A 110,543-nucleotide genomic window follows, 5' to 3' on the forward strand; every position below is an offset into this window, starting at 1 on the left:
GCGATTGCGTCGAGGATCGGTGAGACTGCGCGGCACGGGCCGCACCACTCGGCCCAGAAGTCGACCATGATCGTCTTCTCGCTCTGCAGGACCTCCGACTCGAAGGTGGCGTCGTTGACGTCTCGTGTGGACATGGGATCTCCTTAGCTTGTGCGGGGTTCGGTGGGGTGGGGAGCGCGTCAGACGGCGACGGCCTCGGCGGAGGCACGCAACTCGTCGGTGAGTCCCTCGAGGTAGTGCTGAGCATCCAGAGCCGCCACCGTGCCGCTGCCCGCGGCGGTGACCGCCTGGCGGTAGGTCGGGTCGAGAACATCACCCGCGGCGAAGACGCCGGGCACGCTCGTCTTCGACGACCGGCCCTCGACGGCGATCGTGCCGTGCTCGGTGAGCTCGAGAACGCCGTGCACGAGATGGGTGCGCGGATCGGCGCCGATCGCGATGAAAAGGCCACTCACATCGAGAGTCGACTCCTCCCCCGTGACGGTGTCGACGAGGCCGACGCCCGTCACCAGGTCGTCGCCGTAGATGCTCTGCACGCTCCGGTTGAAGAGGAACTCGATCTTCGGATCGTTCATGGCGCGATCCTGCATGGCAGCGGAGGCTCGCAGGGTCTCCGAGCGGTGGATGACGTACACCTTGTCGGCGAAGCGCGTGAGGAAGGTTGCCTCTTCCATGGCCGAATCGCCGCCGCCGACCACCGCGACCGTCTTCTGGCGGAAGAAGGCGCCATCGCACGTGGCGCACCAGGAGACTCCGTAGCCGCTCAGGCGCTCCTCGTCCGCGAGGCCGAGCTTGCGGTACGCCGAGCCCGTCGCGTAGATGATCGAGAGCGCCTCGTGGCGGTCTCCGTTCCCGAGCGTGACGGCCTTCACGTCGCTGCCGAGCTCGAGCTCGGTGACATCGTCGTAGACGATCTCGGTGCCGAAGCGCTCCGCCTGCTGCTGCATGCGCGTCATGAGGTCGGGGCCCATGATGCCCTCGGGGAAGCCGGGGAAGTTCTCCACCTCGGTCGTCTTCATGAGTTCGCCGCCGAACTCCACCGAGGAGGCGATGAGCAGCGGGTCAAGATTGGCACGCGCGGCGTAGATCGCGGCGGTGTAGCCCGCGGGGCCTGACCCGATGATGATGACCTGACGCATGATTCCCCTCGACTGCGGTTCGCAGCGCCGTTGTGGGCGCTATCCGTGCCAACACAGTCTAGGACTGAGGTATTCCGCCCCTGAGGGTGTTCACCGGATGGCCACCTTAGCGCCCGCGACGCACGCGCTCTCGCGCCTGACGGACGAGGAGCGTGGCCTCCGGAACACGCAGTGCCCAGAGCGCGAGCCCGTAGACGACGGTGATGAGAAGGCCGACCAGCCCGATGGTGACGACAGCGCCGGGAATCGTCTCCCGCGCGAACCCGCCCTCGGTGAAGGCGCCGAGGGCGCCGCTCGCGAGCAGCCCGGCGGCGAGCGAGAGCACGGCGGCGGCAGTGGACTGCATGATGCGCAACCACACGGTCTTCATGCCGAAGGCGCCGATGCGCCGCGAGAGGGCGCTCGCGCCGAGGATGAGTTGGAAGGCCCCGGCCGCTGAGGTGACAAGACCGATCCCGGGCACGATCCACGCCGTGGGCAGGGCGAGGCAGGCGAGCGCTCCCGCGACGAAGAATCCGGTGTGCGCGGCCTGCAACCAGAAGGCCAGCGGTGTGTCGTCGAGGGCGTACAGCACGCGCTGGATGACGAAATAGGCACTGAACGGCACGAGCCCTACCGCGAAGGCGGCGATGACGATCGCGATCTGATCGACGGCGGGAGCGCTGAAGATGCGGGCGATCGGAACGGACAGTGCGATGAGGCCGGTGGCGGCGAGTGCCATGAAGAGCACCGTGAGGATGCTCGCGGTGCGGGTATCTCCGCGAATGCCGGCGATGTCGCCGTCCCGGGCTCGTGCGCTCATCCGGGTGAGGTAGGCCGTCACCATCGAGACGACGATCACCGAGTGCGGCAGCATGAACAGCAGCCAGGCAGTGCGCATGACCATGAGCGAGGCGTCGTCGGCCGTCGCCGCCTCGGAGGCGACACGCGTCTGCACGAGCCCGCCCAGCTGCATCACGACGATCATGGCAAAGACCCAGCCGGCGGCGCGTCCGGTCGCACCGAGGCCCACTCCTCTCCAGCGGAAATCGGGCCGGAAGGTCAGCCCCGCCCGTCGCCAGAAGAGCAGGAGCACGAGTGCCTGGCACACGACGCCGAGGGTCGCGGAGCCACCCAGGACGGCGATCATGTCGGGCGTCCACTGCGCCGCGTCGCGCACGTCGGCATCGAACAGGAGCCCGAAGAGCAGCAGGCCGGCGATCGTGACGACGTTGTTGAGCGCGGGGGCCCAGGTGAAGGGGCCGAAGACCTTGCGCGCGTTGAGCACCTCGCCGAACAGCGTGTACAGCGCGTAGAAGAGCACCTGGGGCAAGCACCAGTAGGCGAAGGCTGTGGCGAGGGCGAGCTCCTGCTCGGTGAAGCCGCGCCCGGTCGCCCCGTCGGCGGGGCTCGCATAGAGCGCCACGAGCGCGGGGGCCGCGAGCGTGGCGATGACCGCGGCGAGCAGGAAGACGACGAGACCGACCGTGATGAGCCGGTTGAGGTAGGCGCGGCCCCCATCGGCATGGCTGTGGGCGCGCACGATCTGGGGCACGAGCACAGCGCTCAGCACGCCGCCCGCGATGATCGCGTAGATGTTGTTCGGCAGCTGGTTAGCGAGCGCGAAGGTGTTGGCCCCGGATCCGAGAGCTCCGATCGTCTGCGTGAGCATGACGGCACTGACGAATCCGAGCAGTCGCGAGACCACGGTTCCCGAGGCGAGAACCAGGCTTGCGCGCCGCAGACTCGAGCCCTCCGAGGGCTCTTCCGGGGTGGGCTCCACCGGCGGGAGCGCTGCGCTCATGGGGTGTCGGCCGTCTCGTCACCGGTGACCGCCAGACGGCGACGGCGTCGCTTGCGCACGTTGCGCGCGATCCCAATCGCGAAGAGCAGCGCGATGACCGCGGCGATCGCGATGGTACCCGCGGTCTCCCACCCCGCCTGCAGATTGAGTTCGAAGCTCGTGGACGCGCCCACCGTGCGTCCCTCTGCATCGCGCAGCGACACGGTGATGTCGACGGTGCCGTTGGTGAGCGATTGCACGGGAACGAGGGCCTGCGCACTCGACTCAGGCTCGAGCGTCACCTCGACGCGTTGATCCAGCACCCGCAATTGCCCGGTCGCGGGAGAGACGCTGACGAACACCGTCACGGGCGCATCGAGTGAGTTCTGGATGGTGATCGGCACGGAGGTGCGGTCAGTGAGCAGCAGGATCGGGCTGCTGTCGACGACCTGCACCGACGAACGCAGCCGCTCCGACGAGGCGACGAACTCCCCGAGAGCGCTGATGCGGTCAGGCCCCCATCCGGGCGAGGTCGATGCGAGCAGTTCGAGACGGCGCTCGGCGACGAGGGCTTCGGAATCCGCCGCGATGCTGGCGAAGGCACGATCGGCGTCCTCTGCGGCGAGCGCGCTCGAGGCTGTCGCGGTGAGCGCGTCATCGACCGGCGCCTCGATCACGGAGGCCTCACCGCTGGGCGTGCCCTGCAGAAGACTCGACAGCGCCGCAGGAGCGCGCCAGGGGAGCGCGTCGAGAGCGTCGAGGAGGTCGGAGAGTCGTAGGGCGCTGCTCGCATCGCGGTCGACGGCTCCGACCAGGTCTCGGCCGTCGGAGGCCGCCGCGGCGAGGAGCGCGCTCGCTTGTGCGACCGCGCTCGTCCAGGCCTGGGTCGAGCGAGCTGACGCCGCTTCGGCGAGCGCTGCGGACAGGGCGCTGTCGACGGAGAGCACCCGAGAACCCTCGAGTGAGAGCAACGGCCCGTCCCCCGAGAGCCGCGAGCTCGGCGCGAGCACGGTCCGCGCTCCCGACTCGATGAGGGAGACCAGGGCCTCGTCGGAGATCGCGGGCCCGGACGGCCAGACGACCGCGGTCGTGGAGTGGGCCCAGGCGGCCAGCTCCTCGAGTGTCGAGGAGGTATCCCCCCCGGGAGCTCGATCGGGAGGAGCGAGCGGTGCGCCACCCGCGAGGGACGGAAGGGCGGGGTCGGCGTCGGCCCAGCCGAGGGCGAACGAGTCGATCGCGGAGTTCGCCAGGCGGTCGAGGAGGTCGAGAGCGCTGGGGGGCGCGTCATCGCCGAGGATGCGCGTGGATGCGACGATGCGTGGATCCAGCGCGAGCGTCACGTCGTGTTCCGACGCCGCGTCGAGGGTTCTCGTGAGCGATCCACCCTCTGCCGTGAGCCTCGCCAGCTGCTGCGAGGAGAGCAGGGCGGCGGGGACGCCGGGCGTGGAGAGCGGCACGACGATGGCCGATCGCCCGGTGGGCAGCGGGTCGCCCGATGCCAGCCAGACGACAGCGGTGGGATCCGCGGCGAGCATCTCACCGTCAGCACGCAGCTCGACAAGCGCGCGCCGCGGCCCTGAACGCGTGTCGGTTCCCAGCTCGCCGGCTTCCACGCGCAGATCGAGCACGGCCACTGAGCCGGGCTCGAGAGACCGCACAGTGTCACGGGCGACGGCGCGGTCGAGCGCGAGCGGGGCATCCTCGGCGAACCAGGACGCGAGCTCCTGCCCGGTCGCTCTGCCGGAATCGAGGGAGAGCACGACCTCGCCGGCAGGAAGCACCTGCTCGGTGCCATTGCGCACCGTCACGCGCACCGAGAGCATGGTGCCCTGCCGCACGAGACCCGCGTCCGCCGGCGCAGCGACAAGCGTGACGGCCTCGGTGTCGGCCTCCTGGAATGACGCGGCGGCACCGGGAGCCGGCGCGAGCGGGGCCGAGCACACCGCGAGCAGAAGCCCGATGGCCATCGAGGAGAGGAGGGGGGAAGTCGCGCGGGAGCCCCTGTGCCCCCGGTCGACCGACATGCGATGAAGTCTAGACTCTGGTGACTATGGAGAGCGTGGCTGCGGCCGTCACCCGACTGCAGACCCTGGCCTCGGATCCGGCCATTCTGGCTCTCGCCGAGCGCTTCGAGGCGGCCGGGCACGAGTTGGCGCTCGTGGGGGGCCCGGTGCGCGACGCCTTCCTCGGGAGGCCGGTCAACGATCTCGACTTCGCCACCTCAGCGCGCCCCGATGACATCGTGAGGATCGTGGGGCCCATCGCGGACGCCCACTGGGATATCGGGCGCGCCTTCGGCACGATCGGAGCCCGCCTGGGCGGGACCACCGTCGAGATCACGACCTATCGCAGCGATGCGTACGGAGCGGACTCGCGCAAGCCGGAGGTCGCCTTCGGTGACACCCTCGAGGGCGATCTCGGCCGCCGCGATTTCACGATCAACGCGATGGCGCTGCGACTGCCAGCGCTCGCACTCGTCGACCCGACGGGAGGGCTGGAGCACCTCCTCGCTCATCGACTCGCCACACCGGGGACGGCCGAGTCGTCCTTCGGGGACGACCCCTTGCGCATGCTGCGCGCGGCGCGCTTCGCCGCGCAGCTCGACGTCGAGCTCGACGACGAGGTCGTGGCCGCGATGCACAGCATGCGCGAGCGATTGCAGATCATCTCGGCGGAGCGGGTGCGGGACGAACTCACCAAGCTTCTCCTGACCGCGGCTCCGCGCAGAGGGCTCGAGCTCCTCGTGGCGACGGGCATCGCGGAGGTCGTGCTGCCGGAGCTGCCCGCTCTGCGCCTGGAGGTCGACGAGCACGCGCACCACAAGGACGTCTACGAGCACTCGCTGACGGTCCTCGACCAGGCGATCGAGCTCGAAGGCCAGCGCTCGGGCTCGACGGGCGGAGCCGTGACCTCTCCCGACCACGTTCTGCGGCTGGCGGCCCTGCTCCACGACATCGGCAAGCCCGCGACCAAGCGCGTCGAGACGGGCGGAATCGTGACCTTCCACCACCACGACATCGTGGGGGCGAAGCTCGCGCGGAAGCGCCTGACGGCGTTGCGGTTCGACAACGACACCATCAAGCGCGTGAGCAGGCTCATCGAGCTGCATCTGCGCTTCTTCGGCTACAGCGACGCACCGTGGACTGACTCGGGCGTTCGACGCTATGTGCGGGACGCCGAGGACGACATCGAACGACTGCATATCCTCACTCGCGCCGATGTCACCACCCGCAATCGCCGCAAAGCGGCACGCTTGCGGGGCGCGTATGACGAGTTGGAGGAGCGCATCGCGCGTCTCGCCGAGCAGGAGGAGCTCGATGCGATGAGGCCCGAGCTCGACGGCGAGCGCATCATGGCGATTCTGGAGGTGCCCCCGGGGCCGCTCGTCGGCGAGGCGTACCGGTTCCTCCTCGAGCTCCGTCTTGACGAGGGACCCCTCGGCGCGGAGGAAGCCGAGCGCCGCCTGCGCCAGTGGTTTGAGTCCCGAGAGGGCACGCACTAGACTATGAAGGTTGTCCGGGCTCGTCCCCGGCCACACGATGCCATACCCTCCTGCTGCAGACCGTCTGCAGCCGTTCGAGTCCGAAGGAGGTGGGTGAGTCATGCATCAGTACGAATTGATGGTCATTCTCGACCCCGAGATCGATGAGCGCACTGTCGCTCCCAGTCTCGACAAGTTCCTGGGAGTCGTGCGCAACGACGGTGGAACGATCGAGAACGTCGACATCTGGGGCCGTCGTCGGCTGGCCTACGAGATCAACAAGAAGAACGAGGGCATCTACGCCGTCGTGAACTTCACGGCGACCTCTGCCGCGACGCAGGAGCTGGATCGTCAGCTCAAGCTCAGTGAGGCCGTCATGCGCACGAAGGTCCTCCGCTCCGAAGAGGCCGCAGCGCGCGCCGAATCGATCACTGCCGAGAACGCCGCCCGCGCCGAGGCCAAGGCGGCACGCGCCGCAGCCGCCGGGAAGGCGACTGCAGCCAAGGCGGCGGAGTAGTCATGGCGAACGAGACGATCATCACCGTCGTGGGCAACCTCACGGCCGATCCCGAGCTGCGCTACACGCAGAGCGGGCTCGCGGTGGCGAACTTCACGATCGCGTCGACCCCGCGCACCTACGACCGCGCCTCGAACGAGTGGAAGGACGGAGAAGCCCTCTTCCTGCGCGCAAGCGTCTGGCGCGAGTTCGCCGAGCACGTCGCGAGCACGCTCACGAAGGGCAGTCGCGTCATCGCTCAGGGCCGCCTCAAGCAGCGTTCGTACGAGACGAAGGAGGGCGAGAAGCGCACCTCCATCGAGCTCGACATCGACGAGATCGGCCCCAGCCTCCGCTACGCGACCGCTCAGGTCACGCGCACGAGCGGCGGCAGCGCAGGCGGCGGGCGCAACGGGTCTCCCGCGGACGAGCCGTGGGGAGCGCCCTCGAGCGCTCCCGCGAGCTCGGGTCAGCAGTCGGCGGCCGGCGGCGACGTGTGGAACACGCCGGGCTCGTTCTCTGACGACACCCCCTTCTAGGCCGCACGCTCCGGCGACGGCCCACTCACAACCTCACGACTAGCACCGAAGGACACCAACACCATGGCAGGAAAGAGCAGCGGCGACCGCCGCAAGCCACGCGGGGGCAAGGGCGCGAAGAACGCCGCGCCCGCGAAGGCGATCCGAGTCGGCATCATCGACTACAAGGACGTCGCCACCCTCCGCAAGTTCATCTCGGAGCGCGGGAAGATCCGCGCCCGCCGTATCACCGGAGTCTCCGTGCAGGAGCAGCGCCTCATCGCCCGCGCCGTCAAGAACGCGCGCGAGATGGCTCTGCTGCCGTACGCGGGCGCGGGACGCTAGGGAGCACACGATGTCAAAGCTCATCCTCACGCAGGACGTCACGGGCCTCGGCGCCCCCGGGGACGTCATCGAGGTCAAGAACGGGTACGCCCGCAACTACCTCATCCCTCAGGGCCTGGCCGTCGCGTGGTCGCGCGGCGGAGAGAAGCAGATCGAGACCATCAAGGCCGCTCGCGCGGCACGCGAGCACGCCACGATCGAGGAGGCCCAGGATCTGAAGGCCCGCCTCGAGGCCAACCCCGTGACGCTCGCCGTCAAGGCGGGCTCCGAGGGCCGGCTGTTCGGCTCGGTCAAGACCGGTGACGTCGCAGATGCCGTGGCCGCCGCCGGTCACGGACAGGTCGACAAGCGCATGATTGAGATCGTCTCTCCCGTCAAGTCGACGGGTGACCACGAGGCCATCCTGAAGCTGCGCGACGGGATCGTCGCGACGATCACGCTGCGCGTCGTCTCCGCCTCCTAGGGCTCGGCACGCAGGACGGCAAGGGGTATCCGCCTGAGGGCGGGTACCCCTTCCGCATGCCCGTTGTCAAGAGCGCCGCGGCGTGTTTGTGCACAGTGCGCACCGCTCGACCTCGAAGGTTCAGGTGCGGGTTGAGGCCTCTTTCTGCACACACGTGTGTGCAAGGAAAACACCTGGTCAAACGGCTTTTCGGCACAGCAATCCGTGGATAATCCACAGCACAGTCCACAGACTGCTCACACTGTCCTCGGCGTTTCGCGGAATCCCTCCACAGAGTTATCCACAGGTCGATTTGAGCGGCTCCCCCGACGCTCCCTACAGTGAACCGTCTCGTCCTCTCGAGCCCGTCTTCCGCGATCGGAATGTCGGGGGCGGGGAGTAGACCAGACCCAGGCACACTGGTGCCGACCGCACACATCACACTCAGCACGCCCATGCTGATCAGGGCCCAGCGCCGCACCGGGGAGGGAACAGTGTCCATTGCGCACATCTCCACGGCGACCGACGGCCGCGGCTCCTCCGACCCGCGCGGCACCGCCGAGTACCGCTCCGCCGACCGCGTGCCGCCGCACGACCTTCTCGCCGAGCAGAGCGCCCTCGGCGGCATGCTGCTGAGCAAAGACGCCGTCGCGGACGTCATCGAGGTCGTGCGCGGGCTCGACTTCTACCTGCCGAAGCACGAGGTCATCTTCGAGGCGATCCTCTCGCTGTACTCGCATGGCGAGCCCACCGACGTCATCGCCGTCACCGACGAGCTCACCAAGACCGCCTTGCTCACCAAGGCGGGAGGCGCCGACTACCTGCACACGCTCACGGGCATCGTGCCGACGGCGGCCAACGCTGGCTACTACGGCTCCCTCGTCGCTGAGAAAGCGGTGCTGCGCCGACTCGTCGAGGCCGGCACCCGCATCGTGCAGATGGGCTACGCGAGCGAGGGCGAGGTCACCGACCTCGTCAACAGCGCGCAGGCCGAGATCTACAACGTCTCGGGCGACTCCCAGTCGGAGGACTACGTGCCGCTCACCGAGGCGGTCGGCGAGGCGATCGACGAGATCGAGGCCGCTCGCGGGCTCGACGGCAAGATGACGGGCGTGCCGACAGGCTTCCACGACCTCGACGTGCTCACCAACGGCCTGCACGCGGGCCAGCTCGTGCTCATCGCCGCCCGACCCGCACTGGGTAAGTCCACGCTCGCGCTCGACCTCGCGCGCTCGTCCGCCATCAAGCACAACCTGCCCACGATCGTGTTCTCACTCGAGATGGGGCGCAGCGAGATCGCGATGCGCCTGCTCTCAGCGGAGGCGTCGATCCCCCTGCACTCCATGCGCAAGGGCACGTTGGAGACGAACGACTGGACGAAGATCGCGGCAACCCGCGGTCGCATCGCGGACGCCCCTCTCTACCTCGACGACAGCCCGAACATGACTCTGCCCGAGATTCGAGCCAAGTGCCGTCGCCTGAAGCAGACCGTGGGGCTCAAGATGGTGGTCATCGACTACCTTCAGCTCATGACCAGCGGCAAGCGCGTCGAGTCGCGGCAGCAGGAGGTGAGCGAATTCTCGCGCGCCCTCAAGCTCCTCGCCAAAGAGCTGCAGGTGCCGGTCGTCGCGCTCTCGCAGCTCAACCGCGGTCCTGAGCAGCGCGCCGACAAGATGCCCGCCCTGAGTGACCTTCGCGAGTCCGGCTCGCTCGAGCAGGACGCCGATATGGTCATCCTGCTACACCGCGACAGCGCCTACGAGAAGGAGAGCGCCCGTCCGGGAGAGGCAGACCTCATCGTGGCGAAGAACCGCAACGGCCCGACGAACACGATCACGGTCGCTTTCCAGGGCCACCTCTCGCGCTTCGCTGACATGCCCCGCGTGTAACGCGGTCTGCTCGAGCACCATCACGACCGCACACCACGCGCAGGGACCTCTCGGCGCGCGGCTCTACGATGGGCCCATGACCACCGCGCCCTCTGCCGCGGGGAGAGCCGCACCAGGCTCCCCCTGGCTGGCCCCCGTCCTGCGCGCGGCCCCGGCCCTCATCGTCGGACTCACGATCACCTTCGTGGCGGACCACTCCGCGCTCGTCGGGATGGTCATGCTCGGCACCTTCGGGCTCGCCTCCGCGGCCGTCCTCGCGATCACCGGAGTGCGGATGGGGCGAGGTGAGCCGATGCGGCAGCTGCACCGCGGGCTCGCGATCATTGCGGGCATCGCGGGACTCCTTGCCCTCGCTGTCGTGGCGACGAGCGCGACCGCGGGGCTCGGCATGCTCGTGCTGCTCGTCGGCGGATACGCGGTGCTCGCGGGAGGCCTCGAGCTCGTGTGGGGCATCCGCCACCGCCAGCGCAGCCCGCTCGCCCGCGACGCCATCGTCATCGGCGTCGGCACCCTCGCGCTCGCCGTCGTGCTCGCCTTCGTCGGCGACCCGGTGAGCGCCGTCGGATTCTTCGGCGCCTACGCCGTCGTTCTCGGCGTATTCCTCGTCATCGCGGGCTTGAGCGCGCGGTGGTCGTCCCCGGCGAAAGAGAGCCCCGCGTCATGACTGAACCCCGCCGGCGCGAGAAGCTGCGCCCCGCTGAGCTCGTGGGCCTCGCGGCACTCGTCGCCGTCTTCCTCGGCGGCGTGACCTTCCTCGTCACCCGCGACCTGGTGCTCTCCCTGCTGTTCTTCGGCGGTACCTTCGTCTTCGACCTCGTGGTGCTCGCGATGCTCATGCTCGCGGTCACGCCCAACAAGCCCGCCGACGGCGAGGCGCCGCCCGACACGCCCCACGACTAGCGCGTCACGACCCGTTCGGCTCGATGTAGTCCACGAGGCGCGAGGCCAGGCCCACGTAGGTGGCGGGGCTCAACGCCGTCAAGCGCGACCGGGCCTCCGCGGAGATGTCGAGCCGCTCGATGAAGGCCCTCAGCTCATCGGCGCCCACTCGGTGACCGCGCGTGAGCTCCTTGAGCATCGCGTAGGGGTCGGCGATCGAGCTGCGCCCGGCGGTGACCTCCGCGCGGATGACGGTCTGGATCGCCTCGGCGAGAACCTCCCAGTTGCCGTCGAGGTCGCGCCCGAGCGCCGCCTCGTCGATCGCGATCTCGCCCAGACCCTTCTCGATGTTGTCGAGCGCGAGCAGCGAGTGCCCGAGTGCCACCCCGATGTTGCGTTGCGTGGTCGAATCGGTGAGGTCGCGCTGCAGCCGCGAGGTGACGAGCGTCGCGGCGAGCGAGTCGAGCAGCGCACTCGCGAGCTCGAGGTTCGCCTCGGCGTTCTCGAAGCGGATCGGGTTGATCTTGTGGGGCATCGTCGATGAGCCTGTCGCGCCCTCCTGCGGAATCTGCCGGAAGTAGCCCATCGAGATGTAGCTCCACACGTCGGTGCACAGGTTGTGCAGCACGCGGCCGATGTGGCTGATGCGCTGGTAGAGCTGCGCCTGCCAGTCGTGCGACTCGATCTGCGTGGTGAGCGGGTTCCAGGTGAGACCGAGCGACGTGACGAAGTCGCGGGATGCGCTGATCCAGTCATAGTCGGGATCAGCGGCGAGGTGCGCCGAGAAGGTGCCTGTCGCGCCCGAGAACTTGCCCCGGTACTCGACGTCGTCGACGGTGGCGAGCAGTAGCTCGAGGCGATGCACGACGACGGCGAGCTCTTTGCCCATCGTGGTCGGGGTCGCGGGTTGGCCGTGGGTGTGGGCGAGCATCGGCACGTCGCGCAGCGCGAGCGCCTGCTGCCGCAACACCTCGACGACCGAGCGGGCCTTGGGGATCCACACATCGTGCACGGCCGCGCGGAGAGTAATGGCGTAGGCGAGGTTGTTGACGTCTTCGCTCGTGCACGCGAAGTGCGTGAGCTCGGCGAGCTCGGTGAGGCCGAGCTCGCCGAGACGGTCGCGCACGTAGTACTCGACGGCCTTGACGTCGTGCCGTGTGACGGCTTCACGTCGAGCGAGGTCGTCGACGGCTCCATCGTCGAAGTCGCTGACGAGGGAGCGCAGCCGGCGCGACTCGTCGGCAGTGAGGCGGCGCGCCCCGAACAGCCCGTGGTCGGTGAGGTAGAGGAGCCACTCGATCTCGACCTGTATGCGCGCTCGATTGAGGCCAGCTTCGGAGAGATGCTCGCCGAGCCCCGCGACCTGCTTGCGGTAGCGCCCGTCGAGGGGGCTGAGGGTTTGAATGCCGAGCGGGCTCATGGAGCTCCCTGTCGAAGTCCGGGTTCGAGTTGACGGAAGAGCGATTCACAGGCCCGCTCGATCATGCCGAGCACCGTGTCGAACATCGCGGCGTCGGAATAGTAGGGGTCGGGAACGTCGAGCACGCCCCCGTTGTCGGGGTCGAAGCTGAGGAGCAGGTGCACCTTCGACCGAGCATCATCGCTGGGAGCCCAGGTCTTGAGAATGCGCTCCTGGCTGCGGTCGAAGGCGATCACGAGGTCGAGGTCGTCGAACCAGTCGACGTCGAACTGCCGCGCGCGATGACCTCGTCCCTCGTAGCCGCGCGCCTGCAGCGAGGCGAGCGTGCGGTCGTCGCTGTGCTCGCCCACGTGCCACTCCCCCGTGCCCGCAGAGCGCACGTTGACTCGGTTCTGCAGGCCGCGCGCGGTGATCAGGGAGCGGAACACGGATTCGGCCATGGGCGATCGGCAGATGTTGCCCGTGCACACGAAGCAAATGCAGAACAAACCGGGCTCTCGCGGCACCCGGTCGAAGCTCATGCCCCCATTGTGTCCCAGTTCCCCCTCCTCCACATGCGGGTCTCCGGGGGCCCGCCCTCCCCTTCGCTCAGCACATTGCTCGGCGCGCGGAGGCGCTCGGCACGATGGCGGCGCTCACCCGGCACGACCGCCCGACAGTGAGGAGATCACGTGACAGCCCTCGAGGCAGAGCTGCTGCGCGCGCGTGCACGCATCATGGCCGATATCGCCGCGAGTCTGCACGCCCTCATTCCACGGCTGCCGCCCGGAGACGCCGCGAACGACTGGCACGGTCCGGCGCAGCGGGCCTTCGAGGAGGCGCTCCTCGTGCAGCTCGGTCGTCTCCGCCGCGTCGCGGCATCGTGCGAGGTGGCGAGCGACGCGCTCGTCGGCGCCGCCTCCCGCCTCGAGACCGCGCCGTGAGCGAGAGCGCGTCACCCTCCGAGAGCACGGAGGGCCGGCGTCCGCGAGAGCAACCGCCCGTGGTCAGCGAAGATGCTCCGCTCGTCATTCGCGGAGGTGGCACGACCGTCGTCGCGCCCGAGACGCTGCTCGCGCGGCGCGATGCCCTGCGGGCCGCGTCCTCGGTGTGCAGCGATCAGGCCGCGCGGGTGCGGGGAGTGCGCGGCAACGTCGACGCGAGTCTGGCGCTCGCGCTCGAGCAGGACGAGCGTGCATTGCGTGACCTCGCAGACGATCTTGGGTGGCTCGCCAGCGCTGTGCACTCCGTGGCGGAGCTCTACGGGCAGACCGAGCGCACCCTGGGCTCCTGGCTCGAGAGCCTCGGCTCTCATTACGCCGCCGCCGCGGGGTGGCTTGGCGCACGACTCGGGCTCGTGATCCTGCCCGGCCTGCTCGCGGGAGCGGGCATGGTCGCCGCGGGCTGGCGGCTGCTGCCGGCATCGCATCGCGAAGCACTGGTCGCCACCGCGCTCGCGGCAGCGCCCGAGGGCGGCAGCGCGCCTCCGGAGCCGCAGCTGGTCGACGCGATGCGCTGGGTGCTCACCCTCGTGGACGACGCCGCGCTCGGCGCCGCCGGGGTTCCCCCGCCCCTCGTCGCCGCGCTCGGGGAGCCCGGGCTTGGTCTCTCGGGGGTTTCCGGAGCGGCCACGGCCGTGCTCGGCCTCGCGGCGCTGGCCGGGACGCACGGCACGGCGCCCGTGCGCGTCGAGCTCGCGGGCACCGATCTCCGTCGCTCGGGCGGCACGGTGCCCGGGGGTGCGCCCTCCAGCACGGTCACGGACGCCCCCGGCTCGGTAGCGGAGCGCGTGCGCCGCATTCCGGACGCGAGCGCGCCCGTGCGGGTGGAGCGCTACGACGGCCCCGGGGGACCGCACTTCGAGGTGTACATCGCCGGCACGGACGCGACGGCGCCGCTCGGTGGAGCGCAACCCTGGGATATGGCGAGCAACGTCGCGCTTGTCGCCGGCCAGGACGCGTCGTCTCTGCAGGCGGTGCGCAGCGCCTTGGCCGCAGCCGGGGCGACGGCTGACTCGAGCGTGGTGTTCACCGGCTATTCGCAGGGCGGAGCGATCGCGACCCGCCTCGCCGAATCGGGCGAGTGGGCCACGTCCGGCCTCGTGACCGTCGGCGCGCCAAGCGGAGACCTTCCCGTTCTCGGCGGGTACCCCGCGATCGTCGTCGAGCACCGGGACGATCTCGTACCGGGCCTGACGGGCCTGCGCCGCGAGACCGAGGCGCTCGTGGTGCAGGGCGACGCACCCAGCGCGGCACCGGGACCTGACGGAGGATCGACCGGAGTGCTCGCCGCACACGACCTCGCACGGTACCGCGCCACCGCCGAACGCGTGGACACCTCGACGGTCGAGGAGGTGCGCAGCCGTGTTGACGCGCTTCCGGGGTCGGCAGGGGGCCTACCGCCCGGCACCGTCCTGCGCTTCACGGCCTCGCGCACGGCGCCGCCGTGACCGCGGGCCGAGCCCGCGTTATCGCGAGCGCCCGACGATGGGTCGCAGGAGGATGCCGATGAGCCAGCTCAGGAGGCCCAGCACGACGGCGCCCAGCACGCCCCACCAGAACGACTCCACGGTGAGACCGAAGCCGATGAGGTCGGAGATCCACGCGACCAGCAGCAGGAGGAGACCGTTCACGACGAGGGCGATGAGGCCCAGCGTCAGGATGTACAGGGGGAAGGCCACGATGCGGATGAGATTGCCGATGATGCCGTTGACGAGGCCGAAGATGAAGGCGACGAGCAGGAGCGTCAGCACGTAGGCGAGGGTGTCTCCCTGCGGTCCGTACGAAACCACCTCGACCCCGCCGACGATGAGGGTGGTGAGCCACAGGGCCACCGAGTTGATGAGCAGGCGCACGAGGAATCGCTTCATGGCTCCACTATGCCCACCCGCGCACCGCGCCCGCAATGAGCACCAGGTGAACCGCGGGCGACGCGACGTAGGCTGAGGCCGTGACCGACACGAGCCCCGACACCCTCGCCGACGCCGCCCGCGCTGTGCGCTTGCGCCCCGAGATCGTGGCCCTGCCCGCCTACAAGCAGGGCAGGCCCGCCGCCGCGGACGCCTTCAAGCTGTCGTCGAACGAGAACCCTTTCCCTCCGCATCCGGCGGTGCTGGAGGCGATTCGCGACCTCGACATCAATCGGTATCCGGATGCCTCGGCGCTCGCCGTGCGCGAGCGGGTCGCCGCCCGGCACGGCGTGACGGCGGACGAGGTCATCGTGGGCGCCGGCTCGGTCTCGGTGCTCTCGCAGCTCATCTCGGCTGCCGCCGGGGCTGGCGACGAGGTCGTGCACGCGTGGCGCAGCTTCGAGGCCTACCCTGGCCTCATCACGGTGGCCGGAGCGGTGGGCGTGCGCGTGCCGCTCACCGAGGATGCCCGGCACGACCTGCCCGCGATGCGCGACGCCATCACCGACCGCACGCGCGTGCTCCTCCTCTGCTCCCCCAACAACCCGACGGGAACCGTCGTCGGGGCGGAGGAGTTCGCTGAGCTCATGGCGGCCGTTCCCCCGACGTTGCTCGTCGTGCTCGATGAGGCCTACGCCGAGTTCGTGCGCGATGCGAGCGCCGTCGACGGCGCCGGGCTTCTGCGGCGCTACCCGAACCTGATCGTGCTGCGCACCTTCTCGAAGGCGTTCGGCCTCGCAGGGCTGCGGGTCGGGTACGGCATCGGGCCGGCGCCGATCCTCGACGCGGCGCGCAGTGCGGCGATCCCCCTGAGCGTCACGGAGGCAGCGCAGCGCGCCGTGCTCGCGGCCCTCGACGTGGAGGACGAGCTGCTCGAGAGAGTCTCGGTGCTCGCCGTGCGCTGCGGGAGCGTGCAGAAGGCCCTGCGCGAGCAGGGCTGGCCGGTGCCCGTGAGCCACGGCAACTTCGTGTGGCTGCCCACGGGAGACGGAACATCCCGCATCGCGGAGGCGCTCGGCGCGGCCGGGCTCGTCGTGCGGGCGTTCCCGCCGGAGGGCATCCGCGTCTCCATCGGCGAGGAGGAGTCTGTCGCCACCCTCCTCAGAATCTGCGGCGAGGTTGTCCGCACTCTCTGACCGACGCACCTCCTAGCGGGCCTAGAGTGGAATCCATGTCGTACACGGCCGACACCCTCCAGCTGCTGGCGCCCGACGGCCAGCGCGTCGCGAGCGACGCCACCGAGCAGTACCTCCCCTACGTCGACGCTCTCAGCGACGATCAACTGCGCGAGTTCCACCGCGTCATGAGCGTCATGCGGCGCTTCGACGTCGAGGCGGGCAACCTGCAGCGCCAGGGCCAGCTGGCGCTGTGGGTGCCGAGCATCGGCCAGGAGGCGGCGCAGGCGGGATCGGGTTTCGCCGCCAAGGCTCAGGATCACCTGTTTCCCGCCTATCGCGAGCACACGGTCGGGTACATCCGCGGCCTCGATCCCGTGCGCATCATCGCCATGCTGCGCGGGCAGACGCACGGTGGATGGGTTCCCGAGGAGACGGGCAACTTCCACCTCTACACGCTCGTCATTGGCTCGCAGGCCCTCCACGCCACCGGCTACGCGATGGGCGTCGCCTTCGACGGCAAGGTCGGCACGGGCGACCCCGACGTCGACACCGCCGTCATGGTGTATTTCGGCGACGGGGCCACGAGTCAGGGCGATGTGAACGAGGCGTACGTCTTCGCGCAGAGCTACCAGACGCCGCAGGTGTTCTTCCTGCAGAACAACCACTGGGCGATCTCGGTGCCGGTGCGCGTGCAGTCGCGCACGCCGCTGTTCCACCGGCCGCGCGGCTTCGGCATCGAGAGCGTGCAGATCGACGGCAACGACGTGCTCGCGAGCTATGCGGTGACGGCGGCGAACCTCGACGCGGCCCGCAGCGGGCAGGGCCCTCGATTCATCGAGGCGCTCACCTACCGCATCGGTGCGCACACGACGAGCGACGACCCGAGCAAGTACCGCGACGAGGAGCAGTTCCGCTACTGGCAGGAACGCGATCCGATCGACCGCTTCGAGACCTACTTGCGCGCCCAGGGCGAGGGCGACGCTTTCTTTGCGAGCGTGGCGGAGGAGGCCGAGGACATGGCGGCCGACGCCCGGGCCCGCACGCTCGCCCTCGAGCCGCCCGCTGCCGCGTCGATGTTCGCGCACGTGTACAGCGAGGCGCATCCGGTGATGGATGCTCAGCGCGAGTGGCTTGCCCAGTACGAGGCGTCGTTCGAGGGGGAGGCGTGATGGCGGAGAACGCGCAGGCGTCGAGTGTGCAGACGCTCACCATGACGAAGGCTCTCACGGAGGGCCTCGCCGCCGCCATGGAGGCGGACGAGAAGGTTCTGCTCATGGGGGAGGACATCGGACCGCTCGGCGGCGTGTTCCGCGTGACGGAGGGCCTGCAGAAGCGCTTCGGCGCACACAGGGTGCTCGACACCCCGCTCGCCGAGTCGGGCATCGTCGGCGCGGCGATCGGCCTCGCGATGCGCGGCTACCGTCCGGTGTGCGAGATCCAGTTCGACGGCTTCATCTTCCCCGGGTTCGACCAGATCACGAGCCAGCTGGCGAAGCTCACCGCCCGTCACGAGGGCTCCCTGCAGCTCCCCATCGTGATCCGTGTGCCCTACGGCGGCCACATCGGCGCCGTCGAGCACCATCAGGAGAGCCCGGAGGCGTACTTCGCCCACACACCCGGCCTGCGGCTGGTGAGCCCGGCGACCCCGCACGACGCATACTGGATGATCCAGGAGGCGATCGCGAGCCCCGATCCCGTTCTGTTCTTCGAGCCGAAGAGCCGCTACTGGCCCAAAGGCGAGGTGGACTTCTCGGACGCCGGCGCACCTCTGCACGCCTCGCGCGTGGTGCGCGTCGGCACCGACATCACGGTCGTCGGTCACGGCGCGATCGTGAGCATGCTGCTCGACGCGGCGGCGCTCGCCGAGGAGGAGGGCACGAGCATTGAGGTGGTCGACCTGCGGTCGCTCTCCCCCATCGACTACGCGCCGCTGCTCGACTCGGTGCGGCGCACGGGCCGCCTCGTCGTCGCGCAGGAGGCACCGGGCTCGGTGAGCATCGGTTCGGAGATCGCGGCGACGGTGACCGAGCAGGCGTTCTACTCGCTCGAGGCGCCCGTGCTGCGCGTGAGCGGCTACGACACTCCTTTTCCGCCGGCGAAGCTCGAGGGCGCTTACCTGCCTGACGTCGATCGCATCCTGCATGCCGTCGACCGCGCCCTCGCCTACTAGCCTGAACACGAGTCCGCGCATCGAGACCGCGTCGAACCCCCTGGAGGCACCGTGAGCGTTTCCGAGTTTCCGCTCCCCGACGTCGGGGAGGGTCTGACCGAGGCGGAGATCGTCTCGTGGCACGTCAAGCCGGGTGACACGGTGTCGGTCAATCAGGTGCTCGTGGAGATCGAGACGGCGAAGTCTCTCGTCGAGCTTCCGTCTCCGTTCGCCGGCACGGTCGAGTCGCTTCTCGTCGACGAGGGGCAGACCGTCGAAGTCGGCACAGCGATCATCACGGTGCGGGGAGCGCAGGGCGAGGGGGATGCTCCCGCGCCGCCCGCGGAGGACGCGAGCGCGGCATCCGTCGCCGACACCGCCTCGACCATCGATCGAGAGGCAGACGACAAGCCTGGTGCGGTTCTTGTGGGCTACGGCACGAAGGGCGCTGTCGCGTCGCGTCGCCGCCGGAGCGGGGCGCCCGCCCCGAGCACGGCGTCGGCCCCGCCGGCGCAGGATGCGGCACCGCGCCCGCGCACGGTGCCGGCGTCGGAAGCCTCACCGGTCATCGCGAAGCCGCCGATCAGGAAGCTCGCGAAAGACCTCGACGTCGAACTCGCCGAGGTGACCGCGACGGGCCTCGCCGGGGAGATCACGCGCGACGACGTGATCCGCCACGCGCAGCAGGCGAGCGTCTTCCGCAACATCCAGACCCCCGAGTGGCCGAGCGATCGCGAGGATCGCATTCCCGTGAAGGGCGTGCGCAAGGCGATCGCCGCCGGCATGGTCAAGAGCGCGTTCAGCGCTCCGCACGTGAGCGTCTTCGTCGATGTCGACGCGACGCGCACCATGGAGTTCGTCGCCAGGCTCAAGGCGAGCCCCGACTTCGCGGGCATCAAGGTCTCGCCGCTGCTGGTCATGGCGAAGGCGATGATGTGGGCGGTGCGGCGCAATCCCACCGTGAACTCGACGTGGACCGACACCGAGATCATCGTGCACCACTTCGTCAACTTCGGGTTCGCGGCGGCGACCCCGCGCGGCCTGGTCGTGCCGAACATCAAGAACGCGCAGGATCTCACCCTGCGGGAACTGGCCCAGTCGATCGAGCAGATGACGATCACCGCGCGGGACGGCAAGCTGCAGCCCGCCGACATGGCGGACGGCACGATCACCATCACCAACATCGGTGTCTTCGGCATGGACACCGGCACGCCGATCTTGAACCCGGGCGAGGTGGCGATCGTCGCGCTCGGCACGATCAAGAAGAAGCCGTGGGTCGTGGACGGCGAGGTGCGCCCGCGCTTCGTGACGACGCTCGGCGCCTCTTTCGATCACCGGGTGGTCGACGGGGATGTCGCGAGCCGCTTCCTCGCCGACGTGGCGAGCATCATCGAGGAGCCCGCGCTGCTGCTCGACTGAGCGTGCGCGGTGCCGACGGCGCTACCGGAGGCAGCGCGCTGCGCGACCACCCGTCAGCACGAGCAGTCCGACGGCGAGCAGCCCGACGGCGGACCAGCCGAGCGCGGCCGTCGCGGCCGGACCCGTGGCCGCGAGGACCGGGGCCCATTGCGCGTAGAGCACGAGGTCGGCCGGTGACGCCCCGGTGTCGGCGGCGGCGAGCGTGCCGGTGTCGAGGGGCGTTGCGAAGCTCCAGGTGGAGCCATCGGAGGGGGCGGTGGACCATCCGCCGAAGGCGAACCCCTCGCGGGTGGGGGCTTCAGGCTCGCTGATGGTGGAGCCGACGACCACGTGCTCGTCCCCGGGGGCGGCGCTTCCCCCCATGGTGTCGAAGGCGACCGTCGCGACGGCCTGGCTGCGGTACCCCTGCCAGACGGGGGAGGTGTAGCCCTCGGCGACCCGAGTCGCGTCGTACCGCCACGGGTAGGTGAGGAGCGGGCCGGCGTCGCCCCCCGCCCCGAAGGCGTCTGCGCCGAGTGCCGGGGCGGGCCCCAGCAGCTGGACGGAGGCGAGGGGGTTGCCGAAGAAGGCATCCCCACCGATGGTCGTGACGCTGCGGGGCACCGTGAACGACACGAGGCTGTTGGTGACGAAGGCGCCGTACTCGATGGTGGTCACGGTGTCGGGAAGGGTGATCCCCGACATCGACCGGAATCCGAAGGCGAACTCGCCGATGATGGTGACCTCGTAGGTGTTTCCCTCGATAACCACCGTGCGCGGAACCTCCGCGGTGCTCCCGGATCCTGTGTAGTTGTCTACGGTCGCTCCCGCTGGAATGTCAGCGTCGTCGGCGATGTAGGTGAAGTCGTCGTCCGTGGCCCCCACGGGCGCGGCGGCAGCGGAACCTGTCGCGATAAGCGGGAGGGCGACTGCCGCCGCGAGGAGTGCGGGGAGTACCGGTAGGGCGGCTCGGGTCATCGTGTTCTCCACTGAGGTAGCGCGGTCAGACCAGAATGGTCCGAGACTGCGAAGCTGACTGCGACGTTATCCGATCCTCACCCTGGCCGCCGTGTGGATGTCGTCGATTCCAGAAGCACCAGCGGGATCGTGCGACTGGTGCGTGCCTGGTAGTGCGCATAGCCGGTGTACGACCGCACGACCTCGGGCCACAGGCGCGCGCGTTCCGAGGGGTTGGCAACCCGCGCCACCATGGCGCGGACGTCGCGCCCGGGTAGCCTCACCGCGACGTTCGGGTCGGAGACGAGGTTCAAGTACCAGGCAGGATGCTCGTCATCGCCCCCGCGCGACGCGACGACGACCAGCGAGTCGCCGTCGCGGGCAGCGACGGTGAGCAGCACGGAGCGAGCGCTGCCGGTCCGCCGTCCGGTCGTCGTCAGCTCGATGACAGGCATGGCCCCGAGCCGCGAACCGAGGCGCCCACCCGTCACCCGCAGCAGCAGGCGATGCAGTCCGTTCAGGAGCAGCATGGAGCGGCGGTTCGACATGCTCGCACCCTATGCGATCGGGGGGAGAGCATCGGGACAGGGCCGCGCGACGACCACGAAGCACCAGTCTATTGAGAATCGTGTTGACAATCATTATCGATAAGGCCTACGGTCGAGACATGCCTCCTGCTTCGAGACGTCTTCCCGCTCTGCTCCTCGCTGCCGCGGCAGGTGCCGCCCTCACCGCGTGCGCGGCTCCCGCCCCGGTCAGCGCGCCGGCGGGGCTCTCCGTCGTCGCCTCGACGAACGTGTACGGCGACATCGCGCAGTCGCTCGCCGGGGAGCTCGCGACGGTGACGAGCATCATCGACAGCGCCGCGATCGACCCGCACAGCTACGAGGCGAGCGCCCAGGACCAGCTGGCGATCGCGAACGCCGACATCGTCATCGAGAACGGCGGGGGATACGACCCCTTCATCGACGTGCTCGTCGAGGGCTCCGGCTCGACCGCCATCGTGATCTCCGCCGTCGAGGCGAGCGGCCTCCTCGACGAGAGCCACGGCGACGAGGCGCACGCCGATGAGACCCACGCTGACGAGGCGCACGCTCACGACGACGAGAAAGCCGACGAGCACGGGCACGGTGACGACCACGACCACGGCCACATCGAGGGCCTCAACGAGCATGTCTGGTACGACGTGCACAGCGTCGGCCACCTGGCCGAGGCTATCGGCGCGGCACTCGTGGAGGCGGACGCCGCCAACGCAACCGCCTACGAGCAGAACCTCTCGACCTTCCTGAGCGAGCTCGAGGCGCTCGAGGCCGACATGGAGGCCCTCGCCGGCGCCCTCGGTGGCGGCACGGTCGCGGCGACGGAGCCCGTGCCCGTCTACCTGCTCATGGAGCTGGGCTTCGAGGACCGCACCCCCGCCGAGTTCTCCGAGGCGATCGAGGAGGGTGCCGACGTGCCGCCGCTCGCCCTGCAGCAGACCCTCGACCTCATCGACTCCGGCGAGGTGCGGCTGCTCGCCTACAACGAGCAGACCGAGAGCCCCGAGACGCAGCGCGTGCGCGACGCCGCCGAGTCGGCGGGCATCCCCGTCGTCTCGTTCGTCGAAACCCTCCCGGAAGGGGAAGACTACGTGTCATGGATGCGCGCGAACGTCGAAGCCGTGGAGTCGGCGCTGACACCCGCGTGACACCCGACCCCGACAGCGCCGCCAGCCCCGCCCCGGTTCTCAGCATCCGCGGCGGGGCCCTCGGCTTCGGAGGGCGGGCCCTGTGGACGGGCCTCGACCTCGAGATCGCCCCCGGCGAGTTCCTCGCCGTCCTCGGTGCCAACGGCTCGGGCAAGACGAGCCTGCTGCGGGCGATGCTCGGGCAGCAGCGGCTCGATGCCGGCGAGGTGCTCGTAGCCGGGCAGCCCGCTCGACGCGGTGCCCGCCAGGTCGGGTACATCCCGCAGCAGAAGATCGTGCCGCCGGGCACCCCGCTGCGCGGCCGCGATCTGGTCATGCTCGGGGTCAACGGTCACCGCTGGGGGCCGCCGGTCGCCACTCGAGCCGACCGCGATCACGTGGATGCCCTGCTCACCGCCGTCGGAGCGCACTCCTACGCAGACCGGCCCCTCGGCACTCTCTCCGGCGGTGAGCAGCAGCGGCTGAGGGTCGCCCAGTCGCTCGCCGACGACCCGGCGCTGCTGCTGTGCGACGAGCCGCTCATGAGCCTCGACCTGCACCACCAGCGAGAGGTGAGCGAGCTCATCGACGCCCGCCGGCGTCACCACGGCACGGCCGTCGTCTTCGTCACCCACGACGTCAACCCGGTGCTTGGCATGGTCGACCGCATCCTGTACCTCGCCCAGGGTCGTTTCACGATCGGCACGCCGGATGAGGTGCTTCGCGACGACGTACTCAGCGGCCTGTACGGCACGAGCGTCGAGGTGATCCGCTCGCGCGGTCGCGTGATCGTGGTCGGCGTGCCAGACGGCGACCACCACCACGAGGTGATCGCATGATCATGGTCGACTGGGCGACGTACGTGCAGCTGCTCGCGCTCGTGCAGAACTCCATCATTGCCGCGGCCATCCTCGGCATCGTCGGCGGCCTCATCGGGGTCTTCGTCATGCAGCGGGACATGGCGTTCGCGGTGCACGGCATCAGCGAGCTTTCCTTCGCGGGCGCGGCGGCAGCCCTCCTGCTCGGGATCAACGTGGTGGCAGGCTCGCTCGTCGGCTCTCTCCTCGCCGCCGCGCTCATCGGACTCCTGGGGGCGCGCGCACGCGACCGCAACTCGATCATCGGAGTGCTCATGCCCTTCGGGCTCGGGCTGGGCATCCTCTTCCTCGCCCTCTATCCGGGGCGCAGCGGCAACAGGTTCGGCCTGCTCACCGGGCAAATCATCAGTGTCGATCTGCCGCAGCTCGGGCTGCTGATCACCATCAGCCTGCTCGTGCTCGTCGTGCTGCTGCTCGTGTGGCGTCCTCTCGCCTTCGACAGCCTCGACCCGGAGGTCGCGCACGCGCGCGGTGTGCCCGGTAGAGCGCTCTCCCTCGTCTTCATGGTGCTGCTCGGGCTCGCTGTCGCCGTCTCGGTGCAGGTCATCGGCGCGCTCCTCGTGCTCGCCCTGCTCGTGACCCCGGCGGCGGCCGCCCTGCGCGTCTCGAGCTCGCCCGTGCTCGTCCCCGTGTTCAGCATGCTGTTCGGCTTTGTGTCCGCCGTCGGCGGCATCCTGCTCGCGATCGGGGGCTCGCTACCCATCAGCCCGTACATCACGACCATCTCGTTTGCGATCTACGTCGTGTGCCGCATCGTCGGCTCCCGTCGGTTGTCGGCCACCTCGGGGCGTACCCTGGTGGCACGATGAAGCGGAACACCTGGCAACGCGAGGCGGTGCGCTCGGCACTGGCCGAGAGCGAGCACTTCGTGAGCGCGCAGGCCCTCCACGCCGCGCTACGAGAGACCGGTTCGACGATCGGCCTCGCCACCGTCTACCGGGCCCTCACCGACCTCACCGAGGAGGGCGAAGCAGACGCGCTGCAGCAGGAGGGCGAAGCCCTTTATCGCGCGTGCACCCCCGGCAGCCACCACCACCACCTCATCTGCCGACGCTGCGGCATGACTGTCGAGATCGAGGCCGCCGCGGTCGAGTCGTGGGCGCGCGGAGTGGCGACCGAGCACGGCTTCACCGCCGCCGAGCATGTCGTCGACGTGTTCGGACTCTGCCCGCAGTGCACGGCGGATGCGCGGCGGAAGTAGCCGCACCCCGCGACGTCGTGGCTCGGAATTGCGACTCTGGGCGTGCAGGCCGTAAACTAGGCGATTGTGCCGAGCGGACATCCGCTCGTCCTTGTGCGCACTGTTCCCCGGTCTCCCGCTACACGACCGGAACCGGTTCAGATCTGCGTGCCGACAAGTGACCTTGGGTGCGGCGTTCGCCGCACGGTAGCCGAACAAGAAAAGAGGAGCCATGGCAGCCGTCTGCCAGGTGACCGGAGCCGTACCCGGTTTCGGACACAACATCTCGCACTCGCACCGCCGCACCAAGCGCCGGTTCGACCCGAACATCCAGAAGAAGACGTACTTCGTGCCGTCGCTGCGCCGCAATGTCACGCTGACCCTGTCGGCGAAGGGCATCAAGGTGATCGACGCGCGCGGCATCGAGTCCGTCGTGAAAGACCTCATCGCCCGCGGGGAGAAGATCTAGTGGCCAAGCAGCAGGACGTCCGTCCCATCATCAAGCTTCGGTCGACCGCCGGCACCGGGTACACCTACGTGACCCGCAAGAACCGTCGCAACGACCCCGACCGCCTCGTGCTCAAGAAGTACGACCCGGTCATCCGCAAGCACGTCGAATTCCGCGAGGAGCGCTAGACATGGCGAAGAAGAGCAAAATCGCGCGCAACGAGCAGCGCAAGATCATCGTGGAGCGCTACGCCGCGAAGCGACTCGAGCTGAAGAAGGCCCTCGTTGACCCGAACGGCACCGACGAGTCCCGCGAGGCCGCGCGCAAGGGTCTGCAGAAGCTCCCGCGCAACGCGTCTCCCGTGCGCGTCCGCTCACGCGACGCGATCGACGGCCGCCCGCGCGGTGTCCTCACCAAGTACGGCATCTCGCGCGTCCGCTTCCGGGATATGGCTCACCGTGGTGAGTTGCCCGGAATCACGAAGTCAAGCTGGTAGCGTCAAGGCGGCTCGACAGCACCCGTTGCTGACGAGCCGTCTACAGCACACCTGAGGTCCGAGGAGGACACCATGAACCGTTCCGAGCTCGTCGCCGCAGTGGCCGCTGAGTCCGGCCTGAGCCAGGCTGACGTCAACCGCGCCGTCGACGCCCTGTTCTCGGTCGTCTCCGGCGCCGTCGCCAGTGGCACCAAGGTCTCGATCCCCGGGTGGATTGCGTTCGAGCGCACGCACCGCTCGGCGCGCCAGGGCCGCAACCCGCAGACGGGCGAGTCGATCCAGATCGCCGCGTCGTACGGCGTGAAGGTCAGCGCCGGCAGCAAGCTCAAGGCCGCTGCCAAGTAGGGTTCACCACCGTACCTGACGATCAGGCGGCTCCGCGCATCGCGCGGGGCCGCCTTTTCCGTGGCCCGATGAGCGCCGCGCCCGCCACGGGGCCCTGCAGACGGCAAGGGGGATGCCCGGCTCGACTCTTCTTCAGCGGCGTCGTCTAGCCTCGAGGAGAGTAGGAAGGCCGCCCGCATGACCTCGTCGCCCACCGCGACCCGCACCCCGCGCGGTGCGCCGCGTCGTGCCCCCGATGTCGACGCCGTCGCCAGCGAGGGACTGCCCTGGGGAGCGCTCGGTGTCGCCGCTCTCGGCCTGACCGGGCTCCTCGCTCTTCTGGTCTCCCTCGTCGTCGGCGGCGCTGCCGAGGCTCCGCTCGTGCTCGACCCCGGACCGGTCGTGCGCTACGGGCTGCCGATCGCCAAGCTCGCGACCACCCTCGGCGCCTCCGCCGCGATCGGCGCCCTCCTGCTCTCGCTGCTCGCCCTCACCCGCGATACGCCCGCCTACGACCGCGCGCTCGACGTGGCGGCTGCAGGGGCTGCTCTGTGGGCGCTCGGCGCCGTCGCGACCGGTTTCTTCATCTTCCTCAGCGTCTTTCTCGAGCCGATCACGCTCGACGACCGCTTCGGCCAACTGCTCGCCTCCTTCTTCACCGAGCGCGAGCTCGGGCAGGCGTGGCTCGCGACCGCGCTCATGGCGGCCGTCGTCACGGTGCTGTGCTTCGCCGTGCGCTCCCCCGCGCTCCTCGCCGGCGTGCTCGTCCTCGCCGTGGCCGCCCTGTGGCCCGTCGCGCAGACGGGGCATGCGGGCGGCACGGCGGATCACGATGCGGCGGTCACCGCCGTGTACCTGCACAGCGTCTTCGCGGCCGTCTGGGTGGGGGGCCTGCTCACACTCGTGCTCGCCCGCCGCGCCCTCGGCGATCGACTCGGCGCCGTGCTCGCGCGATACTCGACTCTCGCGCTCATCGCCTTCATCGTCGTCGCTGTCTCCGGGCTCGTGAGTGCGCAGATCCGCGTGGGGGCCCTGGAGGGCCTCGCGACCCCCTACGGCGCGCTCCTCATGGCGAAGGTCGTCTCCCTCGTCGTGCTCGGGGCGTTCGGGGCCGTCTACCGGCGCGTGCTCATCGCCCGCGTGCAACGCGCGGCCCGGCCCCGAGCATCCCTGTGGGCGATCGTGGTGGCCGAGCTCGTCGTCATGGGCGCGGCCTCCGGCATCGCCACCGCGCTCGCACGCACCGCGCCCCCCGTGGAGGAGGTGCCCGCCGAGGAGCTCGCCGACCCGACCCCCGCCGAGCTGCTCACGGGATCTCCGCTGCCGCCGCCCTTCGAGCCCTGGCGCCTCGCGACGGAGTGGGACCTCAATCTGCTGTGGGCGCTCCTCGCCGTGTTCGGTGCCTTCTTCTACCTCGCCGGCGCGCGGCGCCTGCAGCGTCGCGGCGACCGCTGGCCCGTGCACCGCACCATCCTGTGGGTCGCCGGCATGGCGATGCTGTTCGCGGTCACAAGCGGCGGCTTCGCCGTGTACGAGCCCTACCTGTTCAGCATCCACATGCTCGGTCACATGCTCCTGAGCATGGCGATACCCGTGCTGCTCGTGCTCGCCGCTCCCGTGACCCTCGCGGCGCGCGCGATCCACGCGCGCACCGATGGCTCGCGCGGCCCGCGAGAGTGGATTCTCGCGATCGTGCACTCGCGCTTCGCAGGCCTCGTCGGGCACCCCCTCGTCGCGGCCGTCGTCTTCGCCGTCTCCCTCCTCGTGTTCTACTACTCGCCCGTGTTCTCCTGGGCCGTCACCGACCACGTCGGGCACCAGTGGATGATCCTCCACTTTCTGCTGAGCGGATTCCTCTTCGTCAACGCGCTCATCGGCATCGACCCTGCCCCCTATCGGCCGGCGTACCCGATCCGACTTCTCATCCTCATGGCGACCATGGCGTTCCACGCCTTCTTCGGCCTCTTCCTGCTCACCGGTACCGGTCTGCTGCTGCCCGAGTGGTACGGAGCGATGGGGCGCGAGTGGGGTCAGGCGCCGCTCGCCGACCAGCAGACCGGGGGCGGCATCGCCTGGAGCGTCGGCGAGATTCCCACACTCGCACTCGCGCTCCTGGTGATGCTCTCCTGGAGCCGCTCCGACAGCCGAGAGTCGAAACGGCGCGATCGGCAGGCGGAGCGCGACGGCGATGCCGAGCTGCATGCCTACAACGACATGCTCGCTCAGCGGGCCGACCGCGCCGGCTCGTGACGGCGCAAGCGACCGGCCTCGTGGCCACCTGACGGCGCCGCTCCCTAGCCCGCTGGTGGGGCGATCGTCAGCCGCGGCGTGCCGTCCCGCATGACGACCTCACCGGTGACCGTGGCGGTGAGCGTCGTGTCGACATCGGAGATACGGCCGTCGAACAGTCGTTGCACGGTCACGCGCAGACCCACCTCGGCGAGAGCGCGCATCTCCCACGTTCCGGGTGTCGACGATGCGGACAGCGTGATGACCGGCTCGCGGACGAGCTGCCACTCGGGCAGCCCCAGCACGCGATCATCGATGCTGCGGCCGAAGGGGCAGCCGGTCGGCTGCAGAACCTCCTGCTCGACGCAGCCCAGGAGGAACGCCGTGACCTCCTGCAGCACGCCGCGCTCGAGCCGCGCGGTGGGCTCCGCCTCCAGAACGACGAGGCGTGGTGCAGACGCGGTGAGGCGGAGGCTGCGCGGCGCAGCATCGACGAACGGATCGGCGACTCCGATATCGAGCCGTGCTGGCACGAATCCGGTGAGGCGCGCGGTCTCCCCCGCGGCGGCAGAAGCGAGCCGCACGTCGTTCACCACGAACTCGTCGTGCTGATCGACGCCGACCTCGAGGCTGCGCACGGGAGGCGTCTCGAAGCTCCACTGGGGGATGACGCCGAGCAGCGGCTCGGCGGGGGCGAGGGTGAGGATGACGGTGGCCGCATCCGCGAGGCCGCCGTACTCGGCGATGATGGCGACCCGGCCGTCACCTCGGTCGATGCGCCCGAGCACGGCGAGCACGGAGGGTTCGCCTGCATCGCCGAGCGGCGTCGGAGTGCCCTCGGGGAGACCGGCCAGACGGGAGGCGGTCACGAGGTCGTCGGCCGCGAGCGCCTGCAGGTAGCGCTCGGCATGAGCCTCGGGCGTGGTCGCGGTGCTGATGAGGATGGCGAGCACGCCGGCACCCAGTCCGGCCAGTGCTGCCGCTGCTCCTCCCCACACCAGGGGTGCCCGCCTCATGCGCCCAGCCTACGGTTCGTGGTGCAGCTCGCCGGTTACAGTGGAGGCTTCCGATCTGCGGCAGGAGCGTCATGGCGGCACCCGGCGATGCGCGGCGCGCTCCCGACGGCACTCCGCTCAGTGCTGAGCAATCCGCTGTGCTCGACCTCATCGAATCCACCCGCGAGCACGTCTTCCTCACCGGGCGGGCGGGCACCGGCAAGTCGACCCTGCTCGAGACCTATCTGACGACGACCGACCGCACGGCGATCGTGTGTGCCCCGACAGGCGTGGCCGCGCTGAACGTGGGCGGGCAGACGATCCACTCGCTCTTCCGGCTGCCGATCGGCCTCATCGCCGACCACGATCTCGACGACCCGCCCGAGTTGCGTCGTCTGCTCGCGAGCGTCGACACCGTCGTGATCGACGAGGTCTCGATGGTGAGCGCCGACCTCATGGACGCGATCGATCGCCGCCTGCGGCAGTCGCGCGCCCGCCGCCACGAGCCGTTCGGCGGGGCCCAGGTCGTGCTCTTCGGTGACCCGTATCAGCTGGCGCCCGTGCCCGGCCGTGACGAGGGCGAGCGCGCGTACTACGCCGACCACTACCGGTCGATGTGGTTCTTCGACGCTGCCGTGTGGCAGTACACCGACCTGCGCATCGTCGAGCTGCAGACGATCCACCGCCAGCAGGACGCCGACTTCCGCGCGATGCTCACGGCCGTGCGCCACGGCACCGTCACGCCGGAGATCGGCCGGGCCCTGAACGAGGCGGGCTCCCGCCCTGCACCCGAGGAGGGCGTGCTGACGCTCGCGACGACCAACGCGACGGTGACGCGCATCAACCGGGATGCCCTGCGTCGGCTGCCCGGAGACCCCAAGACTGCCCGGGCCGAGATTCTCGGTGAGTTCGGCGGCGCTGGCGGCTACCCCGCCGACGAGCAGCTCGAGCTCAAGGTCGGCGCGCAGGTGATGTTCCTGCGCAACGACACGAGCGGCGACGGATCGCCGCGCTGGGTCAACGGCACCCTCGGCACCGTCGAGAGCATCGGGCGCACGGTACGCGTCGAGGTCGATGGCGAGAGTCACGAGGTGCTGCCGGCGACGTGGGAGAAGTACAAGTACACCTACTCGGCGGCGAAGAAGTCGGTGAGCAAGGACGTCATCGCCGAGTTCACCCAGTTTCCCCTGCGCCTCGCGTGGGCAGTAACGATCCACAAGTCGCAGGGCTCCACCTACGATCAGGCGATCGTCGACCTCGGCCCTCGCGCCTTCGCGCCGGGACAGACCTACGTCGCGCTCAGTCGCATCCGCTCGCTCGAGGGCTTGCACCTCACGCGTCCGCTCCGACCGAGCGACATCATCGTGGACGACAACGTGCGCCGCTTCATGGCCGACGTCGAACCCCTCATCGGCCGGGCGGTGGCCGGCTCGGCCGGATAGTTCCGCGGGCGTCGCCGCGACGGGCAGCGACGCTACGGCGCGTGGCCCGCGTGATCGCTGTGGTCGCCGAACACGATGCGGGGGCCGGTGTCTTCCGCGTCCTCGGTCTCGACAATCTCGATGGCGGGTTCAGCGAGGGCCGGAGATGGCGTCACGATCGGTCCGAGAGCGAAGGCGAGAGCCGAGGCGACGACCACGGCGCTCGCCGCTATGGTCGCGGCGGCGAAGGGCCGGGGCGGAGCATCCCCCCGATGCTCCCGCCCCCGCCTCGCCACGAAGGCCGCAACGATCGCTCCCGATAGCGACATGAGTGCGACGCTCGTGATCGGCAGACCTGCGGCCGCTCCCCCGAGCGGCGGCAGGTCCGCCGTCACGATCACCGCCAGCGCGACTCCCCACAGCAGCGCTGGCGCGGCCAGCACACCGGCGACGATGCGTGCGGTGCTGCTGGACACGGTGACCTCCCCTGACACCCCTCATTCGGTACCCCCTCAGAAACGGTTTGCCCGCTGGGTGCATCGCCGCAGAGATGGCGGCCCGGAAAGAAGCAGAGTCGGAGGGGATGACGGGAATCGAACCCCGCGGACGCGGTGAGCGTTTGCGCGTCGGGCGTTCTGCCGGGTTGTCCGTCGGCGGGTGGAGGGGATGACGGGAATCGAACCCGCGCTATCAGCTTGGGAAGCTGAAGTTCTGCCATTGAACTACATCCCCGCGCGCGCTGGAGCTTGGAGCGAAGGCCATTTCTGGCCTTCGCCGCGACGCCAGCGCTGGTGCCCGTCTCGGGCACCAGGTCGCGTGAGCAGTGTAGCAATCCCTCGCTAGGCTGACCTCATGCTGCTGAGCGACCGCGACATCCGCGCCGAACTGGACTCCGGGCGCATTGGTCTCGACCCGCTCGACGTCTCGATGGTGCAGCCATCCAGCGTCGACGTGCGCATCGACGGGATGTTCCGACTCTTCGACAATCACAAGTACCCGTTCATCGATCCGGCCGAAGAGCAGCCGGAGTTGACGCGCCTCGTGGAGGCGAAGCCCGGGGAGCCGTTCATCCTGCACCCGGGAGAGTTCGTGCTCGGCTCAACCTACGAGCTCGTGACGCTGCCGGACGACGTTGCCGCGCGCCTCGAGGGCAAGAGCTCGCTGGGCCGCCTGGGCCTGCTCACCCACTCCACGGCGGGGTTCATCGACCCGGGATTCAGTGGTCACGTGACGCTTGAGCTCAGCAACGTCGCCACGCTGCCGATCAAGCTGTGGCCGGGCATGAAGATCGGGCAGCTGTGCTTCTTTCGCCTCAGCTCGCCGGCCGAGAACCCGTACGGCACGGGCGCATACCTCAATCGCTACCAGGGGCAGCGCGGCCCAACGGCGTCGCGCTCGTTCCAGAACTTTCACCGCACCGAGATCGAGCCGTCGAGCTAGGCGCGAGCCGTTCGCGCGGCGGAGTTGTGCCGACGGTCAGTCGCTGGTCGAGGCGAGCAGCGCGCCGATGCGCTCGATGAGCTCGCGCGAGCTGAACGGCTTGACGATGTAGTCGTCAGCACCGGCCTCGAGCGCCCGCTCGACGTCGCTGCGCTGCGAGCGCGCGGTCAGCATGAGCACCTTGAGTCGACGGTCGGGGTCGTTCCTCCGCAGTTCTTCGCACACCTCGATGCCGTCGCGCCTGGGCATCATCCAGTCGAGGATGATCAGATCGGGCTTCTGCGTCGCCGCGAGCTCAAGACCCTGCTCGCCGTCGATGGCGCTCAGCACGTGGTGGCCGGCCCCCCGTACACGGTTCTCGAGTAGGAGGAGCACGTCGGGCTCATCTTCCACAATGAGAATCGTTGACACGTCAGCCCTCCCCTCGGCGCGTATTTCCGTATCCTCTCATGTAACGCTTTGCACCGGTGGGGCCATCGCAGAGGGAGGCGCGCGAGTGGGACAGGGAGGTCTCGTCGGGCAACTCTTCTACGCCGGCACCACGGCGCGACGGCTCGGCATTGCGGCCCTCGTGCTTCTGGCGGGTGCGGTGAGCGCCGCCTCGGTGCTCGTCAGCCCCATGGATGCCGCGATCGCCGCATGGTGGCCCGCGGCGGGTGTCAGCGCGGTCGCCGTGCTCGCGTCGCGGGGCCCTCGCGTCACCGCGGCCCTGGCGATCGCTGCGGTCACGGCGGCCGGCAACGCGATCGGCGGTCGGGAACTGCTCGTCGCAGTGCTCTTCGGTCTGGCGAACGCGGCCGAGGCGTGGCTGGTTGCCTGGATACTGACGCGGGGGAGCCCCGTCGCTCGGCTCGACGGCTTGCGCGACGTCACGCGGCTTCTCATCGCCGCCACCGTCGGCGCCTTCGGGATCGGCGTTCTCGCGGGCGGCACTGCGTGGGCGCTTCTCGGTTCGGACTTCCTCTCGACCGCACTCAGCCTGTTCAGCTCGCACGCCTCCGCGCTCCTGATCGTGATGCCTCTCGCGCTCGTGAGCTCGCGCCTCACCCGTCGGGTACACCCGGTCGAAGCCGTGCTGCAGGTCTCCGCCGTCTGCGTCATGGTGGGTTACACCTTCTGGCCCGGCAATGTGCTCCCGCTTGCGTTCCTTCCCTTCATCGCCCTCCTGTGGGCGGCTTTCCGGTTTCCGACCGCCGTCGTCGCGGTGGAGCTCATCGCCACGGCAGCCGCGACCACCATTCTCACCGCGGCGGGCGGCGGCCCGTTCGCCGTCTTCGCCGACGACGGCCAGCGGACGACCGTCGCGCTCATCCAGGTGTTTCTCCTCGTCTACGCGATCGGCGCTCTGTACATTTCGGCGGCGCGCAACGAGTGGGCGAACGTCGTCACGCAGCTCGACGCACGTGAAGCGCTCCTCCGCGGCGGCATCATCAGCTCCGACACCGGCATTCTCGTGGCCGAAATGCTGGACGGTGAGCGCCTGCGCGTGGTCGGCGTCAACGCCACAGCGCTCGAAGCGATCGGGCACACGGAGATGCCGTCATCATGGGGCACCGCCGGCATCTGGATGCAGCGCGATCGCGTCGTCTTCGGCGTCAGGGAACTCGACGACGCTATTCGCGCTCGGCGACCGGGCCGCGCGGACATCGAGCGCGACGGTCGTCGCTTCGACGTCGACATCGCGTTCCATGCTCAGGCCGGGGGTCGCCCCGTCGCCACCCTCGTCTTCACCGACGTGACCGCGCGAAACGCTCGCGAGCAGTTGGCGCTCCGCGTCGCCGATGATCTGCGCCGCCTCAACGAGCAGAAGGACGACTTCATCGCCTCGGTGAGCCACGAGTTGCGCACACCGGTGACGAGCATTCTCGGCTTCGCCGAGCAGCTCGAGGAGTCTCGCCTCAGCGAGCAGGATCAGCAGGCGACCCGCATCATTTCGCGCAATGCCCGTCGCCTCGCCGACGTCATTCAGGACGTGCTCGAGCTGAGCAAGCTGAGTGCAGTAGGAGCAGAGCCCCGCACTGCCGGGCCGATCGATCTCGGCCTGCTCGTGCGGCAGTGCGCCGAGGATGCCTCGGGGCTCAGCCCCGAGCGCGAAGTGCGTGTCGAGGTCACCGCGCCCGAGCATCCCGCCATCGTCGTGGGCGTGGTGCAGGATCTTGCGCGCGTGTTCGCGAACGTGCTCTCCAATGCGGTCAAGTTCAGCGCTGCTGGTGGAACGGTGGCGATCACGGTCGACGATCATGGTGCCGGACCGGTGGTGGTGCGCGTGGTCGACCACGGGCCGGGCATCCCGGCAGCCGACCTGCCACACGTCTGGGATCGCTTCTACCGCGTGCAGACCGAGCGTCACCGCGAGGTGCCCGGTACGGGTCTCGGGCTCCCGATCGTGAAGGGTCTCGTGGAGGCCCGCATCGGCGGCTCGATCGAAATCGAGTCGGACGGCGAGAGCGGCACGACCGTCATCCTGCGCATTCCGCGGGAGGCGGCGCCCTTGAAGCCCGTAACGGCACCGGTGCTCGTGGCGACGGAGACGTCGACGCCGTCAGCGCCGGGCGCGGATGCTCAGGCCGATGCTCGGGAGGGCGCCGAGTAGGCACCCTGCCAGGCGGCGAGCTGCCAGCCCAGCCACGGGCTGAACGCGAAGGGTGTCGCCGTGACGGCGGCGCCCAGCTGCTGAGGCTCCACCCACGCCCATTCGGCGACCTCGTCCGCGGCGGGCGAGGGGTCGCCCATCGCGCGCGCCGTGAACACGGGGCAGATCTCGTTCTCGACAATGCCCGAGGCGTCCACGGCTCGATAGCGGAAGTCGGGAAGGCTCAGGCGCACGTCGCTCAGCTCAAGACCGAGCTCGCGCTCGGCGCGGCGCACGAGCGCCTCCTCGAGCGCCTCCTCGGGTGCCGGGTGGCCGCAGAAGGCATTCGTCCACACTCCCGGCCAGGTCTTCTTGACGAGAGCTCGGCGTGTGACCAGCACCCGGCCGCGCTCATCGAACACGTGGCACGAGAAGGCGAGGTGCAGGGGCGTCTGCGTCGTGTGGACGGTCGCTTTCGGCGCCGTGCCGATAGGAGTGCCGTCGTCGGCGACGAGCACGACGGTTTCAGGAAGATCGGTCATGTGCGGCTGTAGTCTGCTCGGGTGAAGAGGAACGACCCGGTCACCGTCGCAGAGGAGCGAGGCGCTGTGGTCGACGCTGTGCTGGAGCGCTTCTTCAGCCTATCCAAGAAGCGCGCCGAGCCCCTCGGAGACCATTACCAGCACCTGTGGGGCCTGCTCGAGCGCAACACCCAGGGCGGCAAGAGGTTTCGCCCCCGCATGGTCATGGCCGCCTACAGCGGCCTCGGCGGCACCGATCTCGAGGCGGCCGCGTACGTGGGCGCCTCCTTCGAGCTGCTGCACACCGCGCTCATCGTGCACGACGACGTGATCGATCGAGACTTCGTGCGGCGGGGCATCCCGAACATCTCGGGCACGTACCGCGACCACGCCGTCGACCGGGGCGCGAGCGTCGAGATCGCCGAGCACCGAGGGGTGTCGGCCGCGGTCATCGCCGGCGACCTCGCCCTCTTCAACAGCTACCGCCTCATGGAGCGCAGCGGCGTGGCCGCGGAGATGCGCGACCGCCTGTTGGAGGTGCTCGACGAAGCGATGTTCGCGAGCGCAGCGGGGGAGCTGATCGACGTCGACTTCTCGATCGACCCGCACACTCCTGTCGTCGACGACATTCTGCAGATGGAGCGCCTCAAGACGGCCGTCTACTCTTTCGAGGCGCCGTTGCAGGCGGGTGCGATCCTCGCCGGGGCGAGCGAACAGATCGTGGCGACCCTCGGCGGGTTCGGCCGTGAGATCGGCATCGCGTACCAGATCGTCGACGACGTGCTCGGGGTGTTCGGCGAGGAGTCGTTCACCGGCAAGACGACCATCGGCGACCTGCGCGAGGGCAAGCGCACGGTGCTCATCGCGTTCGCGTGCGGAACACCGCAGTGGGAGGAGCTGCGGCACCTCATCGGCAAGCACGACCTCACCGAGGAGGAGGCTCAGAGGGCCCGCGGCATGCTCGAAGAGTGCGGGGCCCGCACGTTCGCCGACGATCTCGTGCGCGGGTGCGCGCAGCGCGCCCTCGACCTGCTCGCCGAGCCCCACATGCCGCAGTCTCTGCGGGAGGAGCTGCACCCCGTGGCGGCCACAGTGCTGGAGAGGATGCGATGAGCCGCCTCACCCTGTACGACCGCGTCGCCGAGGAGACGGCCGCGGTCGTCATCCGTCGCTACTCGACCTCGTTCGGGCTCGCCTCCCGCCTGCTGGCGCCGCGCGTGCGCCAACACGTGGAGAACGTGTACGCACTGGTGCGCATCGCCGATGAGATCGTCGATGGTGGCGTGACGGAGGCCGGCCTTGACTCGGCCGCTGCGGGGCGGTACCTCGACGAGCTCGAGGCGGACACCGACCAGGCGATGGAGCACGGCTACAGCGCCAACCTCATCGTGCACGCTTTCGCGCGCACGGCCCGAGAGGTCGGCTTCGGCACCGAGTTGACCCGCCCCTTCTTCCACTCCATGCGCATGGATCTCACCGACACCGAGCACGACGACGCGAGCTTCGACACCTATGTCTACGGGTCGGCCGAGGTGGTCGGCCTCATGTGCTTGCGGGCGTTCCTTCAGGATGCGCCCACCGACGAGGCGCAGAATGACCGGATGGTGCGCGGCGCGCGCGCCCTCGGCGCGGCGTTCCAGAAGGTCAACTTCCTCCGCGATCTCGCCGCAGACTTCGAGACGCTCGGCCGCAGCTACTTTCCCGGCATCAGGGTGGACTCGTTCACCGAAGAGGAGAAGCACCGCTTGCTCGACGACATCGACCACGACCTGAGCGTCTCCGCCGCCGTGATCCCCGAGCTGCCGGCCGGCAGCCGCAAGGCGGTCGCGCTCGCGCAAGGGCTCTTCTTCGAGCTCTCCCGCCGGCTGCGCACGACGCCCGCCGCGCAGCTGGTGCAGGCGCGCGTGCGTGTGCCCGACCCCGTGAAGGCGCGCATCGCTGTCGCCGTGCTCGCGGGGCGCATCCCGCAGCCGCGCCGCTCCGCGGTGCCCGCGGAGGTGACCGCGTGAGCCGCGCAGTCGTGATCGGAGGAGGCATCGCGGGCCTCTCGACCGCCGCCCTGCTCGCGCGGGACGGGCACGAGGTGACGCTCGTGGAGAAGCGTGAGGCCCTCGGCGGTCGCGCGGGCTCCTGGGAGGTCGACGGGTTCCGCTTCGACACCGGACCCAGCTGGTACCTCATGCCCGAAGTGTTCGACCACTTCTTCCGCCTGTGCGGCACGTCGTCAGCCCAGCAGCTCGAGCTCATCCAGCTCGACCCCGGCTACCGCGTCATCACGCAGGGGTTCGAGGGCGCCGTGGACGTCGCCGCGTCGCGCGAGGAGAACATCGCGCTGTTCGAGTCGATCGAACCGGGCGCGGGGCGGGCGCTCGAGACGTACCTGGAGTCGGCGCGGGACACCTACGAGATGGCGAAGAAGTCGTTCCTCTACACGAGCTTCGCCTCCTTCGGCCCGCTGCTCACGCGCGATGTGCTCAAGCGCAGCGCGAAGCTCGTCCGCATGCTGCTGCAGAACCTCGACGCCTACGTCGCCCGGCGCTTCGGCGACCTCCGCCTGCGGCAGATTCTGGGGTATCCGGCGGTCTTCCTCGGCTCGTCGCCGTTCCTTACGCCGAGCATGTACCACCTCATGAGCCACCTCGACCTGGCCGACGGCGTGCTGTATCCCATGGGCGGCTTCACCCGCCTCATCGACCGCATCGCGGCGGTCACGCGCGACCAGGGCGTCACGATCCGCACCGCCTCGCCGGTGACGCGCATCCTCGTCGACAGTGACACGAAGCACGCGCGCGGGGTCGAGCTCGAGGGCGGAGAGGTGATCGAGGCCGACATCGTCGTCTCGGCGGCCGACCTGCACCACACCGAGACGACGCTCCTGCCCGAGGAGCTGCAGACCTACCCGCAGTCGTACTGGGACAAGGCGACGGCGGGGCCCAGCGCCCTGCTGCTCTACTTGGGCGTGAAGGGCGAGCTGCCCCAGCTCGAGCACCACACGCTGCTCTTCACGGCCGACTGGCGCGAGAACTTCGAGGCCATCTTCGGGCCGACGCCGAGCCTGCCCGACCCGGCCTCCCTATACATCTGCAAGCCGAGCGGCATCGACCCCTCCGTCGCACCGGAGGGCCACGAGAACGTCTTCGTGCTCGTGCCGGCGCCGGCCGACCTCTCCTTCGGGCGCGGCGACGTCGACGGCGACGGCGACACGCCCCTCGAGGCCTACGCCGACCGCATCATCGAGCAGATCGCCGCGTGGGCGCACATCCCCGATCTCGCCGACCGCATCGTCGTGCGCCGCACTTACGGCCCCGGCAACTTTCACGAAGACCTGGGTGCGTGGCGCGGTACCGCGCTCGGGCCGGCGCACATCCTCACGCAGAGCGCCTTCTTCCGCGCCGGCAACGTGTCGAAGAAGGTGCGCGGTCTGTACTTCGCGGGTGGGTCGACGATGCCCGGCATCGGGCTTCCGATGTGCCTGATCAGCGCCGAGCTCATCGTCAAGCGCCTGCGCGGCGACACCTCCACCGGGCCGCTGCCCGAGCCTCTCGAATCGACCGGCCCGCGGGCCGAGGAGCCGTCGGCGGCGTGATCGGCTTCGCCTACCTCGGCGCGCTCGCCATCGCCCTCACCGGCATGGTGCTCCTCGACCGACGGTTCCGCCTCTTCTTCTGGCGCGACTGGCAGCGCGCGGCCCTCGTGCTGCCGCTCGGGGTGGTGTTCTTCCTCATCTGGGATGTCGCAGGCATCGCTCTCGGCATCTTCTTCCGAGGGCAGACGGACTTCATGACGGGGATGCTCGTGGGCCCCGAGCTACCGCTCGAGGAGGTCTTCTTCCTGACCCTGCTGAGCTACAACACGATGAACGCCTACACGGCCGCGAAGGATCTGCTCGCCGGGCGCTGGCGCCGCCCCCGCGCACCGGGGGTGCGCACATGACGTACGCGCTCCTCAACACGGTGTTTCTCGGCCTGGTGGTCGTCATCGCCGTCGCCGCGATCCTGGCCAGGCGTGCGCCTGACTGGCGCGCTGTCGGCCTCGCCGCCGTCCTCATGCTCACGCTCACCGCCGTGTTCGACAACGTCATCATCGGCACGGGACTCGTCGCCTACGACGACTCGCTCATCAGCGGCGTGCGCATCGGTCTGGCCCCCATCGAGGACTTCGCCTACACGCTGGCCGCGCTCGTGCTGCTGCCGGCAGTGTGGGAGCTGCTACCGCGTCGCGGAGGTGCGACGACCACCGGCGTGCAAGCCGCGCAGGGCTCAGGAGAGCCCTCGTGAGCACACTCGCTCAACTGACGCTCAGTTCTCGCCCGCTCAGCTGGATCAACACCGCGTTCCCCTTCGCTGCCGCGTACCTGCTCACCGCGCGCGACATCGACCTCACGCTCATCGTGGGCACCCTCTACTTCCTCGTCCCGTACAACCTGGCGATGTACGGCATCAACGACGTCTTCGACTACGAGAGCGACCTTCGCAACCCCCGCAAGGGAGGCGTGGAGGGTGCGCTGCTCGACCCGAGCATTCATCGCACGACGCTCGTGGCGGCCCTCGTGACCAACCTGCCGTTCCTCGTGTACCTCGTGATCGTCGGCGACCCGCTGTCGTGGCTGGTGCTCGCGGTGAGCGTGTTCGCCGTCGTCGCCTACTCGATGAAGGGTCTGCGCTTCAAGGAGAAGCCTTTCCTGGATTCGCTCACCTCGAGCACCCACTTCGTGAGCCCCGCGGTGTACGGTCTCGTACTCGCGGATGCCGCCTTCACGCCCGCGCTGTGGTTCATCCTCGCCTCTTTCTTCCTGTGGGGCATCGCGAGCCACGCGTTCGGTGCGGTTCAGGATGTGCTCGCCGATCGCGAGGGCGGGCTCTCCTCGATCGCGACCGTCATCGGCGCTCGCGCGACGACGCGGCTCGCGGTCGTGGCGTATCTCGCCTCGGGCCTGCTGCTGCTCGGCACCGAGTGGCCCGGCCCGCTCGCGGCTCTTGCGGCCGTGCCCTACGTCGTCAGCACCGCGCAGTGGTGGCGGGTGACCGACGAGACCGCGGAGGACGCGAACCGGGGGTGGCGGCGGTTCCTGCTGCTCAACTTCATTGCGGGCGCGATCGTCACGATGCTGATGATCGGCTGGACGCTCACGACCTCGTAGACCCGGTTCGGAGGATCGAGCGCGGGCGAGCGCCTACTCTGGAGGACTACAGAAGTGGGGTATTCGCATGCAGACGTGGCCAGGTTCCGCGTATCCGCTCGGCGCGACGTTCGACGGCAATGGCACGAACTTCGCCCTGTTCAGCGAAGCGGCCGACCGGGTCGTGCTGTGCCTCTTCGACGACGATCGCGTCGAGACGCAGATCGAGCTCGTCGAGGTCGATGCGCATGTGTGGCACGCCTACCTTCCTCAGGTGCAGCCGGGTCAGCTCTACGGCTACCGTGTCCACGGCGAGCATGACCCCGCCCGCGGCCTGCGGGCGAACCCGAACAAGCTGCTGCTCGACCCGTATGCGAAGGCGGTGAGCGGCGAGATCGACTGGGACGAGTCGCTCTTCCCGTACCGCTTCGGCAAGCCCGACAAGAGGAACGACCTCGACTCGGCCCTGCACGCGATGCTCGGGGTTGTCATCAACCCGTACTTCGACTGGCAGGGCGACCGCCCGCCGCGCACGCCCTACAGCTCCAGCGTCATCTACGAGGCCCACGTCAAGGGCCTCACCATGACGCACCCCGACATTCCCGCCGAGATTCGCGGCACCTACGCGGCCATCGCGCACCCGGTGATCATCGATCACCTGCGCAAGCTCGGCATCACGGCGCTCGAGGTCATGCCCGTGCACCAGTTCGTGCACGACAAGCACCTCGTCGACCAGGGGCTGCGCAACTACTGGGGCTACAACACCATCGGTTTCCTCGCCCCCCACAACGCCTACTCCTCCAGCGGCGACCGCGGTCAGCAGGTGCAGGAGTTCAAGAGCATGGTGCGCGAGCTGCACGCGGCTGGCATCGAAGTGGTCCTCGACGTCGTCTACAACCACACGGCCGAGGGCAATCACATGGGCCCCCTGCTGTCGTTCAAGGGCATCGACAATGCGGCCTACTACCGGCTCATGGAGGACGAGCCTCAGTACTATCGCGACTACACGGGCACCGGCAACAGCCTCAACGTGCGCCACCCGCACTCGCTGCAGCTCATCATGGACTCGTTGCGCTACTGGGTGACCGAGATGCACGTCGACGGCTTTCGCTTCGACCTCGCCGCCGCACTGGCGCGAGAGTTCTACGACGTCGACCGCCTCTCCACCTTCTTCGACCTCGTGCATCAAGACCCGGTGGTGTCGCAGGTGAAGCTCATCGCCGAGCCGTGGGACATCGGCCCGGGCGGCTACCAGGTGGGCAACTTCCCGCCGCAGTGGACGGAGTGGAACGGCAAGTACCGCGACACGGTGCGCGACTTCTGGCGTGGCGAGGGCGAGACCCTCGGCGAGTTCGCGAGCCGCCTCACGGGCTCCGCCGACCTCTACGAGTCCTCCGGCCGCCGCCCGTTTGCGAGCATCAACTTCGTCACCGCTCATGACGGCTTCACGCTGCGCGACCTCGTCTCGTACAACGAGAAGCACAACGAGGCCAACGGCGAGAACAACCAGGACGGCGAGAGCCACAATCGTTCCTACAACCTCGGCGAAGAGGGGCCGACCGACAATCCGGTCATCCAGGCCCTGCGCGCGCGACAGGTGCGCAACTTCCTCGCGACGCTCCTGCTCAGCCAGGGCGTGCCCATGATCGCCCACGGCGATGAGCTCGGCCGCACCCAGCAGGGCAACAACAACGTGTACGCGCACGACAGCGCGCTGTCGTGGATCGACTGGGAGCATGCCGACGGCGCCCTGCTCGAGTTCGTCGGCTCCCTGGTGCGGCTGCGGCGCGAGCATCCCACCTTCCGGCGTACGCGCTTCTTCGACGGCCGCCCGGTGCGCCGCGGCGAGGGCGACCCCGTGCCCGACGTCGCGTGGTTCCAGCCGGACGGCTCGGCGATGGAGCCGGAGGATTGGGAGTCGGGCTTCGGCCGCTCGATCGGCGTCTACCTCAACGGCCACGGCATCCAGGGGCGGGATGCTCGGGGCGAGCCCATCGTCGACCGCTCGTTCCTCGTCTACTTCTCGGCCCACACCGAGCCCGTCTCGGTCACGCTGCCACCGGGCGAGTACGGCCAGCGATGGGAGCGCCTTGTTGACACGAGTGGCATCGAGGGCGAAGCCGTGCTCGACGCCGGTGGCACGATGACGCTCGAGGCGATCAGCATGGTGGTGCTGCGCGAGTGGGTCGTCAGCGAGCCGACCCTCGACGACTCCGTCGCCGCCTCGCTCTCACCGCCGGCGCAGCTCGACCCCGTCGCGTCTCCGGTGGTCACGCCGTGAGCGAGCTGCCCCGCTCCACGTACCGACAGCAGGTGTCGGCGGAGTTCCCGCTCGACGACGTGGCGGGGCTTGCCGACTACGTGAGCCGCCTCGGCGCCGACTGGCTCTACCTCTCGCCGCTCCTCCAGGCGACGCGCGGGTCGACGCACGGCTACGACGTCGTCGACCACGCGCACGTCGACGAGGAGCGCGGCGGCCTCGTCGGGCTCACGCACGCGATCGGTTCGGCGCGCGACCACGACCTCGGCGTGCTCGTCGACATCGTGCCTAACCACGTCGGTGTCGCCGACCCGCGCCAGAACTCCTGGTGGTGGCAGCTGCTGCGGGACGGGCGCGACGCCCGCTGCGCCGACGCCTTCGACGTCGACTGGGAGTTCGGCGGCGGCCGCGTGCGCCTGCCCGTGCTGGGTGACGACCTCCCGGCCGTAATCGACGCCGGGCAGGTGACTCTCCTGCCGCACGCCGTCGGCGGGCCCGCCGTGCGCGTCTACGAGACGGAGTACCCGCTCGCCGAGGGCAGCCTGCCGCGGCCCGGCACCGATCTGACGGCGCCGGACACGATCGCTGAGGTGCTCTCGCACCAGCACTACGAGCTCATGCACTGGCAGCGCGCCGACGCCGAGCTCAACTATCGGCGCTTCTTCGCCGTCAACACCCTCGCGGCAATCCGCGTTGAAGAGCCGTGGGTGTTCGACGAGTCGCACGTCGAGATCGTGCGCTGGGTGCGCGAAGGGCTCGTGCAGGGCATCCGCGTCGATCACCCGGACGGCCTCGCCGACCCGGGGCGCTACCTCGACCGTCTCGCCGAAGTCACCCAGGGGGCACCGGTGTGGGTCGAGAAGATTCTCGAGGGGGAGGAGCCGCTGCCGGCGTTCTGGCAGACTGTCGGCACGACCGGCTATGACGCGCTCGCGACGATCGACCGCGTGCTCGTCGACCCGGCGGGGCGCCTGCCGCTGAGCGACCTCGACGCCGAGCTGCGCGCCGAGGACACCCGCGCGGCGCCCCGCCGTCTCGACTGGCACGCGCTCATCCGCCGCACGAAGCGCCGCATCGCCGACACCATCCTGCGCAGCGAGGTGCTGCGCCTCGAGCGCGAGCTGCCCGCACCCGTCGAGAACGCCGCCGACGCGCTCGCCGAGCTACTGGCGGCCTTCCCCGTCTACCGCTCCTACCTGCCCGCGGGCCACGAGCACCTTCAGGAGGCCCTCGAGGCGGCGCGGGATGCTCGACCCGAGCTCGAGCCGGCGCTGCGCGCCCTCGAGCCGATCCTCGCCGACCCGGCGCAGCCCGCCGCGATCCGGTTTCAGCAGACGAGCGGGATGGTCATGGCCAAGGGCGTGGAGGACACCGCCTTCTACCGCTACTCGCGGCTCGCGTCGCTCACCGAGGTGGGCGCCGACCCCGGCGAGTTCTCGATCTCCGTGGACGAGTTCCACCGTCGGCAGGCCGTGCGACAGGCCGCGTTCCCCGCCTCGCTCACGACACTGTCGACGCACGACACGAAGCGCGGGGAGGACACCCGTGCGCGCATCCACGTGATCGCGGAGGACCCGCAGCGGTGGGAGTCGCTGCTCGGCGAGTTGCGCGAGCGCGTCGCGGTCGGTGACGGGGTCTTCGAGAACATCCTCTGGGAGTCGCTCATCGGTGCCTGGCCGCTGAGCCGCGAGCGCGCCCACGCCTACGCCGAGAAGGCTGCGCGCGAGGCGGGCACGTCGACCGGATGGGCCGACCCGGACGAAGACTTCGAGGCGCGGCTGCACGCCGCCGTCGACACGGCTTTCGACGACTCCGACGTGACGACCCTCATCGAGGCGTTCGTGGCGACGATCGCCCAGCCCGGCTGGTCGAACTCGCTCACCGCGAAGCTCGTGCAGCTCACGGCACCCGGGGTGCCGGATGTCTACCAGGGCAGCGAGCTGTGGGAGACAAGTCTCGTCGACCCGGACAACCGCCGCCCTGTCGACTACGCGGTGCGGCGCGAGCTGCTGGAGCGCATCGACGCCGGTGAGCTGCCGCCGGTCGACGAGTCGGGCGCCGCGAAGCTGCTCGTCACGGCGACCGCGCTGCGCGCGCGCCGCGATCACCCCGAGCTCTTCACCCGCTACGCGCCCCTTCCTGTCGTGGGCGCGGCCGAGCGCCACGCCATCGCGTTCGATCGCGGGGGAGCGGTGACGATCGGCACGCGCCTGCCCGTGAGCCTCGCTGCCCTCGGCGGCTGGGGCGAGACCGCGATCGTGCTGCCCCACCGCCCCTACCGCGATCTCATCACCGGAACGGCATACGAGGGCGGCGAGCTGCCGCTCGCCCGCGTGCTCGAGCGCTACCCCGTGGCGCTTCTCGTGGAGGATGAGCCCGCCGAGGAGGAAGCGTCATGACGACGGATGCCCGGGTCTGGGCACCCTCTGCCGAACGGGTCGCGCTGCACCGCGTGCGGGGCTCCGAGACCGCGCGCATCGGCATGGCGCCCGACGGCGAGTGGTGGGTCGTCACCGATGCTCTGGAGCACGGAGATCGCTACGGGTTCCTCATCGATGGGGTTGAGCATCCCCTGCCCGACCCGCGCTCGCGTCGTCTGCCCGACGGCGTGCACGGGCTGAGCGCTCTCGATGATGCCGGCGCCTTCGCCTGGAGCGACGCCGGGTGGACGGGACGCCAGCTGGCGGGCAGCGTGCTCTACGAGCTGCACATCGGCACGTATTCCCCGGAAGGCACCTTCGACGGCGCCATCGCGCGACTCGACCATCTGGTAGATCTCGGCGTCGACACGATCGAGCTGCTGCCGGTCAACGGGTTCAACGGCACGCACAACTGGGGCTACGACGGCGTCGCCTGGTACGCCGTGCACGAGCTGTACGGGGGGCCCGAGGGCTACCGGCGCCTCGTCGACGCGTGCCACGTGCGGGGTCTCGCGGTCGTGCAGGACGTCGTCTACAACCACCTCGGCCCGAGCGGCAACTACCTGCCGCGCTTCGGCCCGTACCTGCTCCAGGCGAGCGCGAACACGTGGGGAGACTCCGTGAACGTCGGCCACCCCGAGGTGAGGCGCTACGTGCTCGACAACCTCGCCATGTGGTTCGACGACTTCCACGTGGACGGCCTGCGGCTCGACGCCGTGCACGCGCTCGTCGACGATGCCGAGAACCACATTCTGCAGGCGATGGCGGAGGAGACGGATGCGCGCTCGGCGCACCTGCGCCGCCCGCTCACACTCATCGCCGAGAGCGACCTGAACGACCCGGAGCTCATCCTGCCGCGCGAGGCCGGCGGCTACGGCCTGCACGCCCAATGGAGCGACGACCATCACCACGCCATCCACACGGCGGTGACGGGGGAGGCCAACGGCTACTACGCCGACTTCGCGAGCGAGGGGGCTCTGTCGAAGACGAGCGCAGGGGGCTTCTTCCACGATGGAAGCTACTCGAGCTTCCGCGAGCGGGAGCACGGGCATCCCGTACCGAGCGAGGTACCCACCTGGCGACTGATCACGTATGCGCAGAACCACGACCAGATCGGCAACCGCGCCGCGGGCGACCGGCTCTCCCAGTCGCTCACCGAGGATCAGCTCGCCGTCACGGCGGTGCTCAACCTCACGAGCCCGTTCACGCCCATGCTCTTCATGGGCGAGGAGTGGGGCGCGTCGACGCCCTGGCCGTTCTTCACCTCCCACCCCGAGCCCGAGCTGGGCCGCGCGACCGCGGAGGGGCGCCTCGCCGAGTTCGTGAAGATGGGCTGGGACGAGTCGGTCGTGCCCGACCCTCAAGACCCGGCGACGTTCGCGAGCGCCCGCCTGCGATGGGACGAGCTCGAGGACGGCGTGCACGCGCGCCTGCTGCAGCTACACCGCGACCTCATCGCGTTGCGACGGGCGATTCCCGAGCTCACCGACCCGCGCTTCGCGCACACGAGCGCCGCGAGCAGCGGACCCGCTCCCGATCGCCCTCCGCGAGTGTTCCGCATGGATCGGGGGGCGGGCGTCGTCGACGACGAGGATGGCCTCGTAAGCGTGTGCGTGGCCTTCGACGAGCCGGCCACTGTCGAGATCGGCGAGGGCTCGGGCACGGCAGCGCGCGTGCTGCTCGCCACGTCTCCGGAGGCCCGGCTCGAGCGTCACGACCGCGCCGAGACGAGCCTGCTCTCGTTGCCAGCCTGGTCGGCCGCGGTCATGCGTCTGCGCTGAGCGGAGCAGAGTGAGCCGGGCAGCGTGACGCTCCTGGCCTAGCCAGGCAGACCCGCGCCGCCGGCGAGCCCGACCGCCACGAGCAGCAGCACAGGGGCCAGCCCCAGGATGATGCTCACACCGAGCGCGAGAGACGAGATGCCCTTGCCGCCACGGCGCGGAGCGTGATGGAGCCCGCGGGCCGCGAACACCGCGGTGAGCGCGGCGAGAGTCGCGGCAACCGCGAGGGCGACGAGCACGAGTGCCGTGCCGTCGACGCCTGCCACGCTCACGAGGCCCGACGCGACGAGCAGCTGCGTGGCGAAGCCGAGGATCGTGAGGGGGATGCCGAGACGCGCGAGGCGGGCATCCCGATTCACGGCGGGGCGGAGCGAGCGCGCCACCTCGGGGCTGAACGCGGAGAACGGGTCGGGCTCCTTGACGCTGTGCCCGACCAGCTGCTCGCCGTCGAACCAGCGCTCGTAGCCGTCGCGCTCGGGGTCTGGTTGCCAGCTCGGGCCGACGGTATCGGGGTCGTCGTCGACGGTGCCGCTCACAACTCGTACCGATAGCCGAGCTCGGCGGGGTAGTCGCCGCGCGCGGTGAGCTGCTCGGCTGCGGCGGCGAGGTGGTGCAGCGTCAGGCCGAGGGACTGCGGGCCGAAGGAGACCCGGCCGACGCCGAGCTCGGTGAGGCGCTGCAGCGGCAGGTAGCCGGGGTGGGCGAACACGGCGATGGGCGCCCGCACGGCCGCCACAGCGTCGGCGACCCTCTGCTCGGTGCCGAGGCCGAGCATGAAGATACTCGTCGCGCCCGCGTCGACGTAGGCGTTGGCGCGGTCGATCGCCTCCTGCCAGTTATCGGGCGAGCCCGCGAGCGTGTCCGTGCGCGCGTTGATCGCGAGCGGAACTCCCGCGGCTTCGGCGGCCGCGCGCGCTGCGGCGACGCGGCCGGCGGCCTCCTGAATCGGGCGGCGGTCGCTCGTCGCGCCGTCGAGGGAGTCCTCGATGTTGAGACCCGCCGCGCCCGCCTCGACGAGTCTGGCCACGTTGTCGCGCACGCCCCCGGGGTCGGCCGCGTACCCCCGCTCGAAGTCGACGCTCACGGGCAGCTCGGTAGAGGAGACGATGCGGCGGGCGGCGTCGAGCGCCACGTCGACCGTCATGCCTTCGCCATCCGGCACTCCGAGCGCGTAGGCGACCGAGTGGCTCGCGGTGGCGAGCGCCCGCACCCCGGGGGTGCGGGCGACGATGCGCGCCGTCATGGCGTCCCACACATTCGTCACGATGAGCGGGTCTCCGGGCACGTGGAGGGAGGCGAGGAGGGCGGCCTTCTCGGCCGTAGTGGGGGCGGAGTGCGTCATGGGTTCACTCTGCCAGGTGTTCGGGGTCGAATTCCCGGGAAGCTCCTGCGACGATAGGGCATGACCGCCGTGCGCCTCCGCGACTACCAGCCCGCCGATATGGACGCGATCCTGCGCCTCTGGGACGAGGTGCGCGAGGAGGGCGTCGAGCCTGTCTACGCGCTGGCCGAGGTGCTCGCCTCCTGCGAGAAGGACCACGCCGTCATTGCCGTGCGCGGCGAGGAGGTTCTCGGCGCCGCGGTGGCGCGCGCGGCGCACGATCAGGGCTGGATCGTCTTCCTCGCCGTGACGGGCGCGGCTCGCGGGTCGGGCATCGCCGGGTCTTTGCTTGCGGCGCTCGAGCAGCGCATGGCACCCCAGGGGCTCACGCGCCTCTCGATCCTCGTGCCGGACCAGCAGCAGCAGTTCGGTGCGCTGACGAAGGCGGGCTTCCAGGATCGCGCGCACCTGAGCTACTTCGAGCGGGAGATTCCCGTCAAGCAGCGCGAACTCTCCGTGCTGCGCGACCTCGGCGGGCGCATCCTGCCGCGAGACCTGTGGGGATCCATCGCGGGGATGCGCGCGGAGAAGGAGCTGCTCGAGAGGCGACTGGTCCTGCCTCTGGCCGACCCGGCGCTGGCGGAGCAGTTCGGCGTCGAGCCTCCGCGCTCGATCGTGCTCTTCGGCCCTCCCGGCACCGGCAAGACCACGTTCGCGAAGGCGGTGGCCTCGCGCCTGCAGTGGCCCTTCGTCGAGGTGTTCCCCTCCCGCCTGGCCCACAGCCCGCAGGGTCTCGCCGGCGGTCTGCGCGAGACGTTCCTCAAGATCGCCGAACTCGACCACGTCATCGTCTTCATCGACGAGGTGGAGGAGATCGCGGCACAGCGCGGGGGAGAGCCACCGTCGGCCATGCAGGGCGTGACGAACGAGCTGCTGAAGATCATCCCGGCCTTCCGTGATTCTCCGGGGCGGTTGCTGATCTGCGCGACGAACTTCATCCGTGCGCTCGACGCCGCCTTCCTGCGACACGGCCGGTTCGACTACGTCATCCCGATCGGGCTTCCGGATACGGCAGCGCGGGAGGCGATCTGGTCGCGCTACATCCCTGAGTCGGTGCAGGGGAGCGTGGACGTGCCGCAGATCGTTGCGAGCACCGACGGTTACTCGCCCGCCGACATCGAGTTCGCCGCACGGTCGGCCGCGCAGGCCGCGCTCGAGCAGTCGGTGTTCGGTCACGGCGGTGCCCAGAAGCTCGGACCGTCCACCGAGGACTACCTCGACGCGATCGCGAAGACCCGAGCCACGGTCTCCTCGGTCGTCGCGACCGAGTTCGAGGAGGACATCGAGGCGCTCGCCCGCACCTAGCGGGGCCTCTAGCGGGGCGTCTAGCGGGGCGTCGCGATCGGCGCGTGCTCGCCAGGCTTGACGAAGAGCATGAGAACAAAGCCGACGACGAGGATCGCGACGATTCCGAGCACGCCCCAGAGCGTCGCGTTGGTCGACCCCAGCGCCGACGCCGCCGTGATGAAGCCCGCCCACGCTGCCGGCGCGAGGAAGCTCACGGCGCGACCCGTCGTCGCGTAGAGGCCGAAGATCTCACCCTCGCGCCCGGCGGGGGTGACCCGCGCCAGGAGTGAGCGGCTCGCGGCCTGCACCGGGCCCACGAAGGCGGTGAGAGCGAGGCCGAAGATCCAGAACACGACCACGCCGGCGGGCTCGAGCAGAAACACGAGCACGCCCGAGACGCTCAGCCCGGCGAGCGCGAAGAGGATGACGCGGCGAGCGCCGAACCTGTCGTCGAGGCGACCGGCGAAGATCGTGGACACACCGGCGATGAGGTTGGCCGCGATGCCGAAGATGATGACCTCGTTGGCGCTGAAGCCGAAGGCGACGGAGGCGAGGATCGCGCCGAAGGTGAACACGCCGGCGAGCCCGTCGCGGTAGACGGCGGCCGCGAGCAGGAACCAGAAGGTCTGGCGAGCGGTGCGGAAGAGGTCGACGATGTCGTGCCACAGAACCACGTAGGAGCGGAAGAAATTCACCCGCGGGCGCCCGGCGGCGGGCTCCGACTCGGGAACATTGAGGAAGATCGGGATGGCGAAGATGAGCGTCCACACCGCGCAGCCGAGAGCGATCACGCGGAAAGGCATGCCGTTGTCGAGCGGCAGGCCAAAGAAGTCGAAGGTCTGCGCGACGACGACAATGATCATGGCGACGATCCCGCCGAGATAGCCGAAGCCCCACCCCAGTCCGCTCACTCTGCCAATGGTCGCGCGCGTCGACACCTGCTTGAGCATGGCGTTGTAGTTGACGCCCGCGATCTCGCCGAAGACCGAGCCGGCGGCAATGAGCATCGCGCCGAGCCAGAAGAACGCTGGCATGGCCTCGACGAAGAACAGGCCAGCGGTGCAGGCGATCAGCAGGCCGGTGCCGATGCCGAGCCACAGCTTCCTGTTGCCAGCGGCGTCGGCCCTCTGGCCGAGAACCGGCGCGACGAGCGCGATGAGAAGGCCCGCGATCAGGGTCGCGATGCCGTAGTTGGCCGAGAGCCCGTCGATCGCTCGCCGGTACTCCGGGTCTTCCGTGCCGAGGGCAACGACCGCGGGATCGATGAAGGCGTCGGAGGTCAGGTAGAGGGCGGCGAAGACGAAGGTGAGGATGACCGTGTTGAACGGTTGCGTTGCCCAGTCCCACAGCGCCCACGACCACACCTGCCTGCGCGGCACGCGCTCTCCGCTGAACGGGCCGCCTGCCGCGGCCACGGCGCCCGTGCGGGCGATCGTCGGCGGCTCGATGGTGGAGGGTGTCGCGTCGACGTCGTTGTCGCCAGGCTTCTCAGTCATGCGCTCACGCTACTGCGAGCCGGTGAACAGGCGGTAGCGCGAGTCTGTCGAGCGTCGCGCCAGCGATCCGCGATCCTGAGAGTTGAGCCAGGGAAGCTCAAGTTTTCGCCGCTCGACTTGACACCGAGCATCCCCTCTCTCAAACTTGACAGTGCGCGACTCAACCTTTCGCGCTCCTGACTTCATCGCGTCACCCACACCAGCGTCACCCACACATCAGAAGGAGCACCACCATGGCACGTGCCGTCGGCATCGACCTCGGAACCACGAACTCCGTCGTCTCCGTCCTCGAAGGTGGAGAACCCACCGTCATCGCCAACGCCGAAGGGTTCCGCACCACGCCCTCCGTCGTGGCCTTCACCAAGGACGGCGAGGTGCTCGTCGGCGAGACCGCCAAGCGCCAGGCCGTCACCAACGTCGACCGCACCATCGCGAGCGTCAAGCGCCACATGGGCACCGACTGGACCCAGGCGATCGACGACAAGAAGTACACGCCGCAGGAGATCAGCGCGCGCATCCTCGCCAAGCTGAAGCGGGATGCCGAGCAGTACCTGGGTGAGAGCGTCACCGACGCGGTCATCACCGTGCCCGCCTACTTCAACGACGCGGAGCGCCAGGCCACGAAGGAGGCAGGCGAGATCGCGGGTCTCAACGTTCTGCGCATCATCAACGAGCCCACCGCCGCCGCCCTCGCCTACGGCCTCGACAAGGGCAAGGAGGACGAGCTCATCCTGGTCTTCGACCTCGGTGGCGGAACCTTCGACGTCAGCCTGCTCGAAGTGGGCAAGGACGACGACTTCAGCACCATCCAGGTCAAGGCGACCTCGGGCGACAACCGCCTCGGCGGCGACGACTGGGACGAGCGCGTCGTCGACTACCTCGCCAAGCGCTTCAAGGACGCGACCGGCGTCGACGTGACGAAGGACAAGATCGCGAAGCAGCGCCTCAAGGAGGCCGCCGAGCAGGCCAAGAAGGAGCTCTCGAGCTCGACCAGCACGAACATCCAGTTGCCGTACCTGTCGCTCACCGAGAACGGCCCCGCCAACCTCGACGAGTCGCTCAGCCGCGCCAAGTTCGAAGAGCTCACGAGCGACCTGCTTGACCGCACCAAGAAGCCCTTCGAAGACGTGATCAAGGAGGCCGGGGTCAAGGTCGACGACATCGCCCACGTGGTGCTCGTCGGCGGCTCGACCCGCATGCCCGCGGTCAACGATCTCGTCAAGAAGATGACCGGCGGCAAGGAGCCCAACAAGGGCGTCAACCCCGACGAGGTCGTCGCCGTCGGTGCCGCCCTCCAGGCGGGCGTCCTCAAGGGCGAGCGCAAGGATGTTCTGCTCATCGACGTCACCCCCCTCAGCCTCGGCATCGAGACCAAGGGCGGCATCATGACCAAGCTCATCGAGCGCAACACGGCCATCCCGACCAAGCGCAGCGAGACCTTCACGACGGCCGATGACAACCAGCCGTCCGTGGCGATCCAGGTGTTCCAGGGCGAGCGCGAGTTCACGCGCGACAACAAGAACCTCGGCACCTTCGAGCTCACCGGCATCGCGCCCGCGCCCCGAGGCATCCCGCAGGTCGAGGTCACCTTCGATATCGACGCCAACGGCATCGTGCACGTGAGTGCGAAGGACAAGGGCACCGGCAAGGAGCAGTCGATGACGATCACGGGTGGCTCGTCTCTCGAGAAGGACGACATCGAGCGCATGATCCGCGAGGCGGAGGAGCACGCCGCCGAGGACAAGGAGCGTCGCGAGAAGGCCGAGGTGCGCAACAACTCTGAGCAGCTCGCCTACTCGATCGAGAAGCTGATCAAGGAGAACGAGTCGAATCTGCCCGACGACGTCAAGAGCGAGGTGCAGGCCGACGTGGATGCTCTCAAGTCGGCGCTCGCCGGTGACGACGACGACGCCGTGAAGTCGGCGTTCGACGCGCTCAACCAGTCGCAGACGAAGCTCGGCGAGGCCATCTACGCGGCCTCGCAGGCGGACGCCGCCGCGGGCGAGCAGCCCGAGGCGCCGACCGAGGACGACGATGAGGATGTCGTCGACGCCGAGATCGTCGACGACGAGGACGAGAAGTCCGACTCCGACGCCGACAAGGACAAGAAGTAACCCATGGCGGCCAAGAAGCGCAAGAACGAGGACGGGGCGGAGGTGCCCGAGGAGGGCGCCCCCACCCCCGCCGCGGCCGACGAGCACGGTGACGATCACGCCGACGACCACGACGGCGGCAAGCCTGCTCGCGACGACTACGCCCCGCTCGCCGAGGACGGCGCCACGACCGACGCCGAGGAGCTCGACGAGCTCTTCGCCGTCGAGGACGCCGACGTGGAGGTCTCGGAGTCGGGCAACTCGCTCGACGCCGACATCGACCACATTCTCTCGGAGGCGGGGGCGAAGGAGATCGAGGAGTACCGGGACCGCGCCGCGCGCGCGGAAGCCGAGCTCGCGAACTTTCGCACGCGTGTCGAGCGCGATCGCGCGGCGAACCGCGAGGCGGTCGTCGCCGAGGTGATCCGCTCTCTCCTCCCCGCGATCGACGACCTCGATCGTGCTGCATCGCACGGCGACCTGGAGGGCAGCCCGCTTGAGCTGGTGGCGCAGAAGATGCGCAGCAGCTTCGAGCGGTACGGCCTGCGGCGCGTCGGCGAGATCGGCGAACCGTTCGACCCGGCCCTGCACGAGGCTCTCGTGCAGCTGCCGAGCGCCGAGGCGACGTCGAACACCGTCGCCGACGTGATCGAGGTCGGCTACGCCCTAGGTGAAAAGCTCGTGCGCCCGGCGAAGGTGGCCGTCTCGGTTCCCGAGAACTAGGAGGGGCACATGGCCAGCAACGACTGGTTCGAGAAGGACTTCTACGCCGTGCTCGGCGTACCGAAGGATGTCTCGGCGGCAGACCTCAAGAAGGCGTACCGCAAGCTCGCGCGCGAGCATCACCCCGACTCGAACCCGGGCAACGCCGCGGCGGAAGCCCGTTTCAAGGAGATCAGCGAAGCGCACGCCGTTCTCGCCGACCCGGCGCAGCGCGCTGAGTACGACCAGTTGCGCGCGATGGGCTCCGGCGCCCGCTTCACCGCCGGCGGTGGCGGTCAGGGCGGCTTCGAGGATGTCTTCGGCGGCATGTTCGGCGGGGGAGCCAGAGGTCGCCGTGCCCAGCCCGGCGGCGCCGGCGGCTTCGAGGACATCTTCGGCGGCATGTTCGGCGATGGACGATTCGGCCAGACGACGGGCGGGTTCCGCGGCTACGGCGGCCCCACGAAGGGGCGAGACCAGACCGCCTCGGTCTCTCTCGAGTTCCTCACCGCCATCCAGGGCGACACGGTCACGCTGGAGCGACAGGGCGGCAAGCCGCTCACGGTCAAGATTCCCGCGGGGGTCTCGGACGGCCAGAAGATCCGCCTCAAGGGCAAAGGTGAGCGCAGTATCGATGGTGGCCCCGCCGGCGATCTCGTGCTCACCGTCTCGGTGCGCAAGCATCCCGTCTTCGAGCGGGACGGCCTCAACCTGCGCGTCGATGTTCCTGTGACCTTCGTCGAGGCGACGCTCGGCGCGACGATCGAGGTGCCGACCCTCGGCGGCGACCCGGTGAAGCTCAAGGTAGCGCCGGGAACGCCGAGCGGCCGAGTACTGCGCGTCAAGGGTCGCGGCGTGACCACCCCGAAGGGCACCGGCGATCTGCTGGCGACGGTGCAGGTCGCGGTGCCCGCGCACGTGAGCGCGGAGAGCACGAAGAAGCTGCGGGAGTTCGCGGAGACTCTGCCCGCCGAGAATCCGCGCGACGACCTGATCGCTCGCGCGCGCGGGTAGCGCGCGGCACAATGACCTGAGGCGGCAGCGACGTGGGAGGAGACCAGGTGGACGAGGACACTCCCATGTTCGCCATCGCGATCGCGGCAGACCTCGCCGGGATGCACCCCCAGACCCTGCGGCAGTACGACCGCCTCGGGCTCGTGTCTCCGACCCGCACGGCGGGGCAGAGCCGCCGCTACTCGATGCGCAATGTCGTGCAGCTGCGCGAGATCGCCCGGCTCAGCGGCGAGGGGCTCAACCTCGAGGGCATCCGCCGCATCCTCGAGCTCGAGAACGAGGTGACCGACCTGCGCCGCCGCGTGCGTGAGCTCGAGACGGCGCTCGCCGACGAGCTGCTGGCCAAGCCAGGGCGCCGCGTCTTCGCGGCCGGCTCGGAGGGCGAGGTGATCTCGCTCAAGGCGGGCACACGAGCCCAGAAGTCGAATCAGGTCGTCGTGTGGCGGCCGTTCCGTCGCGGTTAACCCCGAGATCACGCGTGGCGACCAGAAGGCCTAGTGTTGCGCGCGTGACCGACGCCCCACTGAACCGCGTGCTCGAATCGCTGCGCCGTCGCCCCGACATCGAATCGCCCGAGCTGCGGGCGTGGGACGCCGCCGACCGCTACCTGCTCGACACTGCTGAGCCCTGGCTGCGCGACGGGCTGCACGAGCTCGTGGTCATCGACGATACGCACGGCGCGCTGAGCCTCGGTGCGCTGTCGTTGGGTGCCGAACACGTGCGCGTGCATCAGGACTCCCTCGTCGCTCGCCGAGCGCTCGACGCCAACGCGCTCGACGCCAGCCTCACGGCGATCACTCACCACGAGCTGGCCGATGTGGTCACCGAGGGTGCTCGGCTCATCCTGCTGCGCCTGCCCCGCTCGCTCGATCGGCTCGACGCTATCGCCCGCGAAGTCGCGCGCTCCGCGCACCCGGAGGCCGTGCTGCTCGCGGGCAACATGATCAAGCACATGACGCCGACCCAGAACGACGTTCTGCGCCGCAGCTGGGAGCGGGTCGACGTGTCGCTCGCCCGGCAGAAGGCGCGCCTGCTCACGGCCCGCGGCCCGCGGCAGGTCGCGCTCGCCGAACCCGCCCTGGGGGAGGCGCCCCAGTTCGGATTGCGGATCGTCGCGCACGCGGGGGTTTTCGGCGGAGCATCCCTGGATATCGGCACACGGGCCCTGCTCGACGCCTCCGACCAGTGGCCTGACTACGAGACCGCCATCGACCTCGCCTGCGGCACGGGTGTGCTCGCCGTCGTGCTCGCGCGGCGCGCTCCCGCAGCGACAGTCATCGCCACGGACGTCTCGGCGCTCGCCGTCGACAGCGCACGACTGACCGCAGAGGCCAACGGCGTCCTCATCGACACCGTGCAGGACGACGGGCTCTCCCACCAGCCCGACCGCATCGCCGACCTCATCGTGCTCAACCCGCCGTTCCACGTCGGCGCCGCCGTGCACACCGGAGTTGCGCTGCGGCTGTTCGCGGAGGCGGGCCGGGTGCTGCGCCCCGGCGGTCAGCTGTGGAGCGTGTGGAACAGCCACCTGCGATACGCGCCGGCGCTTGAGCGTGCGGTGGGCCCGACCCGTCAGGTCTCGCGGGGGCCCACGTTCACGGTCACGGCCTCGCGCCGCCGATGACCGCGGTCGCCGGCGCCCGTGGTGGCGGGTGGCGCTACCGCTCGCCGTAGCTGCGCACGGCCGCGAGCTGCTCGCGCAGCTCGGCCGCGGCGAAGCGCGGCCCGTAGCCGGGAGTGTCGCGCTGGATGCGCCAGCTGTCGCGCAGGGGGCCGCCGACGATGGCGTCGAACCCGATCGCCTCGATGAGCTCGCTGACCCGCCGAACAGCAGCATCGACGTCGCCGTAGACCATGAGGGCACGGCGCGTGGGGCTGCCGGAGGGCTCGGCGTGATCCGTGATGTCGGCGGCGGGAATGTGGTTGAACGCCTTGACGACGGTCGACTCGCTCAGGTGGCGGGCAACCCACTCTGCTGTGGTGAGGCGCTCGTCGTCGAGCTCGGGGATGCTGCCGTCGCGGGCGGGGTAGTAGTTGTTGGTGTCGACCACGACGCGCCCCGCGAGGGGTTCGCTCGGGATGCTCGGCACGGCGCCGAGCGGAACGGTGAGCACGACGAGCTCGCCGGCCTGCGAGGCCTGCTCGACGGTGCCGGGGGTGACGGTGCCGCCGCCGAGGGCGGAGACGTCGGCCGCGAACTGCTCCAGCGACGCGGGGCCCCGCGAGTTCGCGAGCACGATGTCGTGCCCGAGTGCGGCGAACGCCCGGGTGAGCTGCGAGCCGATGTTGCCGGAACCGATGATGCCGAGAGTTGTCATGCTGGAGCCCAAGAGGTCGCGCTGGCGGTTTATTCCCCGCCCGTGCGCCGTCTGCGTGTTCGCCGTGAGCAGAGCCGCGGAACGGGCATCCTCTGGCGCCGTTCGACACCGCGTCGTAAACTTGAGTCACCGCGACTCAACATTTCACCGCGCATTCTCCCGGGAGCACACGATGGCCAACATGCAAGGCGCCCCCTCCAGCCAGGAGGCCCAGAAGTCTGCCCTCGAGCAGTACGGCGTCAACCTCACCGAGATCGCCCGCTCCGGCAAGCTCGACCCCGTCATCGGCCGCGACGCCGAGATCCGGCGCGTGAGCCAGGTGCTCAGTCGCCGCACCAAGAACAACCCTGTGCTCATCGGCGAGCCCGGCGTCGGCAAGACCGCCGTTGTCGAGGGGCTCGCGCAACGCATCATCGCTGGAGACGTGCCCGACTCTCTCAAGGACAAGCAGCTCGTCGGCCTCGACCTCGCTGCTCTCGTCGCGGGCGCCAAGTACCGTGGCGAGTTCGAGGAGCGCCTCAAGGCCGTGCTGAAGGAGATCGACGACTCCGACGGCCAGGTCATCACGTTCATCGACGAGTTGCACTCCCTCATGGGCGCCGGGGGAGGAGAGGGCTCGGTCGCGGCGGCCAACATGCTCAAGCCCATGCTCGCCCGAGGTGAGCTGCGTCTCATCGGCGCGACCACCCTCAACGAGTACCGCGAGTTCATCGAGAAGGACGCCGCGCTCGAGCGCCGCTTCCAGCAGGTGTACGTGGGCGAGCCGAGCGTCGAGGACACCGTGGCGATCCTGCGCGGCCTCAAAGAGCGGTACGAAGCCCACCACAAGGTGTCGATCGCCGACAGCGCCCTCGTCGCCGCGGCATCCCTCAGCAACCGTTACATCACGGCTCGCCAGCTGCCCGACAAGGCGATCGACCTCGTCGATGAGGCGGCGAGCCGGCTCAAGATGGAGATCGAGTCGAGCCCCGTGGAGCTGGACGAGCTCAAGCGCGCCGTGACGCGCCTCGAGATCGAGGAGCTCGCCCTCAAGAAGGAGAAGGACGACGCCTCGAAGGCGCGCCTGGAGAAGCTGCGCGGCGAGCTGGCGGAGAAGACCGCCGAGCGGGATGCCCTGCAGACGCGCTGGGCGGCCGAGAAGTCGGGCCTGACCGCCGTCGGCGAGCTGCGCACCCGCCTCAACGATGCGCGCATCGAGCTCGACCGCGCCATGCGCGAGGGTCAGTACCAGGAGGCGTCGCGCCTCAACTACGAGCTCATCCCCGGCATCGAGGCGCAGCTCGCCGAGGCGGAGTCGGCGGAGAGCGGCCCGCGCATGGTCAACGACCAGGTGACCGACGAGGACATCGCTGCGGTCGTGGCGGCGTGGACGGGCATCCCCGTCGACAAGCTCACCCAGGGGGAGACCCAAAAACTGCTGACCCTGGAGGCGGAGCTCGGCAAGCGCATCATCGGGCAGCGCGACGCTGTCGTGGCCGTGTCGGAGGCGGTGCGGCGCACGCGCGCCGGCATCAGCGACCCCGACCGCCCGACGGGCTCGTTCCTCTTCCTCGGCCCGACGGGCGTCGGCAAGACGGAGCTCGCCAAGGCGCTCGCCGACTACCTGTTCGACGACGAGAAGGCGCTCGTGCGCATCGACATGAGCGAGTACGGCGAGAAGTTCGCCGTCTCGCGCCTCATCGGTGCGCCCCCCGGATATGTCGGATACGAGCAGGGCGGCCAGCTCACCGAGGCCGTTCGTCGACGCCCCTACTCGGTGATCCTGCTCGACGAGGTTGAGAAGGCCCACCCCGAGGTGTTCGACCTGCTGCTGCAGGTGCTCGACGACGGCCGCCTGACCGATGGCCAGGGTCGCACGGTCGACTTCCGCAACACGATCCTCATCCTCACCTCGAACCTCGGCTCGCAGCTGCTCATCGACCCCTCGCTGGAGTGGGACGCGAAGGTGGCCGGCGTGAACGAGATGGTGCGCCAGGCGTTCAAGCCCGAATTCGTCAACCGATTGGACGACATCGTCGTGTTCGCGCCACTGTCGACGGAGGACCTCGGCCAGATCGTGTCGCTGCAGATCGATCGCCTCGAGCGCCGCCTCGTCGACCGTCGCCTGCAGCTGGCGGTGACGCCGGATGCTCGCACCTGGCTCGCCGAGCGCGGCTACGACCCCGTGTATGGCGCGCGGCCGCTGCGTCGGCTCATGCAGCACGAGATCGACGATGCGCTCGCCCGCGCCATCCTGTCGGGCACGATCACCGACGGTGACGTCGTGCGGGTCGACGTCGCACCGGAGGGTGCCGACGGTCTTGCCGTGTCGCGCATGGAGGTCGAGTAGCTACCCACCCAGGGCGGCGTTCACCGCGAGAGCGATGACGAGGGCTCCGCCGACGAGCGCGGTGATGCGGGCGCCCGTCGGGCCGGTCAGCACCCTCCCAACGAGGGACCCCGCTGTCGTGAGCAAGAGCTGCCAGCTGAGCGAGGCAGTGAAGGCGGCCGCGACGAAGACGAAGCGCTCGAGCGCTGACGCATCGAGAGCGACCGTCGAGCTGCCGATGAGCGCGGCGAAGTAGACGACGGTGACGGGATTGACGAGGGTGAGGGCCCCGACGGTGAAGAAGAGCCGCCGAGCGGTGGGCGTGCGGGCCGCGATCCTGCGTGCCGTCGCCGTCGCTCCCGGGACACGGCTCGGCGCGAGGAGGTCGGGCGCGGCGTCTCGGCCCGGCGGCACGGGGTCGGCCACGGAGGTCTCCTCCGCGGATGCGCCCACCACGCCCCCGCGCACGGCTGGCCTCAGCCCGGGCCGCGCGATCATGACGCCGAGCACGACGAGCACGACGACCGAGATCCAGCGCAGCGGCTCGTCGAGGAGCACGATGACGGGCGCTACCGCGGCTCCTGCCACGACGGCGATCGTGGCGTAGAGCCCATCGACGGTGGCTGCACCGAGCGCACCACCCGCGGCGACTCGGGCGCCGTACCGCGCACCGTGGGTCATGAGCAGGGCCGCGATCGCGCCCACGGGGATGGCGATCGCGTACCCGGCGAGGAGCCCCGCAGTGAGGCTGGAGAGGAGCGCGTCGCTCACAGTGGTGACCCTTCAGGCGGGGCGATTGCGGGGGATGTCGACACCGATCGCAGCGGCGGGTCGACACGCTGCTCATTCCTGGTCGGATGGGGCGCGCCGCCCGCGGGCTGCGATCGGTGTCGAGGGGGCCGACTCCGGCCCCCTCGGTAGTGCTCAGCAGCAGCTGTGTCAGCAGCAGCCGTGTCAGCAGCAGCCCGTGCCGCAGCAGCCGTCTTCCGTGAACGTGGTCATGTCGTCACCTCCCCATGATATCGATGATCGTCAATGTATCGAGGGCATCGATGAGTGTCAATATAAAGAACAGTCGCGCGCGGGGGCGTCACCGACGTGAGCGCGGCCGGCCGGGTCGGTCGGGCGTGGGTCGGTCGGGCGTCGGTCGGTCGGGCGTGGGAGCGACGCCTACGCGAGCGCGGGCACGACCTCCCGCTCGAACAACTCGATGCCGCTGGTGTCGTAGGCGGCTTCGGCGAAATAGGTGATCGCGTAGGTCATGCCGAGCGACTCCATCGAGCGCAGCTTCTCGATGATCTGCTCAGGGGTGCCCGCGAGCCCGCTGCCGTCGCGCAGATCGGCGACAGCCTTGCCCGCGCGCTCGGCCCCGAGGTACGGCACCAGTCGCGCTTCGATCGCCGCGATGCGCTCGGCCACCTCGGCTTCATCTCGACCGATGACGGTGTTGTAGTTCGACGAGCGCGTGATGGCCTCGAAGCTCGTGCCGAGCCGCTCGCAGTGCCCGCGCAGCACCTCGCTCTTGTGCGTGAACACGTCGGGCGTGCCGGCGAAGTTCGTGTACTGCCCGTATTGCGCGGCAATGCGCAGCGTCACCTTCTCGCCGCCGCCGGCGATCCAGAACGGGATGCCCTGCTTCTGCACCGGCATCGGCTGAACAATCGCGCCCTCCACCTGGTAGTAGCGGCCGTCGAGGGTCGCGGTTCCTGTCGACCAGGCCTGCCGCATGATTTGCACGCCCTCGTCGAGCATCCTCAGGCGGTCGCCGACCTCCGGAAAGCCGTAGCCGTAGGCATTCCACTCATGCTCGTACCAGCCGCCGCCGATGCCCATTTCGACGCGCCCACCCGATACGTGGTCGACCGTCGCGGCGACCTTGGCGAGGTACGCGGGGTTGCGGTAGCCCATGCACGTGCACATCTGGCCGAGGCGCACGCGCTCGGTCACGGCGCCGAACGCCGCCATGAGAGTCCATGCCTCATGCGTGGCCTCCTCACTCGGCACGGGCACGGTGTGGAAGTGGTCGTAGACCCAGAGGGACTCCCACGGCCCCGCGTCGGCGTGCTGCGCGAGACGCTTCATCACCGCCCACTGCTCGCCGGGGTCGATGTCGACCAGGTCGTGCCGCCAACCTTGAGGGATGAAGAGTCCGAAGCGCATGGCACTCAGCGTACGCCGGGGAGGCCCTACCGACCCAGCTCGTGGTGCACGACCCGCAGGAACGCGTCGATGTCGTCCGCGCTCGTGTCGAACGCGCACATCCAGCGCACTTCGCCTCGGGCGCGGTCCCAGTCGTAGAAGCGCACCTTCTCGCGGATGCGGTCGGCTGCCGCATTCTCCAGCAGGGCGAAGACGGCGTTCGCCTGCGTCGGCTGACTGAAGGCGAGTGAGCCCTCGGGCACCTCCCCGCGCGCGATCATCGTCTCGAGCCCGGTGCGCAGGCGCGCAGCCATAGCGTTCGCGTGGCCTGCCGAGCGCACGCCCAGGCCTCCCTCGAAGAGGGTGAGCAACTGTGCCGAGAGGAAGCGCATCTTGCTCGCGAGCTGCATGTTCATCTTGCGCAGGTAGGTGAGTCCGTCGACGCGCGAGGGGTCGAGCACGACGATCGCTTCGGCACCGAGCAGCCCATTCTTGGTGCCACCGAGCGAGAGGATGTCGACGCCGGCGTCAGCGGTGAACGCGCGCAGCGACGTGCCGAGCGCGGCGGCGGCGTTCCAGATGCGGGCACCGTCGAGGTGAAGGGCCATGCCGTGCTCGTGCGCGAAGTCGGCCACGGCACGTACTTCGTCGGGTGTGTAGAGCGTGCCCACCTCAGTCGAGTTGGTGATGCTCACGGCGAGCGGCTGCGCGCGGTGCTCGTCGCCCCAGCCCCAGGCCTCCGTCGCGACGAGCTCGGGGGTGAGCTTGCCATCGTCGGTCGGCACGGTGAAGAGCTTGAGCCCGCTCACGCGCTCGGGCGCGCCGCCTTCGTCGGTGTGAAGGTGGGCGGTGCTCGTCGACACGACGGCGCCCCAGCGCGGCATGAGGGCCGTGAGCGCGAGCACGTTGGCCCCCGTGCCGTTGAAGACGGGATACACCTCGGCGCCCTCGCCGAACTCCTGCCGGATGACCTCGCTGAGGCGCTCGGTGTACTGGTCTTCGCCGTAAGCGATCTGGTGGCCTTCATTGGCCTCGGCCAGAGCCGTCAGCACTTCGGGGTGCACCCCGGCGTAGTTGTCGCTCGCGAAACCGCGGCGGGTGGGGTCGTGGAGTCTCACTTGCTCATTGTCGCGCAGGTTCCGCGGCGCGCCCTAACAACTCCTGAGGCTCGCCACCCTGCTCGTGAGCACGGCGGTGCCGCCCAACAATACGACCTCGCTCGCACTCAGTCGAGCCACGTCCGTCAGCACCGCATCGGGCACGCACGTGCCCGGCACGACGAACAGGGGCGCATCGTTTTTGCCCGCGAGTGCGGCTCCAGCGAGGGCATCCGCGTAGCCCAGCCCGGTCGCGAGGAAGATGGAGTCAGCGGAGGAGAAGCGCGCTACGTTGATCGCCGCGGAGGTGGCGTATCGGTCGCTACCGCTGAGACGGACGACCTGCGCGGAGCCAAATATCGACCTCAGTTCGTTCTGAATTCCCGTGGAGACGACACTGGTGCCGCCCGCGATGACGACGTTGTCGACACCGAGAGTCGACAGGAGAGACTCCGTCGCGGAATTGATCCCCGATGCCGTGCCGTCCACCAGAATGACCGGCGCGCCCTCCCGACCTGCGGCGGCGGACGCCGACAGCGCATCGGGAAAGTTCGAGCCGGTGGCGATGAACGCTGTCGTGGGGCTACCGGTGAAAGCCCGTTCGGCGATGACGCGGGAGGTGGAATAGCGGTCTGCTCCGCTGTCGCGGCGCACGGTCGCCTCGGGCAGAAGCGACGACACCTGCGACTGTACCCCCGATGACACGACGCTCGTTCCGCCGACGATCACCACAAGATCGGGATTGAGACGCGTGAGTTCGTTGCGCACCACTTGCGGCAGCGAGCTGGTCGGCGTCAGCAGCAGCGGGCCACCCTGATAGGCGGCGGCGGATGCCGCCGACAAGGCGTCGGGGTAATTCGCACCGGTCGCGAGGTAGACGACGGGGACGTCCGCGGCAAACTCGGAAGAAATGGCGACCGCGGTCTCGTACCGGTCGGCGCCTGCGAGTCGCGAGATATCAGGCGCAGGAGTGAAGGAACTCACCTTGATGAGATCGCCGCTGACAGCATTCTCACGCCAGACCACGGTCACGGTTGTGCCGTTGGTGGCGAGCTGGGGCCTGCCGGCAAAGAGCCCGGCCGGAGAAATGGTGTCGGGGCTACTCCAGGTCGCGCCATTGTCAATCGACGTCGCGGTTTGGACTCGATTCACGCCATCGTCTCGCCGCAGCCAGGTCGCTGTCACCGTGGTGCCGTCCGTCGCGAGTTGTGGGTCGATAGCTCCCGCGCCGGAAGCGGAGAGAGAGGAGGGAGCCTGCCACGTCTGGCCGCCGTCGGTGGAGTGGGCAGCGCGAATGATGGTATTGCTTCCGTCGGGCTCGTCCCAGATCAGCACGGTGATACTCCCGAAGGAGAGCACTTGCGGGTCGTCGGAGTTGTTTCCTGCATCGGACAGCGTCACCGGGGTGCTCCAGCTCGCCCCGTCTGTCGTCGAGTACGCGGTTTGAATACGCAGATCCCCCTCAGTGTCCTCGCGCGCCCAGGTCGCCACAATCGTGGTGCCGTTGGTGTCAACCTGCGGCACATAGACGTTGCCGCCCGCTTGAGACAGTGTCACGGGACTGCTCCAGTTGACACCGTCATCGACTGACGAGGCGGCCATCGCGACGTCGTTGGAACCGTCGTTACCCAGCCACACCACGGTGATGACTTCGCTGTCGGTGACGATCTGGGGAATGTAGGCGTTTGACCCCGTGTCTGAGAGGGTCGCGGGGGCGGTCCACGTGGCACCGTCCGCCGACGTTGAGGCTTGGATCAGGTTGTTGGATCCGTCGGAGCGGCTCCAGGTCGCGGTGATCGTGTTGCCGTCCGTCGCGAGTTTCGGTGTTCGAGCATCCTGACCGGCGACCGAAACGGTGACCGGAGTGCTCCAGGTGGCGCCGCCGTTCGTCGAGGAACTCGATTGGATCACGTCGTTGCTGCCGTCGTTGCGTTGCCAGGCGACGGTGAGGCGCGTGCCATCGGTGACGAGGCTCGGGTTGAACGCCGACTGGCCCGCCTCCGAAAGGGTGACGGCCGCGCTCCAGGTCGTGCCGCTGTCCGTCGACGATGCCGATCGGATTCGAGTGTCGCTCCCGTCGTCCTCTTCCCACACCACCGTGATATTGCTTCCGACGCTCACCACCTGCGGGTCGTCGGAATCGCTTCCTGCCGCACTCAGCGTCGTGGATGGCCCCCATTGGCCGATACCCGCGAGCGCTGGCGTGGAGAGCGCGGGCACGAGAGCCAGGGCGAGAACTAACGATGCCGATACGGCGAGACGCGATCTGATGGGCATGGCGAGGCCTTCTTCCAGCGTGTGTGGGGCCACGCTAGCAGCGTTGCCTATTCCTCGAACACCCCCCCGGGTAGATGGGCACTCTGGACGGAGGGAGCGGTTCATCCCCGCGAGGTCACTCGCGCAAGGCCTCACCGAGCTTGACGCGCGATCCCGTGCGCAAGAGCGAGTTTCCGTAGATCCGGGCTCCCAGGATCACGACGATCACGGTCGTGGCGACGAGTACCGCGAGCGAGACGAGGGGCTCCCACCACTGGGCGGTCTCGAGGAAGATGCGCATGGGCATCCCGACCGGGGCGGAGAACGGCACGTACGACATGATGCCCAGCACGAGCTCGTTGTCGTTGAAGAAGATCACGAGGAAGTACGGGATCATCACGAGGTAGGTGACGGGGGTGAGCACCGAGCCGACGTCCTCCATGCGCGACACGAGCGCCGCCGACGCGGCGTACATGGCGGCGAGCAGCACGAAGCCGATTGCGAAGAACAGCAGGAACCAGCCGACGGAGGGGCCGAGGTCGCTGAGCAGGATGTCCTGCCCGATGACCATGAGCCCCACCGCGGCGAGCACCGCGATGGCGATGATCTGCCCAAAGGCGAGGATCGAGTTGCCGACGACCTTGCCGGCGAGGAGAGCTCGCGACGAGATCGACGACAGAAGTATCTCGACGACGCGGGTCTGCTTCTCCTCGACGACGCTCTGCGCGATGGTGCCGCCGAAGGTGACGGCGGAGATGAAGAAGACGATTCCGAACCCGAGGGCGACGAAGAACACGATGAAGCCGGTGACCTCGGGCTCGTCGAGCAGCGTCACCTGGGGGGTGATCGCGAGAGCCTGCAGAAGGATGCCCGGCGCATCCTGAAGCCCGATGACCTCAATCGCGGTGCCGCCTGCGGCGGCGTCGTCGAGCGGCACGGCGGCGCCGTCGACCTCCCCCTCACGCACGAGGGCTTCCGCCTCTGCGCGCGTGGGCACCTCGGTGACCTCGAGACCGGGCAGCCCGTCGAGCTGCTCGGCGACGACGCCGACGGCCGCGACGGGCGTGTCGCCCTGGTTGCGGGAGACGAGACCGCCGATGACGATCGAGGCGAGCACGACGAGCATGAGGATGATCGTCGAGATGACGAAGGCCTTGGAGCGCAGCTTCTGCGTGACTTCTCGGGCGGCGACGAGCGTGACGGAGTCGCGGAAGCGCGGTGCCGGCGCGGCGGCGGGAGTGCTGGTGGCGGGGGTGCTGGCGGTGGTGGTGCTCATCACTTCACGACCTCTCGGAAGATCTCGGTCAAGGTGGGGCGGCGGGGGGTGAAGCTGTGCACGGCGCCGAGAGCGGCGGCGCGCTGCAGGACGGTCTGGGCGGCATCGGGGTCGGCTTCGAAGAGCACGTAGCCGCCGTCGAACTCCTGCACGGTCACGCCGGGCACGTCGCGCACCCAGCCGGCATCCTCGCCGCTGAGCAGCTCCCACTGGGAGCCGGTGTTGGCGGCGCGCAGTTCGTCGCGCGGCCCGGCCGCGCGGATGGCACCGCCGGCGATGATGACGAGGTCGTCGCACAGGCGCTCGACGAGGTCCAGCTGGTGGCTGGAGAACAGCACGGGCACCCCGCGGGCGGCGAACTCGCCGAGAACGCCGAGCACGGTCTCGACGGCCATCGGGTCGAGACCGGAGAACGGCTCGTCGAGCACGAGCACGTCCGGGTCGTGCACGAGTGCGGCGGCGATCTGAGCCCGCTGCTGGTTGCCGAGCGAGAGCTTCTCGATGGGCTCGTCGCGACGCTCGCCGAGCTCGAGGCGGTCGATGAGCTCGTCGGCGCGCTTGGCGGCGCTGCGGGCGGGCACACCTCGAAGGCGCGCGAGGTAGACGAGCTGCTCGTGGACGCGCATCTTGGGGTAGAGCCCGCGCTCTTCCGGCATGTAGCCGAAGCGTCGCCGGTCGTCGGCGGTGAGTGGCTCACCGTGCAGGGTGACGCGGCCGCTGTCGCTCGCGAGCACTCCCAGAATGATGCGCATCGCCGTGGTCTTGCCGGCGCCGTTGCCGCCGACGAAGCCGGTCAGGCGTCCGGCCCCGACGTCGAAGCTCACGTCGTCGAGCGCGGTGCGGTCTCCGAACGACTTGGTGACGTTCTCGATCTGCAGCATGCTGCTCCTCTCCTTGTGCACTCCACGCTAGGTCGAGCGGTAGAGCGTCGGCATCCACCGTGCGGGTGGTCGGTGCTCCGTCAGGAGGCGGAGTTTCCGGGCGCGGTGTCGCCCGGCACGGCGACGCCGTTCTCGTAGGCGAAGACGACCGCGTGCACGCGATCGCGCAGGCCGAGCTTGAGGAGAATCTTGGAGACGTGCGTCTTGACGGTCGCCTCGCCGAGGTACAGCTCGCGGGCGATCTCCCCGTTGCTGAGCCCGCGGGCGAGCAGCAGCAGCACCTCTGCTTCCCGCTCGGTGAGTTCGTCGAGGCGCGCGTCGGGCGCCGGGCGCTCGCGGCTCGCGGTGACGCGCTCGATGACGCGGCGTGTCACGTCGGCGGCGAGGAGCGCGTCACCGGCGGCGACGACCCGTACGGCTTCGATGAGCTTCTCGGGGCTCGCGTTCTTGAGCAGGAAGCCGCTCGCGCCCGCGTCGAGGGCGGCGAACAGGTAGTCGTCGCGGTCGAAGGTGGTGAGCACGAGGATGCCCGGCCCGAGCCCGGCGGAGCGGATCTGCCGCGTCGCCTCGAGCCCGTCGATGCCCGGCATCTGCACGTCCATGCAGATGACGTCGGGCCGCAGCTCTCGCGCGGCCTCGATCGCCTGCCCTCCGTCTGCGGCCTCACCGATCACCTCGATGCCCGGCTCGCTCTGCAGGATCGTGCGGAACCCGGCACGAACCAGTCCCTGGTCGTCGACGAGGAGCACGCGGATCGCTGCGCTGCTCATGCGCTCGGCTGCCGATGCTGCCCTGCCGGCTCGTCGGCCGGTCGCTCGGTCACCACGAGGGGCACGGTCGCGCGTACGAGGTACCCGCCGCGGCTGCGCGGGCCGGCTTCTAGGCTGCCGCCGACCGCCGCGAGCCGCTCGCGCATGCCGACCTGACCGAGGCCGCCCGTGGGGCTCGTGCCGCTCTGCGCGCTGCGGGCACCGTGTCCCGTGTCGGCGACTTCGAGCTCAACCCGTTCGGGGCTGAACCTGAGCCGCACATCCATCGTCGCGGTGGCGCCGGCGTGCTTGAGGCTGTTGGTGATGGCTTCCTGCCCCACGCGATACAGGGTGGTGTCGATGACGGGGGAGAGCGGCTGGGGCGCGCCGACGACCGTGTAGTTCACCTCGCGCCCCGCGGCGCGTACGTCGTCGACGAGCGCGCCGAGCTGCGCGGTACCTCGCGTGCTCGGTCCATCGGCCGCGTCGCCTTCGCCCCCGATGCCGCGCAGGGTCGTGACGAGCCGGTGCAGCTCGTCGACGGCCTCCCGGGCGGAGCTCTCGACGGAGCCGAGCGCGGTCGCGGCGCCGGCCGGGGCATCCGGCCCGAGAGCACGGCGTGCCGCACCCGCCTGGATTCCCATGACGGAGACATGGTGGGCGACGACGTCGTGTAGCTCACGGGCGATACGCACCCGGTCGAGCGTGACGGCCTGCGCCGCGGTGAGCTCGCGCTCCGCTTCCAGCTCGCGGGTGCGGGCGACGAGCTCGGCGCGCTCCCGCGCGGCAGTCCATGATCGATCGCCGAAGGCCCACGCTCCCGCGAAATAGAGGATGTTCGTGACGATGCTGATGAGCCCGAGGGCGACACCGGGGGCGATGAGTCCGATGCCCGAGTCTTCGGGTACGAGCGAGGTGTCGAAGGCGGCTCGCGTGATCTCCCAGAACAGCCAGCCGAACATGCCGACCACGACGACGATGCGCGCGACGAGCGCGTGACGGCGCGACGACGACCATGCCCCGATCGAGTACATCGCCATGAAGAGCGCGATGTTGCTGAACAGCACTTCCGGCACCCGGTTGTAGATGGCGCAGACGTAGACGATCGAGATGACGATGGTGACGGTGATCGGCGCGACCCGTCGCCACACGAGCGGCCCCGAGATGCCGACCACGACGAGCGCCGCCATCCACAGCACGGGCGGCTCGTCGAAGAACTCGGCGGATGCGTAGAGCAGGATCGCGAGGGAGGCTCCCACGGCGATGCCGAGAGCCAGCAGCCCGTCTGTGCGCATGCCGGCGACGCCCGGTCGTGGGCGCACCCAGTTGCCGTCGGCGTCGACGGTGCGGGGCGGCAGTGTCGCGGTCACGCCGCCACGCTAGTGCGCGATGCGGTTAGCGCGCATCCGTCGCGCGACGGAGCCTCGGCTGCAGAAAGAGCGCGCCGCCGACAAGGAGAGCTGCGGCAAGTGCTGCCCAGAGCGACGTGGCGGCCGGGCCCGTCGCGGCCAGCTCTGGCTCCTGCGCACCAGTCCCACCGTTCTCCTCCGCGGTCGGCCCGAAGGTGCTCACCATGATGGTGGTCGGGTCGTCGCCTCTCGTCCACATCGCCGTGATGGTGCTGCCGTCGGTCGCGAAGTGCAACAGGGGGTTCAGCGAGCTTCCGCCAACGGTGTATCGAGACCCGGAGCCTCCTATGGCGAACGCCACGGGGGATTCCCCCCAGGTGTCTCCCCCATCGTTCGACATCGACGACAACACGGCGTTCTCGCTTACCCAGAAAGCGACGAGCGTGGTTCCCACAGAGACGACGAGGGGAGCGCCCTCGTAGTCGTCGTTCTCAGAGCCGAACGGGACGAGCGGGGCGCTCCAGGTGTCTCCCCCATCGTCTGACGTGCTCACGTCAACCTTGGGTCGCCCGTCTTCCCGTTCTCGCACCCACGTTGCCATCAGGGTGGTCCCCGCACGCGTGAGTCTCAGGTTCACGGAGACGAGCCCGCTTGTGGCTCCCGTGGAGATGACGTCGGGGGTCGTCCAAGTGGTACCTCCATCCGTGCTGGTGCGCGCCACGATGGAGAAGGTCGTTCCGTCCCGCGGTGCCCACAGAATCATGATGCGGTCGTCGTCAGCGACGACCGCAGGCAGTGCGAGAGCTGCACCGGCTCCGCCGAGGGTGACCGGGGAGCTCCACGTCACGCCCTTGTCACTTGAGGAGGATGTCTCGACGAACGAAGAGCCACCCCCGAAGCTCTGCCAGACCACGCTGATGGTGTCTCCTGAGCCGGCCGCGCGGAGCGTGCTCGTGACAGAGCCGGGAGTTGTGAGCATGGACGACGGTTCCCAGGAGGTTCCGCCGTCGGTGCTCGAGCGCGCCAGCACCTCGATGCTGAGGTCGCTGACTCCGAGCTCGGCTGATGTGATCGACGACCAGACGACAGTGAGGCTGCCCTCCGGCGACACCAGGAGTGGTGCCTGAGCATCCACGCCGGTCGCCGACAGTGCGACGGGGTCGCTCCAGGTCAATCCCTGGTCGAGGGTGAAGGCCGTTTCGACGATCGAGAACCCGCCGACCACGCGAGTCCAGACCGCTGTGATGCCCGCGCCGTGGCTCACGATCTTGGGGAGCATGCCGACGGTCGCTCCGCTCGCGAGCGTCACGGCTGAGCTCCAGGTCAGCCCGGCGTCTGTCGATGTGGCCGTGCGTATGCGTTGCTCGCCACCGTCGACGTCCATCCAGATGGCGTACGTCGTGCCGCTGTCGTGCAGCAGGTCGGGTTCGGAACCCTCGACCGTATTCTCGGCGAAGAAGGCGGGTGTGCTCCAGGTCGACGCACCTGTCGCGGAGGCCGCGGAGGGTGCCAGCGCGACGAGTGCGGCAAGACCCATCGTCGCGAGGACGAGTGAAGACCGGGACCGGGTTCGCATCGTGAGGACCTTTCGGGAGGCTTCTCGACGCTAACACGCGGGTCAGTAGACGGCGAACCCTGGGTGTGCGTGGTGGCGTCACCCTTCTCGATCTGGCGGGCTGCTAGTGCTCGAGCTGCGTCAGGTCGACGAGGGCACCGTTGACCGGCTCGTGCCCGACCGACCACAGCGCAGCGCACGCCGCCGCGAGGTCATCGACCGTGCCCGCCTCATCGAGCGCACCCACAACAAAGGTGACGGCCGCGACGGGCACGCCCTTGGTGCGCCACCCACTCGCGAGCGCCTGCACCCACGTCTCGGCGGCCGACTTGAGCGTCACATAGTTCGCCATGCCCCATGTCGGCTGGGCGACGGATGCTGAGCTCACGATCGCGAGCCGCCCGGCGCTCGACGCGCCGAGGTCGTCGCGCAGCTCGCGGCTGAGCACCCGCAGGGTCGTGAGCACGCGGCGCTCGAGCCACTCGAAGTCGTCGAGGTCTGAGCCGCCGCGCCATCCGCCGACCAGGTGCAGCACACCATCGATGCTCGGCCGACGCGCGCGCAGTTCAGCCGCCCACGCGCCGACGGCCACCGGGTCGGCGAGGTCGACGACCGCGGTCTCGGCCGCATCCACGTCGGTCAGTGACTCGGCACGGGAGCCCACGGCCACGACGTGCGCGCCGGCCCCCGTGAGCGCCGCGCACACTGCGCGCCCCGCGGCGCCGCCGGCACCTGCAACCACGACCGTGCGGTCCTGGATGCTCGGCTCGCCCGTCACGCCGCGCCCGAGCCGGTGATGCCCGCCGTCGACTCGATCACCGTCGTCATCTTCTTGCTGAGCGCCTCGTAGAACATCGAGAGGGGAAACTCGTCGTCGAGCACGAGATCGGTGTAACCCTTGAGCGGGCCGGCGAGCACGTCGTCGGGCAGCCCGCGCGCCCACACCGATGCCGGGTGCGGCGTGAGCGTCGCCGTGAGGAAGGCGTACGCGGCGAGCCAGTGCGCCGCCTTCGGCCGGTCGATCGAGCGCCAGTACAGCTCGTTGATCGCATCCGAGAGCGCGACGACGACGTCGGGCACGGCATCCCAGTCGATCGTGAGCCGCGTGTCCGTCCAGTGCAGAACACCCTTCTGGTGCATCCAGGCGAACAGCAGCTGACCGCCCAGACCGTCGTAGTTGCGCACGCGCGTACCGGTGATGGCGAAGCGGAAGATGCGGTCGAAGATGACCGCGTACTGCACGAGGCGCGCGTGCTCCCGCGTGACGTCGTCCGTCTCCTCGGCCCGCCACAGCGCCACGGCCTCGCGGAATGCGGTGAGGTCGCAGCGCAACTCTTCCAAGGAGTACAGGAAGAACGGCATGCGCTGCTTGATCATGAACGGGTCGAAGGGCAGATCGCCGCGCATGTGGGTGCGGTCGTGGATCATGTCCCACATCACGAAGGTGCGCTCGGTGAGCTGCTGGTCGTCGAGCAGCCGCGCCGCGTCGGTCGGCAGGTCGAGTCGAGTGATGTCGGCCGCCGCCCGCACGACCCTGCGGAATCGCGCCGCCTCCCGGTCGGCGAAGATCGCTCCCCAGGTGAAGGGCGGCAGCTGCGCGGGGGCGCCGGCGGGCGCGCCCGCGACAGCGCGGGGTGTCACGGCGACTGATTCGGGGAACAGCACGGCGGAGTTCGTGTCGTAGCCGGAGGTGAAATCGGCGAACCGCAGCCCCAGGTAGAGCGCGTTGCCGTACTCGCCAGCCTCGAGCTCGGCGACGAAGTCGGGCCAGATCACCTCGCACACGACCGCTTCGACAAGGCGGTCAGGGGAGCCGTTCTGGGTGTACATGGGAAACACGACGAGGTGGGCGGTGCCGTCGCGGCGGTCGCGCGCTGGCCGGAACGCGTCGAGCGAGTCGGAGAAGTCGGGCACGCCGAATCCGGCTCCGGCCCAGGCCCGGAAGTCACGCGCGCAGGCCCTCAGGTACTCCTCATCGTGCGGGATGACCGGGGCGAAGCGCTCGAGCGCGTCGGCGATCACGGCGACGTGCCGAGCAGCATCGGCGTGGGCGCTCGTCTCGGGCACGCTGCCGTCGTGCACCTGCAGCGGGCGGATGGCTTCGGCGGCGTTGCGCAGTCGCGACCACGCCGGGTCGGCGACGATCTCGGCGGCTGTGAGCGCGGCATCCGCCGTTCTCGGGCGGTCCTCGACGACCTCGGGCTCTCCGATGATGGTGCGCGCACTCGTGTCGGCGGCTGCGTGTGTCATGGGTCCCTCCTTCGTCGGTCACCGGGGGCGCGGCCCGCGCCGTGCGGGCTCCCCGTTGCCGTTGAGCCTAGAGAGGGAGCCGCGCCCCGTGGTTGTGATCGACGCGGAAAAGTTGCGCGCGCGCACGATGCCGCCGTCCTCGCCCGCGCGCTACGGCGATTCGTGCCGAATCCGCCGGAAAGTGGCCCCACGGTGTGGGGCCACCAGGCTCCCGCGGGCGCGCACTAATGCTGTGCAGGCCGGTCATCGCGGGCACGACGGTGCGCCCCGCACAGTCCGCCGGTCGCCGGTCGCCGGTCGCCGGTCGCCGATCTCCGGTCGCCGACGACGCGAGACCTACTGCTGGTTGTTGAGAACGATGCTGTACTGCATCGTGTCGGCGTTCTCGCCCTCCCCGGCGATGTACACGACGGTCACCGTGTAGGTGTCGTTCTCGTAGAAGTAGTTGAGCAGCCCGCCGTAGTCGGCCTCCTGCGTGAGCGCGTAACCGGCGCCCTCAAGGTCACCGCGAAGACGATCGACGGTGTCGGCGCCGGCGATCTCGAAGGTCGCCGTGTAGTTTCCGTCGACTCCCGCCGAGAACAGCACGTTGCCGTCAGGTGTGGGCACATCGGCGGGCCAGCTGGCGGGGAGGCTTGCGCCGCCGCTGCCGTCGATATCGATGTTGACGCCGGTCTGATCCTCGATGAGGTTCTCGACGCCACCGCCGACGACGTTCTCGATGAGACCCTCGAGCGGGTTGGCGCAGGCGCTGAGGGTGAGCGCTGCGGCAAGACTGAGGCCGGCGGCGGCCGCGGTGGTCGTGGTGCGCTTCATGACGGGTCTCCTCTGAGGTCGATCGAGCGAAGCTCGGTGTCTCCTGTGCAGGTACAGTCTGCCCCTGTCGCGGCGTCAAGGCCAGAGGCAGGCGCCACCTAGACCAGACTGGAGCCATGGCAGGCGTGCTCATCGGCTTCGCGATCATCGGGTCGGTGATCGCCGTCGGCTACATCGTGGGCCGCAGCGGCGCTCTGGGCCCGACGGCCGCCACGGTGCTCGGTCGGGCCGCCTTCTTCGTCTTTCTCCCCGCCCTCCTGTTCAGTGTCATGGCCGGGGCGGACCTCGCGGTGCTGTTCTCAGCACTCCTGCCGGTGTCGGCGATCGCGGCACTGTCGTGCATGCTCGCCTTCGTGCTGCTCGCGCGCCTCCTGTGGCGCCGCGGCGCTCCGGCGCTGACGATCGGCGCCCTCGCCTCCGGATACGTCAACGCGAACAACATCGGCCTGCCCGTCGCCGCCTACGTCATCGGAGACCCGACGCTGGTCGCCCCGGTGATCCTCCTGCAGCTCGTCGTGTTCGCGCCCATCGCCCTCACGATCCTCGACGTGACGACGAGCGGGCGCCTCTCGGTCGGCCGGGTGCTGACCCAACCGGTGCGCAACCCGCTCATCATCGCCTCCGCGCTCGGGCTCGTCGTCGCCCTCCTCGGTATCGACCTGCCCGACCCGGTCGTCGAGCCGTTCCGGCTGCTCGGCGCCGCGGCCGTCCCGACCGTGCTGTTCGTCTTCGGAATCTCTCTGCACGGTCGGCGCATCCTGCAACCGGGAAGCGGACGGCGGGATGTTCTGCTCGCCGTCGTTCTCAAGAGCATCGTCATGCCGCTCGTCGCCTGGGGTGTCGGCGCGCTCGTGTTCGGCCTCGACGGCGTCGCGCTCTTCACCGTCGTCGTGCTCGCGGCCCTGCCGACAGCGCAGAACGTCTACACCTATGCGGCGCGCTACCAGACGGCGATGCCGCTCGCGCGGGACTCCGGCCTCATCACGACGGCGCTCGCCGTGCCGATCCTCATCGTCATCGCGGCGTTGCTCGCGCCGTGAGAATCTCGCCCGCCGTCAGAAGATCATCGGCCGGTCGTCGTCGTCCTCCTCTCGTGCCAGATCCACCACGACGGGCACGTGATCGCTCGGGCTGTCGCCCTTGCGCTGCTCGCGCTCGATGCTCGCGCCCGCGACGAGGTCGGAGAAGCCGCGCGAGCCGAGGATGAAGTCGATGCGCATGCCCTCGTTGCGGGGGAACCGCAGCTGCTTGTAGTCCCAGAACGTGAAGCCCTCGGGCACGAGCGGGCGCACGACGTCGTGGAGACCCGCAGCCTCGAGCCCCGCGAAGGCCTCGCGCTCGGCGGGTGAGATGTGGGTGGAGACGCCCGGCACGAAGCTCGGGTCACCCATGTCGGCGTCGGTGGGGGCGACGTTGAAGTCACCGGTGAGGGCGAGCGCAGCATCCGGATCGCCGCTCAGCCAGGTGCGCGCCTCATCGGCCGCCGCGCGCAGGAAGCGCAGCTTGTAGGCGAGGTGCGGGTCGTCGAGGGCGCGGCCGTTGGGCACGTAGAGGCTCCACACGCGCACGCCGTCGATTGTCGCGCCGAGCGCGCGGGCCTCGAGCGGGGCATCCGGCCCGTCGTGGCCCTTCGCGAAGCCGGGCTGGCCGGTGAGCTCAGTCGCGATGTCGGTGAGCGGCAGGCGGCTCGCGATCGCGACGCCGTTCCACTGGTTCAGCCCGTGCACGATGACCTCGTAGCCGGCCTCCTCGAACGGGGCCATCGGAAACTGCTCGGGCTTGCACTTGATCTCCTGCATCGCGAGCACGTCGATGTCGGCCTGCACGAGGAAGTCGACGACGCGAGCGTGGCGGGTGCGGATCGAGTTGACGTTCCAGGTGGCGATGCGCATGGCCCCAGCCTAGGCACCAGACGGGGCCCGCGGCTCCCGCGAGGGGCCGTCGAGCCCGCAGTAGAGTGGCGGGCGTGACCGACGCGCGCGAGAAGCTCATCCAGTTCATCCGCGACGAGGCCGTCTTCCACGGCGAGTTCACGCTCACGAGCGGGGCGACGGCGAGCTACTACATCGACCTGCGGCGGCTCAGCCTCGACCACCGCGTGGCGCCGCTCATCGGCCAGGTGATGTGCGACCTCATCGCCGACATTCCCGACATCGCCGCCGTCGGCGGCCTCACGATGGGCGCCGACCCCATCGCTGCTGCCGTGCTGCACCAGGGCGTCGCGCGCGGTCTCGACTACGACGCGGTCGTCGTGCGCAAGGCGCCCAAGGATCACGGACGCGGCAAGCAGGTGGAGGGCCCCGACGTCGACGGCAAGCGCGTCGTCGTGCTCGAAGACACCTCGACGACGGGCGGGTCGCCCCTCACCGCGGCACGCGCCCTGGAGGCGGCCGGCGCGACGGTCGTCGCCGTGGCGGTCGTCGTCGACCGAGCGACGGATGCTCGGCGCGTGATTGAGGAGGCCGGCTACGAGTACCGCTCCGCGATCGGGCTGGCCGACCTCGGGCTCGCGTGAGCTCGCCCGCTGGTCTCGGCAGGGTGCCGTGCATCCTGCTCTGGGTAGCGGGTGCTCTCGTGGCCGTGCTCGCCCTCGTCGGCCTCTTCCTGCTTGGCACGCGCCTGCCCGACCTGCTCGAACCGGCGCCGGTCGTCACGCCCACGCCGACGCCCACGCCGACCGAGACTGTGGAGCCGGTCGGGCCGGTCGAACCCGGCGAGTACCGGTGGGACGACCTGCTCGGCGGCGAGTGCCTCGACCCGTTCGTGGATGCGTGGCAGGACGAGTACACGGTCGTCGACTGCGCGCTGCCGCACGGCGGGCAGCTGCTGGCCAGGGTCGCGTACGACTCGGCGGCGGAGGAGGACGCTCCCTACCCCGGGGAGGAGGCCCTCAGCGCACCCCTGTACCTGGCGTGCACCGACCCGGCCGTGCTCGTGCCCGAGGCTGCGGGCGCCTACGACGACCTCGCGGTGCAGGGCTCGTACCCCGTCACGGAGGAGCAGTGGGATGACGGTTACCGCGAGTACTCGTGCTTCGTCAGTCGCAGCTCTGGCGAGCCGATTACGGGCAGCCTCTCAGCGCCCGAGCAGTAAACGCCCGAAGCCTGTCGAGAGACTGCGCTCGCCGAGAGCCTGCGCTCGCCGAGAGACTGCGCTCCCCTAGAGTCCGGGCTCGTACAGTTCGGTCTCCACGGGCCCCGCGACGACGAGCTCGTGCACGCCGGTCAGGATCTCGCTCGGCCGGAACGGGTACTTGGCGATCTCGTTCTCATCGCTGATGCCGGTGAGCACGAGCACGGTGTGCAGGCCGGCTTCGATGCCGGCGACGATGTCGGTGTCCATGCGGTCGCCGATCATCGCCGTGTTCTCGCTGTGCGCTCCGATGCGGTTCATGGCGGAGCGGAACATCATCGGGTTGGGCTTGCCGACGACATACGGCTCCTTGCCCGTTGCTTTCGTGATGAGAGCGCTGATCGCACCGGTCGCGGGCATCGGCCCGTCTGCGCTCGGCCCGGTCGCGTCGGGGTTGGTGGCGATGAAGCGAGACCCGTTGCCGATGAGGCGGATCGCTTTCGTGATCGCGTCGAAGGAGTAGTTGCGGGTCTCGCCGACGACCACGTAGTCGGGGTTCGTCTCGGTCATGATGAAGCCCGCCTCGTGCAGTGCGGTCGTGATGCCGGCTTCGCCGATGACGTAGGCGGTGCCGTTCGGCATCTGGCTGGCGCAGAAGTCGGCGGTGGCCATCGCGGAGGTCCAGATCGACTCCTCGGGCACGTCGAGGCCGCTGGAGCGCAGGCGTGCGGCCAGGTCGCGCGGCGTGTAGATGGAGTTGTTGGTGAGCACGAGGAAGGGCGTGCCAGTGTCGCGCCACTGCTGGATGAGCGCGGCGGCGCCGGGGAGCGCGGCGTTCTCGTGCACGAGAACGCCATCCATGTCGGTCAGCCAGCACTCGATCTCGCGGCGGTCGCTCATGCGGCTCAGCCTAGCGAGGGGCGAGCGGGGCCCGAGGAGCGCGGCGGAGCGGTCTGGTCGTGGACCCCGGGCGACGGCGACGGGATGCTCGGTTCACGGTCGAGCGCCGTGACGGGCATCCCGAGCCGGTCGCTCATGACGCGCACCGCTTCGAGGTTGCTGTCGACGCTGATGCTGCGGCGGCCGAGCGTGCTGGCGGCGGCGGCGGTCGTGCCGCTACCGGCGAAAGGGTCGAGAACCCAGTCGCCTTCGCGGCTCGATGCGGCGACGATGCGGCGCAGGACGCCGAGGGGCTTCTGGGTGGGGTACCCGGTCTTCTCGCGGCCGTTGGTCGTGACGATCGTGTGCCACCAGACGTCGGTGGGCAGCTTGCCGCGTGCTGCCTTCTCGGGGGTGACGAGACCGGGCGCCATGTAGGGCTCACGATCCACGGCTTCGGAGTCGAAGTAGTAGGCGTCGGGGTTCTTGACGTAGACGAGGATCGTGTCGTGCTTGGTGGGCCAGCGCCGGCGCGACTTGGCGCCGTAGTCGTAAGCCCAGATGAGCTCGTTGAGGAAGCATTCGCGGCCGAAGAGAGCATCGAGGGCGACCTTGGCGTAGTGCGCTTCGCGCCAGTCGAGGTGCAGGTAGAGGGTGCCGTCGTCGCGCAGCACGCGGTGAGCCTGTTCGAGGCGGGGGGCGAGGAAGCCCCAGTAGTCGGCGAAGGCATCGTCGTAGCGCCCGAGCGTCTCGACGGTGCGGCGATAGGTGGTGCCCTGAAAACCCAGGTAGGCGCCGTCGGGGTCGCGCGTGCTTGTCGTGCTGCGGCGCTGCTGAGCGCGCCCGGTGTTGAACGGCGGGTCGAGGTAGACGAGTTGCATGCTCGCGTCGGGCAGGCGAGCCATCACCGTGAGATTGTCGCCGTGCAGCAGCAGGTCGGCGCCGTCGGGCGACCACAGCTGGGGGGCGGGCGGAGGCGCGGCTGACGGAGGCGCGGCTGAGGGCGGCGAGGCTGACAATGACTGTGGGGCGGACGACTGTGGGGCAGTCCCCCCTGGGGCGGACGGCTGCGGGCCCGTGCGCGGCGGGGTACTTCGCGGCGCACTCATGGGCTGAGGTTAACAGGCGAGGCGCGTGGCCGGGTCGGTGCGGTACTGCCGGCCGCTGGGCGCCGTCCACTCGAGCACACCACCGCCGGCCTGGTGCACGAGCCAGGCGGTCTGATGCTTGAGTCGATGGTGGGCCTCGCACAGGTGCGCGAGGTTGTCATGTCGCGTGGCACCGGCGTGCTGCCAGTCGATCGTGTGGTCGATGTCGGCGCTCACCGCACCGCGCCCGCAGCCGGGGAAGCGGCAGGTCTCGTCTCGGACCCGCAGCCACAGCCGCAGATCGCGCGGCACCGTATACCGGTCGCGACCCACGGAGAGCACTGTGCCCGTCTCGGGGTGCGTGAGGAGGCGGGTGAAGCTGGGAGCGTGGGCCGCGAGGCGCCGGGCGACCTCGACCGAGATGGGGCCGTAGCCCTCGAGCGTCGGTCGAGCAGTGGGATCGTCGTGCCCCAACAGGCTCAGCACGGGAACCGTCACGAGCACCTGGGCCCGAACGCCGCGCCCGGTGCCTGAGCCCGAGACGACGCCGTCGTAGAGGAGGTCGGTCATGACGTCGGCGCGGCGCTGCGCGAGCGTGCGGTCGTCGGCGGGGCCGCCTAGGCTCGACGCGATCTCGCTCACGCGCCGGTACGCGGCCGTCGCGGCCTCGGCCGGAAGGTAGGCGGTGAGCCACGCCATGCCGTCCCGCGCGGGCTCGAGCCGCACACCCCGACGCTCGCGAGCCTGACGGCACCGCTGCTCGATCGACTCGGGATGCAGGCGCTCGCGCACTATGCGGGCGCGCTGCCGCAGACCGGCCGCTGTGCGCGTGGTGGCGTCTGGCAGCAGTGCCGTCTCGAAATCACCGTGCGACGACGTCGGAAGGTTGCGGGCCTCGTCGACGACCGCGATGGCGTGCGCGTAGCTCACCGCACCCTCGCGCAGTGCCGCGTGCGTACCCGGCAGGGTGGTGGTGAGGGCCGCGCTCTCGTCCAGGAGGGACTGGGCGGCCGATTCGGAGATACGCAAGGCGGAGGCGAGCTCCGTCGCGGCCACGCGCCGAGCGGTCACCGCGGTGTCCCAGCCTCCCGAACGACCACCCCGTGCGTCCTGCTCGGCAGCGGTCGCGATGAGCCGCCGCAGCTCGTCGACCGCGACCGCGCGCGACGCCGCGAGGGATGCGGTCAGCCGCTCGAGCGCGACGATCGCATCGAGAATCGCCGACACGCCGCCGTCGACCGCGGCGGTCGCCGTGCGGGGGTGCTCGGAGGTGGTCATGGGGCTATGTGAGCAGGGACCACCGACGTTCGAGGGGCAGGCTCCAGGGGAGAAGAGACCTGTGAAAGAGCCTCCTGATCAGGACTTCTGTGGAGGAGTGGCGGGAGCCTCGCCGGGTGCGCGTCCCGCGCGGGAGTCGTGAGTCGCTGACCCCTCCGCCGGCACCGCCGGTTCGCCTGCCGGTTCGCCCGCTGGTTCGCCCGCCGCTTCGCCAGCTGGTTCGTCCACTGGTTCGCCGCCCGGCTCCCCCACCTCTTCGCCCACCGCCTCGCGCACCGCCTCGTTCGCTGGCTCCACGACCCGGCGCCGCCGCCCCCGCAGCTGCACCGCGAGCGCGAGCAGCAGAACCCCGAGCGCCGCGCCCGCCGCGGGCGAGAACCCCACGAGGAGGATCACCGTGACGCCCGCGACGCCGAGCAGCACCTTCGTCACGGCGAGCACGGGCGACATCGTCACCTCGCGGTCGTCGTGCCGGCTGCGGTCGAACTGACGCACCAGCATGACGATGGGCACGAGGGCGACCGCGATCGCGACGAGGAAGAGCGGCCGCGTCTGCCACCACTGCAGGCTGAGCGGCTCGGGGAACGGCAGGTTCGAGACGAGCATGACGACCACGACGAGCACGATCACGGGCACGTGCCACAGGTAGATCGTCATCGAGTTCGCGTTCACCCACAGCCCCACGCGCGCGACGCGCGGCCGGTCGGCGAGCGAGCGCAGCCACGGGTGCGCCGTGGCGAACAGCATCAACTGCCCCACTCCGAGTACGAGGATGCACACCGTCGGCGGGTTGAGGTTCTCGTACATGTCGGTCGAGTATCCGAACACGGTCGTGAGGAACAGCAGCAGGGCGAACGCCGCGACGGCGAGCACGAACAGTGCCCATCGCGGCAGGACGCCGATGATGCCGTCGGCATAGGCGAACCCGAGCTGCTGGATGAGCACCCACACGAACAGGAGATTGAGGGCCCCGAGCAGCTCGAGGCCGGTTGCGGCCACGACGGAGTCGACGGCGACCGCCGCGAGCAGCAGGGCGGCGAGGGTGAGGCGCGGGGCGCGCTCATGCAGGGCGGTCATCCAGGGAACCAGCCCTGCGCATCCGATGTACACGGCCAAGAACCACAGCGGCTGCCCGATGCGAAAGCCGACCTCGCGCAGAATATCGGCGGGCAGCCCGGTGAGGGCGAGGATCGCGAGTGTGAGCCCGACGAGCGCGAACAGCAGCACGGCCGGCCGCACGAGCCGCGTGATGCGCATGCGCACGTAGTCGGAGGCCGAAACGCCCGCACTCCGCAGCCGCCGCCACTGCGTGAGGCTCGAGAACCCGCCCAGCAGGAAGAACAGGGGCATCACCTGCACGGCCCAGGTCGACCACGCGAAAATGGGATGCCCGTCCAGAGCGTTGGTGATCGTGAGCCCCTCGGCCCCGACCGTGAAGCCCGCCATCATCGCGTGCAGGCCGACGACGACGATGAGGCACGCCGCCTTCACGAAGTCGACCGCGGTGTCGCGCCCCGTGCTGGGCACGGGTGGCGGAGCGGCGGCGGGCGAGGTCGCTTCGGTCGTGGCCACGCGGTCGTCCCTTCGCCAGCGCCGGCGGTCGGCGTTCGCCGACGTCGCTCGGCTGCTTCGAGGCTACGTCACGGCGGGGCTACGCTCGAGAGGTGACTGACCGAGGAGTGCCGAGTGCCGAGTGGACCACCCACGGCCTCGGCCCGCACCCTCGCCCCTGGCCGGAGGATCCGCGCCTCGACACCGAGCTGCTCGAGCACGGCGATACCCGTAACGTGCTCGACCGCTATCGCTACTGGAGCATGGCCGCGATCGTCGCCGACCTCGACGAGCGACGCCACCCGTTCCACGTCGCGATCGAGAACTGGCAGCACGACATGAACATCGGATCGATCGTGCGCAGCGCCAATGCATTCCTCGCCGCCGAAGTGCACATCGTCGGCCGTCGCCGCTGGAACAAGCGCGGCGCGATGGTCACCGACCGCTACCAGCACGTGCGGCACCACGAGACGGTCGACGACCTCATCGCCTTCGCCCGCGAGGCGGGGCTGCCGATCGTCGCGGTCGACAATGTGCCGGGCTCCGTCCCGGTGGATGCTGCGCCTCTGCCGCGCGCGTGCATCCTGCTCTTCGGGCAGGAAGGGCCGGGGCTGAGCGAGGCGGCGCTCGCCGCGGCGGACCACGTCATCGAGATTCGGCAATACGGGTCGACCCGCTCGATCAACGCGAGCGCCGCCGCCGCGATCGTCATGCACGAGTGGGTGAGAGTGCACGCGGCGGAAGCGGAGCATCCCGAGCCTGGCGGTGCTTGACGGCATCGACCGCAACCGGTGGACTGAGCCCATGACTGCGATCACCGACGATCTGCCCGCTCAGCTCATCCGCCAGGAGCACGACGGGTGGGAGGCGCTGTGCCGCGGCGAAGGCGGCACCCACTACCACCACGCCATGACCGAGGATGCGGTCATGATCGTCGACACGGGCGTCATCGAGCGCGGCGCGATCATCGCGGCACTGCAGGGGTCGACGTGGGAGTCGTACGAGCTGAGCGAGCAGCGGGTCGTGCGCCTCGGCGAGCGTGCGGCGATCCTCGTCTACCGGGTGCGGGCCGTGCGCGGCGGCGACGTCGTCGACCGCCGCATGAGCACGACCTACCTGTACCAGGAGGGTCGCTGGCGCACGGCCGCGCACCAGCAGACGCCGGTGCTGTAGGCGCTAGGGAGGCTCAGCGCACGAGCCGCACCCTGATCGGCCCCTTCGCCGACGACGGGTCCACGACTCGGCCGCCCTGCGTGATCTCGACCTCGCCCGCGGCGACGAGCCGTCGCGCGGCCCGGCGGGCGGGCTCCAGGAGCGCGCGCCAGGGCTCGGTGCCAGGCTCGGCGCGAGGCGCATCCGTGCCGTCAGCGGCGACGGCGCGCGCGGCCTCGCTGGGGCAGATCGTTGTGCCCCGCGCACGGCTCGCCAGCAGGCTCCGGATGCTCGCCTCGAGCTCGCTATCGACCGCGGTCACGCCCCGCCGCCGGCACGTGTCGCTGCACCAGCGCACGTGCTCCCAGTCGCGCGCCCATCGTGCGCGCCACTCGATGCGCCGGCCGCATGCGACGCAGGTTTTCTCGGCTCGGACGCCGAGCGCGCCGTCTGACGCGTCACGCTGTCTTCCCACACGCCCAGTCTCCGCGCGCTGCCTGAGCACTGCCCGGCAGACTGCGCGGGTGTCAGGGGGTGGGGTGCGCGGGCCGGCGGGCGAGCAGCAGGCCGGCGGCGGCGATGAGGGCCACCACCACGGCGGTTCCGCCGAAGAGCAGCAGTGCGCCGCCGAGCTCGTAGGCGAGCCCGGAGACGGCGGCGGCGATCGTCGCGGCGACGAGCCCGATGCCGCGCAGTAGGCCTTGCGCCGAGCCGGCACGCGCCGGGTCGACGGCGTGCGCCATGGCTGCACTCGCACCGATGAAGGCGAGCGCCTGACCCGTGGACTCGACGAAGCCCATGCCCGTGGCGACCCACGGGTTGCCGACGATGCCGTAGAGACCGACGATCGGAAGCAGGATGAGCAGCCCGCGCCAGTAGGCGGCGACCCCGCCGCGACGGTCGGCCAGGCGCCCTGCCCAGGCGGCGAGGAGCACGTACGGCAACGCGAAGAGCGCGTAGCTCGCGGCCGTGAGCAGCGGGCCCGCGCCGATGTCGGCCATGTATCGGGGCCAGATGCCGTCGTAAGCGCCGGTGGGCACCATGACTGCGGCGTAGAGCAGCACGATGCCGATGATGCTGGGCAGGCGCAGCAGATCGAGGCTTGAGCGCGGTGCGGGAGTCGAGCCGAAGCGCATACCGCGGTCGGCATCGGTGCCGTCGAAGCCCGCCACGCCCGCGGCGATGCCGCCCGTGGTCGGGTGGGGCTCGTCGCCGAGCACCGGCGACCGCCGAGCCTCGCGGAACCCGAGGAGCACTGGCACGAGTGCGGTGACCACGGCGCTGGCGGCGACGGCGAGGATGACCGACGGCGAGGCGATGAGGAGCGCCCCTCCGGAGGCGAGCGGGCCGACGGCGATGCCGGCGAGCTCGGCCGCCCCGAGGCGCCCCAGCAGCTCACCGCTGCGGGTCGGGTCGCTGCGCACGAGCAGCGCGCTCGCGGCGATGACGAAGATGCCGAAACCGAAGCCGCCGAGGCCGCGTGCGGCGATGAGCTGCCACCCGGCCCCGGCTGCGGCGCTCAGAGCGAGCGAGCTCGCGACGAGCAGCACGCCCGCGACGGCCATGAGTCGCGCATGGCCTCGATCGGCGGCAGGAGCCACGAGCAGCTCGGCGATGAGTGCGGCTCCGAAACCCGCGGCGGCGAGGTACCCGATCTCGGCTGTGCTGACATCGAGCGTGCTCTGCAGGGAGGGGATGAGCGGGAAGATGACGAACGAGGCGCTCGAGAGCAGCACCATGCTCACGACGACGCTCGGCACGAGGGGGGCGGACGGGCGCGGGTCTCGCCCCCGAGGCGCTGTGCGATCACGGCCGAGCATCGGTTCTCCCTTCCCCGCGCGCGGCGAACGCGGTAATTGTACAAGTGGACAATAAGGCTAGCACTCGCTGTCCACCTGGACAACGGCACCCCCAACGCGCCTATGCTCGAAGCGTGGCAGAACGCAAGACCTCCGACGAGCGGCGCGACGAGATCCTGCGCGCCACTCTGCGACTCGTCGCCACCAAGGGCTTCGCCAGCGTCACGCTGCGGGATGTCGCGGCCGAGGTCGGCGTCGTGCACGGGCTCATACGCCACTACTACGCGAGCCGGGATGAACTCGTCGCCGCCGCCTTCGACGACGCCGTCACCCGAGAGCTGGAGAGCGATCGCGCTCAGCTGGAAGGGCTCGCGCCGCTCGCCGCCCTCGCCGGCTGGTTCTCGGCCACCCCCGCGCACCACTACCTGGTGTGGATCGACGCGTGGAGCGAAGCGCCGCGCACGCCCGCGCTCGCCGCAGCGCTCGACCGCCACCACCGCCACTGCGAGCAGATTCTCATCGACCTCATCCTCCGCGTCGTCGACGCCGGTCAGGGCAGCAGCATCGACCCGGCAGCCGATGCCCGCATGCTCACGGCCCTCGCCGACGGCGTCGCCGTGCAGCACCATGCCATGGGCATCATCGGCGTCGACGAGGCCGACACGATCGTGCTCGGCGCTGCCGAGCAGCGCCTCGGGCTCGCGCCGGGCAGCCTCGCACGTGCGCACCCTGCGCCAGCCCGCGGGCACTGGGCCGAGGTCTGAGCGCGCGCGCAGGCAGGCGGCTCGGCGCCGGGCATCCCTCGATAGACTCAGGGGTCATCCCGACTCGATACGAAAGGGACCTTCATGCCTGCCGTCGTCATCATCGGAGCCCAGTGGGGCGATGAGGGAAAAGGCAAGGCGACCGACCTCCTCGCCGGTCGCATCGACTACGTCGTCAAGTTCAACGGCGGCAACAACGCGGGCCACACCGTCGTCGTCGGGGATGAGAAGTACGCCCTCCACCTGCTGCCGAGCGGCATCCTCACCGAGGGCGTCATCCCGGTCATCGCGAACGGCGTCGTCGTCGACATCGAAGTGCTCTTCGACGAGCTCACCGCCCTGAGCGCGCGCGGCGTCGACGTATCCAAGCTGCTCCTGAGCGGCAACGCCCACGTCATCACGCAGTATCACCGCACGATCGACAAGGTCACCGAGCGCTTCCTCGGCAAGCGGCAGATCGGCACCACCGGGCGCGGCATCGGGCCCGCCTACGCCGACAAGATCAACCGAGTCGGCATCCGCGTGCAAGACCTCTTCGACGAGAAGATCCTGCGGCAGAAGGTCGAGGGCGCGCTCGACCAGAAGAACCACCTGCTCGTGAAGGTCTACAACCGGCGCGCCATACTCGTCGACGAGGTCGTCAACGACCTGCTGTCGTATGCCGAGCGCCTGCGGCCGATGGTCGCCGACACGGCCCTCGTCCTGCACGAGGCCCTCGAGCGCGGCGAGACCGTCCTCTTCGAGGGCGGCCAGGCGACGATGCTGGATGTCGACCACGGCACCTACCCCTTCGTCACCTCCTCGAGCTCGACGGCGGGGGGAGCGGCCACGGGTTCCGGCATCGGCCCGAACCGCATCGACCGCGTTATCGGCATCGTCAAGGCGTACACGACGCGCGTCGGCGCCGGCCCCTTCCCCACCGAGCTGTTCGACGAGTCGGGCGAGTTCCTGCGCAAGACAGGCTTCGAGTTCGGCACGACGACGGGGCGCCCGCGGCGGTGCGGCTGGTACGACGCCCCCATCGCGCGCTACACGGCGCGCATCAACGGTGTCACCGACTTCGTCATGACCAAGCTCGACGTGCTCACCGGGCTGACGCGCATTCCCGTGTGCGTCGCCTACGAGGTCGACGGGGTGCGGTTCGACGAGCTTCCCGTCTCGCAGAGCGACTTCCACCACGCGACGCCCGTCTACGAGGAGTACCCGGGCTGGACGGAGGACATCTCCGGCGCCCGCACCTTCGACGAGCTGCCGGCGAACGCGCAGGCCTACGTGCTCGCGATCGAGGCGATGAGCGGCGCCCGCATCTCGGCGATCGGCGTCGGGCCCGGGCGCGACGCGATCATCCAGCGGCACGACCTGCTCGACTGACGGCGGGCACGGTGTACCCGACCACGCCTCCGCCGTACGAGACTCTCAGCGGCTACGGGGTGATGCTCGAGCCCTACCGGGATGAGCACCTGCCGGGGCTCACCGCGGCGCTCGCCCGCCCCGAGGTCTTCGCAGGAGGCTGGGGCGGCGGACCGGCGGGCTTCCGCGAGGGCGAAGACTTCGCGGGCTGGTTGCCGACCTACCTGCCGATCGGTCATGGGCATCCGTACGCGGTGCGGGATGCCCAGGGCCAGGTCGTCGGAACCTCCAGCCTTACCGACTTCGCGCCGATCCTGCAGTACGCCCACCTGGGCTGGACGGCGTATGCGCCCGAGCACTGGGGCTCGGGCATCAACGCCGTCTGTAAGCTGCTGCTTCTCGGCCACGTCTTCGCGCACGGCTACGGCCGCGTCAAGCTTCAGGCCGACATGCTCAACGAGCGTTCGCGGGCGGCGATGGCGGGCATCGGAGCCCGCTTCGAGGGGGTCGTGCGGCGCGAGCAGCCGCGGTCGGACGGCTCGTGGCGCGACACCGCCCAGTACTCGGTGACCATCGACGACTGGCCCGAGGTGCGCGCCCGCCTGGAGCGGCGGATCGCACGAGATCGCGCGTAGGGCGCCCCACGCCTCCCTACCGCAGTCGTTCTCGGGTCGTCAAGCCCCTGTTCGCGTGACGCCCAGACTCCTAGCGTCGTGAGCATGACTCTGACGACACACCAGGCTGCGCCCGACACGACGCCGCGCCACCGCGCAGGCTCGTTCTCGGTGCACGACCCTTCGCCGGAGCGGCTCACGCTGCCGCCCGCCGCTGGGCCCGTGAGCGCGGCGATCCGCGTGACGCTCGCCGTCTCGCCCGATCAGCCGCGCATCATCCTCTCCCTCGTCGGCCAGATCGAGCGCGCGATCATCGCGACGCCCGACCTGCTCGCCGACGACGACCTCCTGACCGCCGACCGCATGCTCGAAGGTCTGCACGAGAGTCTCTGGGCGGAGGTCGATGAGCGATGGGTTGACGACGCCGAGCTGATCGAGGCCCGCTCGACCCTCCGCAGCGCGATACGGGAGGAGCGGCCGACCGCAGTGCGATAGCGCGAGACAGTACGCTGTCGACCATGGACGACGCTGCCGCCGCCGAACTCGCCTCGCTGCGCAAGAGCATCGACAACATCGACGCGGCGCTCGTGCACCTGCTCGCCGAGCGCTTCAAGTGCACGCAGACCGTCGGCCGGCTCAAGGCGGCGACCGGCATGCCGCCGAGCGACCCCGACAGGGAGCGCGTGCAGATCGAACGACTGCGGGCGCTCGCCGAGGAGGCCGAGCTCGACCCCGCGTTCGCGGAGAAGTTCCTCTCCTTCATCGTCGCCGAGGTCATCCACCACCACGAGCAGATCGCCTCGACCGGTAGCATCGGCACGCCCGACGGCGACTAAGCGGTCCTGCCCGCGCGCGGGTTTCCGACGCCGCGATCGGAGCGCGTCCAGAGCCGACTCGCGGGGCAGTAGTCTCACTCCGTGAGTCACGAGAACCCTGCGGGGACGGCGCCCGAGCACGCCGCTGGGGCCCCGTTCGATGGCGATGAGCCGGCACCCGCCACCGTGCCGGTCGCACTCCCCGAGTCGACCGAGGCGGCGCCCACCGCGGCCTCCACGTCGGAGACGTGGATCGCCATCCAGTTCGGCCTCGCCGGGGTCGTGTGGGGCGCGAGCTTCCTGTTCATGGCCCTCGCCCTCCACGGCCTCTCACCCGTGCAGGTCGCCACCGGCCGCACCGTGTTCGGTGCCCTGACGCTCGGACTCATCGCCCTGGTCACGCGCGACCGGCTGCCTCGAGATCGACGGATCTGGGCGCATCTCGCCGTGCTGTCGGTCACCTTCGCCGCGCTGCCGTACCTGCTCTTCGCGTGGGCTCAGCAGTACCTCGCCTCCGGGGTCACGAGCATCCTCAATGCGACGACGCCGATCATGACGGCGCTTCTGGCAGGGCTACTGTTCAAGGTCGAGACGCTCACCCGAGAGCAGGTGCTCGGCATCGTCGTGGGCACCCTCGGCGTCGTCGTGATCGTCGGCCCCTGGCAGGGCCTCGCGAGCGGCACGGGCGGCATCGTGCCCTATGTGGCGGTGCTCGGCGCGACCGCGTGCTACGGCTTCAGCCTCGGCTACATGCGCCGCTACCTGCGAGACAGCGGCCTGAGCGCCATCATGCTGTCGTTCGTGATGATCGGCCTGTCGGCGGTCTGGATGCTCCTCCTCACGCCCGCGATCGGCCTCGACCCGGTCACGCTGACGCCGTCGGTCGTCATCGCGATCGTGCTGCTCGGCGCGCTCGGCACGGGTTTCGCCTACGCGTGGAACCAGAACGTCGTGCGCGTGTGGGGTGCGACGCGGTCGGCGACCGTGACCTACATCTCGCCCGTCGTCGGCGTCGCGCTCGGGGTGCTCATCCTCGGCGAGGTGCTCGTGTGGAACGAGCCCGTCGGCGCGGTGCTCGTGCTGGTCGGCGTGCTGCTCGCGCAGCGGCGGTTGCGCCTGCCCGTGCGCCGCCGCGCCCGCGCGGGGGTCGTCTAGCGCGGCTCGTTCCTCGCCGGTCGTTCAGCGCGGGTCGCTGCGGCTGACGACGCGGTGCATGACCTCCAGCAGCAGCGATCCGATCGCACTCGCTCCCACAGCCACGAGCACCAGCTCGGCCGGGGCTTCGCCGAGCTGCAGGAACTCCACGGCGGCGGGGATCGCGAAGACGACCCCGAGTCCCGCATAGGCGGCGACGACGACGAGGCCGGTGAGGACAGTGAACGGTCGGGAGAGAATCACGAGCACCCACAAAGCGGTGAGCGTGAGAGTGATGACGGCGGTGGTCTGCACGACCGGCGGGGCGTAGCCGCCGAGGTAGGCGTAGGCGACGACCGAGATGAGCGTGCCCCCCACGACGAGACCCGAAGGGATGCAGAACCGCGCGGCACGCGTGAGAAAACCGGGCCGGTAGCGCTGAATGTTCGGCAGCAGTGCCAGCACGAGCGCGGGCAGGCCGATCGTGAGCCCGTCGACAATCGACAGCTGGCGGGGCAAGAACGGGAACGGCCACAGGAGCGCGCCGAACACCACCGCGAAGAGGATCGCGTAGGTCGTCTTGGAGAGAAACAGCTTGGCGAGCCGCTCGACGTTCGCGATGACCTGCCGACCTTCCGCGACGACGCGGGGCAGACGACTGAACTGGCCGTCGAGCAGCACGAGGCGCGCGACAGCGCGGGTGGCCGCCGCACCCGAGCCCATCGCGATGCCGAGGTCGGCATGCTTGAGCGCGAGAGCGTCGTTGACGCCGTCACCGGTCATCGCGACCGTGTGGCCGAGCCGCTGCAGCGACAGCACCATGGCCTTCTTCTGCTCGGGCGTCACACGCCCGAAGACGCGATGGGTGCGCATGATCTCGTCGAGGGCTGCGTCTGCACCGTCGCTGTCGGGGTCGGGCAGCTGGCGGGCGTCGAACCCCGGGCCGTCATGGCGGATGCCCGCCTCGCGCGCGACTGCGGCGACCGTGCGCGGGTCATCGCCCGAGATGACGCACAGCTCGACCTCCTGCTCACGGAAGTAGCCGAGCGTCTCGTGGGCGTCCTCGCGCACCTTCTCGCGGAACGAGACGAGGGCCAAGGCGGTGAGCTCGCCGGGCAGGTCGGGCTCGGGCAGGCGCTCGCCCGCGGGTGCCTCGACAGGCGGGTCGAGCACGACGTCGGTGCGCGCGAGCACGACCGTGCGCTCGCCGGCCGTCGCGCGCTCGTCGAACAGGGCGAGAGCATCCGCCGCATCGGGCACGTCGGCCAGCACGATGTCGGGCGCACCCAGCACCCACGTTCCGCGCGCAGGGCCGTCGGCGAAGGAGACGGCGCTCCACTTGCGACGGCTCGAGAACTCGATCGCGCGTATCGGACGCTCGGCCGGCGGCGAGGTGAAGCGTTCCACGAGGGCACGGCTCGTCGCATTCGCGTCGCGGTCGGCACCCATCCACGCGAGCGCAGCCTGCGCCGCAGCGGGAAGCGCGTCGCTTCGGAGCGGTTCGACGGCGTCGAGCACCATGCGGCCCTCGGTGAGCGTGCCCGTCTTGTCGAGGCACAGCATGTCGACGCGCGCGAGGCCCTCGACGGCGGCGAGCTCCTGCACGAGCACCTCGTGCTGCGCGAGCTTCACGGCGCCGACCGCAAGCGCGACGCTTGTCATGAACACGAGCCCCTGGGGGATCATCGCGATCAGGCTCGCCGTCGCCGCGACAGCCGCCTCGCGCCACGCGCCCGACTCGATCGCGACCGCCCAGCCGCCGACCGCCTGCATCTGCCCGTTGACGACGATCGCACCGACGGGCAGCAGCAGCACGGTGATCCAACGGATGATGCGGGCGATGCCGCCGCGCAGCTCGCTGCGCACGAGGGAGAACTGCTTCGCCTCGGCGGTGATGCGCGCGGCGTAGGAGTCGCCGCCGACGCGGATCACCCGGGCGAGCCCGCTGCCCGCGACGACCGTCGAGCCCGACATGAGCTCACGGCCCGGGCCAGACGCGACGGGGTCGGCTTCGCCCGTCAGGAGCGACTCGTCGATGTCGAGCCCATGCGCCTCGATCACCTCGGCGTCGGCGGTGACCTGGTCGCCCGCGGCGAGAACGAGAATGTCGTCGAGCACGACCTCCGGCGTGGGGGTCTCGACCGTCGCACCGTCGCGCAGCACGCGCGCCCGGGGCGCGTTGAGCACAGCAAGCCTGCTGAGGGTGATCTTGGCCCGGAACTCCTGCGCCACCCCGATGACGACATTCGCGATGACAAAGAGGCCGAACAGGGCATCCTGCCAGTAGCCGAGCACGAGCAGCAGCGCAAAGGCTCCGCCCACGATGAGATTGAAGAGCGTGAACAGGTTGGCCTGCATGATGCGCCAGAACGAGCGGCCCGTGTCGCTCGGCATCGCATTGCCCTGACCGCGTTCGAGGCGCTCGCGCACCTCCGCCATGCTGAGCCCTCGCATGATCAGCCTGCGACGAGGGGGCCGAAGCGCGCGGGCAAGGTGTCGCGGTGAGCGCGGCGCAACTCGGCGTCGGTGAGTGTGAAGCGGTCTTGAATCTCGAGGCCGTCGACCTCGCCGTCGGTCACGCCGACGCGCAGCACCGGCACGTCGCGCCCCGCACACAGGCCGCGGAACTTCACGTCGTCCTCCCGGGCCACCGACACGAGCACGCGGGCCGTGGACTCGGCCAGGAGTGCGGCGAGAGCATCCACCCCATCCCTCTCCATGAGCTCGGTGATCCAGACGCGGGCACCGACGCCGAAGCGCAGCACGCCCTCCGCGAGGGTCGCGAGCAGTCCGCCGTCGGAGAGGTCGTGCGCGCTCGTCACGAGCGCCTCCTCCGCGGCGGCCGCGAGCAGCCCGGCGAGGTTGCGCTCGGCGGCGAGGTCGACCCGGGGCGGCAGGCCGCCGAGGTGGTCGTGGATCGTGCCGGCCCACACGGAGCCGTCGAGCTCGTCGCGCGTCACGCCCAGCAGGTAGAGGTTCTCGCCTTCGTCCTGCCAGCCCGAGGGCAGGCGACGGTCGACGTGGTCGATGACGCCCATCACCGCGACGACGGGGGTCGGGTGGATGGGAACGTCGCCGGTCTGGTTGTAGAAGGAGACGTTGCCGCCCGTGACCGGGATGCCCAGCTCGAGGCACGCGTCGGCGAGACCCGTCACGGCCTGGGCGAACTGCCACATGACGGCCGGGTTCTCGGGGCTGCCGAAGTTGAGGCAATCGCTCACCGCGCGCGGCACGGCACCCGTCGCCGCGACGTTGCGGTACGCCTCCGCGAGGGCCAGCTGCGCGCCCGCGTAGGGGTCGAGCTGGCAGTAGCGGCCGTTTGCGTCGGTCGCGAGCGCGACGCCGAGGCCGGATTCCTCGTCGATGCGGATCATGCCGGCGTCGTCGGGCGTCGCGAGCGCGGTGTTGCCCATGACGTAGTAGTCGTACTGGTCGGTGATCCAGCTCGTGTCGGCGAGGTTGGGGGCGCCCAGCACCCGCAGCGCCTGCGCGCGCAGCTCGGCGTCATCGGCGGGACGGGGCAGGGCGGCGGCACTGTCGGCCTGCAGGGCGTCCTGCCACTCGGGCCGGGCGAGGGGCCGCTCGTAGACGGGGCTGTCGATCGCGACCGTCTTCGGGTCGACGTCGACGATCGTCTCGCCGCGCCAGTGGATGACCAGCCGACCCGTGTCGGTGACCTCGCCGAGCACGCTCGTCTCGACATCCCACTTCTCCGTCACGGCGAGGAACGCCGCGAGCTTGTCGGGGTGCACGATGGCCATCATGCGCTCCTGGCTCTCCGACATGAGGATCTCCTCGGCGGTGAGACTCGGGTCGCGCAGCAGCACGGCGTCCAGGTCGATGACCATGCCGCCGTCGCCGTTCGCGGCGAGCTCGCTCGTCGCGCACGAAATGCCGGCGGCACCCAGATCTTGGATGCCCTCCACGAGCTCGCCGCGATACAGCTCGAGGCAGCACTCGATGAGCACTTTCTCGGCGAACGGGTCGCCCACCTGCACGGCTGGGCGCTTCGTCTGGCCGCCCTCGCTGAAGCTGTCGCTCGCGAGAATGCTCGCGCCGCCGATGCCGTCGCCGCCGGTGCGCGCGCCGAAGAGCACCACCTTGTTGCCGACGCCGCGGGCATTGGCGAGGTGCAGATGCTCGTGCCGCAACGCCCCCACCGCCAGCGCATTGACGAGCGGGTTCGCCTGGTACACGGCGTCGAAGGACGTCTCGCCGCCGATGTTGGGCAGCCCGAGGCAGTTGCCGTAGTGGCTGATACCGCTCACGACACCGGGCACGACGCGCGCCGTGTCGGGGTGGTCGATGGCGCCGAAGCGCAGAGCATCCATGACCGCCACCGGCCGCGCGCCCATCGAGATGATGTCGCGCACGATACCGCCGACGCCGGTCGCTGCCCCCTGGAACGGCTCGATGTAGCTCGGGTGGTTGTGGCTCTCGATCTTGAAGGTGACGGCCCAGCCCTCGCCGACATCGACGACGCCCGCGTTCTCGCCCATGCCGACCATGAGGTGCTCGCGCATCTCGTCGGAGACCTTCTGGCCGAACTGGCGCAGGTGCACCTTCGACGACTTGTACGAGCAGTGCTCGCTCCACATGACCGAGTACATGGCCAGCTCGCCGCTCGTCGGGCGGCGGCCGAGCAGGGCCGTGATGGCCTCGTACTCGTCGGGCTTGAGGCCGAGAGCCTCGAACGGCTGGTGCTTCTCGGGCGTTGCGGCGGCGTTCGCCACGGTGTCGGGAGCGGGAATCGTCGCGGGGCTCGTCACGTGGTCAAGCCTATCGGCGGCGCCCGTGCCGCCGCGGTGCGGGCTCCCGGCTACAGAACGTCGAGCACGAAGAAGATGACCGCGGTCATGGCGACGTTGAAGCCGGCATGGGCGGCGATCGCGCCGACGATAGAGCCGGTGATGACGCGACTGGCTCGGAACAGAAGCGAGACGGCGAACATCGAGATGACCCAGACCAGCGCGGGCAGGGGCAGGAGGGCCCAGGCGCCCGCGACGAACACGACGCCGAAGTGCGCGAGGTGCACGAGGGCGAAGGCGGCGGCATCGACGAGGGATGCCCGACCGTGGCCCATCCGCGTGGCGAGCCCTTCGTGCACGACCCCGCGGTAGAAGAGCTCCTCCCCGATGGGGCTGAAGATCGCGGCGATCGCGGCGAAGACGAGAAAGAAAATCAGGCGATCGGAGTCGGCGAGCGGGCTCGGCAGCGCCCCGTAGGAACCGGCCACGTAGACGAAGGCGTTGGCGATCGACTGCCCCCAGAGAGCGCCGAAGACGCCGGCCACGAGGAGGCAGGCGAGGGCACCAGCCAGAAGGGACGCGAGCACGAGCCACCAGCGACGGGGTGCCTGCACGCCGATGCGCAGGCGACCGCTGCGCGAGAGCAGCACCCAGGGCAGCACCGCCATGGCGACGAAGACGAGACTCACGAACTGATACGAGCCGGTGACGTTCGCGCCGAGCACCAACACGACGCGCAGGATGCTGAACAGGAGGAGGAGAGCGAGCGCGGTCGAGACGGTCAGCCCTGCGAACGACCGGAAGGGGGCTCGCACGTACGTCGATGCAGGGGCGGGTGCGGTGCCATCCACACCAGGACTCTAGCGACGGGCGCCCCGGGGCGACAGCCCTCGACAGCTCGCCGCTCCGTCACGGTGGAGGGAGAGCCGTAGGCTGGAGGTGCCGCCCCGAACCCGCCCCGCCCCCGACCCGAGGAGAGCCATGAGCGCCAAAACCGTGTGGACGTATGCCGTGATCGCCGTGCTCGTGTTCGTGGGCGCCATGTTCCTCGGCGCCGCCGTCAACCAGTAGTCGCGGGGCTGCTCCGAGCCCCCGTGCGGCAGGGCGCCGTACTGCGAGCCCCTCGCCCCCTCAGGACTTGGGTACGGGCGGGCCGAGGATGAGCAGCACCGTGAAGAGCACCACGACCGCGAGCAGGATGAGTGCGGCCAGCAGGTACGGGTGGTTCAGCATCCAGCGCACCACTCGGTCGAACCAGCGCTGATCGCGCGGGTCATCGGTGGCCTCGCGGCGCCAGTCGCCCTCCAATCTGCCGGTGCGGTGCGCCCAGATGTCGAACGGGATCGTTGCGTAGGGGATGACCGCGGTGATGACGGCGAGCACACTCAGGCCCACGCTCCAGCGCTGGTTGATGGCGGTCAGGATCGCGGTGGCCCCATAGGCGAGGAACACGAAACCGTGAATGCTGCCACCGATCGTCACCGCGATCGCGAGATCGTTCGTGGCGCGGAGGATGAGCCCGGTGATGAGGAGAGTCCAAGTGATCGCCTCGGCAATCGCGACGATGCGGTAGAGCTTCTTCGGGGTAAGGGTCGTGCGGGGGGCGGCGACGGCGGGAGCGGCTGTAGGCGGCGTGATCGTCATGGTGATCAGCACACCAGACTTCACCCAGAAGTCGATGGGAGCGCGCGGTCGACGGCCGCGTGCAGGGCTGCGCGATCGAGAGGGTCACCGCGCAGTGCCGCGAGCATCCCTGCGCCTTCGACCAGGGCGATGAGGTCTCGCGCGAGGTCGAGCGCTGCGTCCGTCGACACGGCGACGGTGTCGAGGGCGACAGCGAGCTCGGCGGCGCTCGCCGCGTGCGCCGCGGCGAGGGCCGCGCGCGCCCGCGGCGCCACCGAGGTGAGGAACGCGTAGTAGGCCGTGGGGGGCGCATAGGGCGCCACGGCGTCGATCGCGTCGACGTAGTCGTCCACCATGCGGTGGGCGAGTGCTCGCGGCTCGGTCGGGCGCGGGGACGCGGAAGGATTCACGAGGGAGCTGAAGAACCGCTCGATGACGGCGTCGAGCAGGGCTTCCTTGCTCGCGAAATGGTGGTAAACAGCGCCCTTGGAGTACGGCACGGTGTCGAGGATGCGGGCGAGGCTCGTCGCCTCGTAGCCGCGCTCGACGAACAGCCGGAACGCCGCCTCCACGATCTCGTCGCGTGCTCGCGTCGTCATCGCGGAACCGCCGTGCTCTGCTCGCGCGCCTCCCGGCGGTGGTCGACGGCGAAGGCATAGACGACCTTGAGAGCGAAGAGCGCGCTCACGATCAGGAGGACCGGGCTCTGTTCGGGGAGGAGCGGCAGCGTACACAGGATGACCGCGAGGAGCACCCCGGCGACGACGCGTTGCTCGGGGTGACCTTGAAGCAGGTTCACGACGGTCGCGGCGATGATCGTCGCCGCCCAGGCGAGAAGCGTCGGGGTGAGGGCGAGATCGAGGAGAAGGGCGACGAGAGGAAGGTGCGCGTGCACGGCGATGAAGACCCAGCGCAGGCCGGGGCGTGCCGCGTAGAAGTCCGTCGTGCCCCTCGTGAGATTCGCGATCGCACCCGCACCGATGTCGGCGACCATCAGGGCGGCGAGCGCCGCGCGCCAGACGGGCACGTCGGCGAGGGCGGGAGCCAGCGCGAGCACGGCCGCGGCGGCGGCCGCCGCGATGAGCACGAGGGCGAGGCGGGACTGTCGCTCGCCGAGCACCTCGTGCAGGCCTGAGGGGATGCGGACGGCGCTCATGGGCACGAACATACCGACTGGTCGGTACCGAAGCAAGAGCGTGAGTCGCGGGGGCTCGCGCTGCACGGGCTTCCACAACGTCGGAGCGTAAGCGCCCCCACGATGCGCGTGGGCACCACTCCGACGGTGTGGCTGGAGTGCAGGCGGGTCAGGCCGAAGCGAAAGTCGCGGTGAGGACGCTCGTGAAGAACGTCAGACCGTCCACGCCGGAGCGCATCGCGAGCGGCGTGTCAGGCCCGAAGCCCGGCTCCACCGCGTGCTCGGGGTGCGGCATGAGGCCGACCACGTTGCCGCGCTCGTTGCGCAGACCCGCGATGTCGCGCAGCGAACCGTTCGGATTCACGCCGAGGTAGCGGAATGCCACGAGGCCCTCGCCCTCCAGACGATCGAGGGTCTCGTCATCGGCGATGAATCCGCCCTCGCCGTTCTTCAGCGGGATCGTGATCTCCTGGCCCGGCTCGAACCCGCTCGTCCACACCGACTCGGTGCTCTCCACGCGCAGCCTCTGATCGCGGCGGATGAAGTCGCCGTGATCGTTGCGCACGAGCCCGCCCGGCAGCAGGTGGGTCTCCACGAGGATCTGGAAGCCGTTGCAGATGCCCAGGACGGGCATCCCGCTGTTCGCCGCATCGACGACCTCCGCCATGATCGGCGAGTGCGCCGCGATCGCTCCGCACCGCAGGTAATCGCCGTAGCTGAAACCGCCCGGCAGCACGATCGCGTCCACACCCATGAGGTCGTGCGTGCCGTGCCACAGCGCTACCGGCTCGGCGCCCGCCAGCCGGATCGCGCGCATCGCATCGCGATCATCGAGAGAGCCGGGGAAGGTGATGACCCCGACGCGCATCAGTGCGTCTCTCCCGCAGGGCTCTCGTCAAGAACCTCCACCGACAGCACCGTCTCGATCACATCGTTCGACAAAATGTCGGCGGCCACCGTCTCGATGCTCGCCAGCAGCTCCTCGTCGACCGTGTCGACCGTGAGCTCAAAGCGCTTGCCGATGCGCACATCCCTGACGCGGTCGTGGCCGAGACGGTGCAGAGCACCCGCAACAGCCTTGCCCGCCGGGTCGAGCAGCTCGGGTTTGGGCATGACCTCGACGACGATCGTGGGCACAGAAAGCTCCCTGCATAAGACGGGTGGGGTCGAGGACGAGTCTACCGGCGTGGTTACCCTGGAAGGCACGACCACCCCGCCCGACCCGAGCCGCCCGCGCTCGAGAAGAAGGAGTCGCCATGCCCGATTGGACCCTCGACATCGACTGGCCCGTGCTCGCCGACGTCGGTATCTCCCTGCTCATCGCGCTCGTCGCAGTGGTGCTCGTCGTCGCCGTCATCTCCCTCATCGTGCGGCTCGTCGCCCGCCGCTGGGCCGGGGTGTACGCCACCTTCGGGCCGTCGCGGCGGCGGTTCCGAGTGCTCCTCCTCATCATCGCCGTGTGGATCGCGCTCGCCATCTCGCTGCCCGCCGAGCTCTGGCTCGGCGTCTACACGCGCATCTTCGTCATCGTGACCATCGCCGCTGGCGCGTGGTTCATCTCCGCCATCGTGCGGCTCTTCTTCGACCGCCTCATGCTGCGCTACGACGCGAGCGAGGTCACCGGCCCCGACAACCGCGTCGCGCGGCGCATGCAGACGCAGATCACCATCCTGCGTCGCCTCGCCGCCGCCCTCATCGTCATCCTCGCCGTCGCGGCGATCCTCCTCACGTTCCCCGGTGCACAGGCTGCCGGAGCGAGCCTCCTCGCCTCCGCCGGACTCGTGAGCGTCGTCGCCGGCCTCGCCGCTCAGTCGAGCCTCGCCAACCTCTTCGCCGGCATGCAGCTCGCCTTCAGCGACGCGCTGCGCATCGACGACGTCGTCATCGCCGAAGGAGAGTACGGCCGCGTCGAAGAGATCACCCTCACCTACGTCGTCATCAACACCTGGGACCTACGTCGTCTCGTGCTTCCCTCTACCTACTTCACCACCACGCCCTTCCAGAACTGGACCCGCGAAAGCTCCGACCTCCTCGGCACCGTCTACCTCGACGTCGACTGGACCGTCAGCCCCGCCGCCGTGCGCGACGAGCTCGACCGCATCCTCGCCGACACCGACATGTGGGACGGGCGCGTGTCGGGCGTCGTCGTCACCGACGCCACCGGCGGCTTCGTGCAGATTCGCGCCGTCATGAGCGCAAGCAGCGCACCAACGCTGTGGGACCTGCGATGCCTGGTGCGCGAGAAGCTCGTGCAGTGGGTACACGACCAGCAGCCCGAGATCCTGCCGCGCAGCCGCGTCACCTCGCGCAACCAGAGCATCGAACGGGCCGAGTCGCGGCGGGCGCTCGCCGACGGCGTCGAGCACGCCGACGAAGACGACGCCGCGTCGGCGCTCGCCGCCGGTGACGGGGTGGGCACGGCCGACACATGATCGCGCGAGCACGGCGCGCGCACGTCAGGGGCTGAGCAGGTAGTCCGCCCGCTCGAGCGTCGCCGCGATCGCGACCGCGTTGCGCTCGTCGGGGCCGAGAGCCCAGGTGCGCGCAGCATCCGGAGACTTGCCGAAGGCGATATGGCGCTCGATGAGCCGATCGCGGCGCACGGCGTCGTCGATGACGATGCCGACAGTGGCATGCAGCAGCGGTGCGACCGCCCCCCAGCCGGCGTCGTCGAGCAGTAGGTAGTTGCCCTCCACGATGACGGTGGACAACTCAGGACGAAGTGCGATCTGGTCGGCCACGGGCTCCTCGATCTCACGGGCGAAGCCGGGGGCGAGCACGGTTCGTCCTGAGTTGTCGACATCGCGCAGCGCCGCGAGCAGAGTGGCGAACCCCGCCACGTCGAACGTGTCAGGGGCGCCCATGCGCTCGCGCCGGTCGAGTTGCCGCAAGCGCGCCTGAGGCAGATGGAAGCCGTCCATGGGCAGCACCGCGACGCCCGGCACTCGCGCCGCGAGCTCGGCGGCAACCGTCGACTTGCCCGCGCCCGGTGCCCCGACCAGCCCCACGAGCAGGCGACCCGACCGCGCCGGGTGCTCGGCGCGCATCCCCTCGATGACGCGCGCAAGCGCGGGGATGCCGATGAGCCGCTCTGGCCGCCGGTGGTCGCCTGCCGTGCCGCCGCGCGCTCGGGTCACGAGGGCAGAACCCGCGCGATACCGTGCGACCACGCGTCATCGAGTGCGAACTCTGCCCACTCGCGGTACCCCTGCGCACTCGGGTGGAAGTCGTCGGTGGCGAAGAAGCCCTCGCTGTAGGGAGGCAGCTCGGGCGACATATGCGCTCGTGGGAATCTCTCGAGCGCGCGCCGGGCCGCCACGTCGAGCGCGCGCGCGTGCAGGGAGAGCGTGCTGCGCAGCGGCTCGGGAAGAATCGCGAAGCGGTGGAACGCGGGCAGTGCCCCGATGAGCACGATAGCGCCCGGGTGCGCCGTGCCGATGGCGTTCAGGATGCGCTTCACGTCGCGCCGGAACGCCCGATCGGAGCGCACCTGCATGGCGTCGTTCGCCCCGATGCTCAGCACGATGAGGTCGACCGGCTCGCTCAGCGCCTCCGCGAGATGGTCGTCGATGACGTCGCGCGCGGTCGCCCCGTTGCGCCCCCGGGCGCGCCATCGCACGGGATGCCCGGTGCGCGCCGTGAGCCCCGTCGCGAGGTGCCCGGCGAGCCCCTCGGAGGCGTCGTCGACGCCCACCCCGACCGCCATGGAGTCGCCCAGCACGAGTAGCTGCAGCGGGTCGGTGCCGCCGCCGCCCTCCCACGGGCGCGGTGCCTCCGGCAGCTTCGGCACCGTGCTGCGCAGCTTCACCGTCTGCGGCACGAGCACGGGGGCGAGAGCGAGGGCGATCGCTCTGCTGAGCCGGCGACCGCGCAAGGGTCGGGCGCTCTGCGGTAGTGACGTGGGGGCGGACACGGTCGCGAGTCTACGGCGGGCCGCAGGCGCGGAGCCGGGTCAGTGGTCGTCGAGCAGGCGCAGAAACCCCACGCTGTCGGCATCGTCGACGGCGAACTCGGCCCAGTCGCGGTACCCGATCGCGCTCGGGTGAAACTCGTCGCTCGCGAAGAAGCCCTCTGTGTACGGCGGCGGGGGTGGTGACATGTGCGACCGCGGGTGAGCATCCACGAGGGCGCGCGCCTCCCTCTCGAGCGCCTGCGAGTGCCGGTATAGGCTGCGCCGCAGCGGATCGGGCAGCAGGCGAAAACGGAAGAAGGCCGGCAGGGACGACATGAGCAGCGCCGTCTGCGGATGCGCGGCGAAGGTGCGCTCGAGGATGCGCCGGATGTCGCGGCGGAACGCGCGGGCCGACCGCAGGCCGAGCGCGTCATTGGCGCCGACCGTGAGGAACACGAGGTCGTAGGGCTGCTCGAGCGCCGGCCGCAGAAACTGCCGGACGAGGTCGCGCGCGGTCGCGCCGTTGCGCCCGGCCGCCCACCACTGCACCGGGCGACCCGTGCGTGCGGAGAGCGCCTCGGCGAGGCGGCCCCCGAGCCCCAGGTCGGCGTGGTCGACTCCCACACCCGCCGCGGTCGAGTCGCCGATGACGAGCAGGCGAAGGGGGCGGGATGCTCCGCTCGCGGCGCTCTCGCCGCGGCCGTCGACGCGCCCGTGCCAGGGGAGCGGAGCATCCGGCAGCCGCGGCGTGCTCGCGCGCAGTCGGCGCCCCTGCGGCAGCAGCACGGGTGCCTGCGCCGCCGCGATCGCGCGGCTCAGGCGCAGCCGGCGCGGGGGTCTGAACTCGCTCACGCCCGCGAGTCTAGGCGCCCGCCCCCACCCCCTTCTGGGTCAGATCTGACCCAGAAGGGCGCTCGAGCCGCGGGCAAACGCCCCATCGCGTCAGATCTGGCACAACGTGCGGGGGTTATGCCGTGAGGCGGGTGAGCAGCTCGCGGTAGCGGGCGGCGGTGCGCTCGACGATCTCGGGGGGAAGCGCCGGCGGGGTGCCCTGCTTGTTCCAGTGCGCGGCGAGCCAGTCGCGCACGATCTGCTTGTCGAAGCTGTCGAGCCGGGAGGGGCCGCCGGCCGCATACAGCTCGGCGTCCCAGTACCGCGAGCTGTCGCTTGTCAGCACTTCGTCTCCGAGGGTCAGCACGCCTGTGGCCGGGTCGGCGCCGAACTCGACCTTGGTGTCGGCGAGCAGCAGGCCCCGCTCGGCGGCGATCGACGATGCGGCGGCGAAGATCGCGAGCGACGCATCCCGCAGCTGCCTGGCCCGGTCGAGCCCGACCAGCTCCACCGAGCGCTCGAAGGTGATGTTCTCGTCGTGCTCGCCGAGCGGCGCCTTGAAGGCGGGAGTGTAGAGCGGCCCGGGCAGGCGGTCGCCGTCGCGCAGGCCTGCCGGCAGCGGGATGCCGCACACCGTGCCCGACTCGCGGTACTCGGCCCAGCCGGAGCCGGTGAGGTACCCGCGCACGACGCACTCGATTGGCAGCATGTCGAGCCGCTTCACGAGCATCGCGCGGTCGGCGAGCTCCGCAGGAACCGGGGGCAGGGTGGGGCCGCCGGTGTCGACGACCGCGAGATGGTTCGGCACGGCGAGACGCCCGAACCACCAGCGCGTCAGCTGGGTCAGCAGGGCGCCTTTGCCCGGGATGCCCGGCTCGAGCACATGGTCGAAGGCACTGACCCGGTCGCTCGCGATGACGAGCAGGAGTGCCGGGTGATCGGCGTGCTCGTAGAGGTCGCGCACCTTGCCCGAGTAGACGTGAGTCCAGCCGGGCGTGGCGGGAGCATCCGCCATCAGAGAGCGCCCATCAGACGGCTCGCGCCGCGATGTCGCTGCGGTACTGGCCGCCCTCGAGCCCGATACGGCCGATCGCCTCGTAGGCACGTTCGCGGGCCTGCGCGAAGCCGGAACCGGTCGCGACGACGCTCAGCACTCGGCCGCCCGTCGCGACAAACCCGTCGGCGGTGCGCGCGGTGGCCGCATGGCACAGGTGCACTCCCTCGACGGCGGCGGCCTGGTCGAGCCCCGTGAGCGGGCGACTCGGCGCGGAGGTCTCGGGGTATCCCTCGCTTGCCAGCACGACGCAGACGCACGCCTCATCGGTGAACTCGGGGTATGGCCGCCCGGCGAGCTGGCCGGTGCTCGCCGAGAACAGTAGCTCGCTCAGCGGCGTGATCAGGCGCGGCAGCACGACCTGGGTCTCGGGGTCGCCGAAGCGGGCGTTGAACTCGATGACGCGGATGCCCTGCTCGGTGACGATGAGACCGCAGTAGAGCAGGCCGATGAAGGGGGTGCCCTGCTCATCGAGCTGGCGGATGGTCGGCTCGGCGACCGTGCGGATGACCTCGTCGACGAAGCCTTCGGGAGCCCACGGCAGGGGGGAGTAGGCGCCCATGCACCCGTGTTCGGGCCGGCTTCCCCGTCGAGGGCGCGCTTGTAGTCCTGCGCCGGGCTCAGCGGCAGCACGGTGTGGCCGTCGCTCAGGAGAAAGAGGGAGACCTCCTGACCGGCGAGGAACTCTTCGACCAGCACACCGCCCTGCTGCAGGTAGTTCTCGGCGTGCGCGAGGGCGGCGGCGCGGTCGTCGGTGACGATCACACCTTTACCGGCGGCGAGACCATCGGCCTTGACGACGTGCGGGGCGCCCAGCTCGTCGAGCGCGGCCTCGACGTCGGCGAGGGTGCCAGCGCGCACGGCCCGTCCCGTGGGCACGCCCGCGGCGTTCATGATGCGCTTCGCGAACGCCTTCGAGCCCTCGAGCTGGGCGGCGGCGGCGCCGGGCCCGAACACGGCGATGCCGCGCTGCCGTACCGCGTCGGCGACACCGGCGACGAGTGGCGCCTCGGGGCCGATGATGAGCAGCTCCATGTCGTTGTCGACGCAGTAGTCGGCGACCACGGAGCCCTGCGTCGCGTCGAGGGCGACGGTCGGCACGACGGCGGCGATGCCGGCATTGCCGGGCGCTGCGGTGATCTCGTGGGGTGTTGCGCGCTGCTCTCGGAGCAGTGCGGTGATGATGGCGTGCTCGCGCGCGCCCGAGCCGAGGACGAGGATTCTCACTCGCACAGCCTACTGACGCGGCGCGCGCCTGTGCGGCGTACTCTCGGGGCATGGCCAGGCCTCGCATCGACGACACCGAGGGGCGGGCAGCCGTGCAGGCGGTCACCGCGGCGAGCGCTGACGGGGATGCTCGTGCCGAGCGCGAGACGCTCGCACTTGCCGTGCGCTACGCGCTGCAGCTGCTCGCTGAGGCGGCGCCGGGCCGCTCGGTGGAGGTGCGTGTTCCCCCGTTCGGTGCGGTGCAGATTGTCGAGGGTCCGCGGCACACGCGCGGCACGCCGCCCAACATCGTCGAGGTCGATGCGTCGACGTTTCTCGAGATCGCGACCGGCGGCATCCCGTGGTCGCAGGCGGCGCAGGCCGGTCGCGTCCGTGCGTCGGGCAGCCGCTCCGACCTGTCGGCGCTGTTCCCGCTCGACCTTTCCTGAGCACGGACGCAGTCGCGGTGCGAGAGAATGGGGGTGTGAGCGACCAGCCGAGCCCCGCCTCCGACGACCAGCCCGCGCGCGACCGCGTGACGGTGCGCCGCGCTCCCCGCATCGGGGCGTTCCTCGTCGTCGGCGGCTTCCTCGGGTTCTTCGCGACGCTCGTCGTCACGAGTCTCTACGAGGCAGACCCCGGTGTGGGCTTCGCGGCCTCGCTCGCCTACTTCTCGCTGTACGGCATCTCGGCCGGGGTGCTGCTGGGTGCCGTCATCGCGATCGTCGCAGACCGCCGCTCCCGTCGGCGCACGCGCACGGTAGCGGTGGAGCGTGAGGCCGTGGAGCGTGAGGCGGCGGACCGTGAGGCGGCGCAGCCGCAGGTCGATGAGCGCCCGGCCACGGACTAGCTGTTCTGGTTGGCCTCGACCCACGCGAGGTACTCGGGGCTCACCGTGCCGGTGATGTACTCGCCGGTGAAGCAGCTCATCTCGAGCTCGGTGATGCCGCTGCCTTCGAGGATGGCCGCCTGCATGTCCTCCACCTCCTGGTAGATGAGGTGATCGGCCCCCATCTCCTGGGCGATCTCGGGAATCCTCCGGCCGTGGGCGACGAGCTCGTGTGAGGTGGGCATGTTGATGCCGTACACGTGCGGGTAGCGCACGGGCGGCGCCGCCGAGGTGAAGGTCACCTCGTTCGCACCGGCCGCGCGCGCCATCTCGACGATCTCGCGCGAGGTCGTGCCGCGCACGATCGAGTCGTCGACGATGAGGATGTTCTTGCCGGCGAACTCGCTCGACATGGCGTTCAGCTTCTGCTTGACGCTCTTCTTTCGCGCGGCCTGCCCGGGCATGATGAACGTGCGGCCCACGTATCGGTTCTTGTAGAAGCCTTCGCGGTACTCGATGCCGAGCTTCTGGGCCACCTGCATGGCCGCGGGCCGTGAGGAGTCGGGGATGGGCATGACGACGTCGATGTTGCCCGTCGGCGCGTAGCGCTCAATGGAGGTGGCCAAGCGGTTGCCCAGGCGCAGCCGCGCCTCGTAGACCGAGATGCCGTTCATGATCGAGTCGGGGCGCGCGAGGTAGACGTACTCGAACGAGCAGGGCGCGAGACGAGGGTTGACGGCGCACTGGCGTGAGACCATCTCGCCGTTCGAGGCGATGAACACGGCTTCGCCGGGGGCGAGGTCGCGCACGATCTCGTAGTCGCCGGCCTCGAGCACGAGCGACTCGCTCGCGACGATCCACTCGTCGCCGGTGAGGCCCGTCGTGCGGCGCCCGAGCACGAGCGGGCGGATGCCGAACGGATCACGGAAGGCGAGCATCCCGTGACCGGCGATGAGCGCGATCGCCGCGTACGAGCCCTCGACGCGCTCGTGCAGGCGGCTGATCGCCGCGAACACCTGGTCGGGGTCGAGGTCGTCGCCGCGCACCTGGGCCTGCAGCTCGTGGGCGAGCACGTTGACGAGCAGCTCGGTGTCGCTGTTCGTGTTGAGGTGCCGCCGGTCGATCTCGAACAGTTCGCGGGTGAGCTCGCGCGTGTTCGTGAGGTTGCCGTTGTGGACGAGGATGATGCCGTACGGCGCGTTCACGTAGAACGGCTGCGCCTCCTCCTCCTTGGAGGCGGAGCCGCGCGTCGCGTAGCGCACGTGGCCGAGCCCCATCGTGCCGAGCAGCGAGCGCATGTCGCGCGTGCGGTAGGCCTCGCGCACCTGGCCCTTCGCCTTGACGAAGTGAAGAACTCGGCCTTCGGCGGTCGCGATGCCGGTCGAATCCTGACCCCGATGCTGCAGGAGGGCGAGTGCGTCATAGACCTGCTGATTGACGGGGCTCGACGAGACGATACCCACGATGCCGCACATGCGGTGCCTGCTCCAGACCGTAGAGTGGTGACTGCTTGGCACCAGTCTGACAGACCGCGGATGGGATGAACGCATGACCAACTCCTATGCCGCGGCAGGGGTCGACACGGCTGCGGGCGACCGCGCCGTCGAGCTCATGAAGGCCTCCGTGGCAGCCACGCACGGCCCCGAGATCGTCGGCGGCGTCGGCGGCTTCGCGGGCCTCTTCGACGCAAGCGCCCTGCTCGGCTACCGCCGCCCCCTGCTCGCCTCGAGCACAGACGGCGTCGGCACGAAGGTCGCGATCGCGCAGGCCCTCGACATCCACGACACGATCGGGCAGGACCTCGTGGCGATGGTCGTCGACGACATTGTCGTCGTCGGCGCGAAGCCTCTCGTCATGACCGACTACATCGCGTGCGGCACGCTGCACCCCGAGCGCATCGCCGACATCGTGCGGGGCATCGCCGAGGCGTGCGCGGCGACGGGCACCGCGCTCGTCGGCGGGGAGACCGCCGAGCACCCCGGGCTGCTGGGGCCCGACGACTACGACGTCGCGGGCGCCGCGGTCGGCGTGGTCGAGGCCGACGAGCTGCTCGGGCCGGAGCGCGTCGGCGACGGCGACGTCGTGATCGCGATGGCCTCGAGCGGCCTGCACAGCAACGGCTTCTCGCTCGTGCGGCACATCTTGGCCCAGCGCGGCATCGGGTACCACGACGAGCTGGCCGAATTCGGGGGCGTCGTCGGCGAGACGCTGCTGACCCCCACTGCGCTCTACACCCGGCCACTGCTCGAGCTGCTGGCCGAGCATCCCGGGGCGGTGCACGCCCTCAGCCACGTCACCGGCGGAGGCATCGCGGCGAACCTTGCCCGCGTGCTGCCGGTCGGCAGCTGGGTCGAGCTCGAGCGGGGAACGTGGAGCCCGCCGCGCGTGTTCCGCGTGCTGGCCGACCTCGCCGGCGAGAGCCTCGAGTCGACCGAGGGAACGTGGAACGTGGGTATCGGGATGCTCGCTGTCGTCGCGCAGGACCGCGCGGCCGACATCGTCGCGGCCCTCGAGTCGCGCTCAGTGCGTGCCTGGGCGGCGGGCACGGTGTCGACGACGGCGCGCGACCTCGACGGTTTCGAGCAGGGTGCGAAGGGTGTCACGGGAGGAGCGGCTCGGCTCGTGGGCTCGTACCGGGCCTGAGCGGAGCATCCCGAACCGCACGCGGCGAGGGAGGCGGCTACGCCGTGCGGGCGTCGTCTTCCGTGTCGTCCTCGTCGTCGTCGAGCTCGTCATCATCGCTGACGAGGTGCGCCCACTTGTCCTCGTAGTCGGGTTCGCTGGAAGGCACACCGAGCTCGCGCTCGAGCGCGCTGAGGTTGGTGTTCGGGGTCGAGTACTTCAACTCCCGTGCCACCTTGGTGTGCTTCGCCTTCTGTCGGCCGCGCCCCATGCGTGACCCCCTCACAAGTGTGTCGACGAGTGGCCCGGTGAAGAACCGAGCGCGTCGAGTCGGGATGATACAAAAACTGTTGCGGAGTTTATCACGCGAGCCCCGCTCGACGAGCCCCCCAGCGGCTGTCGCGCGAGGGTGCGCCCGGTAGCGTAGGGCGGGTGAGCGAGCCCGACCTGACCACCTCCTGCGTGGTCATCGGCGCGGGCCAGGCGGGCCTCTCTGTGGCCTTCTACCTGCGCCGGCTCGGCCTCGAGCCGGGCGAGGAGTTCGTGGTGCTCGACCGCGGGCCGCGCACGGGCGGGGCGTGGCAGCACCGCTGGGAGGCGCTGCGGCTTGGCTCGGCCCACCGCGTCAACGACCTGCCCGGCATGGACGAGCTGGGGCTGAGCTTCGAGACCGCCGACCACCATGCGCCAGCGCGGGAGGTCGTCGCCGACTACTACGCGCAGTATGAGGAGCACTACGGCCTGCAGGTCGTGCGGCCGGCGACGGTCACGCGCGTGGAGGATCTCGGAGGGCCGCTGCGGGTGCGCTTCCAGACGGAGAACGGCGAGTTGGAGCTGGCGGGGTCGACGATCGTCAACGCGACCGGCACCTGGGGCTCGCCGTTCGTGCCCCACTACCCGGGCATCCGCGATTTCGCCGGCCGCCACGTGCACACGGCCGAGTACACGGATGCGACCGACTTCGTCGATCAGGACGTCGTCGTGGTCGGCGCCGGCACGAGCGCGATCGGCTTCATCCTCGAACTGGAGCCGCACGCGCGCAGCATCACCTGGGCGACGCGGAGACCGCCGCAGTTCCTCGACGAGGCCGTGCTCAACCTCGAGGCGGCCGAGAAGGCCGTCGCCGCGCAGGACGACGCGGCGCGCGCCGGGCGCGCCCTGCCGAGCATCGTGAGCGGCACGGGCGTGCCCCGCACGCGGCGCATCCAGGCCGCCGTCGACCGCGGCGTGCTCGAGTATCGGCCCATGTTCGACCGCATCGAGGTCGATGGCGTGCGCTGGGACGAGTTCGACGTGTTCCAGCCCGCGCAAGCGATCGTGTGGGCGACGGGATTCCGCCCCGAGCTGCGGCACCTCGCCCCGCTCAAGCTGCGCGAGAAAGAGGGCGGCGTGACCGTCGCGAGCCACCACTCAGAGCGCGACCCGCGCATCTTCTTCGCCGGCTACGGCCCGTCAGCCTCCACGATCGGCGCCAACCGGGCCGGCCGCAACATTGCGCGGCAGGTCGTCGCGACGCTCAGCAAGATGGGGAGGTAGCCATGGACTTGATCACGATTGTCCTGATCGTGACGCCCCTCGTGCTCGGGGCCATCCTGCTCGTCATCGGGGTGATCTTCTTCACGGTGGTGATTCCGCCGACGCGGCAGAAGCTGGCCGAGCGGCGGGCGGCGGAGGCTGCCGAGCGTGCGGCGCGCGAGAGCTCAGGCGACGAGGGTCGCGGCGGCGAGGCCCAGTAGCGCGGCGGGCACGGCGAGGGCGAGGGTGAAGGCGACGTTCGCGAGCGCGGCGCGGTGCTTGCCCTCCGACACGAGCTGGATCGTCTCGACGGCGAAAGTGCTGAAGGTGGTCAGGCCTCCGCACAGGCCACTGACGATGATCAGCTGCACCGTAGGGTCGAGCGGGAGGGCGAGCGCGAGCCCGGCGAGCAACGACCCGACGACGTTGACCACGAGCACGCCCCACGGAATGCGGCCGCGGCCCGCGAGAGCGACCGACGTGAGCTGACGGAGGACGGCGCCGAGGGCTCCGCCCACGGCGACCGCGAGCAGCACGAGGGGGGTCACTCGCGCACCTCATCCATGTCGGGCGACTGCCGCTGCGTGAGCCGGGAACCGAGCACGAGGCCGAGCCAGGCGGCGAGCATCCCGAACCCGATGCTGAGCACGACCGACAGCACCGCGCCCGCGATGTCCCCCGCCTGTGCGAGGGCGACGATCGAGACCGCGAGCGCTGAGAACGTCGTGAACGACCCCAGGATGCCCGGCCCGAGCCCCACCCGCACCCAGCCCGGCACGCGAGGCCACAGGGCGGCGACCAGCAGGCCGAGCACGAAGGATCCGACGGTGTTGACGAGCAGGGTGCTCAAGGCGAACTCGTCGAGGTCGTGCACGACTGCGACATCGATGAGCACCCGCAGGGTCGTGCCGATGAGCCCGCCGACGACCACGGCGAGGAGCTCACGAGGGCTCGCGCCCACTCTGTTGCGCACCCGTGCCGTCACCTGCGCGAGCCTAGCCGCGCCATGGCCGCGGCGGGGAAGCACCGGCACTGCTGCCACCGATGTGCCCTCACTACACTGAGCGCGTGACTGACGCCGCCCCCTCCGCCCCGTGGCCGCGTCGTCGTCGCCGCCGCTGGCCGTGGATCGTCGGCGGGCTCCTCGCCGTCGTGCTCGTGCTCGTCGCGATCGTCGTCGTGCCCATCCTGCTCGCCACGCCGCAGGGCTCCTCCGGGCAGGCGCGCGTGACAGACGGGTACCCGACGACTGTGACCGCGACCGGGGACGACGAGCGCACGCGCACCCTCACGGTGGAGACGCCCGACGGGGATGCGCCCGAGCTCGACGCCGTGAGCGCGGGCGACCGCCTCGTCGTCTCGGGCGAGGGGTACGACGGCTCGCGCGGTCTCTACGTCGCCGTGTGCGCGATACCTGAGCAGCTCGACGGCAAGCCCGGTCCGTGCCTCGGGGGAGTCGGATCGCAAGAGGTCGACGAGTTCGAGGAAGGCGTCGTGCAGTACGCCGCGTCCAACTGGATCAACGAGGCCTTCGCCTGGCGGCTCTTCGGCGCGCGCGCCTACGACGACGGCGAGACCGGCACCTTCACCGCCTATCTCGAGCTGCCGCCCGCCGCCGACGAGAACGTCGACTGCGCACAGGTCGAGTGCGGGCTCTACACGCGCAACGACCACACGGCCTCAGCTGACCGCGTGCAAGACCTCTACCTGCCGCTGCGCTGGGTCGGCTAGCCGCCCATCTGGAGCCTCGCCGCAGACACGCATCAGCCCCGGACCTGAGTCCGGGGCTGATGGAGGGGGATCAGTAGCCGATCGACGACAGGGCCTGCAGGCCGACGGCGAAGAGCGCGAAGAACGCTCCCACGCTCACGAGGCCGCGGCCGAGGCCGACCGGTGAGCCGAAGCCGTGCCAACGAAACTGCAGGAGGCGCTCCTCGGGCAGGCGGGTGGTGGTGCGGGTGTTCTTCTGGTCAGACATGTACTTCTCCTTCTTGC

The 110,543-nt window shown here is 69.9% G+C and carries 113 protein-coding genes, 1 tRNA gene and 2 pseudogenes (1 of these 116 running past the window's edge); 60 read left to right on the forward strand and 56 right to left on the reverse strand.

Annotation, left to right across the window (positions count from 1 at the left end):
- The 4 genes from trxA to RJQ01_RS10485 form a co-directional block, all read right to left on the reverse strand.
- A protein-coding gene (trxA, locus tag RJQ01_RS10470; protein ID WP_350476668.1) for a thioredoxin crosses the window boundary here: on the reverse strand, positions 1-134 show its start. The gene continues 190 nt to the left of window position 1, outside the view; only the first 134 of its 324 coding nucleotides appear in the window; it begins with the start codon at positions 132-134; its stop codon lies beyond the left edge, outside the window.
- 45 nt (positions 135-179) lie between these two features.
- The gene (gene trxB, locus RJQ01_RS10475) at positions 180-1,139 is read right to left on the reverse strand and encodes a thioredoxin-disulfide reductase (RefSeq protein WP_350476669.1); all 960 of its coding nucleotides are present in this window, start codon (positions 1,137-1,139) and stop codon (positions 180-182) included.
- Positions 1,140-1,245: 106 nt separating this feature from the next.
- Positions 1,246-2,922: a murein biosynthesis integral membrane protein MurJ gene (gene murJ, locus RJQ01_RS10480; RefSeq protein ID WP_350476670.1), complete on the reverse strand. Its 1,677-nt coding sequence runs from the start codon at positions 2,920-2,922 to the stop codon at positions 1,246-1,248.
- Positions 2,919-4,925: a DUF6049 family protein gene (locus tag RJQ01_RS10485; RefSeq protein WP_350476671.1), complete on the reverse strand. Its 2,007-nt coding sequence runs from the start codon at positions 4,923-4,925 to the stop codon at positions 2,919-2,921. The genes murJ and RJQ01_RS10485 overlap by 4 nt, the downstream gene beginning before the upstream one ends.
- Positions 4,926-4,951: 26 nt before the next feature.
- On the opposite strand from RJQ01_RS10485, the gene RJQ01_RS10490 reads away from it, so the two are divergent.
- From RJQ01_RS10490 to RJQ01_RS10525, 8 genes are all read left to right on the forward strand, one after another.
- Positions 4,952-6,403, forward strand: a complete 1,452-nt coding sequence (locus tag RJQ01_RS10490) for a CCA tRNA nucleotidyltransferase (protein WP_350476672.1) — start codon at positions 4,952-4,954, stop codon at positions 6,401-6,403.
- A gap of 100 nt (positions 6,404-6,503) precedes the next feature.
- Positions 6,504-6,899 (forward strand): 30S ribosomal protein S6, encoded by a 396-nt coding sequence (rpsF, locus tag RJQ01_RS10495; protein ID WP_350476673.1) that lies wholly within the window; start codon positions 6,504-6,506, stop codon positions 6,897-6,899.
- A 2-nt stretch (positions 6,900-6,901) separates the two neighbouring features.
- Positions 6,902-7,417 carry a single-stranded DNA-binding protein gene (locus RJQ01_RS10500; protein ID WP_350476674.1) on the forward strand — a complete coding sequence of 172 codons (516 nt, stop codon included), beginning with the start codon at positions 6,902-6,904 and terminating at the stop codon, positions 7,415-7,417.
- Between the two features lie 63 nt (positions 7,418-7,480).
- Positions 7,481-7,741: a 30S ribosomal protein S18 gene (gene rpsR, locus RJQ01_RS10505; protein WP_100823727.1), complete on the forward strand. Its 261-nt coding sequence runs from the start codon at positions 7,481-7,483 to the stop codon at positions 7,739-7,741.
- 10 nt (positions 7,742-7,751) lie between these two features.
- Positions 7,752-8,204 (forward strand): 50S ribosomal protein L9, encoded by a 453-nt coding sequence (rplI, locus tag RJQ01_RS10510; protein ID WP_350476675.1) that lies wholly within the window; start codon positions 7,752-7,754, stop codon positions 8,202-8,204.
- A 473-nt stretch (positions 8,205-8,677) separates the two neighbouring features.
- Positions 8,678-10,072: a replicative DNA helicase gene (gene dnaB, locus RJQ01_RS10515; protein WP_502885262.1), complete on the forward strand. Its 1,395-nt coding sequence runs from the start codon at positions 8,678-8,680 to the stop codon at positions 10,070-10,072.
- A gap of 76 nt (positions 10,073-10,148) precedes the next feature.
- Positions 10,149-10,736 (forward strand): hypothetical protein, encoded by a 588-nt coding sequence (locus RJQ01_RS10520; protein WP_350476677.1) that lies wholly within the window; start codon positions 10,149-10,151, stop codon positions 10,734-10,736.
- A complete protein-coding gene (locus RJQ01_RS10525; protein ID WP_350476678.1) occupies positions 10,733-10,972 on the forward strand; it encodes a hypothetical protein in 240 nt (79 codons plus the stop codon). Before RJQ01_RS10520 ends, RJQ01_RS10525 begins: the two co-directional genes overlap by 4 nt.
- 4 nt (positions 10,973-10,976) lie before the next feature.
- On the opposite strand, the gene purB is transcribed toward RJQ01_RS10525, so the two are convergent.
- Together purB and RJQ01_RS10535 are read right to left on the reverse strand one after the other, a co-directional pair.
- A complete protein-coding gene (gene purB / locus RJQ01_RS10530; RefSeq protein ID WP_350476679.1) occupies positions 10,977-12,371 on the reverse strand; it encodes an adenylosuccinate lyase in 1,395 nt (464 codons plus the stop codon).
- Complete coding sequence (locus tag RJQ01_RS10535; protein ID WP_350476680.1) at positions 12,368-12,892, reverse strand: low molecular weight protein-tyrosine-phosphatase; 525 nt, start codon at positions 12,890-12,892, stop codon at positions 12,368-12,370. The genes purB and RJQ01_RS10535 overlap by 4 nt, the downstream gene beginning before the upstream one ends.
- Positions 12,893-13,042: 150 nt before the next feature.
- On the opposite strand from RJQ01_RS10535, the gene RJQ01_RS10540 reads away from it, so the two are divergent.
- A complete protein-coding gene (locus RJQ01_RS10540; protein WP_350476681.1) occupies positions 13,043-13,294 on the forward strand; it encodes a hypothetical protein in 252 nt (83 codons plus the stop codon).
- 59 nt (positions 13,295-13,353) lie between these two features.
- Positions 13,354-14,799 carry a hypothetical protein gene (locus tag RJQ01_RS10545; protein WP_350476682.1) on the forward strand — a complete coding sequence of 482 codons (1,446 nt, stop codon included), beginning with the start codon at positions 13,354-13,356 and terminating at the stop codon, positions 14,797-14,799.
- A gap of 18 nt (positions 14,800-14,817) precedes the next feature.
- Here RJQ01_RS10545 and RJQ01_RS10550 read toward each other — a convergent pair whose 3' ends face one another.
- Positions 14,818-15,219 (reverse strand): phage holin family protein, encoded by a 402-nt coding sequence (locus RJQ01_RS10550; protein WP_350476683.1) that lies wholly within the window; start codon positions 15,217-15,219, stop codon positions 14,818-14,820.
- Positions 15,220-15,299: 80 nt separating this feature from the next.
- On the opposite strand from RJQ01_RS10550, the gene RJQ01_RS10555 reads away from it, so the two are divergent.
- The 4 genes from RJQ01_RS10555 to RJQ01_RS10570 are packed head-to-tail and all read left to right on the forward strand — an operon-like array spanning position 15,300 to position 19,944.
- On the forward strand, positions 15,300-16,394 hold the full coding sequence (locus tag RJQ01_RS10555; protein ID WP_350476684.1) for a histidinol-phosphate transaminase: 1,095 nt from the start codon (positions 15,300-15,302) through the stop codon (positions 16,392-16,394).
- A 35-nt stretch (positions 16,395-16,429) separates the two neighbouring features.
- A complete protein-coding gene (locus tag RJQ01_RS10560) occupies positions 16,430-17,545 on the forward strand; it encodes a thiamine pyrophosphate-dependent dehydrogenase E1 component subunit alpha (RefSeq protein ID WP_350476685.1) in 1,116 nt (371 codons plus the stop codon).
- Positions 17,545-18,546 (forward strand): alpha-ketoacid dehydrogenase subunit beta, encoded by a 1,002-nt coding sequence (locus RJQ01_RS10565; protein WP_350476686.1) that lies wholly within the window; start codon positions 17,545-17,547, stop codon positions 18,544-18,546. The genes RJQ01_RS10560 and RJQ01_RS10565 overlap by 1 nt, the downstream gene beginning before the upstream one ends.
- Positions 18,547-18,597: 51 nt before the next feature.
- Positions 18,598-19,944, forward strand: a complete 1,347-nt coding sequence (locus RJQ01_RS10570; RefSeq protein ID WP_350476687.1) for a dihydrolipoamide acetyltransferase family protein — start codon at positions 18,598-18,600, stop codon at positions 19,942-19,944.
- Between the two features lie 21 nt (positions 19,945-19,965).
- On the opposite strand, the gene RJQ01_RS10575 is transcribed toward RJQ01_RS10570, so the two are convergent.
- Positions 19,966-20,901 (reverse strand): InlB B-repeat-containing protein, encoded by a 936-nt coding sequence (locus RJQ01_RS10575; protein ID WP_350476688.1) that lies wholly within the window; start codon positions 20,899-20,901, stop codon positions 19,966-19,968.
- 77 nt (positions 20,902-20,978) lie between these two features.
- Positions 20,979-21,428, reverse strand: coding sequence for a nitroreductase/quinone reductase family protein (locus RJQ01_RS10580; RefSeq protein ID WP_350476689.1), 450 nt, complete (start codon positions 21,426-21,428; stop codon positions 20,979-20,981).
- 119 nt (positions 21,429-21,547) lie between these two features.
- Between RJQ01_RS10580 and RJQ01_RS10585 the strand changes: the two genes are divergently transcribed.
- The 9 genes from RJQ01_RS10585 to RJQ01_RS10625 all read left to right on the forward strand — a co-directional run bounded on the left by RJQ01_RS10585 (position 21,548) and on the right by RJQ01_RS10625 (position 28,122).
- On the forward strand, positions 21,548-22,567 hold the full coding sequence (locus RJQ01_RS10585; RefSeq protein WP_350476690.1) for a metal ABC transporter solute-binding protein, Zn/Mn family: 1,020 nt from the start codon (positions 21,548-21,550) through the stop codon (positions 22,565-22,567).
- Entirely contained in the window at positions 22,516-23,385 is an 870-nt protein-coding gene (locus tag RJQ01_RS10590; protein ID WP_350476691.1) for a metal ABC transporter ATP-binding protein, read from the forward strand. Before RJQ01_RS10585 ends, RJQ01_RS10590 begins: the two co-directional genes overlap by 52 nt.
- On the forward strand, positions 23,382-24,233 hold the full coding sequence (locus RJQ01_RS10595; RefSeq protein WP_350476692.1) for a metal ABC transporter permease: 852 nt from the start codon (positions 23,382-23,384) through the stop codon (positions 24,231-24,233). Before RJQ01_RS10590 ends, RJQ01_RS10595 begins: the two co-directional genes overlap by 4 nt.
- Complete coding sequence (locus RJQ01_RS10600; RefSeq protein WP_350476693.1) at positions 24,230-24,625, forward strand: Fur family transcriptional regulator; 396 nt, start codon at positions 24,230-24,232, stop codon at positions 24,623-24,625. The genes RJQ01_RS10595 and RJQ01_RS10600 overlap by 4 nt, the downstream gene beginning before the upstream one ends.
- 211 nt (positions 24,626-24,836) lie before the next feature.
- Positions 24,837-25,073 carry a 50S ribosomal protein L28 gene (rpmB, locus tag RJQ01_RS10605; RefSeq protein ID WP_152583284.1) on the forward strand — a complete coding sequence of 79 codons (237 nt, stop codon included), beginning with the start codon at positions 24,837-24,839 and terminating at the stop codon, positions 25,071-25,073.
- Positions 25,073-25,240, forward strand: a complete 168-nt coding sequence (gene rpmG / locus RJQ01_RS10610) for a 50S ribosomal protein L33 (protein WP_055857761.1) — start codon at positions 25,073-25,075, stop codon at positions 25,238-25,240. Before rpmB ends, rpmG begins: the two co-directional genes overlap by 1 nt.
- A gap of 2 nt (positions 25,241-25,242) precedes the next feature.
- Complete coding sequence (gene rpsN, locus RJQ01_RS10615; protein WP_350476694.1) at positions 25,243-25,548, forward strand: 30S ribosomal protein S14; 306 nt, start codon at positions 25,243-25,245, stop codon at positions 25,546-25,548.
- 72 nt (positions 25,549-25,620) lie between these two features.
- The gene (locus RJQ01_RS10620; RefSeq protein ID WP_350476695.1) at positions 25,621-25,893 is read left to right on the forward strand and encodes an HU family DNA-binding protein; all 273 of its coding nucleotides are present in this window, start codon (positions 25,621-25,623) and stop codon (positions 25,891-25,893) included.
- A 177-nt stretch (positions 25,894-26,070) separates the two neighbouring features.
- Positions 26,071-28,122, forward strand: coding sequence for a bifunctional copper resistance protein CopD/cytochrome c oxidase assembly protein (locus tag RJQ01_RS10625; protein ID WP_350476696.1), 2,052 nt, complete (start codon positions 26,071-26,073; stop codon positions 28,120-28,122).
- Between the two features lie 44 nt (positions 28,123-28,166).
- On the opposite strand, the gene RJQ01_RS10630 is transcribed toward RJQ01_RS10625, so the two are convergent.
- Positions 28,167-29,117 carry a hypothetical protein gene (locus RJQ01_RS10630; protein WP_350476697.1) on the reverse strand — a complete coding sequence of 317 codons (951 nt, stop codon included), beginning with the start codon at positions 29,115-29,117 and terminating at the stop codon, positions 28,167-28,169.
- 71 nt (positions 29,118-29,188) lie between these two features.
- Here RJQ01_RS10630 and RJQ01_RS10635 point away from each other — a divergent pair, with 71 nt between their 5' ends.
- Positions 29,189-30,538, forward strand: a complete 1,350-nt coding sequence (locus RJQ01_RS10635; protein WP_350476698.1) for an ATP-dependent DNA helicase — start codon at positions 29,189-29,191, stop codon at positions 30,536-30,538.
- A gap of 32 nt (positions 30,539-30,570) precedes the next feature.
- Here RJQ01_RS10635 and RJQ01_RS10640 read toward each other — a convergent pair whose 3' ends face one another.
- Positions 30,571-30,993, reverse strand: a complete 423-nt coding sequence (locus RJQ01_RS10640) for a hypothetical protein (RefSeq protein WP_350476699.1) — start codon at positions 30,991-30,993, stop codon at positions 30,571-30,573.
- A gap of 182 nt (positions 30,994-31,175) precedes the next feature.
- A tRNA-Gly gene (locus RJQ01_RS10645) sits at positions 31,176-31,249 on the reverse strand.
- 120 nt (positions 31,250-31,369) lie between these two features.
- On the opposite strand from RJQ01_RS10645, the gene dcd reads away from it, so the two are divergent.
- Positions 31,370-31,957 (forward strand): dCTP deaminase, encoded by a 588-nt coding sequence (gene dcd, locus RJQ01_RS10650; protein ID WP_350476700.1) that lies wholly within the window; start codon positions 31,370-31,372, stop codon positions 31,955-31,957.
- 36 nt (positions 31,958-31,993) lie between these two features.
- On the opposite strand, the gene RJQ01_RS10655 is transcribed toward dcd, so the two are convergent.
- Positions 31,994-32,368, reverse strand: coding sequence for a response regulator transcription factor (locus RJQ01_RS10655; RefSeq protein WP_350476701.1), 375 nt, complete (start codon positions 32,366-32,368; stop codon positions 31,994-31,996).
- Between the two features lie 85 nt (positions 32,369-32,453).
- Between RJQ01_RS10655 and RJQ01_RS10660 the strand changes: the two genes are divergently transcribed.
- Entirely contained in the window at positions 32,454-34,550 is a 2,097-nt protein-coding gene (locus RJQ01_RS10660) for an ATP-binding protein (protein ID WP_350476702.1), read from the forward strand.
- Here RJQ01_RS10660 and idi read toward each other — a convergent pair.
- Positions 34,520-35,071 (reverse strand): isopentenyl-diphosphate Delta-isomerase, encoded by a 552-nt coding sequence (idi, locus tag RJQ01_RS10665; RefSeq protein WP_350476703.1) that lies wholly within the window; start codon positions 35,069-35,071, stop codon positions 34,520-34,522. The genes RJQ01_RS10660 and idi overlap by 31 nt on opposite strands.
- Before the next feature lie 21 nt (positions 35,072-35,092).
- Here idi and RJQ01_RS10670 point away from each other — a divergent pair, with 21 nt between their 5' ends.
- The 9 genes from RJQ01_RS10670 (at position 35,093) to treZ (ending at position 46,630) form a co-directional block, all read left to right on the forward strand.
- Positions 35,093-36,163 (forward strand): polyprenyl synthetase family protein, encoded by a 1,071-nt coding sequence (locus RJQ01_RS10670; RefSeq protein WP_350476704.1) that lies wholly within the window; start codon positions 35,093-35,095, stop codon positions 36,161-36,163.
- Positions 36,160-37,059 carry a phytoene/squalene synthase family protein gene (locus RJQ01_RS10675; RefSeq protein ID WP_350476705.1) on the forward strand — a complete coding sequence of 300 codons (900 nt, stop codon included), beginning with the start codon at positions 36,160-36,162 and terminating at the stop codon, positions 37,057-37,059. The genes RJQ01_RS10670 and RJQ01_RS10675 overlap by 4 nt, the downstream gene beginning before the upstream one ends.
- Complete coding sequence (gene crtI / locus RJQ01_RS10680) at positions 37,056-38,636, forward strand: phytoene desaturase family protein (protein ID WP_350476706.1); 1,581 nt, start codon at positions 37,056-37,058, stop codon at positions 38,634-38,636. Before RJQ01_RS10675 ends, crtI begins: the two co-directional genes overlap by 4 nt.
- Positions 38,636-38,983 carry a lycopene cyclase domain-containing protein gene (locus tag RJQ01_RS10685; protein ID WP_350476825.1) on the forward strand — a complete coding sequence of 116 codons (348 nt, stop codon included), beginning with the start codon at positions 38,636-38,638 and terminating at the stop codon, positions 38,981-38,983. Before crtI ends, RJQ01_RS10685 begins: the two co-directional genes overlap by 1 nt.
- On the forward strand, positions 38,980-39,327 hold the full coding sequence (locus RJQ01_RS10690; protein WP_350476707.1) for a lycopene cyclase domain-containing protein: 348 nt from the start codon (positions 38,980-38,982) through the stop codon (positions 39,325-39,327). The genes RJQ01_RS10685 and RJQ01_RS10690 overlap by 4 nt, the downstream gene beginning before the upstream one ends.
- A complete protein-coding gene (locus RJQ01_RS10695) occupies positions 39,324-40,190 on the forward strand; it encodes a prenyltransferase (protein WP_350476708.1) in 867 nt (288 codons plus the stop codon). Before RJQ01_RS10690 ends, RJQ01_RS10695 begins: the two co-directional genes overlap by 4 nt.
- Before the next feature lie 67 nt (positions 40,191-40,257).
- The gene (gene glgX, locus RJQ01_RS10700) at positions 40,258-42,450 is read left to right on the forward strand and encodes a glycogen debranching protein GlgX (RefSeq protein WP_350476709.1); all 2,193 of its coding nucleotides are present in this window, start codon (positions 40,258-40,260) and stop codon (positions 42,448-42,450) included.
- Positions 42,447-44,828: a malto-oligosyltrehalose synthase gene (gene treY, locus RJQ01_RS10705; protein ID WP_350476710.1), complete on the forward strand. Its 2,382-nt coding sequence runs from the start codon at positions 42,447-42,449 to the stop codon at positions 44,826-44,828. Before glgX ends, treY begins: the two co-directional genes overlap by 4 nt.
- A complete protein-coding gene (gene treZ, locus RJQ01_RS10710) occupies positions 44,825-46,630 on the forward strand; it encodes a malto-oligosyltrehalose trehalohydrolase (RefSeq protein ID WP_350476711.1) in 1,806 nt (601 codons plus the stop codon). The genes treY and treZ overlap by 4 nt, the downstream gene beginning before the upstream one ends.
- A gap of 38 nt (positions 46,631-46,668) precedes the next feature.
- Here treZ and RJQ01_RS10715 read toward each other — a convergent pair whose 3' ends face one another.
- Together RJQ01_RS10715 and RJQ01_RS10720 are read right to left on the reverse strand one after the other, a co-directional pair.
- On the reverse strand, positions 46,669-47,166 hold the full coding sequence (locus RJQ01_RS10715; protein ID WP_350476712.1) for a hypothetical protein: 498 nt from the start codon (positions 47,164-47,166) through the stop codon (positions 46,669-46,671).
- The gene (locus RJQ01_RS10720) at positions 47,163-47,972 is read right to left on the reverse strand and encodes an isocitrate lyase/PEP mutase family protein (RefSeq protein WP_350476713.1); all 810 of its coding nucleotides are present in this window, start codon (positions 47,970-47,972) and stop codon (positions 47,163-47,165) included. Before RJQ01_RS10720 ends, RJQ01_RS10715 begins: the two co-directional genes overlap by 4 nt.
- 60 nt (positions 47,973-48,032) lie before the next feature.
- Between RJQ01_RS10720 and RJQ01_RS10725 the strand changes: the two genes are divergently transcribed.
- Entirely contained in the window at positions 48,033-49,316 is a 1,284-nt protein-coding gene (locus tag RJQ01_RS10725; protein WP_350476714.1) for an ATP-binding protein, read from the forward strand.
- Between the two features lie 20 nt (positions 49,317-49,336).
- On the opposite strand, the gene RJQ01_RS10730 is transcribed toward RJQ01_RS10725, so the two are convergent.
- Positions 49,337-50,794 carry an MFS transporter gene (locus RJQ01_RS10730; RefSeq protein ID WP_350476715.1) on the reverse strand — a complete coding sequence of 486 codons (1,458 nt, stop codon included), beginning with the start codon at positions 50,792-50,794 and terminating at the stop codon, positions 49,337-49,339.
- Positions 50,795-51,027: 233 nt separating this feature from the next.
- On the opposite strand from RJQ01_RS10730, the gene dnaK reads away from it, so the two are divergent.
- From dnaK to RJQ01_RS10755, 5 genes are all read left to right on the forward strand, one after another.
- Positions 51,028-52,908, forward strand: a complete 1,881-nt coding sequence (gene dnaK / locus RJQ01_RS10735; RefSeq protein WP_350476716.1) for a molecular chaperone DnaK — start codon at positions 51,028-51,030, stop codon at positions 52,906-52,908.
- A 3-nt stretch (positions 52,909-52,911) separates the two neighbouring features.
- The gene (locus RJQ01_RS10740) at positions 52,912-53,610 is read left to right on the forward strand and encodes a nucleotide exchange factor GrpE (protein WP_350476717.1); all 699 of its coding nucleotides are present in this window, start codon (positions 52,912-52,914) and stop codon (positions 53,608-53,610) included.
- Positions 53,611-53,619: 9 nt separating this feature from the next.
- A complete protein-coding gene (locus tag RJQ01_RS10745; protein WP_350476718.1) occupies positions 53,620-54,603 on the forward strand; it encodes a DnaJ C-terminal domain-containing protein in 984 nt (327 codons plus the stop codon).
- Between the two features lie 65 nt (positions 54,604-54,668).
- Positions 54,669-55,067, forward strand: coding sequence for a heat shock protein transcriptional repressor HspR (locus RJQ01_RS10750; RefSeq protein WP_502885263.1), 399 nt, complete (start codon positions 54,669-54,671; stop codon positions 55,065-55,067).
- Positions 55,068-55,111: 44 nt separating this feature from the next.
- Complete coding sequence (locus tag RJQ01_RS10755) at positions 55,112-56,227, forward strand: class I SAM-dependent methyltransferase (RefSeq protein ID WP_350476720.1); 1,116 nt, start codon at positions 55,112-55,114, stop codon at positions 56,225-56,227.
- 34 nt (positions 56,228-56,261) lie between these two features.
- Here the strand turns inward: RJQ01_RS10755 and RJQ01_RS10760 are convergent, their stop codons facing one another.
- A complete protein-coding gene (locus tag RJQ01_RS10760; protein WP_350476721.1) occupies positions 56,262-56,921 on the reverse strand; it encodes an NADPH-dependent F420 reductase in 660 nt (219 codons plus the stop codon).
- Positions 56,922-57,093: 172 nt separating this feature from the next.
- On the opposite strand from RJQ01_RS10760, the gene RJQ01_RS10765 reads away from it, so the two are divergent.
- On the forward strand, positions 57,094-59,250 hold the full coding sequence (locus RJQ01_RS10765; RefSeq protein WP_350476722.1) for an ATP-dependent Clp protease ATP-binding subunit: 2,157 nt from the start codon (positions 57,094-57,096) through the stop codon (positions 59,248-59,250).
- Here RJQ01_RS10765 and RJQ01_RS10770 read toward each other — a convergent pair whose 3' ends face one another.
- The 12 genes from RJQ01_RS10770 to RJQ01_RS10825 form a co-directional block, all read right to left on the reverse strand.
- Positions 59,251-60,000 (reverse strand): LysE family transporter, encoded by a 750-nt coding sequence (locus RJQ01_RS10770; RefSeq protein WP_350476723.1) that lies wholly within the window; start codon positions 59,998-60,000, stop codon positions 59,251-59,253.
- A 399-nt stretch (positions 60,001-60,399) separates the two neighbouring features.
- Positions 60,400-61,389: an LLM class F420-dependent oxidoreductase gene (locus RJQ01_RS10775; protein ID WP_350476724.1), complete on the reverse strand. Its 990-nt coding sequence runs from the start codon at positions 61,387-61,389 to the stop codon at positions 60,400-60,402.
- A 26-nt stretch (positions 61,390-61,415) separates the two neighbouring features.
- On the reverse strand, positions 61,416-62,486 hold the full coding sequence (locus RJQ01_RS10780; RefSeq protein WP_350476725.1) for a threonine aldolase family protein: 1,071 nt from the start codon (positions 62,484-62,486) through the stop codon (positions 61,416-61,418).
- 33 nt (positions 62,487-62,519) lie between these two features.
- Positions 62,520-64,742, reverse strand: a complete 2,223-nt coding sequence (locus tag RJQ01_RS10785) for a cell wall-binding repeat-containing protein (RefSeq protein ID WP_350476726.1) — start codon at positions 64,740-64,742, stop codon at positions 62,520-62,522.
- A 115-nt stretch (positions 64,743-64,857) separates the two neighbouring features.
- Entirely contained in the window at positions 64,858-65,997 is a 1,140-nt protein-coding gene (locus RJQ01_RS10790) for an ABC transporter permease (protein WP_350476727.1), read from the reverse strand.
- Complete coding sequence (locus RJQ01_RS10795) at positions 65,997-66,878, reverse strand: ABC transporter ATP-binding protein (RefSeq protein WP_350476728.1); 882 nt, start codon at positions 66,876-66,878, stop codon at positions 65,997-65,999. The genes RJQ01_RS10790 and RJQ01_RS10795 overlap by 1 nt, the downstream gene beginning before the upstream one ends.
- Before the next feature lie 80 nt (positions 66,879-66,958).
- Positions 66,959-67,648, reverse strand: coding sequence for a response regulator (locus RJQ01_RS10800; RefSeq protein ID WP_350476729.1), 690 nt, complete (start codon positions 67,646-67,648; stop codon positions 66,959-66,961).
- Positions 67,645-68,997 (reverse strand): sensor histidine kinase, encoded by a 1,353-nt coding sequence (locus RJQ01_RS10805; protein WP_350476730.1) that lies wholly within the window; start codon positions 68,995-68,997, stop codon positions 67,645-67,647. Before RJQ01_RS10805 ends, RJQ01_RS10800 begins: the two co-directional genes overlap by 4 nt.
- Before the next feature lie 25 nt (positions 68,998-69,022).
- Positions 69,023-70,552 (reverse strand): sialidase family protein, encoded by a 1,530-nt coding sequence (locus RJQ01_RS10810; RefSeq protein ID WP_350476731.1) that lies wholly within the window; start codon positions 70,550-70,552, stop codon positions 69,023-69,025.
- A 103-nt stretch (positions 70,553-70,655) separates the two neighbouring features.
- Positions 70,656-71,309 (reverse strand): SDR family NAD(P)-dependent oxidoreductase, encoded by a 654-nt coding sequence (locus RJQ01_RS10815; RefSeq protein WP_350476732.1) that lies wholly within the window; start codon positions 71,307-71,309, stop codon positions 70,656-70,658.
- On the reverse strand, positions 71,306-72,781 hold the full coding sequence (locus RJQ01_RS10820) for a DUF6421 family protein (RefSeq protein ID WP_350476733.1): 1,476 nt from the start codon (positions 72,779-72,781) through the stop codon (positions 71,306-71,308). Before RJQ01_RS10820 ends, RJQ01_RS10815 begins: the two co-directional genes overlap by 4 nt.
- A 336-nt stretch (positions 72,782-73,117) precedes the next feature.
- Complete coding sequence (locus RJQ01_RS10825; RefSeq protein WP_350476734.1) at positions 73,118-73,597, reverse strand: hypothetical protein; 480 nt, start codon at positions 73,595-73,597, stop codon at positions 73,118-73,120.
- A 116-nt stretch (positions 73,598-73,713) separates the two neighbouring features.
- On the opposite strand from RJQ01_RS10825, the gene RJQ01_RS10830 reads away from it, so the two are divergent.
- Positions 73,714-74,637 carry an AEC family transporter gene (locus RJQ01_RS10830; RefSeq protein ID WP_350476735.1) on the forward strand — a complete coding sequence of 308 codons (924 nt, stop codon included), beginning with the start codon at positions 73,714-73,716 and terminating at the stop codon, positions 74,635-74,637.
- A 15-nt stretch (positions 74,638-74,652) separates the two neighbouring features.
- Here the strand turns inward: RJQ01_RS10830 and RJQ01_RS10835 are convergent, their stop codons facing one another.
- Positions 74,653-75,489 carry an exodeoxyribonuclease III gene (locus tag RJQ01_RS10835; RefSeq protein WP_350476737.1) on the reverse strand — a complete coding sequence of 279 codons (837 nt, stop codon included), beginning with the start codon at positions 75,487-75,489 and terminating at the stop codon, positions 74,653-74,655.
- A gap of 74 nt (positions 75,490-75,563) precedes the next feature.
- Here RJQ01_RS10835 and pyrE point away from each other — a divergent pair, with 74 nt between their 5' ends.
- Together pyrE and RJQ01_RS10845 are read left to right on the forward strand one after the other, a co-directional pair.
- Positions 75,564-76,112: an orotate phosphoribosyltransferase gene (gene pyrE / locus RJQ01_RS10840; protein ID WP_350476738.1), complete on the forward strand. Its 549-nt coding sequence runs from the start codon at positions 75,564-75,566 to the stop codon at positions 76,110-76,112.
- Positions 76,109-76,690 carry a septum formation family protein gene (locus RJQ01_RS10845; protein WP_350476739.1) on the forward strand — a complete coding sequence of 194 codons (582 nt, stop codon included), beginning with the start codon at positions 76,109-76,111 and terminating at the stop codon, positions 76,688-76,690. The genes pyrE and RJQ01_RS10845 overlap by 4 nt, the downstream gene beginning before the upstream one ends.
- Positions 76,691-76,756: 66 nt before the next feature.
- Here the strand turns inward: RJQ01_RS10845 and RJQ01_RS10850 are convergent, their stop codons facing one another.
- From RJQ01_RS10850 to RJQ01_RS10865, 4 genes are all read right to left on the reverse strand, one after another.
- Positions 76,757-77,569 (reverse strand): HAD-IIA family hydrolase, encoded by an 813-nt coding sequence (locus RJQ01_RS10850; protein ID WP_350476740.1) that lies wholly within the window; start codon positions 77,567-77,569, stop codon positions 76,757-76,759.
- Between the two features lie 5 nt (positions 77,570-77,574).
- Entirely contained in the window at positions 77,575-78,453 is an 879-nt protein-coding gene (locus RJQ01_RS10855) for a DNA-methyltransferase (RefSeq protein ID WP_350476741.1), read from the reverse strand.
- Positions 78,454-78,666: 213 nt separating this feature from the next.
- Positions 78,667-79,914 carry an HNH endonuclease signature motif containing protein gene (locus RJQ01_RS10860; protein WP_350476742.1) on the reverse strand — a complete coding sequence of 416 codons (1,248 nt, stop codon included), beginning with the start codon at positions 79,912-79,914 and terminating at the stop codon, positions 78,667-78,669.
- A 78-nt stretch (positions 79,915-79,992) separates the two neighbouring features.
- Positions 79,993-81,486 carry an acyltransferase family protein gene (locus RJQ01_RS10865; RefSeq protein ID WP_350476743.1) on the reverse strand — a complete coding sequence of 498 codons (1,494 nt, stop codon included), beginning with the start codon at positions 81,484-81,486 and terminating at the stop codon, positions 79,993-79,995.
- A 92-nt stretch (positions 81,487-81,578) separates the two neighbouring features.
- On the opposite strand from RJQ01_RS10865, the gene RJQ01_RS10870 reads away from it, so the two are divergent.
- Together RJQ01_RS10870 and RJQ01_RS10875 are read left to right on the forward strand one after the other, a co-directional pair.
- On the forward strand, positions 81,579-82,238 hold the full coding sequence (locus tag RJQ01_RS10870) for a TrmH family RNA methyltransferase (RefSeq protein ID WP_350476744.1): 660 nt from the start codon (positions 81,579-81,581) through the stop codon (positions 82,236-82,238).
- A gap of 31 nt (positions 82,239-82,269) precedes the next feature.
- Complete coding sequence (locus tag RJQ01_RS10875) at positions 82,270-82,638, forward strand: DUF4440 domain-containing protein (RefSeq protein WP_350476745.1); 369 nt, start codon at positions 82,270-82,272, stop codon at positions 82,636-82,638.
- 13 nt (positions 82,639-82,651) lie between these two features.
- Here the strand turns inward: RJQ01_RS10875 and RJQ01_RS10880 are convergent, their stop codons facing one another.
- From RJQ01_RS10880 to RJQ01_RS10890, 3 genes and pseudogenes are all read right to left on the reverse strand, one after another.
- Complete coding sequence (locus RJQ01_RS10880; RefSeq protein WP_350476826.1) at positions 82,652-82,939, reverse strand: DUF3253 domain-containing protein; 288 nt, start codon at positions 82,937-82,939, stop codon at positions 82,652-82,654.
- Between the two features lie 15 nt (positions 82,940-82,954).
- Positions 82,955-83,122 (reverse strand): annotated as a pseudogene (locus RJQ01_RS10885) (DUF2256 domain-containing protein); the annotation flags it as partial.
- A gap of 22 nt (positions 83,123-83,144) precedes the next feature.
- A complete protein-coding gene (locus RJQ01_RS10890) occupies positions 83,145-84,437 on the reverse strand; it encodes an MFS transporter (RefSeq protein ID WP_350476746.1) in 1,293 nt (430 codons plus the stop codon).
- A 113-nt stretch (positions 84,438-84,550) separates the two neighbouring features.
- Between RJQ01_RS10890 and RJQ01_RS10895 the strand changes: the two genes are divergently transcribed.
- The 6 genes from RJQ01_RS10895 to RJQ01_RS10920 all read left to right on the forward strand — a co-directional run bounded on the left by RJQ01_RS10895 (position 84,551) and on the right by RJQ01_RS10920 (position 89,114).
- Entirely contained in the window at positions 84,551-85,180 is a 630-nt protein-coding gene (locus RJQ01_RS10895; protein ID WP_350476747.1) for a TetR/AcrR family transcriptional regulator, read from the forward strand.
- A gap of 84 nt (positions 85,181-85,264) precedes the next feature.
- Complete coding sequence (locus RJQ01_RS10900; RefSeq protein ID WP_350476748.1) at positions 85,265-86,551, forward strand: adenylosuccinate synthase; 1,287 nt, start codon at positions 85,265-85,267, stop codon at positions 86,549-86,551.
- Between the two features lie 11 nt (positions 86,552-86,562).
- The gene (locus RJQ01_RS10905; protein WP_350476749.1) at positions 86,563-87,165 is read left to right on the forward strand and encodes a GNAT family N-acetyltransferase; all 603 of its coding nucleotides are present in this window, start codon (positions 86,563-86,565) and stop codon (positions 87,163-87,165) included.
- 84 nt (positions 87,166-87,249) lie between these two features.
- Entirely contained in the window at positions 87,250-87,639 is a 390-nt protein-coding gene (locus RJQ01_RS10910) for a hypothetical protein (RefSeq protein ID WP_350476750.1), read from the forward strand.
- Positions 87,640-87,662: 23 nt separating this feature from the next.
- Complete coding sequence (locus RJQ01_RS10915; RefSeq protein WP_350476751.1) at positions 87,663-87,980, forward strand: chorismate mutase; 318 nt, start codon at positions 87,663-87,665, stop codon at positions 87,978-87,980.
- A gap of 81 nt (positions 87,981-88,061) precedes the next feature.
- A complete protein-coding gene (locus RJQ01_RS10920; RefSeq protein WP_350476752.1) occupies positions 88,062-89,114 on the forward strand; it encodes a DMT family transporter in 1,053 nt (350 codons plus the stop codon).
- A gap of 24 nt (positions 89,115-89,138) precedes the next feature.
- On the opposite strand, the gene RJQ01_RS10925 is transcribed toward RJQ01_RS10920, so the two are convergent.
- From RJQ01_RS10925 to purS, 8 genes are all read right to left on the reverse strand, one after another.
- Complete coding sequence (locus tag RJQ01_RS10925; protein ID WP_350476753.1) at positions 89,139-91,547, reverse strand: HAD-IC family P-type ATPase; 2,409 nt, start codon at positions 91,545-91,547, stop codon at positions 89,139-89,141.
- A 2-nt stretch (positions 91,548-91,549) separates the two neighbouring features.
- Positions 91,550-93,862 (reverse strand): phosphoribosylformylglycinamidine synthase subunit PurL, encoded by a 2,313-nt coding sequence (gene purL / locus RJQ01_RS10930; protein ID WP_350476754.1) that lies wholly within the window; start codon positions 93,860-93,862, stop codon positions 91,550-91,552.
- A 50-nt stretch (positions 93,863-93,912) separates the two neighbouring features.
- Positions 93,913-94,692 (reverse strand): CPBP family intramembrane glutamic endopeptidase, encoded by a 780-nt coding sequence (locus RJQ01_RS10935; RefSeq protein WP_350476755.1) that lies wholly within the window; start codon positions 94,690-94,692, stop codon positions 93,913-93,915.
- A 280-nt stretch (positions 94,693-94,972) separates the two neighbouring features.
- Positions 94,973-95,485, reverse strand: a complete 513-nt coding sequence (locus RJQ01_RS10940; RefSeq protein WP_350476756.1) for a DUF3817 domain-containing protein — start codon at positions 95,483-95,485, stop codon at positions 94,973-94,975.
- Between the two features lie 20 nt (positions 95,486-95,505).
- On the reverse strand, positions 95,506-96,063 hold the full coding sequence (locus tag RJQ01_RS10945) for a TetR family transcriptional regulator (RefSeq protein WP_350476757.1): 558 nt from the start codon (positions 96,061-96,063) through the stop codon (positions 95,506-95,508).
- Positions 96,060-96,620 (reverse strand): hypothetical protein, encoded by a 561-nt coding sequence (locus tag RJQ01_RS10950; RefSeq protein ID WP_350476758.1) that lies wholly within the window; start codon positions 96,618-96,620, stop codon positions 96,060-96,062. The genes RJQ01_RS10945 and RJQ01_RS10950 overlap by 4 nt, the downstream gene beginning before the upstream one ends.
- Positions 96,621-96,768: 148 nt before the next feature.
- Complete coding sequence (purQ, locus tag RJQ01_RS10955) at positions 96,769-97,467, reverse strand: phosphoribosylformylglycinamidine synthase subunit PurQ (protein ID WP_350476759.1); 699 nt, start codon at positions 97,465-97,467, stop codon at positions 96,769-96,771.
- A complete protein-coding gene (purS, locus tag RJQ01_RS10960; RefSeq protein WP_350476760.1) occupies positions 97,467-97,736 on the reverse strand; it encodes a phosphoribosylformylglycinamidine synthase subunit PurS in 270 nt (89 codons plus the stop codon). Before purS ends, purQ begins: the two co-directional genes overlap by 1 nt.
- A gap of 119 nt (positions 97,737-97,855) precedes the next feature.
- On the opposite strand from purS, the gene RJQ01_RS10965 reads away from it, so the two are divergent.
- Positions 97,856-99,031 (forward strand): mechanosensitive ion channel family protein, encoded by a 1,176-nt coding sequence (locus RJQ01_RS10965; protein WP_350476761.1) that lies wholly within the window; start codon positions 97,856-97,858, stop codon positions 99,029-99,031.
- Positions 99,032-99,055: 24 nt separating this feature from the next.
- Here the strand turns inward: RJQ01_RS10965 and RJQ01_RS10970 are convergent, their stop codons facing one another.
- The 5 genes and pseudogenes from RJQ01_RS10970 to purD form a co-directional block, all read right to left on the reverse strand.
- A complete protein-coding gene (locus tag RJQ01_RS10970) occupies positions 99,056-99,736 on the reverse strand; it encodes a nucleoside/nucleotide kinase family protein (RefSeq protein ID WP_350476762.1) in 681 nt (226 codons plus the stop codon).
- The gene (locus RJQ01_RS10975) at positions 99,733-100,512 is read right to left on the reverse strand and encodes an SGNH/GDSL hydrolase family protein (protein WP_350476763.1); all 780 of its coding nucleotides are present in this window, start codon (positions 100,510-100,512) and stop codon (positions 99,733-99,735) included. The genes RJQ01_RS10970 and RJQ01_RS10975 overlap by 4 nt, the downstream gene beginning before the upstream one ends.
- A 39-nt stretch (positions 100,513-100,551) precedes the next feature.
- A complete protein-coding gene (locus tag RJQ01_RS10980; protein WP_350476764.1) occupies positions 100,552-101,343 on the reverse strand; it encodes an SGNH/GDSL hydrolase family protein in 792 nt (263 codons plus the stop codon).
- 115 nt (positions 101,344-101,458) lie between these two features.
- Positions 101,459-102,337: a phosphoribosylaminoimidazolesuccinocarboxamide synthase gene (locus RJQ01_RS10985; RefSeq protein WP_350476765.1), complete on the reverse strand. Its 879-nt coding sequence runs from the start codon at positions 102,335-102,337 to the stop codon at positions 101,459-101,461.
- A 13-nt stretch (positions 102,338-102,350) separates the two neighbouring features.
- Positions 102,351-103,603, reverse strand: a pseudogene (gene purD / locus RJQ01_RS10990) (phosphoribosylamine--glycine ligase).
- Positions 103,604-103,653: 50 nt separating this feature from the next.
- Between purD and RJQ01_RS10995 the strand changes: the two are divergent.
- Positions 103,654-104,031: a sterol carrier family protein gene (locus RJQ01_RS10995; protein ID WP_350476766.1), complete on the forward strand. Its 378-nt coding sequence runs from the start codon at positions 103,654-103,656 to the stop codon at positions 104,029-104,031.
- Between the two features lie 35 nt (positions 104,032-104,066).
- Positions 104,067-104,432: a hypothetical protein gene (locus RJQ01_RS11000; protein WP_350476767.1), complete on the forward strand. Its 366-nt coding sequence runs from the start codon at positions 104,067-104,069 to the stop codon at positions 104,430-104,432.
- Here RJQ01_RS11000 and purF read toward each other — a convergent pair.
- Complete coding sequence (gene purF, locus RJQ01_RS11005) at positions 104,429-105,886, reverse strand: amidophosphoribosyltransferase (RefSeq protein ID WP_350476768.1); 1,458 nt, start codon at positions 105,884-105,886, stop codon at positions 104,429-104,431. The two genes, RJQ01_RS11000 and purF, sit on opposite strands and share 4 nt — an antisense overlap.
- A gap of 73 nt (positions 105,887-105,959) precedes the next feature.
- On the opposite strand from purF, the gene purM reads away from it, so the two are divergent.
- Positions 105,960-107,054 carry a phosphoribosylformylglycinamidine cyclo-ligase gene (purM, locus tag RJQ01_RS11010; protein WP_350476769.1) on the forward strand — a complete coding sequence of 365 codons (1,095 nt, stop codon included), beginning with the start codon at positions 105,960-105,962 and terminating at the stop codon, positions 107,052-107,054.
- A 37-nt stretch (positions 107,055-107,091) separates the two neighbouring features.
- Here the strand turns inward: purM and RJQ01_RS11015 are convergent, their stop codons facing one another.
- Positions 107,092-107,304 (reverse strand): DUF3073 domain-containing protein, encoded by a 213-nt coding sequence (locus RJQ01_RS11015; RefSeq protein WP_350476770.1) that lies wholly within the window; start codon positions 107,302-107,304, stop codon positions 107,092-107,094.
- Between the two features lie 161 nt (positions 107,305-107,465).
- Here RJQ01_RS11015 and RJQ01_RS11020 point away from each other — a divergent pair, with 161 nt between their 5' ends.
- Positions 107,466-108,569, forward strand: coding sequence for an NAD(P)-binding domain-containing protein (locus RJQ01_RS11020; RefSeq protein WP_350476771.1), 1,104 nt, complete (start codon positions 107,466-107,468; stop codon positions 108,567-108,569).
- Positions 108,570-108,571: 2 nt separating this feature from the next.
- Positions 108,572-108,769, forward strand: a complete 198-nt coding sequence (locus RJQ01_RS11025) for a hypothetical protein (RefSeq protein ID WP_350476772.1) — start codon at positions 108,572-108,574, stop codon at positions 108,767-108,769.
- Here RJQ01_RS11025 and crcB read toward each other — a convergent pair.
- Entirely contained in the window at positions 108,734-109,096 is a 363-nt protein-coding gene (crcB, locus tag RJQ01_RS11030) for a fluoride efflux transporter CrcB (RefSeq protein WP_350476773.1), read from the reverse strand. The genes RJQ01_RS11025 and crcB overlap by 36 nt on opposite strands.
- The gene (locus RJQ01_RS11035) at positions 109,093-109,533 is read right to left on the reverse strand and encodes a fluoride efflux transporter FluC (protein ID WP_350476774.1); all 441 of its coding nucleotides are present in this window, start codon (positions 109,531-109,533) and stop codon (positions 109,093-109,095) included. Before RJQ01_RS11035 ends, crcB begins: the two co-directional genes overlap by 4 nt.
- An 83-nt stretch (positions 109,534-109,616) precedes the next feature.
- On the opposite strand from RJQ01_RS11035, the gene RJQ01_RS11040 reads away from it, so the two are divergent.
- Positions 109,617-110,279 carry a hypothetical protein gene (locus RJQ01_RS11040; protein WP_350476775.1) on the forward strand — a complete coding sequence of 221 codons (663 nt, stop codon included), beginning with the start codon at positions 109,617-109,619 and terminating at the stop codon, positions 110,277-110,279.
- Between the two features lie 70 nt (positions 110,280-110,349).
- On the opposite strand, the gene RJQ01_RS11045 is transcribed toward RJQ01_RS11040, so the two are convergent.
- Positions 110,350-110,526: a hypothetical protein gene (locus RJQ01_RS11045; RefSeq protein ID WP_350476776.1), complete on the reverse strand. Its 177-nt coding sequence runs from the start codon at positions 110,524-110,526 to the stop codon at positions 110,350-110,352.
- Positions 110,527-110,543 lie beyond the last annotated feature (17 nt).

Origin of the sequence: Microcella sp., from assembly GCF_040286215.1 — a bacterium.
GTDB lineage: Bacteria > Actinomycetota > Actinomycetes > Actinomycetales > Microbacteriaceae > Microcella.

Excerpts from the sequence above, each read along its gene's own strand:
- trxB (WP_350476669.1), bottom strand. The coding sequence starts at position 1,139 with ATGCGTCAGGTCATCATCATCGGGTCAGGCCCCGCGGGCTACACCGCC.
- murJ (WP_350476670.1), bottom strand. The coding sequence starts at position 2,922 with ATGAGCGCAGCGCTCCCGCCGGTGGAGCCCACCCCGGAAGAGCCCTCG.
- RJQ01_RS10485 (WP_350476671.1), bottom strand. The coding sequence starts at position 4,925 with ATGTCGGTCGACCGGGGGCACAGGGGCTCCCGCGCGACTTCCCCCCTC.
- RJQ01_RS10490 (WP_350476672.1), top strand. The coding sequence starts at position 4,952 with ATGGAGAGCGTGGCTGCGGCCGTCACCCGACTGCAGACCCTGGCCTCG.
- rpsF (WP_350476673.1), top strand. The coding sequence starts at position 6,504 with ATGCATCAGTACGAATTGATGGTCATTCTCGACCCCGAGATCGATGAG.
- RJQ01_RS10500 (WP_350476674.1), top strand. The coding sequence starts at position 6,902 with ATGGCGAACGAGACGATCATCACCGTCGTGGGCAACCTCACGGCCGAT.
- rpsR (WP_100823727.1), top strand. The coding sequence starts at position 7,481 with ATGGCAGGAAAGAGCAGCGGCGACCGCCGCAAGCCACGCGGGGGCAAG.
- rplI (WP_350476675.1), top strand. The coding sequence starts at position 7,752 with ATGTCAAAGCTCATCCTCACGCAGGACGTCACGGGCCTCGGCGCCCCC.
- RJQ01_RS10520 (WP_350476677.1), top strand. The coding sequence starts at position 10,149 with ATGACCACCGCGCCCTCTGCCGCGGGGAGAGCCGCACCAGGCTCCCCC.
- RJQ01_RS10525 (WP_350476678.1), top strand. The coding sequence starts at position 10,733 with ATGACTGAACCCCGCCGGCGCGAGAAGCTGCGCCCCGCTGAGCTCGTG.
- purB (WP_350476679.1), bottom strand. The coding sequence starts at position 12,371 with ATGAGCCCGCTCGGCATTCAAACCCTCAGCCCCCTCGACGGGCGCTAC.
- RJQ01_RS10535 (WP_350476680.1), bottom strand. The coding sequence starts at position 12,892 with ATGAGCTTCGACCGGGTGCCGCGAGAGCCCGGTTTGTTCTGCATTTGC.
- RJQ01_RS10550 (WP_350476683.1), bottom strand. The coding sequence starts at position 15,219 with ATGAAGCGATTCCTCGTGCGCCTGCTCATCAACTCGGTGGCCCTGTGG.
- RJQ01_RS10560 (WP_350476685.1), top strand. The coding sequence starts at position 16,430 with ATGTCGTACACGGCCGACACCCTCCAGCTGCTGGCGCCCGACGGCCAG.
- RJQ01_RS10565 (WP_350476686.1), top strand. The coding sequence starts at position 17,545 with ATGGCGGAGAACGCGCAGGCGTCGAGTGTGCAGACGCTCACCATGACG.
- RJQ01_RS10575 (WP_350476688.1), bottom strand. The coding sequence starts at position 20,901 with ATGACCCGAGCCGCCCTACCGGTACTCCCCGCACTCCTCGCGGCGGCA.
- RJQ01_RS10580 (WP_350476689.1), bottom strand. The coding sequence starts at position 21,428 with ATGTCGAACCGCCGCTCCATGCTGCTCCTGAACGGACTGCATCGCCTG.
- RJQ01_RS10585 (WP_350476690.1), top strand. The coding sequence starts at position 21,548 with ATGCCTCCTGCTTCGAGACGTCTTCCCGCTCTGCTCCTCGCTGCCGCG.
- RJQ01_RS10590 (WP_350476691.1), top strand. The coding sequence starts at position 22,516 with ATGGATGCGCGCGAACGTCGAAGCCGTGGAGTCGGCGCTGACACCCGC.
- RJQ01_RS10595 (WP_350476692.1), top strand. The coding sequence starts at position 23,382 with ATGATCATGGTCGACTGGGCGACGTACGTGCAGCTGCTCGCGCTCGTG.
- RJQ01_RS10600 (WP_350476693.1), top strand. The coding sequence starts at position 24,230 with ATGAAGCGGAACACCTGGCAACGCGAGGCGGTGCGCTCGGCACTGGCC.
- rpmB (WP_152583284.1), top strand. The coding sequence starts at position 24,837 with ATGGCAGCCGTCTGCCAGGTGACCGGAGCCGTACCCGGTTTCGGACAC.
- rpsN (WP_350476694.1), top strand. The coding sequence starts at position 25,243 with ATGGCGAAGAAGAGCAAAATCGCGCGCAACGAGCAGCGCAAGATCATC.
- RJQ01_RS10620 (WP_350476695.1), top strand. The coding sequence starts at position 25,621 with ATGAACCGTTCCGAGCTCGTCGCCGCAGTGGCCGCTGAGTCCGGCCTG.
- RJQ01_RS10625 (WP_350476696.1), top strand. The coding sequence starts at position 26,071 with ATGACCTCGTCGCCCACCGCGACCCGCACCCCGCGCGGTGCGCCGCGT.
- RJQ01_RS10630 (WP_350476697.1), bottom strand. The coding sequence starts at position 29,117 with ATGAGGCGGGCACCCCTGGTGTGGGGAGGAGCAGCGGCAGCACTGGCC.
- RJQ01_RS10635 (WP_350476698.1), top strand. The coding sequence starts at position 29,189 with ATGGCGGCACCCGGCGATGCGCGGCGCGCTCCCGACGGCACTCCGCTC.
- dcd (WP_350476700.1), top strand. The coding sequence starts at position 31,370 with ATGCTGCTGAGCGACCGCGACATCCGCGCCGAACTGGACTCCGGGCGC.
- idi (WP_350476703.1), bottom strand. The coding sequence starts at position 35,071 with ATGACCGATCTTCCTGAAACCGTCGTGCTCGTCGCCGACGACGGCACT.
- RJQ01_RS10675 (WP_350476705.1), top strand. The coding sequence starts at position 36,160 with ATGAGCCGCCTCACCCTGTACGACCGCGTCGCCGAGGAGACGGCCGCG.
- RJQ01_RS10690 (WP_350476707.1), top strand. The coding sequence starts at position 38,980 with ATGACGTACGCGCTCCTCAACACGGTGTTTCTCGGCCTGGTGGTCGTC.
- glgX (WP_350476709.1), top strand. The coding sequence starts at position 40,258 with ATGCAGACGTGGCCAGGTTCCGCGTATCCGCTCGGCGCGACGTTCGAC.
- treZ (WP_350476711.1), top strand. The coding sequence starts at position 44,825 with ATGACGACGGATGCCCGGGTCTGGGCACCCTCTGCCGAACGGGTCGCG.
- RJQ01_RS10720 (WP_350476713.1), bottom strand. The coding sequence starts at position 47,972 with ATGACGCACTCCGCCCCCACTACGGCCGAGAAGGCCGCCCTCCTCGCC.
- RJQ01_RS10725 (WP_350476714.1), top strand. The coding sequence starts at position 48,033 with ATGACCGCCGTGCGCCTCCGCGACTACCAGCCCGCCGATATGGACGCG.
- RJQ01_RS10730 (WP_350476715.1), bottom strand. The coding sequence starts at position 50,794 with ATGACTGAGAAGCCTGGCGACAACGACGTCGACGCGACACCCTCCACC.
- dnaK (WP_350476716.1), top strand. The coding sequence starts at position 51,028 with ATGGCACGTGCCGTCGGCATCGACCTCGGAACCACGAACTCCGTCGTC.
- RJQ01_RS10740 (WP_350476717.1), top strand. The coding sequence starts at position 52,912 with ATGGCGGCCAAGAAGCGCAAGAACGAGGACGGGGCGGAGGTGCCCGAG.
- RJQ01_RS10745 (WP_350476718.1), top strand. The coding sequence starts at position 53,620 with ATGGCCAGCAACGACTGGTTCGAGAAGGACTTCTACGCCGTGCTCGGC.
- RJQ01_RS10750 (WP_502885263.1), top strand. The coding sequence starts at position 54,669 with ATGTTCGCCATCGCGATCGCGGCAGACCTCGCCGGGATGCACCCCCAG.
- RJQ01_RS10760 (WP_350476721.1), bottom strand. The coding sequence starts at position 56,921 with ATGACAACTCTCGGCATCATCGGTTCCGGCAACATCGGCTCGCAGCTC.
- RJQ01_RS10765 (WP_350476722.1), top strand. The coding sequence starts at position 57,094 with ATGGCCAACATGCAAGGCGCCCCCTCCAGCCAGGAGGCCCAGAAGTCT.
- RJQ01_RS10775 (WP_350476724.1), bottom strand. The coding sequence starts at position 61,389 with ATGCGCTTCGGACTCTTCATCCCTCAAGGTTGGCGGCACGACCTGGTC.
- RJQ01_RS10785 (WP_350476726.1), bottom strand. The coding sequence starts at position 64,742 with ATGCCCATCAGATCGCGTCTCGCCGTATCGGCATCGTTAGTTCTCGCC.
- RJQ01_RS10790 (WP_350476727.1), bottom strand. The coding sequence starts at position 65,997 with ATGAGCACCACCACCGCCAGCACCCCCGCCACCAGCACTCCCGCCGCC.
- RJQ01_RS10795 (WP_350476728.1), bottom strand. The coding sequence starts at position 66,878 with ATGCTGCAGATCGAGAACGTCACCAAGTCGTTCGGAGACCGCACCGCG.
- RJQ01_RS10800 (WP_350476729.1), bottom strand. The coding sequence starts at position 67,648 with ATGAGCAGCGCAGCGATCCGCGTGCTCCTCGTCGACGACCAGGGACTG.
- RJQ01_RS10810 (WP_350476731.1), bottom strand. The coding sequence starts at position 70,552 with ATGCGAACCCGGTCCCGGTCTTCACTCGTCCTCGCGACGATGGGTCTT.
- RJQ01_RS10820 (WP_350476733.1), bottom strand. The coding sequence starts at position 72,781 with ATGACACACGCAGCCGCCGACACGAGTGCGCGCACCATCATCGGAGAG.
- RJQ01_RS10825 (WP_350476734.1), bottom strand. The coding sequence starts at position 73,597 with ATGAAGCGCACCACGACCACCGCGGCCGCCGCCGGCCTCAGTCTTGCC.
- RJQ01_RS10830 (WP_350476735.1), top strand. The coding sequence starts at position 73,714 with ATGGCAGGCGTGCTCATCGGCTTCGCGATCATCGGGTCGGTGATCGCC.
- RJQ01_RS10835 (WP_350476737.1), bottom strand. The coding sequence starts at position 75,489 with ATGCGCATCGCCACCTGGAACGTCAACTCGATCCGCACCCGCCACGCT.
- RJQ01_RS10850 (WP_350476740.1), bottom strand. The coding sequence starts at position 77,569 with ATGAGCGACCGCCGCGAGATCGAGTGCTGGCTGACCGACATGGATGGC.
- RJQ01_RS10855 (WP_350476741.1), bottom strand. The coding sequence starts at position 78,453 with ATGGCTCGCCTGCCCGACGCGAGCATGCAACTCGTCTACCTCGACCCG.
- RJQ01_RS10860 (WP_350476742.1), bottom strand. The coding sequence starts at position 79,914 with ATGACCACCTCCGAGCACCCCCGCACGGCGACCGCCGCGGTCGACGGC.
- RJQ01_RS10875 (WP_350476745.1), top strand. The coding sequence starts at position 82,270 with ATGACTGCGATCACCGACGATCTGCCCGCTCAGCTCATCCGCCAGGAG.
- RJQ01_RS10890 (WP_350476746.1), bottom strand. The coding sequence starts at position 84,437 with ATGCTCGGCCGTGATCGCACAGCGCCTCGGGGGCGAGACCCGCGCCCG.
- RJQ01_RS10900 (WP_350476748.1), top strand. The coding sequence starts at position 85,265 with ATGCCTGCCGTCGTCATCATCGGAGCCCAGTGGGGCGATGAGGGAAAA.
- RJQ01_RS10910 (WP_350476750.1), top strand. The coding sequence starts at position 87,250 with ATGACTCTGACGACACACCAGGCTGCGCCCGACACGACGCCGCGCCAC.
- RJQ01_RS10915 (WP_350476751.1), top strand. The coding sequence starts at position 87,663 with ATGGACGACGCTGCCGCCGCCGAACTCGCCTCGCTGCGCAAGAGCATC.
- RJQ01_RS10925 (WP_350476753.1), bottom strand. The coding sequence starts at position 91,547 with ATGCGAGGGCTCAGCATGGCGGAGGTGCGCGAGCGCCTCGAACGCGGT.
- RJQ01_RS10940 (WP_350476756.1), bottom strand. The coding sequence starts at position 95,485 with ATGACGATCACGCCGCCTACAGCCGCTCCCGCCGTCGCCGCCCCCCGC.
- RJQ01_RS10945 (WP_350476757.1), bottom strand. The coding sequence starts at position 96,063 with ATGACGACGCGAGCACGCGACGAGATCGTGGAGGCGGCGTTCCGGCTG.
- RJQ01_RS10950 (WP_350476758.1), bottom strand. The coding sequence starts at position 96,620 with ATGAGCGCCGTCCGCATCCCCTCAGGCCTGCACGAGGTGCTCGGCGAG.
- purQ (WP_350476759.1), bottom strand. The coding sequence starts at position 97,467 with ATGCGCGTCGGGGTCATCACCTTCCCCGGCTCTCTCGATGATCGCGAT.
- RJQ01_RS10965 (WP_350476761.1), top strand. The coding sequence starts at position 97,856 with ATGCCCGATTGGACCCTCGACATCGACTGGCCCGTGCTCGCCGACGTC.
- RJQ01_RS10985 (WP_350476765.1), bottom strand. The coding sequence starts at position 102,337 with ATGGCGGATGCTCCCGCCACGCCCGGCTGGACTCACGTCTACTCGGGC.
- RJQ01_RS10995 (WP_350476766.1), top strand. The coding sequence starts at position 103,654 with ATGGCCAGGCCTCGCATCGACGACACCGAGGGGCGGGCAGCCGTGCAG.
- purF (WP_350476768.1), bottom strand. The coding sequence starts at position 105,886 with ATGTGCGGCATCGTGGGTATCGTCTCGTCGAGCCCCGTCAATCAGCAG.
- purM (WP_350476769.1), top strand. The coding sequence starts at position 105,960 with ATGACCAACTCCTATGCCGCGGCAGGGGTCGACACGGCTGCGGGCGAC.
- RJQ01_RS11015 (WP_350476770.1), bottom strand. The coding sequence starts at position 107,304 with ATGGGGCGCGGCCGACAGAAGGCGAAGCACACCAAGGTGGCACGGGAG.
- RJQ01_RS11025 (WP_350476772.1), top strand. The coding sequence starts at position 108,572 with ATGGACTTGATCACGATTGTCCTGATCGTGACGCCCCTCGTGCTCGGG.
- RJQ01_RS11045 (WP_350476776.1), bottom strand. The coding sequence starts at position 110,526 with ATGTCTGACCAGAAGAACACCCGCACCACCACCCGCCTGCCCGAGGAG.